Here is a 114554-nt window from a genome sequence, read left to right as displayed (position 1 = left end):
AACCCTACGGCCCTCCCGATCGGGGAGCCGCTCCTCCTCCACCACCGCGGGCCAGCGACGTCCCGATCAGCCATCACCCCCGTGAGGACGGTTCCCATGGCCTCCGCCCAGCCCTCGACCCCGGCCCGCGCCGTGCCCTTCCTGGGCATGCCGCCGGCACAGGGGATGTACGACCCGGCCGCCGAGAAGGACGCGTGCGGTCTCGCGATGGTCGCCACCATGCGCGGCACCGCCGGCCACGACATCATCGACGCCGCGCTGAACGCGCTGCGCAACCTCGAGCACCGCGGCGCCGTCGGCTCCGACGCGGGAACGGGCGACGGCGCGGGGATCATCACGCAGATCCCGGACGAGTTCCTCCGCGCGGTCGCTCCCTTCGAGCTCCCGCCGCTGGGCCAGTACGCGGTGGGCAACGCCTTCCTCCCGGTGGACGTGTTCGAGCGCGAGCGTGTCAAGTCGACGATCGCCGACATCGCCCGCGAGGAGAACCTCGCCGTGGTCGGCTGGCGCTCCGTGCCCGTGCAGCCCGACGAGATCGGCACGCTCGCCCGGGCCGCCATGCCGGCGATCGAGCAGCTGTTCATCCGGAGCGAGCTGACCGACGAGAGCGGCACGCCCCTCTCCTCCGTGCGCCTCGACCGTCTGACCTTCCGCCTGCGCAAGCGCGTCGAGCGCGAGCTCGAGGTCTACTTCATGTCCCTGTCGAGCCGGACGCTCGTCTACAAGGGCATGGTGACGACGCTCCAGCTGGAGCCGTTCTACCCGGACCTGTCCGACGAGCGCTTCGCGTCGAAGCTCGCGCTGGTGCACTCCCGGTACTCCACCAACACCTTCCCGTCGTGGCCGCTCGCTCAGCCGTTCCGGATGATCGCGCACAACGGCGAGATCAACACGGTGCAGGGCAACCGCAACTGGATGCGCGCGCGCCAGTCGCAGCTGAAGAGCCGCGAGCTGGGCGACCTGGCCCCGCTGTTCCCGATCGTCTCGCCCGGCCGCAGCGACTCCGCCTCGTTCGACGAGACCGTCGAGCTGCTCAACCTGGCCGGCCGGTCGCTCCCGCACGCGGTCATGATGATGGTGCCGGAGGCCTGGGAGAACCAGGACGGCGCGCTCGACCCGAAGCGCCGCGCGTTCTACGAGTACCACTCGATGCTCATGGAGCCGTGGGACGGCCCGGCCGCGATCGTCTTCACCGACGGCGAGCTCGTCGGCGCCACTCTCGACCGCAACGGGCTCCGCCCCGGCCGCTACGTCGTGACCGACGACGGGCTCGTGGTGCTCGCCAGCGAGATCGGCGTGCTCGACATCGACCCCGCGAAGGTGGTCCGCAAGGGACGCCTGCAGCCCGGCCGCATGTTCCTGGTCGACACCGAGCAGGGCCGCATCGTCGAGGACGAGGAGATCAAGGGGCAGCTCGCCGCCTCCGGTCCGTTCGAGGAGTGGCTCGAGAAGGGCCGCATCAACCTCAAGGACCTCCCCGAGCGCGAGCACATCGTGCACACGCCCGCCTCGGTCAACCGCCGCCAGCGCACCTTCGGCTACACCGAGGAGGAGGTCCGCCTCCTCCTGCTGCCGATGGCGCGCGCCGGTGCGGAGCCGCTCGGAGCGATGGGCTCGGACACCCCCGTGGCCGTCCTGTCCAAGCGCCCCCGCCTGCTCTTCGACTACTTCACGCAGGCCTTCGCGCAGGTGACGAACCCGCCGCTGGACTCGATCCGCGAGGAGGTCGTGACCTCGCTCCGCCTGGGCCTCGGCCCCGAGCGCAACCTGCTGACCGCCGGTGCCGAGCACGCGCGCCAGGTCGTCCTCGACTTCCCGGTCATCGACAACGACGAGCTCGCGAAGATCCAGCACATCGCGCCGCGCCCGCTGAGCCACATCACCACGACGATCCGCGGCCTGTACCGCGTCGACGCGGGACCCCGCGCGATGCAGGACCGCATCGACGAGATGTGCGACGAGGCCGACGAGGCCATCGCCGCGGGAGCGCAGTTCCTGGTGCTCTCGGACCGCGACTCCACCAAGGACCTCGCGCCGATCCCCTCGCTGCTGATGCTCGCCGCCGTGCACCACCACCTCATCCGCACCGAGAACCGGATGCGAGTGGGGCTCGTGGTCGAGGCGGGCGACGTCCGCGAGGTGCACCACGTGGCGACGCTCATCGGCTACGGCGCCTCCGCGGTCAACCCGTACCTGGCGATGGAGACCTGCGAGGACCTCGTCCGCAGCGGCATGCTGTCGGACGTCTCGCCGGAGAAGGCCGTGAAGAACGTGATCAAGGCGCTCGGCAAGGGCGTGCTGAAGATCATGTCCAAGATGGGCATCTCCACCGTGTCGAGCTACGCCGGGGCGCAGACCTTCGAGGCCGTCGGCCTCAGCCAGGCGTTCGTCGACCAGTACTTCACCGGCACCGTCTCGAAGCTCGGCGGTATCGGCATCGACGTCGTCGCCGAGGAGAACGCCGCGCGTCACCGCGCCGCCTATCCCGAGGACGGCGCGATCGTCGCGCATGAGCGCCTGGCGGTCGGCGGCGAGTACCAGTGGCGCCGCGACGGCGCCCCGCACCTGTTCAACCCGGACACGGTGTTCCGCCTGCAGCACTCGACGCGCAACCGCCGCTACGACGTCTTCCGCGAGTACACGAAGATGGTCGACGACCAGGCGAGCTCGCTGATGACCCTCCGCGGCATGTTCAAGCTCGACACCGCGGGGCGCACGCCGATCCCGATCGACGAGGTCGAGCCGGTCGAGGCGATCGTGAAGCGCTTCTCGACGGGCGCGATGAGCTACGGCTCCATCTCGCCGGAGGCGCACGAGACGCTCGCCATCGCGATGAACCGCCTCGGCGCCAAGTCGAACACGGGCGAGGGCGGCGAGGACACCGAGCGGCTGCTCGACCCGGAGCGCCGCTCCGCGATCAAGCAGGTCGCCTCGGGCCGCTTCGGCGTCACGAGCATGTACCTCACCCACGCCGACGACATCCAGATCAAGCTCGCCCAGGGCGCCAAGCCCGGCGAGGGCGGTCAGCTGCCGCCGACGAAGGTGTACCCGTGGATCGCGCGCACCCGGCACGCGACCGCCGGCGTCGGCCTGATCTCGCCGCCGCCGCACCACGACATCTACTCGATCGAGGACCTGAAGCAGCTGATCTTCGACCTCAAGCGGGCGAACCCGTCGGCGCGCATCCACGCGAAGCTGGTCAGCCAGTCGGGCATCGGAGCGGTCGCCGCCGGCACCGCGAAGGCCCTCGCCGACGTGATCCTCGTCTCGGGTCACGACGGCGGCACCGGCGCGAGCCCGGTGAACTCGCTCAAGCACGCGGGCACGCCCTGGGAGCTCGGCCTGGCCGAGACCCAGCAGACGCTGATGCTCAACGGCATGCGCGACCGCGTGGTCGTGCAGGTCGACGGCCAGATGAAGACCGGTCGCGACGTCGTCATCGGCGCGCTGCTCGGAGCCGAGGAGTTCGGCTTCGCGACGGCTCCGCTGATCGTCGAGGGCTGCATCATGATGCGCGTCTGCCACCTCGACACCTGCCCGGTGGGCGTCGCGACGCAGAACCCGGAGCTGCGCCAGCGGTTCTCCGGCAAGCCCGAGTTCGTCGTCAACTTCTTCGAGTTCATCGCCCAGGAGGTGCGCGAGTACCTCGCGCAGCTCGGCTTCCGGAGCGTCGACGAGATCGTCGGACACCGCGAGCTGCTCGACGTCGACCAGGCGATCGAGCACTGGAAGGCGAGCGGGCTCGACCTGACGCCGATCCTCGTCGGACCGGTCTTCACGGCGGAGGAGCCTCGCCGCCACGGCCGCGCGCAGGAGCACGAGCTCGAGCACCACTTCGACAACGAGCTGATCCGCCTCGCGGCGAACGTGCTCGACCACCGCGGCACCGTGCGGATCGAGCGCGAGATCAAGAACACCGAGCGCGCCGTCGGCACCATGCTGGGCCACGAGGTCACCGTCCGATTCGGCGAGAACGGCCTGCCGGCCGACTCCATCGTCGTGTCGCTCCGCGGCTCGGCCGGGCAGTCGCTCGGAGCGTTCCTCCCCGCCGGCATCACGCTGCGGCTCGAGGGCGACTCCAACGACTACGTCGGCAAGGGCCTCTCGGGCGGCCAGATCGTGGTGCGGCCGGACCGCCGCAGCACCTTCGACGCCTCGACGAACGTGATCGCGGGCAATGTGATCGGCTACGGGGCGACCCAGGGCACGATGTTCATCCGCGGGATGGTCGGCGAGCGCTTCCTGGTCCGCAACTCCGGCGCCACCGCGGTGGTCGAGGGAGTGGGCGACCACGCGCTCGAGTACATGACCGGCGGCCTGGCGGTGATCCTCGGCGAGACCGGGCGGAACCTCGGCGCCGGCATGTCGGGCGGCACGGCCTACATCCACGGCCTGCGCCGCGAGCTCGTGAACCGCGACGCGATCGCCTCCGGCGAGCTGACCCTCTCCGAGCTCGGCAGCGCCGACGTGGAGATCCTGCGCGACCTGCTCGAGCGGCACGTCGCGGAGACCGAGTCGACCCTGGCCCAGGGGATGCTCGACGATTTCGACGGAACGGTCTCGCGTTTCGTCAAGGTACTGCCCCGCGACTTCGCCGCGGTGCTCGCGACGCGCGCATCCGCTGTGGAGGAGGGGCTCGACCCCGACGGCGACGTCGTCTGGGGACGGATTCTGGAGGTGACCGGTGGCTGATCCCAAGGGGTTCCTGAAGGTGCAGGACCGGGAGCTGCCCAAGCGGCGTCCCGTGTCCGTCCGCCTGATGGACTGGAAAGAGGTCTACGAGCAGGGCGACTCCGCCGTGCTGCGCCGGCAGGCGGGCCGCTGCATGGACTGCGGCATCCCGTTCTGCCACAAGGGCTGCCCGCTGGGGAACCTGATCCCCGAGTGGAACGACCTGATGTGGCGCGGCGAGGGCCGCCAGGCGATCGAGCGCCTGCACGCGACGAACAACTTCCCGGAGTTCACGGGCCGGCTCTGCCCGGCGCCGTGCGAGTCGTCCTGCGTGCTCGGCATCAATCAGCCCGCCGTCACGATCAAGCAGATCGAGGTCTCGATCATCGATCAGGCCTTCGGCAACGACTGGGTGCAGCCGCACCCGCCGGAGCGCCTGACCGGCAAGACCGTCGCGGTCGTCGGATCCGGCCCGGCGGGGCTCGCCGCCGCTCAGCAGCTCACCCGCGCCGGGCACACCGTCGCGGTCTACGAGCGCGACGACCGCATCGGCGGCCTCCTGCGCTACGGGATCCCGGACTTCAAGATGGAGAAGAAGCACCTCGAGCTGCGCCTGAACCAGATGAAGGCCGAGGGCACCCGGTTCCGCGCGGGCGTCGACATCGGCTCCGACATCACCTGGGACGACCTGCGGGCGCGCTACGACGCGGTCGTGGTCGCCACCGGTGCTCTCGTACCGCGCGACCTGCCGATCCCGGGTCGCGACCTCGACGGCGTGCACTTCGCCATGGAGTACCTCGTGCAGTCGAACCGCGCGATCGCGGGCGACCGCGTCTTCGAGCAGATCTCGGCCGAGGGCAAGCACGTCGTCGTCCTGGGCGGAGGAGACACCGGAGCGGACTGCATCGGCACCGCCCACCGCCAGAAGGCCGCGTCGGTCACGAACCTGGCGATCGGGCAGCAGCCGCCGTCGCAGCGCCCGGACAGCCAGCCCTGGCCGATGGACCCGACCGTGTTCGAGGTCTCGAGCGCCCACGAGGAGGGCGGGGAGCGGATGTTCCTCGCGTCGACCGTGGAGTTCCTCGCGAACGAGGGCGGCGAGGTCCGCGCGGTGCGCGTGGCCGAGACCGAGTACCTCGACGGACGCCGCGTGCCCAAGGCGGGCACCGAGCGCGAGATCCCGGCCGACCTGGTCCTGCTCGCCCTCGGCTTCACCGGCCCGGAGGCGGACCACCTCGGCCGCCAGCTCGACGTCCCCTTCACCGAGCGCGGCAACGTCGCGCGCGGCGACGCCTTCGAGACCACCGTCCCCGGCGTCTTCGTGGCCGGCGACGCCGGGCGCGGCCAGTCCCTGATCGTCTGGGCGATCGCCGAGGGCCGCTCCGTCGCGGCCGAGGTCGACCGCTACCTCGAGGGCACGACCCAGCTGCCGGCGCCGGTCGGCCCCGACGACCGGGGCTTCACGCTCTAGTCCCCGGGACGCGATAGTCTCGGCCCGCCAGCAATCAGCTCACCCTCCCCGCTAACGACGCGCCTCCGGGCGCAGAACAACGGAGCACCCCCTCAATGAGACGAGCGAAAATCGTCGCCACCCTCGGCCCGGCAACGTCGTCGTACGAGACCATTCGTGCGATCATCGACGCCGGCGTGGACGTGGCCCGCATGAACCTCAGTCACGGAAGCTACGACGTCCACGAAGGCATCTACCGCATCGTGCGGAAGGCCGCGGACGACGCCGGGCGCGCGGTCGCGATCCTCGTCGACCTGCAGGGTCCGAAGATCCGCCTCGGCAAGTTCGAGGGCGGCCCGTACGCCCTCGCCGAGGGCGACGTCTTCACCATCACCACCGAGGACGTCCTCGGCACGCGTGAGCTCTCGGGCACCACGTTCAAGGGCCTCCCGGACGACGTGAACCCGGGCGACATGCTCCTCATCGACGACGGCAAGGTCGCTGTCCGCGTCACCGCCGTCGAGGGCCCCCGGGTCGTCACCGAGGTCGTCGTCCCCGGCAACGTCTCGAACAACAAGGGCATCAACCTGCCCGGTGTCGCGGTCAACGTCCCCGCCCTCTCCCAGAAGGACGAGGACGACCTCCGCTGGGCGATCCGCCTCGGCGCCGACATCATCGCCCTCTCCTTCGTGCGCAACGCCAGCGACATCGAGCGCGTGCACGAGATCATGGCGGAGGAGGGCCGCAAGGCTCCCGTCATCGCCAAGATCGAGAAGCCGCAGGCGGTCGACAACCTGCAGGAGATCATCGACGTCTTCGACGGCATCATGGTCGCCCGCGGCGACCTCGGCGTCGAGCTGCCCCTCGAGGCGGTGCCGATCGTGCAGAAGCACGCCGTCGAGCTCGCCCGCCGCTGGGCGAAGCCGGTCATCGTCGCGACCCAGATGCTCGAGTCGATGATCGAGAGCCCCCGCCCCACGCGGGCCGAGGCCTCGGACGTCGCGAACGCCATCCTCGACGGCGCGGACGCGGTCATGCTCTCGGGCGAGACCAGCGTCGGAGCCTGGCCCGTCGTCACCGTGCAGACCATGGCCCGCATCGTCGAGTCCACCGAGGAGCACGGCCTGGAGCGCATCCCCCCGCTGGGCAGCAAGCCCCGCACCCAGGGCGGATCCGTCACGCTGGCCGCCGCCGAGGTCGCGGAGTTCGTCGAGGCGAAGTTCCTCTGCGTGTTCACGGAGTCGGGCGACTCGGTCCGCCGCATGACGCGCCTGCGCCACGGCATCCCGATCATCGGCTTCACCCCCGAGCCGGCCGTCCGCCGCCGCATGGCGCTGAACTGGGGCGTCCAGTCCTTCGTCACGCCGCGCGTCAACCACACCGACGCGATGTTCGCGCAGGTGGACGCGGTGCTGCTCCGCGAGGGCCTCGCCCAGGCGGGCGAGACCGTGGTCGTCGTCTCCGGATCGCCCCCCGGGCGCGCCGGCACGACGAACGACATGCGGGTGCACATCGTCGGCTCGTCCAGCTCGGCCGACAGGGCCGAGAACTGGGACCACTGAGTCCAGCACCCCCGGAGGGCCCGGTCGCGCGAGCGGCCGGGCCCTCCGGCGTTCCCCGGCGGTCCGCGTGGCGGGACGCGCCTCCGCGGGCGGATACCGTGGACCCATGCGACTCGGCGTGCTCGACATCGGCTCCAACACGGTCCACCTGCTCCTCGTCGACGCGCACCCCGGCGCCCGCCCGGTGCCCTACCGCTCGCACAAGCGGAGCCTCGCTCTCGTGGCGCACCTCGACGAGGCGGGGGAGATCACCGAGCGGGGCCAGCGCGAGCTGATCGCGTTCGTGACCGAGGCCGCGGAGGTCGCCCGCGAGCACCGCGCGGAGGACCTGCTGGCGTTCGCGACCTCGGCGATCCGCGAGGCCGGCAACGGCGCGGCGGTCCTCGACCGCGTCCGCGCCGAGACGGGCGTGCACCTCCAGGAGCTCGGCGGCGAGGCGGAGGCGTCGGCCACCTTCCTCGCCGTGCGCCGCTGGTTCGGCTGGGGCGCGGGCTCGATCCTGGACCTCGACATCGGCGGCGGCTCGTTCGAGCTCTCGATGGGCGTGGACGAGGTGCCCGAGCTCGCCGTGTCGGTCCCGCTCGGAGCGGGGCGGGTGACGCGGGACCTGCTGGTCGGCGATCCCGCCTCGGCCACGAGCGTGAAGGCCGCCCGGCGTCACGCCCGCGAGGTGCTCGCGGAGCCCGTCCGCGGCTTCCTCGCCCTGGGGCGCCCCGACCTGGTCGCAGGCACGTCGAAGACCTTCCGGTCTCTGGCGCGGATCACCGGCGCCGCTCCGAGCGCCGCCGGTCCGCTGGTGCGCCGCGAGCTGCACCTGGTCGATCTCCGGCTGTGGTCCGCCCGCCTCGCCGCGATCAGCGCGGCCGACCGCTCAGCGCTGCCCGGCGTCTCCGCTCTGCGGGCTCCGCAGCTACTCGCGGGCGCTCTCGTCGCGGAGGCGGCCATGGACGCCCTCGGCATCGAGACGCTGGTGATCTGCCCCTGGGCCACCCGCGAGGGGCTGATCATCCGCCGCTTCGAGCTGCTCGACGCGCAGATCCAGCGCGAGGACGTTCAGCTCAGCGCGATGCTGTAGGACAGCGACCGCCGGCCGCCCGGCTCGAGGACGATCTGGCGCGGCTTGTCGACGATGTCGCCGTCCCAGCCCTCGGGGGTCGGGACGCTCCGCCAGGGCTCGAGGCAGACGAACGGGGCCCCGACGGGCTTCCACACGCCGACCACGTCGAAGTCCCCGGTGTCGACGACGATCGCGCGGGCGGCGCCGTCGGCCTCGAGCCGGAGGGTCCGCCGGCCCGGCTCGTCGAAAATCATCACGCCCTCCTCGAAGTGCGCGTCGTCCACTGTCAGGACCCCGTCCTCGAGCGGCGCCGGGTGGCGCGCCTCGAGCAGCAGGTTCTCCGGAGCGCGGCGGTACCCCTCCGGCTCGGGCTGCGCGAAGCGGATGCGGTGCTCGCCGCGGCCCTCGGGCAGCGGCAGCGCGAAGGCCGGGTGGTTGCCGAGCGAGAAGCCCAGCGGAGAGGGACCCCTGTTCTCGACGGTCTGGGTGATCCGGAGCGAGGCGCCGGTCACGGCGTAGGCGATGAGGAGCGTCCAGTCGAAGGGGAACACCGCGCGCGTGGCGTCGTCGCTCCGGAGCCGGAACACCGCCTCGTCCGCCGAGACGCCCGCGAGCTCGAAGACCCGGTCCCGCGCGAAGCCGTGCTGCCCCATCCGGTGGTCCGCGCCGTCGTGGTGCAGCGTGTCGCCGGGGAGGCGCCCGATGATCGGGAACAGGACGGGAGCGTGCCGGCGCCACTCCGGGCCGGCCTGCCACAGGTACTCGCGGCCCTCGTCGTCGCGGAGGGAGGTCATCTCGGCCCCGGCGGTCGTCAGGGCGAGGCGCAGGCTCTCGCTGCCGAGGGTGAGGACGGTGGGCGCGGGGGAGTCGCTGCTGGTCATCATCCGATTCTGCCCTTCACGCGGTGCGGGCGGGGGTGTCGGCGGCGCGTGGCAGCATGGGGCGGTGCCTCCCGAGTCGACCCCCTCCTCCTGGCGCGCCCGCGTCGGCGAGCTCAGCGGATCCGCCGAGACCGAGTCGCCGACCGTCCTCACTCCGATCGGGCTGCAGTTCGAGCTGCGCCGGCTGGTGCGCCGGGCCGACGATCCGTGGCGGGCGCCGGCGAGCGAGCGCGTCACGGCGAAGACCTACGACCCCGACGAGCGCCGCGACCACCGTCTGGCCACCCGCCCCGTCGTCCGCGGGCGCGGGGGCGCCTGGAACCGCACCACCCTGACGTGGAAGTCGCTGAACTTCCAGACCCACCGGCTCTCGCTCGACCCCGCTCACCAGCGCTGGTTCGCCGAGTTCGCGGCCCTGCACCGCGCCACGCGCACCGTCCACCTGGGGCAGGACCCCGACTGGATCCACCTCGACGACTACGAGAGCCCGCTGCTCTGGCGGCTGCTCGAGCAGGCGCAGGCCGCCGGGATCCCGCTGCTCGCCCCGGAGAAGGGCGCGGTCCGTCTCGCCGGTCCCGCGCATGTGGCGGTGACGGTCTCGGCGGAGGAGGGAGCGCTCCGGCTGCGGCCCGTCCTGCGGATCGACGGCGCGGAGCACGCGCCCGAGTCGGCGCGTCCGGTCGCCCGGCACGGCGTCTACGCGGTCGAGGGCGGCGATCCGTCCTCGCTCCTGCTCGCGCCCGCGTCCCTGCCCTTCGACGACGAGGAGCTGCGGCTCCTCGACCACCCCGAGGAGACGGAGGTCCCGGCGGAGGACGTGCCCGAGTTCGTCGGCGAGCACCTCCCCGCCCTCCGCAGCCGCGTCGCGGTCCGCGAGGAGGGCGTCGACCTCCTCCTGGACGATCCGGAGCCCCCGCGCCTGGTCTGCACGGTCTCGTTCGAGCCGCGGCGCGCCGTCAGGGTGGGCTGGCACTGGCGCCGCTCGCCCGATCGCGCGGGCGAGCTCGACGGCACGGCCGACGCGGCTCTCGAGCGCGCGGTGCTCCGCCGGGTGCGCTCGGTGCTCGGCGAGGTCGGGTCCGCTCTCGTGCCGGAGCCGGGGACGAGCGCGGTCCTGCGCGGGGCCGAGGCGGCGGTGTTCGTGGTGGAGCAGCTCCCGCAGCTGGAGGGGATCGGCGGGGTCCGGATCGAGCGCGACGGCGCGGCCCCGGACTACCGCCTGCTGACCGGACCGCTCACGCTCACCATCACCGCGGTCGACACCGAGAGCGCCGACTGGTTCGACCTCGGCGTCGTCGTGACCATCGGCGACGCGACCGTGCCGTTCCTGCCCCTCTTCCGCGCTCTGGCCGCGGGCGGCGACCGCATCCGCCTGGTCGACCACTCCTACCTCTCGCTCGCGCACCCCGGCCTCGACCGGCTCCGGGAGCTGCTGACCCGGGCGGACGAGCTCGAGGAGTGGGAGACGGGACCGCGGCTCGGCCGGCACCAGGCCGGGCTGTGGAACGAGCTGGAGGAGCTCGCCGACGAGAGCGTCCCCTCCGACGCGTGGCGCGCCGTGCTCGACTCCGCGCTGGCCGCCGGGTCGCCGGAGGACGTGGAGCCGCCGGAGGGCCTGACCGCCCGGCTGCGTCCGTACCAGCGGGCGGGCTACGCCTGGCTCGTGCACCGCCTCCGTCACGGGCTCGGCGGGATCCTGGCCGACGACATGGGCCTCGGCAAGACCCTGCAGGCGCTGGCCATGATGCTCGACGCGGTCGAGGAGGCGGGCCGCGCCGGGATCCGCCGCGCGCCGTTCCTCGTGGTCGCCCCCACCTCGGTCGTGCCGGGCTGGCGCTCGGAGGCCGAGCGCTTCGCGCCCGCCCTGCGCGTCCACGTCGTCGCGAGCTCGCGGGAGGGCGCGCTCGACGCGATCCCGGCCGACGCGGACGTGGTCCTCACCAGCTACGCGGTCCTGCGCCTCGGCGGCGAGCGCTGGGCGTCGAGGACGTGGTCGGCGCTGATCCTCGACGAGGCCCAGTTCGTCAAGAACCCCGCCTCGCAGACGCACCGGGCCGCCCGCGGGGTCGGCGCGCCCGTCACGCTCGCGCTCACCGGGACACCGCTGGAGAACTCGCTCGACGAGCTCTGGGCGGTCCTCGCCCTGGTGGCGCCCGGGCTCCTGCCGCCGCTGCGCCGCTTCCGCGAGGAGTACACCCGGCCGATCCTGCACGCGGAGGCGCCCGTCGGCATCGCCTCGCCCGATCTGTCCGAGGGACGGACCGTCAGCCACACCGAGGGCGCGCGCCGCCGCCTCGAGAGACTGCGCCGGCGACTGCGTCCGTTCCTGCTCCGCCGCACCAAGGAGGCGGTGGCGCCGGAGCTCCCCGAGAAGCAGGAGCAGACGATCGAGGTCGCGCTGACCCCCGCCCACCGGGTGCTCTACGACGGCTACCTCCAGCGCGAGCGGCGGAAGCTCCTGGGTCTGGTCGACGACCTCGACCGGCAGCGCTTCACGGTGTTCCGATCGCTCACCCTCCTGCGCCTGCTCGCGCTCGACGCGTCCCTGGTCGACCCGGCCTACCGGCACGTCCCGTCCGCGAAGCTCGACGTGCTCGTCGAGCAGCTCGACGACGTGATCGCGGAAGGCCGTCGGGCCCTCGTCTTCAGCACCTTCACCTCGTACCTGGAGCGGGCGGGGGAGCGGCTGCGCCGGCGCGGCATCCCGTTCGTGCAGCTCGACGGCTCCACGCGGGACCGCGCGGGAGTGATCGAGGAGTTCCGCTCCGGAGCCGCGCCCGTCTTCCTGATCAGCCTGAAGGCGGGCGGCACCGGGCTCACCCTCACCGAGGCCGACCACGTCTTCATCCTCGACCCGTGGTGGAACCCGGCGGCCGAGGCGCAGGCCGTCGACCGCGCGCACCGCATCGGCCAGGAGCGGCGGGTGAACGTGTACCGGCTGGTGGCGACGGACACGATCGAGGAGAAGATCGTGCGCCTCCAGGAGCGCAAGGGCCGCCTCAGCACGGCGGTGCTCGACGAGGGCGAGCTCTTCGCCCGGGCGCTGTCGGCCGACGACGTCCGCGAACTGCTGGCCGAGTGACGACGGCCCCACGAAGGGTGACAGAACGGCCAGCCGCGGCCCAGGATCCGAGCGCACACTGAGCGGATGAGACGCCGCCGCCCCCGCCCCCGCGCCGACTGGATCGTGGCCCTCGAGAAGGGCGACGACGCCGGGCTCTTCGGACCGGGCAGCGCGGTCTGGGCCGTCAACGGCGGCCTGCCCACGATGATCGCCGGAGTGCGGGCTCTGCTCATGCAGACCCTCCACGCCGGAGCGATGGCCGGTGTGCACGACCACTCCCGCTACCGCGAGGACCCGATGGGCCGCCTCGACAACACGGTCCGCTGGGTCCTGACCACCAGCTTCGGCGACACCGCCGCGGCGAGCGGAGCGGCGCGCTGGGTGACCGGCGTGCACGAGCGGATCGTCGGCTCCTACGAGGACGCCGGCGGGCGCGAGCGCTCCTACTCGGCGCAGGACCCCCGCCTGCTGCTCTGGGTGCACGACGCCTTCACCGACGCGTTCCTCGGCGCCCACGAGATCTGGGGCGGACGGATCCCCGGCGGCCCCGACGCCTACGTGCGCGAGTGGGCCGCCTCCGGCCGGCTCCTCGGAGTGCAGGGTCCGCCCGAGAGCGTCGCGGAGCTCCGCGCGCAGCTCGCCGGATTCGCGGGCGAGCTCAAGCCCGACTCACGCGTGCACGAGGCGGTCGGCTTTCTCCGCGACATCCGGCTGCCGGGCGAGGCGGGCGTGGTCTACCCGCTGCTGTTCGCCGGCGCGGTCGCCTCGCTCAGCCCCGAGGTGCGGAGGCTCCTGGGCCTCCGGCGCCCGTGGTGGCCCGCGATCACGGCGAATCGCCTGCTGTTCGTGTTCCTGGGCCGGTATCTCGGTCGGGTCTCGCCGAGCGAGCAGGCCGCGATCGACCGCATCGCCGGCCTCGACCAGGTTCGCACCGGCGCCTGACGCTCTTCCCGTACACCTGTCCGGGAAGTGGTAGACTGACGTCGATGACTCCCGCCCGCCTCGCCTCCGTGCCCGCGGCGGAGTCCCCCTCGGCGCTCGGCTCCGCCGATCCGCGAGCCCGGCGCACCCGCCGCCGCGTGTTCGACGCGGTCGAGCGGCTCGTCATGCAGAGCGACGGCGAGAGGGCCGAGGGCATCGCGGTGAGCGACATCGTGCGCGAGGCCGGGATCAGCCGCAGCTCGTTCTACGCCCACTTCGACGACGCGGCGGGAGTCGCCTCCGCGCTGCTCCGCCAGGACCTCGTGGTCGCCGAGGTCGCCGAGGGCGATCCCGCCGACCGCTCCGGAGCCGACGCCCTGCAGCGCGGCTACTCGCGGCTCGTCGAGCGGCTGGTCGACCGCCACGCCTTCCATGCCCGGCTCCGCGCGCGGGCCTCCGCCCGGGTCGCCTCCGACGACGCCGTGCTCGACACGGCGCTCGCCCTGCACCGCGAGGTGCTCGCCCGGGTCGACGTCCCCGCAGCGGTCGACCCCGAGCTCACCGCGGTCTTCGCGGCCGGCGGCGTCCTCTCCGTGGTCGGCGCCTGGCTCGCCGGCTCCCTCGACGGCACCGACGAGGAGCTGGTCGAGCACCTCGTCGCGCTGCTCCCGGCCTGGCTCGCCGCAGCGCAGCTGCGCCCACTGGACTCCTCACTCCCACCACGCCCCACGACGAAAGGCACGACATGATGACATTCGAGGTCGGCGAGACCCTGGTCTACCCGCACCACGGAGCGGTGACGATCACCGGGCTCGAGAAGCGCTCGGTCAAGGGCGTCGAGAAGACGTTCATGACGATGAACGTGCACACCAGCGAGCTCACCATCACCCTCCCCGTCGAGAACGCCGAGCTCGTCGGCGTCCGCGAGATCATCGACGACGCCGGAGTCCAGGCGGTCTACGACGTCCTGCGCAGCGACGTCGCGGAGGAGGCCAGCAACTGGTCCCGCCGCTTCAAGGCCAACCAGGAGAAGATGGCCAGCGGCAGCGTGTACCGCGTCAGCGAGGTCGTCCGCGACCTGTGGCGCCGCGAGCAGGCGGGCGGCGTCTCGGCCGGCGAGAAGCGGATGCTCCTCAAGGCGCGTCAGATCCTCGTGTCGGAGCTCTCGCTCGCCCTGAAGGGCACCGACGAGGAGGCCTCGGCCAAGCTCGACGAGGTCCTCGCCTCGGCGATCTGACCCCGCGTCGCGGCGGGTCGGCTCACTCGGGCCGGCACGCCGCGATGATCCTCGCGGCGACCTCGTCCTGCGAGGCGGAGCCGTCGATCCGCACCAGGAGCTCGCGCTCGTCGTAGACCTCCGCCAGAGGAGCCGTCTCGCGCTCGTAGACCTCGATCCGGTTCCGCACCACCTCGGGGTCGTCGTCGGCGCGGTCCTGCTCCTGCGCCCGCACGTGCAGCCGTTCGAGGACCACGTCCGCGTCGGCCGTCAGCAGCACGACGCACGAGAGCGGCGTGCCCCGCTCCTCGAGGAGCTCCGCCAGCGCGTCCACCTGAGCGAGCGTGCGCGGGTAGCCGTCGAGGATGAACCCGTCCCGGGCGTCCTCCTCGGCGATGCGCTCGGCGACCAGGGCGTTCGTCAGCTCGTCCGGCACGTACTCGCCGGCCTCCACGAGCGCCCGCAGACGCCGTCCGAGGTCGGTGCCGTCGGCGACGTGCGCGCGGAACAGATCGCCGGTGGAGATCGCCGGCACCCCCAGCTCGCGCGACAGCACAGCCGCCTGGGTGCCCTTGCCCACGCCGGGCGGGCCCATCATGATGACGCGCATCGCTCGTCCTCCTCGGTGTCGTCAGGCGATGCTAGCGGTGCGGAGCGGGGTGGTCGGTGCACACCGCGCCCGTAGGCTGGCGGGACGAGCCGAGGAGGAGCGATGCCCGCAGCACCCGGGGCCGAGCAGGCCGCCGCCGATCTGGCCGCGCTCCTGCGCGAGGTCTCCGCCGAGCTCGACGCCCGCGGCATCGCCGACCAGGCCGTCGCCGAGCTGCGGACGCCGCGCGCGATCCTCGGCTTCCGCCGCAAGCCGGTGATGGCGCCGGTGACCCGCGCGTGGCGCCTCGGCGTGGTGCTCCTCGGACGCGAGGGCGAGCTCCTCGCGACGGGCTCGGTCACTCGTGCCGTCGCTCCGCTTCACGCCAACAACCAGTCCGAGTCGCAGGAGGCGCGCCGCGAGATCCGGCGCGCCGCCTTCGACGGTCCGTTCCAGGAGGGCGAGATCGTCAACTACGGCTGGCGGCGCCTCGCACTGGACGCCGCAGCGCTCGAGTCGGGCCAGGAGCCGCTGGCCCTGCGCGGCTCCGAGGTGCTCGTGCGCTGGGCGCCCGGTCTGGGAGAGCAGGGACTGATGCCGCTGCGCCGGTACCTGGCCGACCGCCTCGACCTCCTCGAGGCCGACTAGCGCCGGGTCACTCCTCCTCGGCCACCGGGTGGAACCACGGCGGGTAGACGGCGACGCGGGGAGAGGCGTCGATGCCCTCGAAGAGAGCCTTGACGCGGTTGCGGGCGGCGACCGACGCCACGCCGACCGTCGCGACGCCCTCGAGCGGGAAGCGCTCGGGCACGAGCGCCTCGGCGCTGCGCAGGGCCGGCTCGTCGACCAGGAGGCGCGCGAAGGTGCGCACGAGCGCGTCGCCCTCGGTGAAGCGCGTGAGGACGTGGGAGGCGTCGCCGTCGCTCAGGACCGGGGCGGAGGCGAGCGAGCCCACCAGGACGACGTACTGCGAAGCGGTGGTCTCGTGGGCGCTCGGCGACCAGTGCGGAGCGACCCGCTCGCCGCGCAGGTCGGCCCAGAGGGCGGCGTCGGGGGAGAGGAAGAAGGGCACGAAGCCGGCGACGCTGACGCCGTCCTTCACCTGCACGGCACGGCGGTGCTCGCGGGTGGTCTCGGCGCTGACGTCGATCGCGGGGCGCTCCTGGAGCTGCTGGTCCGCCAGGATCGCGCCGGCGGTGACGATCGCCTCGAGGTTGTCGAGGTGGGTGACGTGGTAGATCCGCTGCGCGGCGATGTCGACCTTCGGCAGGGGCTTCTCGCGCGCCGTGCCGCGGGCGGCGGCACGGGCGGTGGCCGCACGGGAGGTCCCGGGCACGCGCGCGGGGGCGCGGGTGGCACGGCCGACCTGCTCGGGGAGCTTCTTCGGGGTGCAGACGTCGCAGAGCGCGATGTCGAGGCCGTGGATGCATTCGGTGGGCACTCTGGATTCCTTCTGCGCGCGGGCTCGGGGTTCCGCCGCAGGGACGACGTTACGCGACCGGGGCCCTCGCGCGTCCCGGCGGCGGGGATCTGCGGAGCCGCGGCGTCCGCCCGGGCATCCTCTGGGAGGCGCCGGAGCACCGCTCCCCGCCGCGTAGCGTGAGCGGGATGAAGCGCGTGCCGCCCGCCGAGGGCCAGGAATCCGTCTGGGACTACCCGCGACCCCCGAGGGTCGAGACCACCACCGAGCACGTGGTCGTGCGGCTGGGTGGCGTCGTCGTCGCCGAGACCCGTGACGCTCTCCGCGTCCTCGAGACGAGCCACCCTCCCGTCTACTACCTCCCCGTGTCCTCGTTCGCGCCCGGGGCGCTCGAGCCCGCGCCCGGCCGCAGCATCTGCGAGTTCAAGGGCGCGGCCTCCTACCTGACCGTGCGCGGGGGAGGAGGAGCGGTCGCGGAGGCGGCGGGCTGGACGTACCCCGAGCCGATGGCCGGCTTCGAGACCCTGGTCGACACCGTCGCCCTCTACCCCGGCCGGATGGACTCCTGCACGGTCGACGGCGAGGCGGTCCAGCCGCAGCCGGGCGACTTCTACGGCGGCTGGATCACCTCGCGCGTGGTCGGTCCGTTCAAGGGCTCGCCGGGCACGATGTTCTGGTGAATCAGACGGGGGAGGGCGGACCGAGCGGGTCCTGGACGAGGACCGCTCGTGCGGCGTCGATCCCCGAGGCCTCCAGCGTCCATTCCGGCCGCACCAAAGTCTCCGGCGTGACGCGGAACCGCAGCTCCTCGACCGACATACCGTCCGGACCGACGATCCGGTGCGTCCCGTTCGGCCGGTAGCCGAGGGCCTCCGAGACCCGGATCGAGCGGGTGTTCCAGGCGAGAGCGGCGCTCTCGGCGACCTCGGCTCCGAAGTGGTCGAAGGCGAGGAGGAGCACGGCGGCGCGCATCTCCCGCCCGAGGCCGCGGCCCTGCGCCGAGCGGGTGAGCCACGAGCCCGAGGTCAGGGTGCGGGTGGCGGCGAAGGACTCGGCGACCACGTCCTGGCAGCCGACGACCCGGCCGTCCTCGACCACGGCGAACGCGACGCGCCACGACTCCCACGTCGTCTGCGCGCGCTGCGACCAGTGGAAGCGGGCGAGCTCGCCGGGCAGGCGCTCCGCCGGCGCCTCGGCCCAGGGGGAGGGGAACGGCGAGCGGCCGCTCTCGTGCACGCCCGCGAGGGCTGCCTCGGCGAGAGGGCCGAGGTCGGCGTCGCGGACCGGATGCAGCTCGAGCCGCGGCGTGCGCAGCTCCAGCGAGAACAGGGGCCAGGGGTCGGTGCTCATCCGACGACGCTAGCGAGCGGAGGCGCGCACCGCGCGACCAGGCGGGTACCGGTGGTGGGACTCGAACCCACAAGCCCTCTCGGACAGAGCATTTTGAGTGCCCCGCGTCTGCCATTCCGCCACACCGGCTCATCACCAGCCCGTCGAGAATACCGTAGGCTCATCGGCGTGACTGACCAGGAACCCTCGTCGACCGCACCCCGTCGGGTCGTCGTCGCCGAAGACGAATCCCTCATCCGCCTCGACATCGTGGAGATCCTCCGCGACAACGGCTTCGAGGTCGTCGGCGAGGCCGGCGACGGCGAGACCGCTGTGGCCCTCGCCACCGAGCTGCGCCCCGATCTCGTCATCATGGACGTCAAGATGCCCCAGCTCGACGGCATCTCGGCGGCCGAGCGCCTCTCGAAGGCGCACATCGCGCCCGTCGTCCTGCTCACCGCCTTCAGCCAGAAGGAGCTCGTCGAGCGCGCCAGCGAGGCCGGAGCGCTCGCCTACGTCGTGAAGCCCTTCACGCCCAACGACCTGCTGCCCGCGATCGAGATCGCCCTCTCGCGGTACGCCCAGATCCTCACCCTCGAGGCCGAGGTCGCCGACATGGTCGAGCGCTTCGAGACCCGCAAGCTCGTCGACCGCGCCAAGGGCCTGCTCAACGAGAAGATGGGGCTCACCGAGCCCGAGGCGTTCCGCTGGATCCAGAAGGCCTCCATGGACCGCCGGCTCACCATGCACGACGTCGCGCAGGCGATCATCGAGCAGCTGAGCACGAAGAAGGCCTAGCGCGAGGCCGGGCCCGAGGGCCCACGGCCTCAGGGCCAGAGGCGGGTGCGCTCCCACGGGGAGCCGCCCGCCTCCGTCGTTCCCGGGCGGTACTCGAGACGGGTGTGATCCTGCTCCGGCGCGGTCGAGCCCTGCCAGAACTCGATGCGCTCGGGCACGACGCGGTAGACGGCCCACTCCCGGTCGAGCGTCGCGGGCGAGCAGCCCACGGCGACGCTGGTCTGGAGCGTGACGAGGCCGAAGTCCTGCGCGCTGCGCATCGGCTCGCTCTGGCGTCCGACGAGCAGGGCGGTGCGAGCGGCCTCGGAGCGGCGGCGGAAGTCGTCGGCCGACTCCTGCGCGGAGGCGCGCTCGACCCGGCCCTCGACCCGGACCTGACGGCCCTGGACCGGCCAGAAGAAGGTCAGCGCGGCGTGCGGGTTCTCCTCCATGGCGCGTCCCTTGGGGCTGGTGGCATGGGTGGAGAACGCCCAGCCCGCCTCGTCGATCTCGCGCAGCACGAGCACGCGCGCCGAGACGGTGCCGTCGTCGGAGGCGGTGGAGAGCGTGGCGCCGTGGGGGAGGAGCTGGCCCGCGTCCTTCGCCTCCTCGAGCCACTGCGCGAACAGCTCGAGAGGATCGGCCGGAGCCGCCTCCGCATCGAACGAGGGCAGCTCGGAGGGCATGGACGGGAGGCTCTTGAGGAGATGGCGAAGGCTCATCCGCTCAGTGTCGCCCTTCGGGCACCACCGGGCACAGTCGCGCGCCGTCGCTTGACAGTGCCGCTCGCCGCGGTGCCGGGTCCCCGAGCGTCGCGGCCGACCGGTCGATCTCGTGTCGCTCGCAGGCGCGGGCGGTCCCGACGGCGGTCGCGGTCCTGGGCGCGGTCCTCGCGCACCGCTCCCGCGAGGGGGACCCGTCCGCTCCCGTCAGCGGGCGTCGCGGATGATGTTGGTGATCCGCACGGTGGAGAGGCGGCGCCCCTCCTGGTCGCACACGACGATCTCGTGGGTGGTGAGGGTGGAGCCCAGGTGGATCGCGTCGCAGGTGGCGATCACGAAGCCCGAGTGGACCGACCGGCTGTGGCTCGCGTTCAGCTCGATGCCCATCGCCAGGCGGCCCGCGCCGGCGTGCACGTTCGCCGCGATCGAGCCCATCGACTCGGCGAGCACGACGTGCGCGCCGCCGTGCAGGATGCCGACCGGCTGCCGGTTGCCCTGGACGGGCATCGAGGCCACCGAGTGCTGCGGGGTGAGCTCGTGCCAGAGGATCCCCATCCGCTCGGCGAGCTCGCCCATGCCGCGGCCGATCCCGGCGACCAGGTCGAGCGCGGGCGGGCGGATCCAGGCGGTCGTGGTGGGGGTCGGCTCGGTCACGTCGCTCCTCGCGCTGGAGCCTCGGAGCGGCCCTGACCGGCGGGCGCGAGCGGGCCGATCCGGTGTCGGAGGCGCTGTGTAGTCTGGCCCTGTGTCAGATCCGGAACAGCCTACCCTCCTGCTCGTCGACGGCCATTCCCTGGCGTTCCGGGCGTTCTACGCGCTCCCGGTCGACAGCTTCCAGACCCGCGAGGGCCAGCACACGAACGCCATCCACGGCTTCCTCTCGATGCTGATCCTGCTGCTGAAGAACGAGAAGCCGACCCACCTCGGCGTCGCGTTCGACATCTCCCGCTACTCGTTCCGCACGCGCGAGTACCCGGAGTACAAGGGCACCCGCGGCGAGACGCCGCCCGAGTTCAAGGGCCAGGTCCCCCTCCTCGAGGAGGCGCTGCACGCCATGAACATCCGGACCGTCTCGAAGGAGGACTTCGAGGCCGACGACATCCTCGCGACGCTCGCGCGCCAGGGGGCCGAGGCCGGCTTCCGCGTGCTGGTCGTCTCGGGCGATCGCGACACCATCCAGCTGGTGACCCCGGACGTCACCCTGCTCTACCCCTCCACCCAGGGCGTCTCGCAGCTCACCCGCTACGACCGCGACAAGGTGTTCGAGAAGTACGGCGTCGAGCCGCACCAGTACCCCGAGATCGCCGCCCTCGTCGGCGAGACCAGCGACAACCTGCCCGGCGTCGACAAGGTCGGCCCCAAGACGGCCGCGAAGTGGGTCAACCAGTACGGCACGGTCGCCGACATCATCGCCCACGCCGACGAGATCAAGGGCGTGGTCGGCGAGAAGCTGCGCGAGCAGAAGGAGAACGCGCTCCGCAACCGCCGCCTCAACCGGCTGGTGACGGACGTCGAGCTCCCCCTCGGGCCGCACGATCTGACGCGCCGTCCGATCGATCCCGACGCGGTCCGCGAGATCTTCAGCCGCCTCGAGTTCAAGACCCTGCAGGAGCGGGTCCTCACGATCGCCGCGGAGGAGGGCGTCGACGGCGCTGCCGTGGCCCTGGCGGGCGACGTGGTCACGACCTCCGCACCCGCCGTCCGCACCCTGGTCGACGAGGAGCTCGCGCACTGGCTCGACCGCGTGTCGGCGAAGGGCACCGCGCCCGTCGCCGTGCAGGTCCTGCTCGGAGCCGGCGGGCTCGAGGGTGTGGGTCTCGCGGTCGAGAAGGAGACGGCGTTCGTCCCGTGGGCCGCCGAGCGGCCCGACTACACCGCGCTCGAGCAGTGGCTGGCCGGGCCCGCCCCCAAGTACTTCGCCGACGCGAAGCCCCAGATCAAGGCGCTGCGGAGGGCCGGACTCCCCGTCGCGGGGCTCGCGTTCGACACCCGCGTCGCCTCCTGGCTGGTGCAGCCCACCGGGCACCCGGCCACGCTCGCGGCGCAGGTCGCGCAGCACCTCGACGAGGCCATGGCGCAGGGCGACCCGAACCAGCTGGTCCCCACCGTCGAGCCGATGGGGCCCGCCACCGAGGCCTGGTACGCGTACCGGCTCGTCGCTCCGCTGCGCGAGCGGCTGGGCGAGGGGATGCTCTCGGTGCTCGTCGACATCGAGCTGCCGATCGTCCAGGTCCTCGCGACGATGGAGCTCACCGGCGTCGCGATCGACGCGGACGTGCTGGCGCGCCTCCGCGCCGAGCTGACCGTCTCGGCCGCCGACCTCGCGAGCCGCGCGTTCGCCGAAATCGGCCACGAGATGAACCTCGGCTCGCCCAAGCAGCTGCAGCAGGTCCTCTTCGAGGAGCTCGACATGCCGCGCACCCGGGCCACGAAGACGGGCTACACCACCGACGCCTCCGCCCTCGCAGACCTGCAGGAGTCCCACCCGCACCCGTTCCTCGGGCTGCTCCTCGAGCACCGCGACGCGACCAAGCTCAAGCAGATCATCGAGACGCTCGAGAAGTCGGTCACCGCCGACGGCCGGATCCACACCAGCTACGACCAGACCGGCGCGGCCACCGGCCGGATCTCCTCCAACGACCCGAACCTGCAGAACATCCCCGTCCGCAGCGAGGTGGGCCGCCGCATCCGCACCGCCTTCGTCCACGGAGCGGACGCGAGCACCCTCCTCACCGCCGACTACTCGCAGATCGAGATGCGGATCATGGCGCACCTGTCCGGCGACGCCGGGCTGATCGAGGCCTTCCACTCCGGCGAGGACCTGCACCGCTTCGTCGGATCGCGGATCTTCGGCGTCGATCCGGGCGACGTCACCTCGGCCATGCGCAACAAGGTCAAGGCGATGTCGTACGGCCTCGCCTACGGCCTGAGCGCCTTCGGCCTGTCGAAGCAGCTGCGCATCTCGAGCGCCGAGGCGAAGCAGCTGATGACCGACTACTTCGTCCGCTTCGGCGCGGTGCGCGACTACCTCCGCAGCGTCGTCGAGCAGGCCCGCGAGACCGGCTACACCGAGACGATCTTCGGTCGCCGGCGTCCCTTCCCCGACCTGCAGAGCGCGAACCGCGTCCTCCGCGACAACGCCGAGCGGGCGGCGCTCAACTCGCCGATCCAGGGCTCGGCCGCCGACATCATGAAGCGGGCGATGATCGGCGTGCAGGCCGACCTCGACGAGCAGGGGCTCGGCTCGCGGATGCTCCTCCAGGTGCACGACGAGCTCATCTTCGACGTCGCCCCCGGCGAGGAGGAGCCGCTCGAGGCCATCGTCCGCGGCCGGATGGCGGGAGCCGCCGACCTGAGCGTCCCGCTCGAGGTGCAGGTGGGCCACGGGTCCGACTGGGACGTCGCCGCGCACTGAGCCGGCCGCAGCGCACTGAGCCGGCCGCAGCGCCTGGCTAGGCTCGGAGGCATGAGCACCGACACCCCCCGCGAGCCCACCGCCGTCGACGCCGTCGCCGAGCGCTGGGTCGACACGCTCGTCGACCTCGACCCCACCCTCGGCACCGCGATCGGACGCAGCGGCGCGAACGGCCGTCTGGGCGACTACTCGCCGGCCGGTCTCGAGCAGGCCCGGGCGGCGACCGCCTCGGCCCTCGCCGAGCTCGAGGCCGCCGACCCCGTGGACGACGTCGACCGCGTCACGGCCGCCGACCTCGGCGCCGAGCTCCGGCTCTCCCTGGAGGGGCACGACGCCGGTCTGCCGCTGCGGGACCTCAACGTGATCGCGTCCCCGGCGCAGGAGCTGCGCGACGTCTTCGACCTGATGCCGACGGACGAGGTCGCCGACTGGGAGGCGGTCGCCGAGCGGCTGCTGGCCGTGCCGGCCGCCCTCGAGGGCTACGCGGAGACCCTGCGCGAGGGGATCCGCACCGGCGTGGTCCCCGCCCGCCGCCAGGTCGAGCTCGTCGCCGAGCAGGCGCGGAAGATCGCCGCTCCCCGCGGGTTCTTCGCCGAGCTGGCCGCGGAGGCCGCTCCCGCCGCCGGATCCCTGCCCGCGTCGCTCGCTCAGCGACTGGAGGACGGCGCCCGCCGCGCCTCGGCCGCCTACGGGTCGCTCGCGCAGTTCCTCCGGGGCGAGCTCGCCCCCGCCGCGACCGAGCAGGACGCCGTCGGCCGGGAGCTGTACGCGCTGCACTCCCGCCGCTTCCTCGGCGCTGTCGTCGACCTCGACGAGACCTACGAGTGGGGGATCGAGGAGCTGGCCCGCATGACGTCCGAGCAGGAGGCGATCGCGCGCGAGATCCTGCCCGGCGCCTCCGTCGCCGAGGCGATCGCCCACCTCGAGGCGGACCCGGCCCGCACTCTGCACGGCGTCGACGCTCTGCAGGCCTGGATGCAGGAGACGAGCGACCGCTCCGTCCGCGAGCTCGCCGGCACCGCCTTCGACATCCCGGAGGAGGTGCGCCGCCTCGAGTGCAGGATCGCGCCGACCCAGGAGGGCGGCATCTACTACACCGGTCCGAGCGACGACTTCTCGCGCCCGGGGCGGATGTGGTGGTCGGTCCCGGCCGGAGTCACCGAGTTCGCCACCTGGCGGGAGCTGACCACGGTCTACCACGAGGGCGTCCCGGGCCATCACCTGCAGATCGGCCAGGCCGTCCACAACCGCGCCCGCCTCAACACCTGGCGCCGTCAGCTCGCCGGGACCTCCGGCCACGCCGAGGGCTGGGCGCTCTACGCGGAGCGGTTGATGGAGCGCTTCGGCTACCTCGACGACCCGGCCGACCGCCTGGGCATGCTCGACGGCCAGCGGATGCGCGCGGCGCGCGTCGTGCTGGACATCGGCGTGCACCTCCAGAAGCCGATGCCGGGCTCCGGCACCGTCTGGACCGCCGAGTCGGCCCTCGACTTCATGCGGGCCAACGTGAACATGGACGACGCGTTCGTGCGCTTCGAGGTGAACCGGTACCTCGGCTGGCCGGGGCAGGCTCCGTCCTACAAGATCGGGCAGCGGATCTGGGAGCAGCTGCGCGACGAGGCGGAGGCGCGCGAGGGCGCCGCGTTCTCGCTCGCGGCCTTCCACCGGAGGGCGCTCGACCTCGGCGGCGTCGGTCTCGACACCCTCCGCTCCTCCCTCGCCGGCTGACTCCGGAACCCGCGCCTGGACGGGCGCGGCGAGATTGCCGTGCGCCTCCCGGGGCGTCTAAGCTGGGGTGTCACATCTGTGGCGCCGCCGTGCCCGCGGCGCGCGAGGAAGGCCGGTCCTCCGGCCGGCCGAGCGCGGCTCCCGGGCCGGAGGCACATCCCTCACCACCGCAGTGGTCACCACTCCGCCGAGCCGCGAGGCCCGCGGGCGGCCGCCGCCCGAGACCCATCCATCCTGGAGCATCCCTTAATGACAACCGCAACGACCGACAAGGCAACCAAGCAGGTCGCGATCAACGACATCGGGTCTGCTGAAGACTTTCTTGCCGCGGTCGAAAAGACTCTGAAGTTCTTCAACGACGGAGACCTCATCGAAGGCACCGTCGTGAAGATCGACCGCGACGAGGTCCTCCTCGACGTCGGCTACAAGACCGAGGGCGTCATCCCCTCGCGCGAGCTCTCCATCAAGCACGACGTCGACCCCTCCGAGGTCGTCAACGTGGGCGACAGCGTCGAGGCCCTCGTCCTCCAGAAGGAGGACAAGGAGGGTCGCCTGATCCTGTCCAAGAAGCGTGCGCAGTACGAGCGCGCGTGGGGCGACGTCGAGAAGATCAAGGAGTCGGACGGCGTCGTCACCGGCTCGGTCATCGAGGTCGTCAAGGGCGGTCTCATCGTCGACATCGGCCTCCGCGGCTTCCTCCCGGCCTCGCTCATCGAGCTGCGCCGCGTCCGCGACCTCACGCCGTACCTCGGCCAGGAGATCGAGGCGAAGATCCTCGAGCTCGACAAGAACCGCAACAACGTGGTCCTGTCGCGTCGCGCGCTCCTCGAGCAGACCCAGTCCGAGAGCCGCACCACGTTCCTGAACAACCTGCACAAGGGTCAGGTCCGCAAGGGCGTCGTGTCGTCGATCGTCAACTTCGGCGCGTTCGTCGACCTCGGCGGGGTCGACGGTCTCGTCCACGTCTCCGAGCTCTCCTGGAAGCACATCGAGCACGCCTCCGAGGTCGTCGAGGTGGGCCAGGAGGTCACCGTCGAGATCCTCGAGGTCGACCTCGACCGCGAGCGCGTGTCGCTCTCGCTCAAGGCGACCCAGGAGGACCCGTGGCAGGTCTTCGCCCGCACCCACGCGATCGGACAGGTCGCGCCGGGCAAGGTCACGAAGCTGGTCCCGTTCGGTGCCTTCGTCCGCGTCGCGGACGGCATCGAGGGCCTCGTCCACATCTCCGAGCTGTCGGGCAAGCACGTCGAGCTCGCCGAGCAGGTCGTGTCGGTCGGCGAAGAGGTGTTCGTCAAGGTCATCGACATCGACCTCGACCGTCGCCGCATCTCCCTCTCGCTCAAGCAGGCGAACGAGAACGTCGACCCCGAGGGCACCGAGTTCGACCCGGCGCTCTACGGCATGGCCACGGAGTACGACGACCAGGGGAACTACAAGTACCCCGAGGGCTTCGACCCCGAGACCAACGAGTGGCGCGAGGGCTTCGAGTCGCAGCGCGAAGCCTGGGAGGAGGAGTACGCCGCTGCTCAGGCGCGCTGGGAGGCCCACAAGGCCCAGGTGGCCAAGTCGCAGGAGGAGGCGGCCACCGTCTCCGAGGGCGTCTCGGTCGGCGCCGGCTTCACCAGCGAGTCGACCACCGGCGGCACCCTCGCCGACGACGAGTCGCTCGCCGCGCTCCGCGAGAAGCTGTCCTCGAACAACTGATCGCGAGCACATCGCATCGAACGGCCGGTCCCCTCGGGGGCCGGCCGTTCGGCGTTCCGGGCGACGGCGCTGGGTAGGGTGGCCGGGTGCATCTCGTCGCCCTCACCGGAGGCATCGCCTCGGGCAAGTCCACCGTCGCCCGCCGTCTCGCCGAGCACGGAGCGGTGGTGGTCGACGCCGACGTCCTCGCGCGCGAGGTCGTCGAGCCGGGGGAGCCGGCGCTGGCGGCGATCGCCGAGCGCTTCGGCCCGTCCGTGATCGGCGCGGACGGCGCGCTCGACCGCCCGGCGCTCGGCGCGATCGTCTTCTCGGACGCGGCGGCCCGCGCCGACCTCAATGCGATCACCCATCCGGCGGTGACGCTCCGCTCGCAGCGGCTGTTCGCGGAGGCCGCGGCGGCGGACCCGGCAGCGGTGGTCGTCTACGACGTCCCCCTCCTGGCCGAGGGCCGCGGAGCGGGGGAGTTCGACGAGGTGGTCGTCGTGCACGCGCCGCAGCACCTCCGCATCGAGCGTCTCGTCGCCCTCCGGGGACTGACCGAGGAGGAGGCACGTGCGCGGGTCTCGTCGCAGGCGAGCGACGAGGAGCGCCTCGCCCTCGCCGACGTCGTGATCGACTCCTCCGGCACGCTGGAGGAGACGCTCGCTCGGACCGACGCGCTATGGGAGCGGCTCGCCCGCTGACGGTCCCTCCCGGACACCCGCCCTCGTGCCCGAGCGGCCCGGTCGGGGAGCGCACCCCCGTTCGCCGCCAGCGCACGCGCCGTCCGGTGTCGGTGGTCGCGGCTACGCTTCGAACCATGGAGCCAACCCGTGCCGTGCACCCGTTCGAGGTCATCAGCGAGTACAAGCCGAGCGGTGACCAGCCCGGCGCGATCGCCGATCTGAGCGCCCGCATCAACGCCGGCGAGACCGATGTCGTCCTGCTGGGCGCCACCGGAACCGGCAAGTCCGCGACCACGGCCTGGCTCGTCGAGGCCGTGCAGCGCCCCACGCTCGTGCTCGCGCACAACAAGACCCTCGCCGCGCAGCTCGCCAACGAGTTCCGCGAGCTGTTCCCCAACAACGCCGTCGAGTACTTCGTCTCGTACTACGACTACTACCAGCCCGAGGCCTACGTCCCGCAGACGGACACCTTCATCGAGAAGGACAGCTCGGTCAACGCCGAGGTCGAGCGGCTGCGCCACTCCACCACGAACTCGCTCCTGAGCCGCCGCGACGTGATCGTGGTGTCGACCGTCTCGTGCATCTACGGCCTCGGCCAGCCCGAGCAGTACCTCGAGGCGATGGTGGCGCTCCAGGTCGGCCAGCGGGTCGACCGGGACCGCCTCATCCGCAAGTTCGTGTCCATGCAGTACGCGCGCAACGACGTCGACTTCGCCCGCGGCACCTTCCGGGTGCGGGGCGACACGATCGAGATCATCCCGATGTACGAGGAGCTCGCGATCCGGATCGAGATGTTCGGCGACGAGATCGAGGCGCTCTACACGCTCCACCCGCTCACCGGCGACATCGTCCGGAAGCTCGACTCCGTGTCGGTCTTCCCCGGCTCGCACTACGTCGCCAGCCAGGACGTCATGCACCGTGCGATCGACACCATCCAGCAGGAGCTCGAGGTGCGCCTGGCCGACCTCGAGAAGCAGAACAAGCTCCTCGAGGCGCAGCGCCTGCGGATGCGCACGACCTTCGATCTCGAGATGATGCAGCAGATCGGATTCTGCTCCGGCATCGAGAACTACTCCCGCCACATCGACGGCCGCGAGTCGGGCGAGGCCCCGCACTGCCTGCTCGACTACTTCCCGGACGACTTCCTCGTCGTGATCGACGAGTCGCACGTGACGGTGCCGCAGATCGGTGCGATGTACGAGGGCGACGCGTCCCGCAAGCGCACGCTGGTCGAGCACGGCTTCCGCCTGCCCTCGGCGATGGACAACCGGCCCCTGAAGTGGGAGGAGTTCAAGTCGCGCGTCGGCCAGACCGTCTACCTCTCGGCGACCCCGGGCCGCTACGAGATGGGCATCGCCGACGGCATCGTCGAGCAGATCATCCGCCCGACCGGCCTGATCGACCCCGAGATCGTCGTCAAGCCGACGAAGGGCCAGATCGACGACCTGCTCGAGGAGATCAAGCGCCGCACCGAGCGTGACGAGCGCGTGCTCGTCACGACGCTGACGAAGCGCATGGCCGAGGAGCTCACCGACTTCCTCACGGAGGCCGGCGTCCGGGTCCGCTACCTGCACTCCGACGTCGACACCCTGCGGCGCGTCGAGCTCCTCTCGGAGCTGCGGGCGGGCGTGTACGACGTCCTGGTCGGCATCAACCTGCTGCGCGAGGGGCTCGACCTGCCCGAGGTCTCGCTCGTGGCGATCCTCGACGCCGACAAGGAGGGCTTCCTCCGCTCGTCCACGTCGCTCATCCAGACGATCGGCCGTGCGGCGCGCAACGTCTCGGGCGAGGTCCACATGTACGCCGACAAGGTGACGGACTCGATGCGGCTCGCGATCGACGAGACCGACCGCCGACGCGAGAAGCAGGTCGCCTACAACCTCGACCACGGCATCGACCCGACGCCGCTGCGGAAGAAGATCGCCGACATCACCGACGCCCTCGCCCGCGAGGGGGCCGACACCGCCAAGCTGCTCGCCGGGCGCGACGCCAAGAAGAAGAGCCCGACGCCGAACCTGCGCCGTCAGGGTCTCGCCGCGAACGGCGGCAACGACCTCGAGGCGATCATCTCCGACCTCAACGGGCAGATGCTCCAGGCGGCGGGCGAGCTCAAGTTCGAGCTCGCGGCCCGGCTGCGGGACGAGGTCCAGGAGCTCAAGCGCGAGCTCCGCCAGATGGAGAAGGCCGGGCACCTGTCCTGATCGGGGGCGCTGATCCGCAAGGGGAGGGGCCCGCGGATCAGCGCCCAGCGAACGCCACGGGCGATGTCGGTGGCTCCGCATACACTTTCGGAGTGTCGATCCTGAACGCCGTTACGGACCCCTCCTCCACCCCCTCTCCCTCCTTCCACCGCTTCGTCTCCTCGCTCGACGAGTCGTCCTCGAAGCTGGTGGTGAGCGGCGCGCGGGTGCACAACCTGCAGAACGTCGACCTCGAGATCCCGCGCGACTCGATGGTGGTGTTCACCGGTCTCTCGGGCTCGGGCAAGTCCTCCCTGGCCTTCGACACGATCTTCGCGGAGGGCCAGCGGCGCTACGTCGAGTCCCTCTCCGCGTACGCCCGCCAGTTCCTCGGGCAGGTGGACCGGCCGGACGTCGACTTCATCGAGGGCCTCAGCCCCGCGGTCTCGATCGACCAGAAGTCGACGAACCGCAACCCGCGCTCCACCGTCGGCACGATCACCGAGATCTTCGACTACATGCGTCTGCTCTGGGCGCGCATCGGCGTCCCGCACTGCCCCATCTGCAGCGAGCGGATCTCCGCGCAGACCGTGCAGCAGATCGCCGACCAGCTGATGGAGCTCGAGACCGGTACCCGCTACCAGATCCTCAGCCCCGTCGTCTCGCAGAAGAAGGGCGAGTTCGTCGACCTCTTCAAGGAGCTGACCGCGGGCGGCTACTCCCGCGCCATGGTGGACGGGAAGCTCGTCCAGCTGAGCGAGCCGCCGGTGCTCAAGAAGCAGTACAAGCACGACATCTCCGTCGTGGTCGACCGGCTCGTGGCCGGCCCCGACATCCTCGGGCGCCTCACCGACTCGCTCGAGACGGCCCTGCGGCTCACCGACGGCATCGTGCAGATCAACTACGTCGACGGCGAGGGCGACGGCGCCTGGACCACCTACTCCGAGAAGCTGTCCTGCCCCAACAACCACCCGATCTCGCTGACCGAGATCGAGCCGCGGACCTTCTCCTTCAACGCGCCCTTCGGCGCCTGCCCGGAGTGCTCGGGCCTCGGCACGCGCATGTCGGTCGATGACGAGCTGCTGCTCGGCGACCCCGACCTGAGCATCGCCGAGGGCGTCATCATCCCCTGGACCACCCAGGGCAAGGGCCTGTTCCAGTACTACGAGAAGCTGCTCGACGGCCTCTCCCGCGACCTCGGCTTCACGCTCACCACCCCGTGGAAGCGCCTCAGCACCGAGGTGCAGCAGGCCGTCCTCCACGGCGACAACTTCGAGGTCAAGGTCAAGTGGAAGAACCGCTACGGCCGCGAGATGAGCTACACCTCGGGCTTCGAGGGCGTCGTGCCCTACATCGAGCGCCAGTTCGTCCAGGCCGAGACCGACGTCCAGCGCACCCGCTGGTCCGAGTTCCTCCGCGAGGTGCCCTGCCCCGTGTGCAAGGGCTCCCGCCTGAAGCCGGAGGTGCTCGCCGTGCTCGTGCACGGGGCGAGCATCGCGGACGTGGCCGACCTCAGCCTCGGCGACGCCCAGGACTTCATGAGCCGGCTCGAGCTGACCGACCGCGAGGCGCACATCGCCGCGCAGGTGCTGCGCGAGATCCGCGCGCGCATCGACTTCCTCATCGAAGTCGGGCTCAACTACCTCAACCTCTCGCGCGCCGCCGCCTCCCTGTCGGGCGGCGAGGCGCAGCGCATCCGCCTGGCGACCCAGATCGGCTCCGGGCTGACCGGCGTGCTCTACGTGCTCGACGAGCCGAGCATCGGCCTGCACCAGCGCGACAACCGCCGCCTGATCGACACCCTCATCAAGCTGCGCGACCTGGGCAACACGCTGATCGTGGTCGAGCACGACGAGGACACCATCCGCACCGCCGACTGGATCGTCGACATCGGCCCGGGCGCCGGGGTCAACGGCGGCAAGGTCGTGCACTCCGGCTCCTACGAGTCGCTGCTCGAGAACACCCACTCGCTCACCGGCGACTACGTCTCGGGCCGCAAGGCGATCGAGGTCCCGAAGAAGCGGCGGAAGATCGACCGCAAGCGGATGATCAAGGTCGTCGGGGCGAACGCCAACAACCTCCGCAAGGTCGACGCGGAGTTCCCGCTCGGCACGTTCGTCGCGGTCACCGGGGTCTCCGGCTCCGGCAAGAGCACCCTCGTGAACGACATCCTCTACCGCGTGCTCGCCAACCAGCTCAACGGCGCCCGCAAGGTGCCGGGCAAGCACACGCGCGTCACCGGCCTCGAGAACCTCGACAAGGTCGTGCACGTCGACCAGAATCCGATCGGCCGCACGCCGCGCTCGAACCCCGCCACCTACACGGGCGTGTTCGACCGCATCCGCAACCTCTTCGCCGAGACCACCGAGGCGAAGGCGCGGGGGTACCTGCCCGGCCGCTTCAGCTTCAACGTCAAGGGCGGCCGCTGCGAGGCCTGCTCGGGCGACGGCACCATCAAGATCGAGATGAACTTCCTGCCCGACGTCTACGTCGCGTGCGAGGTCTGCGGGGGAGCGCGCTACAACCGCGACACCCTGACCGTGCACTACAAGGGCAAGAACATCGCCGAGGTGCTCGACATGCCGATCGCCGAGGCGGCCGACTTCTTCGAGCCCATCACGGCGATCCACCGCTTCCTCCGCACGCTGGTGGAGGTGGGCCTCGGCTACGTCCGCCTCGGGCAGAGCGCGACCACGCTCTCCGGCGGCGAGGCGCAGCGCGTGAAGCTGGCCACCGAGCTCCAGCGCCGCTCCAACGGCCGCAGCGTCTACGTGCTCGACGAGCCGACGACCGGCCTGCACTTCGAGGACGTCCGCAAGCTCCTCCTCGTCCTCAACGGCCTGGTCGACAAGGGCAACACGGTGATCACCATCGAGCACAACCTCGACGTCATCAAGTCCGCCGACTGGCTGATCGACATGGGTCCCGAGGGCGGCGCCGGCGGCGGACAGGTGGTCGCGGTGGGCACCCCCGAGCACGTGGCGAAGGTCGAGGGCAGCCACACCGGCATGTTCCTCGCCGAGATCCTCGGCTGACGCGAGCGAGAGGCATGGCGCAGACAGTCGACTTCCGGCCGAAGCCGGGTGAGATCCCGACCCTCCCGGGCGTGTACCGCTTCACGGACGCCCGGGGGCGGGTGCTCTACGTGGGCAAGGCCAAGAACCTCCGCGCGCGGCTGAGCAACTACTTCGCCCCGCTGCCGAGCCTGCACGAGCGCACCCGGCGGATGGTCACCTCGGCCTCCGGCGTCGAATGGACCGTCGTCGGCACCGACGTCGAGGCCCTGCAGCTCGAGTTCACCTGGATCAACGAGTTCGATCCACCCTTCAACGTAAAGTTCCGCGACGACAAGTCCTACCCCTACATGGCGGTGACGCTCGGCGACGAGGCCCCGCGGGTGATGGTCACGCGGAACGCCAAGATCAGGAAGGCCCGCTACTTCGGGCCCTACCCCAAGATCTGGGCGATCCACGAGACGATCGACCTGATGATCAAGGCGTTCCCGATCAGGACCTGCAACGACTCCAACTACAAGCGCGCCATGCAGAGCGGCAAGCCCTGCTTCGCGTCGCAGATCGGCCGCTGCGGCGGGCCCTGCTCCCACCGCGTCACCTTCGCCGAGCACCGCGAGATGGTCGACCGCTTCGTCGCCTTCATGGGCAGCCACGACCGCCGGATGATCGGCGAGCTCGAGAAGGAGATGCGCGAGGCCGCGGCGGCGATGGAGTACGAGCGCGCGGGGAAGCTGCGCGATCAGGCCGCCGCCCTCGACGCGGTCCTCGCCAAGAGCGCGGTCGTGCTCAAGGACAACGTGGACGTCGACCTCTACGCGATCGTCCACGACGAGCTCGCCGCCTCCGTGCAGCAGTTCCGGGTCCGCGGCGGGCGCATCCGCGGCGAGCGGGGCTGGGTCGTCGACAAGGAGCTCGACATGAGCACGGCGGAGCTCGTCGACACGGCCCTCCAGGCCGCCTACGAGACCGGCGACGTCCCGCCCCGGGAGGTCGTCGTGCCGGAGCTGCCCGAGGACACCGAGGCGCTCGAGGAGTGGCTGAGCGGACTGCGCGGCACGAACGTGCGCCTCCGAGCGGCCCAGCGCGGAGACAAGGCCGCCCTCCTCGAGACGGCGACGCAGAACGCGAAGCACTCGCTGATGCTCTACAAGACCCGCCGCTCCGCCGACTTCACCGCTCGGACGCAGGCTCTGGAGGACATCCGCGACGCCCTCGGCATGAGCGAGGCGCCGCTCCGGATGGAGTGCTACGACGTCTCCCACCTCAGCGGCACCAACATCGTCGCCTCGATGGTGGTCTTCGAGGACGGGCTCGCGCGGAAGGACCAGTACCGGCGGTTCTCCATCGCGGAGTCGACGGACGACACCGAGTCGCTGTACCAGGTGCTCACCCGCCGCCTCGCCTACCTCCGCGAGCCGGTCGAGCCCGCGGCGGTCGACCCCGAGACCGGCGAGGCCAAGCGGCGCAAGTTCTCGTACCCCCCGCAGCTGCTGATCGTCGACGGCGGCCAGCCGCAGGTCGCGGCGGCGCAGCGCGCGCTCGACGAGTCCGGGGTGACCGGCATCACCCTCTGCGGGATCGCCAAGCGCCTCGAGGAGATCTGGCTGCCGGACTCCGACTTCCCCGTCATCCTGCCGCGCAACAGCGATGCGCTCTTCCTCTTCCAGCGCATCCGCGACGAGGCGCACCGCTTCGCGATCACCCACCAGAGGACGCGTCGCAAGCGCGACATCTCGTCGCAGCTGGCCGAGGTGCCCGGGCTCGGAGGCACGCGAGTTCGCGACCTGCTGAAGCACTTCGGATCCGTCGCCCGGCTCCGCGAGGCGGGCGAGGCCGAGATCGCCGAGGTCAAGGGGATCGGCCCGACGCTGGCGGGCGCGATCCACGCGCACCTGCATCCGGACGGGTCCGCCGTCGGGGGCACGCCCTAGGCTGGAGGCCCGCGCTCCGGGGGAGAGCGGCCGGTGCCCGGCACCGAGGACACGAGCAGACACGAGCACGGAGAGCGCATGAGCACGGAGAGCGAGCAGCAGGACGTGCTGATCGTCACGGGGATGTCCGGAGCGGGCCGGTCCACGGCCGCGAACGCGCTGGAGGACCTCGGCTGGTACGTCGTCGACAACCTGCCGCCGCAGATGCTGCGCCCGCTGGTCGACCTGGCGCAGCGTGCAGGGGACACGCTGCCGAAGATCGCGGCGGTCGTCGACGTCCGCGGACGCGACTTCTTCGAGGACCTCGGCGACATCGTCCGCGAGCTGCGCGCCGGGGTCGACCTCCGAGTGGTGTTCCTCGAGGCCACCGACGCCGCGCTCGTCCGTCGCTTCGAGCAGGTGCGCCGTCCGCACCCGCTGCAGGGCCGGGGGACCCTCCTCGACGGCATCTCCGCCGAGCGGACGCGCCTCGCTCAGCTGCGGGAGTCGGCCGACATCGTCATCGACACCTCGGATCTTAACATCCACCAGCTGGCCACCAGCATCACCGAGCGCTTCGCCGAGGCCGGCCGCGCGGGCCTCCAGGTCACGGTGATGAGCTTCGGCTTCAAGTACGGGCTGCCGACGGACGCCGACATGGTGGCCGACGCGCGGTTCCTGCCGAACCCGTACTGGATCCCGGAGCTGCGTCCGCACACGGGTCTCGACGAAGAGGTGAGAGACTACGTGCTGGCCCAGCAGGGCGCCGAGGAGTTCATCGACTCCTACTCCCGGGCCCTGCGCCCCGTGCTCGACGGCTACCAGCGCGAGAACAAGCGCCACGCGACCATCGCGATCGGCTGCACGGGAGGCAAGCACCGCTCCGTCGCGGTCGCGGGCCGTGTCGCGGCCCGTCTGGCCGAGCTGCCGGGCGTCGCCGTCAACGTAGCGCACCGCGACCTCGGCCGAGAATGATCCCCGCGCGCTCCGCCGCGCACCCGACGTAAGGAAGACTCCGTGGCCCTCACCGCAGACGTCAAGGGCGAACTGGTCGCGATCGTCTCGCGCAAGAACACCGTCCGTGCCGCCGAACTGGCGACCATCCTCCGCTTCTCCGGAGGACTGCACATCATCTCCAACCGCCTCGCGGTCGAGGTCGAGCTCGACTCCGCCCCGCTCGCGACCCGCGTGCGCCGCGACCTCGCCGAGCTGTACGGCGTCCGCAGCGAGGGCAGCATCGTCTCGGCCGGCGGATCCCGGAGGACCACGAGCTGGCTGGTGCGCGTCGTCGAGGGCGGGGACACCCTCGCCCGGCAGACCGGCCTCCTCGACCAGCGGGGCCGGCCCGTCCGCGGCCTGCCCAACCGCCTCACGACCGGCTCCCGCGAGGAGCTCGCCGCCCTGTGGCGCGGCGCCTTCCTCGCCCAGGGCTCGCTGACCGACCCGGGCCGCTCCGCGGCGCTCGAGATCATCTGCCCCGGCAACGAGGCGGCCATGGCGATCGTCGGAGCCGCCGGACGCCTGGGAGTCCAGGCCAAGTCCCGCGAGGTGCGCGGCGTCCACCGGGTCGTCATCCGCGACGGCGAGAGCATCAGCGCGATGCTCACCCTGATGGGCGCGACCGCGACCGTCGCGAGCTGGGAGGAGCTGCGCCAGCGCCGCGAGGTGCGGGCGACCGCGAACCGCCTCGTCAACTTCGACGACGCGAACCTCCGCCGCTCCGCCCAGGCCGCCGTCGCGGCGTGCGCCCGCGTCGAGCGCGCGATGGAGATCCTGGGCGACGACATCCCCGAGCACCTCCGCTACGCCGGGCGCCTGCGCCTGGCGCACCGCGACGCGAGCCTCGACGAGCTCGGCCACCACGCCGATCCGCCGATGACGAAGGACGCCGTCGCCGGCCGCATCCGCCGCCTCCTCGCGATGGCCGACAAGCGCGCGTCCGACCTCGACATCCCGGGCACCGACGCGAACCTCCCGGCCGAGCTGCAGGACCTGTAGGCCCGGCCGCACGGCGCGCCCCGCCCGGCGAACGCTGAGTGTCTCCTGGTCGAACAACGCAAGCCCTCCGAACGCGGAGGGGCCCCCTCGCTAGACTGATCGGGTCGCTCAGGACACTCCCGGCCCTCCTCCTCCGCCTCGCGGAGGACGCCGAGACGCCGGCGGGTCGCACGGGAGCGACGACCACGAACAGGAGATCGCACATGGCTGACTACACGCTCGCCGAACTGCCCTACGACTACTCGGCCCTCGAGCCGAACATCAGTGGGCGGATCATGGAGCTCCACCACGACAAGCACCACGCGACGTACGTGGCCGGGGCGAACACCGCCCTCGCCTCGCTGCAGGAGGCTCGCGACAGCGAGAACCTCGCGAACGTGAACAAGCTCCAGAAGGACCTCGCCTTCAACCTCGCCGGTCACGTGAACCACACCGTGTTCTGGAACAACCTCTCGCCGGACGGCGGCGACAAGCCCGTCGGCGAGCTCGCCGCGGCCATCGACGACAACTTCGGGTCGTTCGACAAGTTCCGCGCCCACTTCACCGCCTCGGCCCTCGGCATCCAGGGCTCCGGCTGGTCGATCCTCGCCTGGGACTCTCTCGGCGAGAAGCTCATCATCGAGCAGCTCTACGACCACCAGGGCAACCTCGCCGCGGCGACCGTCCCGGTCCTCCTCCTCGACATGTGGGAGCACGCCTTCTACCTCGACTACGTCAACGTGAAGGCCGACTACGTCAAGGCGTTCTGGAACATCGTGAACTGGGCCGACGTCTCCGCGCGCTTCGAGAAGGCCCGCGAGAAGACTTCGGGCCTGCTGCTACTGTCGTAGCGATCTCGGCGTCCCGGGCCCCGCGTCCGGGACGCCCTGTCGTCGGCTTCCACCCCTCCACTGCACCGTCGAGGTGCCTTTCCTCACCAGGAGATATCTGTGTCCGTCAAGATCGGCATCAACGGCTTCGGCCGTATCGGCCGTAACTTCTTCCGTGCAGCCCTCGCCAAGGGCAGCGACCTCGAGATCGTCGCGGTCAACGACCTCACCGACAACAAGGCCCTCGCGCACCTCCTGAAGTACGACTCCATCACGGGCCGCCTCGACGCGACCGTCGAGCTCGACGGCGACCGCATCGTCGTCAACGGCAAGCCGATCATCGTCCTCGAGGAGCGCGACCCCGCGAACCTCCCCTGGGGCGAGCTGGGAGTCGACGTCGTCATCGAGTCGACCGGCCGCTTCACCAAGTCGGAGGACGCGCGCAAGCACATCACCGCGGGTGCCAAGAAGGTCATCGTCTCCGCTCCTGCCACCGGCAGCGACGTCGCGACCCTGGTCCTCGGCGTGAACGAGAACACCTACGACCCCGCGACGCACGACATCATCTCGAACGCGTCCTGCACCACGAACTGCCTCGCGCCGCTCGCCAAGGTGCTGCTCGACAACTTCGGCATCGAGCGCGGCCTGATGACCACGGTCCACGCGTACACCGCCGACCAGAACCTCCAGGACGGCCCGCACAGCGACCTGCGTCGCGCCCGCGCCGCCGCCGTCAACATCATCCCGACCTCGACCGGTGCCGCCAAGGCGCTCGGCCTGGTCATCCCGGAGCTCGTCGGCAAGCTCGACGGCTACGCCCTCCGCGTCCCGGTCCCGACCGGCTCGATCACCGACCTCACCGTCGAGTTGACCAAGCCCGCCACCGTCGAGGAGATCAACGCGGCGTACAAGGCGGCCTCCGAGGGAGACCTCAAGGGCATCCTCAAGTACACCGAGGACCCGATCGTCTCGAGCGACATCGTGACCGACCCGCACTCGTCGATCTTCGACGCGGGCCTCACGAAGGTCATCGGCAGCCAGGTCAAGGTCGCCTCCTGGTACGACAACGAGTGGGGCTACTCCAACCGCCTCGTCGACGTCACCGAGTTCGTCGCCGGCAAGCTCTAAGGGCTGCGCGCAGTGACGCTCCGCACTCTGGACTCACTGGGCTCCCTCGCAGGCACGCGCGTCGTCGTCCGCTGCGATCTGAACGTCCCCCTCAAGGACGGAACGATCACGGACGACGGCCGCGTGCGCGCGTCGGTGCCCACGCTCCAGCGTCTGGTCTCCGAGGGCGCCCGAGTCGTGGTCGTGAGCCACCTCGGGCGCCCCGAGGGGAAGCCCGAGGCGAAGTACAGCCTCGCTCCCGTCGCCGCCCGCCTCGGCGAGCTGCTCGACGCTCCGGTGGCCTTCGCCGAGGACACCGTCGGGGAGGCGGCCTCGGCCGCCGTCGACGCCCTCGAGGACGGCCAGGTCGTCGTCCTCGAGAACCTCCGGTTCAACGCCGGCGAGACGAGCAAGGACGAGGCCGAGCGCCGCACCTTCGCCGAGAAGCTGGCCGCCTACGGTGACGCCTTCGTCTCCGACGGGTTCGGCGTCGTGCACCGCAAGCAGGCGAGCGTCTACGAGCTCGCCGAGCTTCTCCCCAGCGCCGCCGGCACGCTGATCGCGGCCGAGCTCGAGGTGCTGGAGCGGCTCACCGAGAAGCCCGAGCGCCCCTACGCGGTCGTCCTCGGCGGCTCGAAGGTCTCGGACAAGCTCGGCGTGATCGAGCACCTGCTGCCGAAGGTCGACTCGATCCTCATCGGCGGCGGAATGCTCTTCACCTTCCTCAAGGCCCAGGGCCACGAGGTCGGCGCCAGCCTGCTGGAGGCCGACCAGGTCGACACCGTGCTCGGCTACCTCGCGAAGGCGAAGGAGCTGGGCGTGGAGATCGTCCTGCCGACGGACGTCGTCGTGGCGTCGGAGTTCGGCCCCGACGCCGAGCACCAGGTCGCCTCGGCCGATGCGATCGAGGGCACGCCCTTCGGTGAGAAGGGCCTCGGCCTGGACATCGGACCGGACACCGCCGCGCACTTCGCCGAGATCATCGCGGCGTCCGAGACGGTGTTCTGGAACGGCCCCATGGGCGTCTTCGAGCTCGAGCCGTTCGCGGCGGGCACCAAGACCGTCGCGCAGGCGCTCACCGAGGTCGACGGTCTCAGCGTCGTCGGCGGAGGCGACTCCGCCGCGGCCGTCCGCGCCCTCGGGTTCCGCGACGACCAGTTCGGCCACATCTCGACGGGAGGCGGAGCGAGCCTCGAATTCCTCGAGGGCAAGCGCCTCCCCGGACTGGAGGTCCTCGGATGGTAGACACCGCCGCCCGCACCCCGCTCATCGCCGGCAACTGGAAGATGAACCTGGACCACCTCCAGGCCATCGCCTTCGTGCAGAAGCTGGCGTGGAGCCTCAAGGACGCCGACCACGACTTCGACGGCGTCGAGGTCGCGGTGTTCCCGCCCTTCACGGACCTCCGGCCCGTGCAGATCCTCGTCGACTCGGACAAGCTGCCGCTCAAGTACGGCGCGCAGGACGTCTCGAAGTTCGACAGCGGCGCCTACACCGGTGAGATCTCGGGCCAGTTCCTGAAGCAGCTCGACTGCGACTACGTGATCGTCGGCCACTCGGAGCGTCGCACGCTCCACGGCGAGACGGACGCGGACATCGCCGCCAAGTCGGCTGCGGCCGTCAATCACGGCGTCGCTCCGATCATCTGCGTCGGCGAGACCGCGGAGGACCTCGAGAAGCACGGCCCGTCGGCCGTGCCGGTCGCCCAGTTGAAGGAGGCCCTCACCGGCCTCCCCGCGGACGCCGACCTCGTCGTCGCCTACGAGCCGGTCTGGGCCATCGGCTCCGGACAGGCCGCGACGCCCGAGCAGGCCCAGCAGGTCTGCAAGGCGCTCCGCGGAGTCGTCGCCGACGTCCTCGGCGCCGACACCGCCGCGAAGACCCGCATCCTCTACGGCGGCTCCGTGAAGTCCGGCAACATCGCCGGCTTCATGCGCGAGCCCGACGTCGACGGAGCACTCGTCGGAGGCGCCAGCCTCCAGGTCGACGAGTTCGCGGCGATCGCACGATTCCGGAACCACGTCGGGGTCTGAGCTGCTGCGACGAGAGGGCGGGCCCATCGGGCCCGCCCTCTCGTCGTCCACGCCGCTCCCCGCGCGGCGTGGCGCGGTCGGCTCCGCGACGGGGCGCGGTTCCGAGAGCGGGATGCGTTCGGCTACGGCGATCCGCTGGGACGCGGATCGCCGGTTCGCCTCGCTGTCGTCCACGCCGCTCCCTGCGCGGCGTGGCGCGGTCGGCTTCGCGACGGGGCGCGGTTCCGGGAGCGGGATGCGTCCGGCTACGTCGATCCGCTGGAACGCGGATCACCGGTTCGCCTCGGAAGATCCCACACCGGCTTCGCGCGTTGGCCGGTCCGGTGCCGTCAGCTCCTCGCGGGGTGCCCTCCGAAAGCGTGGCGCGTTCGGCTCGATCGATCCGAAAGTACGTGGATCACAGGCTCGCGGTAGGGCGACTGGAGAGGTTGTCGAGGGCGCCGCGACGAGGCCACCCGCTCCGCCCCTCGACGGACACTCGTATACATCGCCCCGAACACGGGACGACGCATTCCTCGCGGATTCGCAGGCGCCGTTATACTCGTCGGGGCGCGCAACGCGCCAGAACTTCGAAAGGTACCGCGTGGACATCCTCCAGGTCGTGCTCCAGGTCATCCTGGGCATCACGAGCCTCCTGCTCACCATGCTGATCCTGCTCCACAAGGGGCGCGGCGGCGGACTGTCCGACATGTTCGGGGGCGGAGTCACCTCCAACCTCGGCGCGTCGGGCGTCGCCGAGCGCAACCTGAACCGCATCACCGTGATCCTGGGCGTCGTCTGGCTGGCCTGCATCGTGGTGCTCGGACTCATCACCAAGTTCACCACCGGAGCATAGGGGTACTCGCAATGGCATCAGGCGGCAGTGCAATTCGCGGTTCGCGCGTCGGCGCAGGACCCATGGGCGAGCAGGACCGGGGCTTCCACGCGGAGCGCGTCGCGGTCTCCTACTGGGACGCTCTCGGCAACGAGACGGTGCGCCACTTCTCGGCGGCCCTCCCCGAGGACGAGATCCCCGAGGTGATCGACTCGCCGCAGTCCGGTCTCCCCGCGGGCCGCGACCGGGCGAACCCGCCGCAGGTCGCGAAGACCGAGCCCTACAAGACGCACCTCGCCTACGTGAAGGAGCGCCGCACCGAGGCCGAGGCGGCTCAGCTCCTCGAGGAGGCGCTGCAGCAGTTGCGCGCCCGACGAGGCACCGCGACCCCGTCCTGATCCTCACCGGACGACGAACGACGGAAGGCCCGCCCCCTCGGGGGACGGGCCTTCCGTCGTTTCCGGACCGTGCTCAGTAGCTCGGAGCGATGAGCGACTCGGGGACCTCGGCCGCTGCCTCCTGGTCGACGAAGAACACCGTGCGCTTGCGGCCGAACGCGCCCGACGCGGGCACCTCGTTCGTGCTGGCACCCGCGAGCGCGAGGCCCAGGGCCGAGGCCTTGTCGGCGCCGGCGAGCACCATCCAGATGCGGTCCGACTGGTTGATCAGCGGCAGCGTGAGGGTGAGGCGCTCGGGCGGCGGCTTCGGCGAGTTGCGGACGGCGAGGACGCCGGGCGTCGTGGAGCGGATCGCGGAGCGCTCGGGGAACAGCGACGCGATGTGCCCGTCCGGCCCGACGCCGAGGAAGGTGATGTCGAAGCGCGGGTAGTCGCGCCCCTCGGAGGCGTGCTCGCGCAGCTCCGCGTCGTAGGCAGCGGCGGCGCCGTCGAGGTCCAGGCCCTCGTCCGAGGCCGGGTAGGAGTGCACGTTCGCCGCCGGCACATCGAGGACGCTGAAGAGGTCCCCGGCCTGGACGTCGTTGCGGTCCTCGTGGCCGCGGGGCACCCAGCGCTCATCGCCCCACCAGAAGTGCACGCGCGACCAGTCCACGTTGCCGGCGGCGGAGGAGGAGCCGATCTCCTTGAGCGTGGCGGCTCCCATCGTCCCTCCGGTGAGCACGACGTTCGCCGAACCCAGGTCGTCGAGGACGTCGATCGTCTTGGTGAGGAACCGGGCGGCGACCGAGCCGGCGAGGGTCTGCTTGTCGCGGTGGACCAGCACGCGGCGTTCGGTGGTCATCTCAGGGGACTCCTTCGGGTTCGGGTGCCGATCGGCGGGGTTCGGCTCCGTGTCGGGAAGCTCTGAGGTGCGGGCGCCCTGGACGGGCGCCCACACCTCAGGAGGCGCTGCGGGCCTCGGCCTTCTCAGTGAGCATGTCGACCCCGCGCGAGATCACTTCACCGTACAGGTCATCCGGGTCGAGCCGGCGCAGCTCCTCCGCCAGGCAGTCCCGGAGGCTGCGGCGGGGGAGCGAGATGTCGTGGACCGGCTGATCGGGCTGCGTGAGCGTCGCGACGTTGGGCACCGAGCGCTCGAGCTCGATCACTCCGGAGTCGCGGATGAGCCGCACGCCGTGGATCCCGCTGGACCCGGTCGCGCTGATCGTGAGCTCGTGGTCGACGGGGATGTCGAGCTCGAGCTGCAGCCAGGCGGCGAGCAGGATCGTCGAGGGCGAGTCGGGCGCGCCCGAGACCTCGACGGCCGTGATCGGCTCGTAGGGCGGCTGGTCGAGCACGGCGGCGAGCTGCGCGCGCCAGAGGGTGAGGCGGGTCCAGGCGAAGTCGGTGTCGCCGGGGGCGTAGGTGGACGCGAGGTGGTGCAGCGCTTCCGCCGGGTTCGACTGGGCCGACGCGTCGGTGATCCGCCGAGTGGCGATCCGGCCGATCGGGGACGCGGAGGCGTTGTCCGGAGCGCTGTTCGGCCACCAGGCCACGACGGGGGCGTCGGGGAGGAGCAGGCCCGTGACCAGGCTCTCCTCGTCCTCGGCCGCGTCTCCGTAGGGACGGAGCACGACGACCTCGCTCGCGCCGGCGTCGCCTCCGACCCGGATCTGCGCGTCGACCCGCGCCGTCGCGTCGACCGGGACCGTGGTGGTGCCGTCGTCCTTCGAGACCACGATGACGCGCATCGGGTGCTCGCGGGACGCGTCGTTCGCGGCTTCGATGGCCTCCTCCTCGTGACCCCGGGAGGTCGCGATGATGAGGGTGAGGACGCGGCCGAGCGCGACGGCGCCGCCCTCCTCGCGGATCTTGACGAGGGTCTTCGAGACCTCGCTCGTCGTGGTGTCGGGCAGATCGACGATCATGGACGCCTCCAGGTGCGGCCGTCGCGGGCGAGGAGCTCGTCGGCGGAATCGGGGCCCCATGTTCCGGGGCGGTACTGCTCGGGCTGGCCCTGCGTGGCCCAGAACTCCTCGATCGGGTCGAGGATCTTCCAGGACAGCTCGACCTCCTCGTGCCGGGGGAAGAGCGGCGGCTCGCCCAGGAGGACGTCGAGGATGAGGCGCTCGTAGGCCTCGGGGCTCGCCTCGGTGAACGCGTGGCCGTAGCCGAAGTCCATCGTCACGTCGCGCACCTGCATGCCGGCGCCGGGCACCTTCGAGCCGAAGCGCATGGTGACGCCCTCGTCGGGCTGGACCCGGATGACGAGCGCGTTCTGGCCCAGCGACGTGGTCTGGCTCTCGGCGAAGAGCTGCTTCGGTGCCCGCTTGAACACGACCGCGATCTCGGTGACGCGGCGGCCGAGGCGCTTGCCGGCCCGCAGGTAGAACGGCACGCCGGCCCAGCGTCGGGTGCCGATGTCCAGGCGCATGGCGGCGTAGGTCTCGGTGGTCGAGGTGGGGCTCATGCCGTCCTCCTCGAGGAAGCCGAGCACCTTCTCGCCGCCCTGCCAGCCGCCGGCGTACTGTCCGCGGGCGGTAGAAGTGGAGAGGTCGGCGGGGAGGCGGACGGCCGCGAGGACCTTCTCCTTCTCCGCACGGAGGTCGGCCGCGTCGAACGAGATCGGCTCCTCCATGGCGGTCAGGGCGAGCAGCTGCAGCAGGTGGTTCTGGATGACGTCGCGCGCCGCTCCGATGCCGTCGTAGTAGCCCGCGCGCCCGCCCACGCCGATGTCCTCGGCCATGGTGATCTGCACGTGGTCGACGTAGTTCGAGTTCCAGAGCGGCTCGTACATCATGTTGGCGAAGCGGAGGGCCAGGATGTTCTGGACCGTCTCCTTGCCGAGGTAGTGGTCGATCCGGAAGACGGAGTCGGGCGGGAAGACCGACTCGACGACGTCGTTCAGCTCGCGAGCCGTCTTCAGGTCGCTGCCGAACGGCTTCTCGATGACGACGCGGCGCCACTGGCCGTCCTTCTGCTCGGCGAGGCCGGAGCTGCGCAGCTGCTCGGTGACCTGCGGGAAGGACTTCGGGGGGATCGAGAGGTAGAAGGCGAAGTTGCCGTTCGTGCCGCGCTCGCGGTCGAGGTCGTCGACGGTCGTCTTCAGGCGGGCGAACGCCTCGGGGTCGTCGAACTCGCCCTGCACGAACCGGATGCCCTGCGCGAGCTGCGCCCAGACCTCCTCGTGGAACTCGGTGCGGGCGTGCTTCTTCACGGAGTCGTGGACGACCTGCTCGAAGTCCTGGTCGTCCCAGTCGCGCCGGGCGAATCCGACGAGGGCGAAGCCGGGAGGCAGGAGGCCGCGGTTGGCGAGATCGTAGACCGCGGGCATGAGCTTCTTGCGGGAGAGGTCGCCGGTCACGCCGAAGATGACGAGGCCGCTGGGCCCGGCGATCCGGTTCAACCGGCGGTCGAAGCTCAACCTCAGCGGGTTGAACTCGGGGGTGATGTCCACAGACATGTGCAGTGTCCTTCTGTGTGCCGGTGGGACCGGCGCACTGCTATCGGTGAGGGAGGGGGAGGAGCGGGCGGGCCCGGCTGCTGCCCCGGGAAGTGGTCGCGGGACGACCGCGGGCACGCCGCCGCGCGCTCGAGAGCGCAGCGGCGGCGTGCCCGTCGGATCAGGTGTTGAGGGCCTCGAAGAGCGCCTCGAGGTCGGCCTCGGGGTCGGTCAGCGTGAGGGTCAGCACCGGCCGGCCGTGCTCGGCGAGCACGCTCGCGTCGCCGGCGGCCTGCGCCAGGATGAGCTGGCCGAAGGTGAACGGGCTGTCCGGGATCTCGAGATCCACGTCGGAGCGCTCGGTGATCTGGAGGAACACGCCGGTCGGCGCCCCGCCCTTGTGGTACTGCCCGGTCGAGTGCAGGAAGCGCGGGCCCCACCCGAAGGTGACGGGGCGCTGGGCCTGCGCGGCGAGGAGGTCGCGCACGCCCTCGAGCTGCGGGAGCGCGAGGCGGTCGACGTACGCCTGGATCGAGACGTAGCCGCCGTCGCCCAGCTGGGCGAGGAGGCGGTCGACAGCGGCGGCGACGGTCGAGACGCCCTCGGTGACGCTGCTGCTGCCGGTGACCTCGATGCCCGCGTCGGTGAACGCGGGCGCCTCGGGCTCGGGGCGCTTCTCGAGCAGGGCCCGGGTCGCGACCTTCGCCGACTCGACGTCGGGCTGGTCGAACGGGTTGATGCCCAGGAGGCGACCCGCGATGGCGACGGCGTACTCCCACGTCAGCATCTGAGCGCCGAGCGAGCCGGAGAGGAGGATCTCGCCCTCGTGGCGGTCGCGCGGGAACAGGTGCAGCGCCGTGGCGTCCTCGACCAGGCGGACGACCTGCACGTCGGGCAGGTCCTCCGAGAGCTCGGGGGCCAGCGTGCCGAGGACGACGGGGAGGATGCCCGTGCCGTCCTTGCCGGTGGACTCGGCGATGAGCTGCTCCGCCCAGTCGGCGAAGCCGACGATGTCGGTCCCGTCGGCGACGATCGCGAGCTTGTCGCGGCGCGGGCTGGTCGCGGCGATCGCCGCTCCGAGGATCAGGCCCGGGTTCTCGGGGGAGTCCACGGCGAGCCCGAGGGAGGCCTCGGCCGCCTCGTCGAGGAGGGCCTCGATGTCGGCGCCGGCGAGCCCGGACGGCACGAGGCCGAACGCGGAGAGCGCCGAGAAGCGCCCGCCGATGTTCGGGTCGGCGTTGAACACGCGGTAGCCGGCCTCGCGGGAGGAGGTGTCCAGGGGCGAGCCCGGGTCGGTCACGATGACGATGCGGTCGAGCGGATCGATGCCCGCCTCCGTGAACGCCTTCTCGTAGGCCTTCTTCTGGCTCGCGGTCTCGACGGTCGAGCCGGACTTCGAGGAGATGACGACCGCGGTCGACGCGAGCCGGTCGTTCAGGGCCGCGAGCACCTGGCCGGGCGCCGTCGAGTCGAGCACGGTGAGCTCGACGCCGGCGGTGCGGGTGATGACCTCGGGCGCGAGCGAGGAGCCGCCCATGCCGCCGAGGACGATGTGGTCGACGCCCTTGGCCTGGAACTCCTCGCGCAGGGCGAGGATCTGGGGGATCAGGGGGCGGGAGACGGTGGTCGACTCGGTCCACCCGAGGCGCTTGGCCGCCTCCTCCTCCGCCGCGGCGCCCCACAGGGTGGGGACCTGGGCGGTGATGCCGGAGGCGACCTCGTCGGCGACGAGCTCCGGGACGACGCGGTCGACGGCCTTCTCGGCGTCTCCGCTGACGTGGATCTGGATGGCCATGATCAGGCCTGCGCCTTCGCGCCCTCGAGCGCCGCGGTGACGGTGTCGAGCAGCTCGTTCCAGGAGACGATGAACTTCTCCACGCCCTCCTTCTCGAGCAGCTCGGTGACGTCGGCGTACGAGACGCCCTGCGCCGCGACGGCGTCGAGGACGGCGTTCGCGTCGGCGTACGAGCCCGTGACGGTGTCGCCGGTGATGACGCCGTGGTCGAAGGTCGCCTCGAGGGTCTTCTCGGGCATCGTGTTGACCACGCCGGCCGCGACGAGCTCGGTCACGTAGAGGGTGTCGGGGAGGTCGGTCGACTTGACGCCGGTCGAGGCCCAGAGGGGGCGCTGGCGGTTGGCGCCGGACTCCTGGAGCAGCAGGGCGCGCTCGGTGGCGAACGCCTCGACGAAGACCTCGTAGGCCAGCTGCGCGTTGGCGACGCCGGACTTGCTCTTGAGGGCGCGGGCCTCGTCGGTGCCGACGGCCTCGAGGCGCTTGTCGATCTCGGTGTCGACGCGCGAGACGAAGAACGAGGCGACGGAGTGGATGGTCGACAGGTCGATGCCGGCGTCCTTGGCCTTCTCGAGGCCGGCCAGGTACGCGTTGATGACGGCGCGGTAGCGGGCGAGCGAGAAGATCAGGGTGACGTTCACCGAGATGCCGGAGCCGATGACCTCCGTGATGGCCTCGAGGCCCTCGACGGTCGCGGGGATCTTGATCATCGCGTTGGGGCGGTCGACCTTGGCCCAGAGGGCCTTGGCCTGCTCGATGGTGCCCTGGGCGTCGTGCGCCAGGCCGGGCTCGACCTCGATCGACACGCGGCCGTCGTAGCCGTTGGTCGCGTCGTAGATCGGGCGGAAGATGTCGGACGCCGCGGCGACGTCGTCGGTGGTGATCTCGAAGACGGCGTCGGTCACCGAGGTGCCGGCGGAGGCGAGCTCGCGCACCTGGGCGTCGTAGGACTCGCCGTTGGTCAGGGCCGCGGCGAAGATCGTGGGGTTCGTGGTGACTCCGACGACGTTCTTCTCCTCGATGAGCTTCTGCAGCCCTCCGGTGGAGATGCGCGAGCGGGAGAGGTCGTCGAGCCAGATGCTGACGCCGGCGGCGGAGAGCTCTGCGGTGGGGGTGTTCTCGGTCATGTCTCTTCTTCTTCTGCGTAGGTGGTGCGTGGTGTGAGGGGGAGCCGCTGCTCCGACGGCGAAGGCCGCGTCCGTGGTGGACGCGGCCTTCGGGTCAGGAGGCTGCGAGCGACTCCTTGGCGGCGGACAGTGCCGCCTCGGTGGTGATCCCGAACTCGCGGAACAGGGTCTTGTAGTCGGCCGAGGCGCCGAAGTGCTCGATCGAGACGGAGCGGCCGGCGTCGCCGACGTACTTCTGCCAGCCCAGGCTCAGGCCGGCCTCGATCGAGACGCGCGCCTTCACCGAGGAGGGCAGGACCTTCTCGCGGTACTCGGCGTCCTGCTCCTCGAACCACTCGAGGGACGGAGCCGAGACGACGCGGGCGTTGACGCCCTCGCTCCTCAGGGCCTCGCGCGCCTCGACGGCGATCTGGACCTCGGAGCCGGTCGCGATGAAGATCACGTCCGGGGTGCCGCCCGGCGCCTCGGCCAGGATGTAGGCACCGCGGGCGACGTTCGCGGCGGAGGCGAAGGTCTCGCCCTCCGCGTCGCCCTCGCCGCGCTCGAACACCGGGATGTTCTGACGGGTGAGCGCGAGGCCGGCGGGGCCCTCGCGGCGCTCGAGGATGGTCTTCCAGGCGTAGGCGACCTCGTTCGCGTCGCCGGGGCGGACGACGTCCAGGCCCGGGATCGCGCGGAGGGTCGACAGCTGCTCGACCGGCTGGTGCGTCGGGCCGTCCTCGCCGAGCGCCACGGAGTCGTGGGTCCAGACGTAGATGGCCGGCGCCTTCATGAGCGCGGCGAGACGGACCGCCGGGCGCATGTAGTCGGAGAAGATCAGGAAGGTGCCGCCGAAGGGACGGGTGTTGCCGTGCAGGACGATCCCGTTGAGGATCGCGCCCATGGCGTGCTCGCGGATGCCGAAGTGCAGCACGCGGCCGCCCTTCTTCCCGGTCCACTCGTGGGTCGAGAACTCCGTCGGGACGAAGGAGCCGGCTCCCTCGATCGTCGTGTTGTTCGACTCGGCGAGGTCGGCGGAGCCGCCCCACAGCTCGGGGATCACGCCGGCGAGGGCGTTGATGACCTTGCCGGACGCGGCGCGGGTCGAGACCTCCTTGCCGGGCTCGAAGACGGGGAGCGCCTCCTGGACGCCCTCGGGCAGCTCGCCCGAGAGGACCCGGTCGAGCAGCTCCTTCTTCTCGGGGTTCGCGGACGCCCAGGCGGCGAGCTGCTCGTCCCACTCGGCGTGCTGGGCCTGACCGCGCTCGACGGCCTTGCGGGTGTGCTCGATGACCTCGTCGGCGACGTCGAAGGTCTTCTCGGGGTCGAAGTCGAGCACCTCCTTGAGTCCGCGGAGCTCGTCGGCGCCCAGGGCGGAGCCGTGGATCTTGCCGGTGTTCTGCTTCTTCGGCGACGGCCAGCCGATGATGGTGCGCAGGATGATGAGCGACGGCTTGTCGGTCTCGCCCTTCGCGGCCTCGATCGCGGCGTGCAGCTCGGCGACGTCCTCGTGGTACTCGCCGGTCTTCTTCCAGTCGACGACCTGGACCTGCCAGTCGTAGGCCTCGTAGCGCGCCTTGACGTCCTCGGTGAAGGCGATGTTGGTGTCGTCCTCGATCGAGATCTGGTTGGAGTCGTAGATGACGACCAGGTTGCCGAGCTTCTGGTGGCCGGCCAGGGAGGAGGCCTCGCTGGTGACGCCCTCCTGCAGGTCGCCGTCGCCGGCGATCACGTAGACGAAGTGGTCGAACGGGGAGGTGCCTGCGGCGGCCTCCGGGTCGAACAGGTCGCGCTCGAAGCGCGAGGCGTAGGCGAAGCCCACGGCGGAGGCGAGGCCCTGGCCGAGCGGTCCGGTGGTGATCTCGACGCCGTCGGTGTGGCCGTACTCCGGGTGGCCCGGGGTCTTCGAGCCCCAGGTGCGCAGCGCCTTGAGGTCGTCGAGCTCGAGTCCGTAGCCGCCCAGGTAGAACTGGACGTACTGCGTCAGCGAGGAGTGGCCGACCGACAGGATGAACCGGTCGCGGCCGATCCAGGTCGCATCGGACGGATCGCGGCGCATGACCTTCTGGAACAGGAGGTAGGCGGCGGGCGCGAGGCTCATGGCGGTTCCGGGATGGCCGTTGCCGACCTTCTCGACCGCATCCGCGGCGAGAACCCTCGCCGTGTCGACTGCCTTCTCGTCAATGGATTCCCATTGCAGTTCTGACACTTGGTACTGACCCTTCTCGAGACGTGGGGCAGACGGGGACCGTCCGCCCTCTCGCATGGTGGAGCACGCCGCATGACGACTTCGACACGATGCTCCGGCGACGACCCTCTCGGCCCCGTGCCGACGATCGTCGGGCGGGCTCGGGTGCGTGCCGGGCGCTCTGGCGAGCAGTCCCGAGTATACGGAGGGGGGTGCGCCGCCGACCGGGGGTTGCGTGGTCGCATATGTCTGCGTCCGATTGGACAAGCGTGCACGCCGGGCCCGGCTCCCGGACGGGCGCATTACACTCGTTCGGGATCATCGAATCGTTAGAGGAGCAATGGACGCAGTCGTGGAGACCACCGCCGTCGAGCGGGACGGGGCGTCGCCGACGACCCTCTCGCGCAAGGTGAAGGCCTTCGTCGCTCTGACGAAGCCGCGCGTGATCGAGCTGCTCCTCGTGGTGACCGCTCCGACGATGATCCTGGCGCAGGGCGGGATCCCGAACCTGCTGCTGGTCCTCAACGTCCTGATCGGCGGCGCCCTGAGCGCCGGGTCCGCGGGCGCGTTCAACTGCTACTTCGACCGCGACATCGACCGGATCATGAACCGGACGAAGAACCGGCCGCTCGTGACCGGGGAGATCTCGGACCGGTCCGCGCTCGTCTTCGCGACCACGATCGGCGTCCTGTCGATCGTCTGGCTCGGCCTCACGGCCAACTGGCTCTCCGCGGGCCTCTCGCTCGCCGCGATCCTGATCTACGTCGTGTTCTACACGCTCTTCCTCAAGCGCCGGACGCCGCAGAACATCGTGTGGGGCGGCATCGCGGGCTGCATGCCGGTGCTGATCGGCTGGGCGGCGGTCACCGGCTCGCTCGACTGGGCCCCCGTCATCCTCTTCTCCGTCATCTTCCTCTGGACGCCGCCGCACTACTGGCCGCTGTCGATGAAGTACCGGGACGACTACCAGGCCGCCGGCGTGCCGATGCTGGCCGTCGTGCGCGGACGCACGATCGTCGGGCTCCAGGTCATCCTCTACGCCTGGGCCACCGTCGCCTGCTCGCTCCTGCTGATCCCCGTCGCCGGCATGGGGGTGCTCTACACGGTGGTCGCGCTCGGCAGCGGAGTCTGGTTCATCGCCGAGACGCACCGCCTCTACAGCCTCGCGATCCGTCACGAGCACGTCTCGCCGATGCGGGTGTTCCACGGGTCCATCGGATACCTCACCCTGCTCTTCCTCGCCGTCGGCATCGACCCGCTGCTGCCCTTCTGATGGTGACGCCGTTCTCCTTGCTCGCCGAGCGGGTGACCCTCGGTCCGCGCGCACTGCGCTGGGGGACCACCGCGGCGCTCGTCGCGAGCATCCTGATCATCTTCTTCGGGGGCGTCGTCCGGCTGACCGGCTCTGGCCTCGGCTGCCCCACCTGGCCGGCGTGCGAGCCGGGCTCGCTCACCTCGACCCCCGAGCTCGGGATCCACGGCTTCATCGAGTTCACGAACCGCGCGTTCACCGGCGTCCTCGTGGTCGCGGTGGGCTGGGCGATCACGGCCGCGCGCCTGCAGAAGCCGCGCGACCGCACCATGACCCGGCTCGCCTGGTCGCAGTTCTGGCTCGTCGTCGCGAACGCCCTCGCGGGCGGCGCGACCGTCCACTCGGGCCTCAACCCGTACATCGTGGCCGGGCACTTCGTTCTCGCCATCGCCCTCCTCACCACCACCGCACTGACGTGGCACCGCGCCCACCGCTCGCAGTCCGTGGCCTTCGAGCCGGACCGCGCGACGCGGGCGCTCAGCATCGGGCTCGTCGGCCTGACGCTCCTCGTGATCCTCGTGGGGACCCTCGTGACGGGAACCGGCCCGCACGCCGGCGACTCCGCGGAGGTGCCCCGCATGCAGTTCCACTGGGAGAGCGTGACCGTCGTGCACGGCGTGCTCGGCACAGCGGTGCTCGTCGTGGGCGCCGCGCTGCTCCTGCGCCTGTCGCGGGCGGCGGGCTCGGAGCTCGCCCGGCGGCGCGTGATCGCCTTCCTCGTGGTCGTCGTGCTGCAGGCGCTGGTCGGGGTCGTGCAGTCGCTCACCGCGCTGCCCGAGACGCTCGTCGCGGTGCACCTCCTCGGCTCGGCGCTCATCTGGGTCGGCGCGGTCCGCGTGCTGCTCGACGTGAACCCGAGGCTGTTCACCGTGCGCGCCCAGCGCCGGGACGCCGCCCAGGAGCTCCAGCCCGCCGCCTGACCGCGGGCTCCGGCTCGGCGGAGAGCAGGTGCCGCCGGAGGCGCAGGAGCACGCGGGGGAGCGTCCGCAGCGGGAGGTCGGCCGCGATCGCGCGGGCGAGAGGGCCGAACGCCCGCGCGGGTCCGGTCGGCAGGCCGGCGCCCACCAGTGCGGTCACGAGTCGTGCGGGGATCGGGGTCGATGCGTCGTTCGTCATGGCGGAACCGAATCACGGACCACCGACACCGGTATGGCCATGCGCGTCTGGATGCGCGTCACCGGTGCCCGGCCGACACCCAGGTGCGGAGGTTCCCCTGAACGGCGGACGCCGGTAGAATGAGAAGCTGGTCACGGTTCGACGCACCCTGCGCACGTGATCCGCACACGGCCCGATGGAGCGCCGACGCACACCTCCGGAATCCAGGGACGCACATCATCCGCTCCGCGCATCAGATCGATCGCGCGACCGGCCGGAGAGCACCCGCGGGCCACCCCCGGGGGAATGACTCCGGGACCCGACCGGTTAGCAGTGGGTAGGAAACGAGGTACACATGTCAGACATCCTGATCGACCGCCCCGAGCTCGAGAGCCTGGGCGTCTACGAGTTCGGCTGGTCCGACTCGGACTCCGCCGGAGCCTCCGCACGACGCGGCATCTCGCCCGAGGTCGTCTCCGACATCTCCGCGCTCAAGAACGAGCCCGCCTGGATGCGCGACCGCCGCATGAAGGCCCTGAAGCTCTTCGAGCGCAAGCCCATGCCGACGTGGGGCGCCGACCTGTCGGACATCGACTTCGACAACATCAAGTACTTCGTCCGCTCCACCGAGAAGCAGGCGCAGACCTGGGACGACCTCCCGGACGACATCAAGAACACGTACGAGAAGCTCGGCATCCCGGAGGCGGAGCGCCAGCGCCTCGTCGGCGGTGTCGCGGCCCAGTACGAGTCCGAGGTCGTCTACCACCAGATCCGCGAGGACCTGGAGGAGCAGGGCGTCATCTTCATGGACACCGACACGGCGCTGCGCGAGCACCCCGAGATCTTCGAGGAGTACTTCGGCACCGTCATCCCCGCGGGCGACAACAAGTTCGCGGCGCTGAACACCGCGGTCTGGTCCGGCGGCTCCTTCGTGTACGTCCCCAAGGGCGTCCACGTCGACATCCCGCTGCAGGCCTACTTCCGGATCAACACCGAGAACATGGGCCAGTTCGAGCGGACCCTGATCATCGCGGACGAGGACAGCTACGTCCACTACATCGAGGGCTGCACGGCTCCGATCTACAAGTCGGACTCGCTGCACTCGGCCGTGGTCGAGATCATCGTGAAGAAGAACGCCCGCGTGCGCTACACGACGATCCAGAACTGGTCGAACAACGTCTACAACCTCGTCACCAAGCGCGCGATCGCGCACGAGGGCGCGACGATGGAGTGGATCGACGGCAACATCGGCTCGAAGGTCACGATGAAGTACCCGTCGATCTTCCTGGTCGGCGAGCACGCGAAGGGCGAGACCCTCTCCGTCGCGTTCGCGGGCCCCGGCCAGCACCAGGACGCCGGCGCGAAGATGGTCCACATGGCGCCGTACACGCAGTCGTCGATCGTCTCGAAGTCGATCGCCCGCGGCGGCGGTCGCGCCGGATACCGCGGCGAGGTCCGGGTGGACGCGAACGCGCACCACTCGGCGAACACCGTGCGCTGCGACGCCCTCCTGGTCGACACCATCTCGCGCTCCGACACCTACCCGGCGATCGACATCCGTGTCGACGACGTGCAGCTCGGCCACGAGGCGACGGTGTCGAAGGTCAGCGAGGAGCAGCTCTTCTACCTGATGTCGCGCGGCCTGCCGGAGGACGAGGCGATGGCCATGATCGTCCGTGGCTTCATCGAGCCGATCGCGCGCGAGCTGCCCATGGAGTACGCCCTCGAGCTGAACAAGCTCATCGAGATGGGGATGGAGGGCAGCGTCGGTTGACGCCCGCCTCCCCCCTCGAAGGGGCGCCCGGACGGGGCGCCCCGCACCCATCGAAAGGAACCACCGCCAGATGACGGTCCCCACGAGCGCCGCGACCCCCGAGATCGACGGCGCGGCCGCCGCTGAGCGCCTGGGCGTCAGCGCCCACTCCGACGGGGCGTTCACGCCCGTGCAGACGCGCTCCGAGCGCTTCGCGTCGGCCGACGTCGAGGCCTTCGAGGCCGTCACCGGCCGCGAGATCGCCTGGAAGCTGACGCCCGTCGCCCGCCTCGGCGATCTCATCGACGGCGCGCTCGACGGCTCGCCCGCCCCGCTCGAGCACGCGGCGGTGGACGGTGTGGACGTCTCGTGGGTCGGCCGCGACGACCAGCGGATCGGCACCGCCGGCCTCCCCGAGGACCGCGCCGCCGCGAACGCCTGGTCGAGCTTCGAGAAGGCCCTCGCCGTCCGCGTGACGGGCGAGGACGAGAAGGTCGCCACCCTCGTCCGCTCGGGCCTCGGCTCCGCACCCCGCGCCGCGCACACGATCATCGAGGCGGCGCCCTACGCCCGCGCCGTCGTCGTGCTGCAGAACGAGGGGGAGGCCTCCCTCGCGGAGAACGTGGAGATCCTCGTCGGCGAGGGCGCGCAGCTCACCGTCGTCACCGTGCAGGAGTGGGCGGATGACGCCCGGCACCTGGCCAACCACTTCGTGCGGGTCGGACGCGACGCGAAGGTGAAGCACATCGTGGTCACCCTCGGCGGCTCCATCGTCCGGGTGAACCCCTCGGCGCACCTCGTCGAGCGCGGAGCGGACGGCGAACTCTTCGGCCTGTACTTCGCCGACGGCGGCCAGCACCTCGAGCAGCAGGTGTACGTCGACCACGACGCCCCCGACACCCGCAGCCGCGTGACCTACAAGGGCGCGCTGCAGGGCGAGGGCGCGCGCACCGTCTGGATCGGCGACGTCCTGATCCGCAACAGCGCCACCGGCACCGACAGCTATGAGCAGAACCGCAACCTGGTCCTCTCGGACGGCACGCGCGCCGACTCCATCCCGAACCTCGAGATCGAGACCGGTGACATCGCCGGAGCGGGGCACGCCTCGGCGACCGGCCGCTTCGACGACGAGCAGCTCTTCTACCTGCAGTCCCGCGGCATCCGTGAGGACGAGGCGCGACGCCTGGTCGTGCGCGGGTTCCTCAGCGAGATCGTGCAGCAGATCAAGGTCGCCGAGCTCGAGGACCGCCTGCAGCTCGCGATCGAGGCGGAGCTCGCCGGGAGCGCCGGCCAGACCGGCTCCTCCCGCGGAGCGGCGGTCAGCGCATGAGCAACGCCGCGATGATCTGCTCGGTCTCCGAGCTGATCCCCAACCAGGCCATGCGGGTCGAGGTCGACGGAGTCGCGATCGCGGTCGTGCAGGACTCCGCCGGCGAGATCCACGCCATCGGCGACACCTGCACCCACGGCGAGATCTCCCTCTCCGAGGGCTTCGTCGAGGGCGACAGCCTCGAGTGCTGGGCGCACGGCTCCCAGTTCTCCCTCCGCACCGGCACCCCCCTGAACCTCCCGGCCTACGAGCCGGTCCCCGTCTTCGTCGTCGAGATCATCGACGGCGACGTCTACATCGACCCGACCGTCACGAAGGAAGTCTGAATGTCCGTTCTCCAGATCAGCGATCTCCACGTCAGTGTCGAGACCGAGCAGGGGACCAAGCAGATCCTCCGCGGTGTCGATCTCACCATCAACCAGGGTGAGATCCACGCGATCATGGGCCCCAACGGGTCCGGCAAGTCCACCCTCGCGTACACGATCGCGGGACACCCGAAGTACCACGTCGACGGCGGCTCGATCACCCTCGACGGCGTCGAGGTCCTCGACATGTCCGTCGACGAGCGCGCCCGCGCGGGCCTCTTCCTCGCCATGCAGTACCCGGTCGAGATCCCCGGTGTGACCAACACCAACTTCCTCCGCACCGCCAAGACCGCGATCGCCGGCGAGGCGCCCGCGATCCGCACGTGGACGAAGGACGTCAAGTCGGCGATGGCGAACCTCCGCATGGACTCGTCCTTCGCGGCGCGCAACGTCAACGAGGGCTTCTCGGGAGGTGAGAAGAAGCGCAACGAGATCCTCCAGCTCGAGCTGCTCGCCCCGCAGTTCGCCGTCCTCGACGAGACCGACTCCGGCCTGGACGTCGACGCGCTCAAGATCGTGTCGGAGGGCGTCAACCGCGCCCACCAGAGCACCGGTCTCGGCGTGCTGCTGATCACGCACTACACGCGGATCCTGCGCTACATCCAGCCCGACTTCGTCCACGTCTTCGTCGCCGGCCGCGTCGCCGAGCAGGGCGGCAAGGAGCTCGCCACCCGGCTCGAGGACGAGGGCTACGACCGCTTCCTGACCTCGGCGACGGTCTGATCATGGCGGTCACCACTCTCGAGCCGAAGCTCTTCGACCAGGTCGAGGAGGCCCTCAAGGACGTGATGGATCCCGAGCTCGGGGTCAACGTGGTCGACCTGGGACTCATCTACGATCTGGGCTGGGACGACGAGAACGACGCCCTCGTCATCCACATGACCCTCACCTCGGCGGGCTGCCCGCTGACCGACGTGCTCGAGGAGCAGACCGCCGAGTCGCTCGACGGCATCGTCGAGGCGTTCCGGATCAACTGGGTCTGGATGCCGCCGTGGGGTCCCGACCGGATCACCGAGGACGGGCGCGACATGATGCGCGCACTCGGCTTCTCGATCTAGCCGCTGCACACCGACGCCGAAGGGCCGGGAGGAGTCGTCCTCCCGGCCCTTCGGCGTTCCTGTCGTCTTCAGCCTGTCGCAGTCCGTCGTGGAGTCGGAACGGCCGCGCGGGACGGCTCCGGAGTCCGGGGCCGTCGTCGCCCCCGCCGGTCGAGTCGGTGGAGGTGCCCACCGAGGTCGAGCAGGAGGACCGGGCGGCTCGACCTCTGCCGGACGCCCGAAGGGCCGGGAGGAATCGTCCTCCCGGCCCTTCGGCGTCCGTGCGACCGCTCAGCGCGAGCGGCGCGAGAGCATCGCCCAGGTGGTGGGGAGCAGCGCGGCGGCGACCAGCGCCTTGAGCGCGTCGCCGACCAGGAAGGGCACGAGTCCCGCGGAGAGGACGGAGCCGAGGTCGGCGGGCAGCCCCAGCGAGGCGAGGGCGGCGGCCAGCCAGGGCAGGCCGACGAGGTAGATGGTGGCGGTGCCGGCGAGGAAGGTCACCAGCGTGCCGAGGACGCGACGGTCCCACTGCCGCTGGGCGAGCCACCCGGTGACGATCGACGCGAGGACGAAGCCGACGATGTAGCCGCCGGTGGGACCCGCGAGGACCGCCCAGCCGTGCGAGCCCTCGGTGAAGACCGGGGCGCCGAGAGCGCCGACGAGCGCGTACACGAGCATGGAGAGCGCGCCGCGGAGTGCGCCGAGCGTCGTGCCGACCAGGAGGACCGCGAAGGTCTGGCCCGTGAAGGGGACCGGCCACATCGGGATGAACAGCTGCGCCATCGCTGCGGTGAGACCTGCACCCGCGAGCACCAGCAGGGCGTCGGTCGCGACGGAGCGGGTGACGAGCCGGTCGGCGAGGACCGGGCGCGGGAGGGCGGAAGAGGAAGGGGACATGGGTGATCTCCGAGAGTCCTGGTCGCCCGAGAGCGAGGAGCGAGCGCGTCCGCGGTGAGCGGACGTGGATCCGCCCCGCGGCTCAGGAAATATACTAGGGGGCTGCCGCATCGCGGCCCCTTGCCCCACTCCTCCCGAACCGAACGCCATTTCTTGGCGGGAACGGACAGCACTGTGCTCAGCGTGCACGACCTCGAACTCCGAGTCGGCGCCCGACTCCTGATGGAGAACGTCTCCTTCCGGGTGGGCGACGGCGACAAGGTCGGCCTCGTCGGCCGCAACGGGGCGGGGAAGACGACGCTGACCAAGGTCCTCGCGGGCGACCTCATCGCCTCGAAGGGCACGGTCGACCGCGGCGGCGAGATCGGCTACCTCCCTCAGGACCCGCGCTCCGGCGACCCGGAGGAGCTCGCGCGCACCCGCATCCTCGACGCCCGCGGGCTGGGGCAGCTGGTGCTCGGCATGCAGGAGGCGACGGTCGCGATGTCGAGCAGCGACACCTCCGTGAGCGAGGCCGGCATGAAGAAGTACGGCAACCTCACGGATCGCTTCCTCTCCCTGGGCGGATACGCGGCTGAGGCGGAGGCCGCGTCGATCGCGAGCAACCTCAACCTCCCCGACCGGATCCTCGACCAGCCGCTCAAGACGCTCTCCGGTGGCCAGCGGCGCCGCATCGAGCTCGCGCGCATCCTCTTCTCCGACGCGAGCACGCTGATCCTCGACGAGCCGACGAACCACCTCGACGCCGACTCCGTCGTCTGGCTCCGCGAGTTCCTCAAGAACTACCGCGGCGGCTTCATCGTGATCAGCCACGACATCGAGCTGGTCGGCGAGACCGTGAACCGCGTCTTCTACCTCGACGCCAACCGCCAGGTCATCGACGTCTACAACATGAACTGGAAGAACTACCAGCGCCAGCGCGCCGCCGACGAGGAGCGCCGCAAGAAGGAGCGGGTCAACGTCGAGAAGAAGGCCGGCGCCCTCCAGCTGCAGGCCGCGAAGTTCGGCGCGAAGGCCTCGAAGGCCGCAGCGGCGCACCAGATGGTCGCGCGTGCCGAGCGCATGCTCAGCGGGCTCGAGGAGGTCCGCGCGGTCGACCGCGTCGCGAAGCTCCGGTTCCCGACCCCGTCCGCCTGCGGTCGCACCCCTCTGCAGGCTCAGAACCTGTCGAAGAGCTACGGCTCGCTCGAGATCTTCACCGCCGTCGACCTCGCGATCGACCGCGGCTCCAAGGTCGTCATCCTGGGGCTCAACGGAGCGGGCAAGACGACGCTCCTGCGCATCCTGGGCGGTGTCGACCAGCCCGACACCGGAGTGATCGAGGCCGGGCACGGCCTCCGGATCGGCTACTACGCGCAGGAGCACGAGACGATCGACGTCAAGCGCTCGGTGCTCGAGAACATGGTCTCCTCCAGCCCGAACCTCACCGAGACCGAGGCCCGCCGGGTCCTGGGCTCGTTCCTGTTCACCGGCGACGACTCGCACAAGCCGGCCGGGGTCCTCTCCGGCGGGGAGAAGACCCGTCTCGCCCTGGCGATGATCGTGGTCTCGGGCGCGAACGTGCTCCTGCTCGACGAGCCCACCAACAACCTCGACCCCGCGAGCCGCGAGGAGATCCTCGACGCGCTCGCGCACTACGAGGGCGCGGTCGTCCTGGTCAGCCACGACGAGGGAGCCGTCGAGGCGCTGAACCCCGAGCGCGTCCTGATCATGCCGGAGGGCACCGAGGACCACTGGGCGGCCGACTACCTCGACCTGATCACGCTCGCCTAGCGGGCGTCGAGCAGCTCGTCCTCGACCTCGGAGTCGCTGCGGCCGCGGCGTCGGCGGCGCTCCTCGCGCCGCTCCTCGGCCGCGACGACCTCGGGGTCGTCGGCGTTGCGGATGCGGTACTCGTGGCGGATCGCCCAGCCGAGCCCGCCGAAGCCCATGACGGCGAACAGCACCCACTGGATGGCGTAGCTGATGTGCAGGCCCTCGTCGGCGACCGGCTTGATCGCGGCCAGCGGGGGAGCGTCGACCGGCGCCGGCGCCTCGGCGACCAGCAGGCCGTACGCCGAGGTCCGCAGGGGCTCGTCCAGCTGCGTCGACAGGTCGTCGAGCTGGATCGTGGCGATCTGGCCGGCCGGTGCGGAGCGTCCGTCGATCCGTCCCTCCGCGGGCTTCAGGCGGGCGACGACGGTCACCTCCCCCTCGGGCGGCGCGGGGATCGCGTCGGGGGAGTCCTGGGTCGAGCCGACGGGGACCCAGCCGCGGTCGACGACGAACACGCTGCCGTCGTCGAGCCGCAGCGGCGTCAGGATCTCGAAGCCGGGGTTGCCGTTGTAGGGCCGGTTGCGGACGAGGGTCTGCCCCTGCGTCTCGTAGACGCCGGTGACCTCGACCGGGCGGTACTCGAGCGCGTCGTCCCACGTGGAGTCGGCGGGGAGCAGCCCGTCGAGCGCCACCGGGTCGGCGGTCCAGTTCGCGGTGACCAGCCGGTTGGTCGAGGCGGCCTGGTCGAGCCGCGCGACCTGCCAGCGCGAGAGCAGCACGCAGGCGACGGCGAAGACGATCGCGAGAGCGAGGTAGCCGAACCAGCGTCGCGAGAAGACGAAGCGCCAGGAGGGACGGGGCGCGTCGCCGCTCATCGTTCCGCTCCGCGATCGACCGTGTAGAGCGGCTTCACCTCGAGCGGGAAGTCGCGGGCGAGGAGGAACTCGCGCAGGAACTCCAGGTGCTCGCCGCAGGCCAGCCAGGTCTTCCGACGGTCCTCCGCGTGGATCCTCGGGTTCCGCCACTCGATCGCGAACGTCGCCGTCCGCGGGCAGCCCGCTCGGGAGCAGGCGTGCGCGTCGGGGACCCGGCCGAGCGGGATCACGTCCGGTCTCCCCGCGGGTCGCCGCCCTCGGGGCCGGTCGGCGCCTCGGAGTCGGGGGCGGGGGGCGGCGGGACCGGCCGGGAGAGGACGATCGCACCCGGCCGCTCGACGTTGCCGCGCTCGCCCGCACTGCCGACGTTGGCCAGCACGACGGCGAAGTAGGGCAGGACCACGGCGCCGATGGCGAAGAACAGCAGCCACCAGCCGTGGGCGAAGAGCAGGCAGATGACGCAGAGCATCCTGATGCCCATGGCGACCGAGTACTTGATCGCGCGGGAGCGCCGCTCGGCGCTCGGCGACGGCGGTAGGGAGGTGAGTGTCTCGCGTGGTTTCACAGCCCTGCAAGCCTACGTCGCGGCGGGCGGGTGCAGGCCGGGAGGGCCTCATCCCGGAATCTGTTGCGCGACGCGCCTCTAGGATGTACGGGTCGCCCGGCGCCGCACGAGCGCCGGCAGGAGGGACACCATGACCACGCCGCGCACCGTCCTCGTCACCGGGGGCAACCGGGGGATCGGCTTCGCCATCGCCCAGGAGTTCGTGGCCGCCGGTCACCGGGTCGCCGTGACCGCGCGCTCGGGATCCGGTCCGGAGGGCTCTCTCACCGTCGTCGCGGACGTGACCGACGCCGCCTCCGTCGACGCCGCGTTCACGCAGGTCGAGGCGGAGCTGGGCCCGGTCGAGATCCTGGTGGCGAACGCGGGCATCACCCGCGACACCCTGCTGCTGCGCATGACGGAGGAGGACTTCACGTCCGTCGTCGACACGAACCTCACCGGGGCGTTCCGCGTCGTCAAGCGCGCATCGAAGGGGATGCTCAAGCAGCGCTTCGGTCGCGTCGTCCTCATCTCCAGCGTGGTCGGCCTCTACGGGTCGCCGGGCCAGATCAACTACTCCTCGTCGAAGGCCGCCCTCGTGGGCTTCGCCCGCTCGCTGACCCGCGAGCTCGGCGCCCGCAACATCACCGCCAACGTCGTCGCTCCCGGCTTCATCGAGACCGACATGACCGCGGAGCTCTCGCCGGAGCAGCAGGCGGAGTACCGGAAGAGCATCCCGCTCGCCCGCTACGGCACCGCTGCCGAGGTCGCGAAGGTCACGCGCTGGCTGGCCGGCGACGAGGCCGCGTACATCTCGGGTGCCGTGATCCCGGTCGACGGCGGCCTCGGGATGGGCCACTGACCGATAAGCCCTGGGCTTATATCCGACGGATATAAGCTCTAGGCTTATGCGATGACCGCCTCCGATGTCGTCGCCGTGCTCCTGGACCTGGTGACCTCCCGCTCCCTCGTCGACCGCGCGGGTGCTCAGCGCGAGATCGAGCGGGGCTTCGCCGAGGTGGAGGCCGCGGTCCCGGCGATCCAGCCCCTGCACCCGACGGTCGGCGACGAGTTCCAGGCGATCTACCCCTCCGTCCACGCCGCACTCCGGGCGACGCTGCAGGCGCGCCTCTCGCTCCCGGCCGGCGTCGACTGCCGCGCGGGCATCGGCCTGGGCGAGGTGCGGGTGGTCGGGTCGGGGATCGCGGGGGACCTCGAGGACGGGTCCGGCTGGTGGCGCGCGCGCGAGGCCATCGATCGCGCCCACGCGCTCGAGGACGGTGCCGTGCCCACGGCCCGCGGATGGTTCGTCGCCGGGGACGCCGACGGGGACTCCGGCGAGGCGGCCGTCAACGCCTACCTCCTCTCCCGCGACGCGCTGGTCGGAGCGCTCAGCGCGCGCGATCGCCGACTCGTGCTGGGGAGCCTGCGCGGAGCGTCGCAGAAGGAGCTGGGCGAGCAGGAGTCGATCTCGCAGCCCGCCGTCTCGCAGGCGCTGCGGCGCGCGGGAGCGGGCGCGCTCCTCGCCGGCGCGCGCCTGCTGGAGGAGACGTGCTGACGGCGCTGCTGCTCGCCGTGATCGGCCTCGGCGACCTCGCGCGCACGCACCTCCGCCGCCGTGCGGCCCTCCTCGCGATCCCCGTGCTCGCCGCCGCAGCCGTGACCGCAGCGCTCCTCGTCGGAGTCCCGCCGCTCGGTGCGGCGATCGTCGTCGTCCTGGCCGGAGCCTGGCTGCTGACGACCACGACCGTCGAGAACGCGCGGCCGCCAGGGGGTCTGCGTCCGGCCGTCGCCCTCGTCGCGGCGGTCCTGGTGCTGACCGCTGTCGACCGCGCAGTCGGCGTCCCGACGGGGCCGCTCGCGCCGACCACCGTCGCGAGCACGCTCCCTCCGATCGAGCAGCTCGCTCTGGCGGTCGGAGCCGGGCTCTTCCTGCTGGAGAGCGGCAACGTGATCGTGCGGGCGGCGCTGTTCCGCGAGCTCCCGCAGGCCGAGCCCGCGCCGCGTCCGCGCTGGAGCGAGCGGTTCGCGCGGCGGGAGCCGGCCGACGCCCGCCTGCCGGACCTCCAGGGCGGGCGCACGATCGGACCGCTGGAGCGGCTGCTGATCGCCGGTCTCACGCTCGCCGGAGCGATCGGCCTCGCCGGTGCTGTGCTCGCGGCCAAGGGGATCGTGCGCTTCCCCGAGATCTCCCGCGACGGCGGCAGCGGCGAGAAGGCGGAGTACTTCCTGGTGGGCTCGCTCGTCAGCTGGGCGCTGGCGCTCGGCTGCGCCGGACTCGTCGCGATCGCGGGCCGCTGACCTTCCTGAGGCCGGGGGAGGCGGGCCTCAGCCGCGGAGGCCGAGGACAGGCAGCAGCTGCGACAGGTCGAGGCCGCCGACGACGAGGTCGGCGCGCTCGCGCACCAGGGGCTTGGCGTTGAAGGCGACCGCGAGGGAGGCGACCGCCATCATCTCCAGGTCGTTCGCACCGTCGCCGACGGCGATCGTGCGCTGCGGCGGGACGCCCGAGACCGCCGCCCACTCGCGGAGCGCCTCCGCCTTGGCCGCGGCGTCGATGACCGCCCCGTCGACCGCTCCGGTCAGCAGGCCGCCCCCGCAGCAGAGGCGGTTGGCCCGGACGAAGTCGAGGCCGAGCGCACCGGCGACCGGGTCGAGGACCTCGTGGAACCCTCCGGACACCACACCGATGCGGCCGCCGGCGGCGTGGACGCCGGCCACGAGCTCGGCGGCGCCGGGTGTGACGCGGACGCCCGAGCTCACACCGGGGAGCACCGACTCCGGGACCCCGGCGAGAGTGGCGACCCGCTCGCGGAGGCTCTCGCCGAAGTCGAGCTCGCCGCGCATCGCCCGCTCCGTGACGGCGGCGACGCGCTCCTCGGAGCCGGCGTGCACCGCGAGGAGCTCGATCACCTCGTCTTGGAGGAGGGTGGAGTCCGCGTCGAGGACGACGAGGAAGCGGGCAGGCGTCGCAGGACGCTCACTCATGGGCCGGTCCGATCGGTCGGGTGGGCGCGCCGTGGCGCAGAGCTCGACCCGCGGGGGTGCTACGGGTGGACGACGACGCCCTTGCCGACGACGGTGATGCCCGACTCGGTGACGGTGAACCCGCGCTCGCGATCGCGGTCGTGGTCCACGCCGACTCGAGCACCGGGCTCGACGACGACGTCCTTGTCGAGGATAGCGCGGACGACCAGCGCGTCCGGGCCGATGCGGACCTTGTCGAAGACCACCGAATCGGTGACCGTCGCGTTCGACTCGATGACCGTCCAGGGCCCGACGACGCTGCGCTCGATGTGCGCGCCCGAGATCACGGTACCGAGCGAGACGACCGAGTCGACCGTCGATCCCATGTTGCCCTTGCCGTCGCGGACGATCTTGGCCGGCGGGGAGTTCAGCTGCGACGAGAAGATCGGCCACTGCTGGTTGTAGAGGTTGAAGACCGGCAGCGCCGAGATGAGGTCCTGGTGGGCCTCGAAGAAGGAGTCGATGGTGCCGACGTCCCGCCAGTAGTAGCGGTCGCGGTCGGTCGAGCCGGGGACGTCGTTGAGCTTGAGGTCGTAGACGCCCGCCTCGCCGCGCGCGACGAAGTCGGGGATGATGTCGCCGCCCATGTCGTGGTCCGACGTGGAGGACTCGCCGTCGCGGATGACCGCGTCGATCAGGGCGTCCGCGTCGAAGACGTAGTTGCCCATGGAGGCGAGGACCTCGTGCGGGGAGTCGGCCAGGCCGACGGCGTCCTTGGGCTTCTCGAGGAACTCGGAGATCATCGTCGGGACGATGCCGTCGCCCGCCTCGTCACCGGCGAGCTGGATGACGCCGAACTGGTCCGCGAGCTCGATCGGCTGGCGGATGGCCGCGACGGTCGCCTTCGCACCGGACGTGATGTGCGCGTCGATCATCTGCGAGAAGTCCATGCGGTAGACGTGGTCGGCGCCGACCACGACGACGATGTCGGGCTTCTCGTCGCGGATCAGGTTGAGGCTCTGCAGGATCGCGTCGGCCGAGCCGCTGAACCAGCGCTTGCCCAGGCGCTGCTGCGCGGGGACCGAGGCGACGTAGGAGTTCAGGAGCCCGGAGAGGCGCCACGTCTGCGAGACGTGGCGGTCGAGCGAGTGCGACTTGTACTGCGTCAGCACGACGATCTGGGTGAGACCGGAGTTGATCAGGTTGGACAGCGCGAAGTCGATCAGCCGGTACTGCCCGCCGAACGGCACCGCGGGCTTGGCCCTGTCCGCCGTGAGGGGCATGAGGCGCTTTCCCTCGCCGCCGGCGAGGACGATGCCGAAGATCTTCTTTGACTGCATGGCACCACAGTAGGGGCTCGGGCTTCGCCGTGGACCCCGGCTGTCGCCGGGGGAGCGCCCTGTACTACGGTTCGGGGGTGCGAGTCGATCTGCTGACCAAGGAATACCCGCCCGAGGTGTACGGGGGAGCCGGTGTCCACGTGGCCGAGCTCACCAAGGCGCTGCGCAGCGACCTGGAGGTCGTGGTGCGCTGCTTCGGCGCGCCGCGCGAGGAGGAGGGCACGTTCGCGTACTCCGTCCCCGCGGAGCTCGCCGAGGCGAACGGCGCGCTGCAGACCCTCGGGGTCGACCTGCAGATCGCGCAGGACGCGGCGGGGGCCGACCTGGTCCACTCCCACACCTGGTACGCCAACGCCGCGGGGCGTCTCGCCCAGCTCCTGCACGGCATCCCGCACGTGGTCTCGGCGCACAGCCTCGAGCCGCTGCGTCCGTGGAAGGCCGAGCAGCTCGGCGGCGGCTACCGCGTCTCGAGCTGGATCGAGCGGGAGGCGTACGAGAACGCCGACGCCGTGATCGCGGTGTCCGGCGGCATGCGCGAGGACATCCTCCGCTCCTACCCGGCCCTGGACCCGGCGAAGGTCCACGTGGTCTACAACGGCATCGACCTCGACGCCTGGCACCCGGTCGAGGACGAGGCCGTCCTCGCCGAGCTGGGCATCGACCCCTCGCGCCCCTCCGTGGTCTTCGTCGGCCGCATCACCCGGCAGAAGGGCCTGCCCTACCTGCTCCGCGCCGCGGCGACCCTGCCTCCCGAGGTGCAGCTCGTGCTCTGCGCGGGCGCCCCCGACACCCCCGAGATCATGGCCGAGGTCACCTCCCTCGTCCGCAGCCTCCAGGAGGAGCGCACCGGCGTCGTCTGGATCGACCGGCACCTGCCGCGCCACCAGCTCTCCGCGGTCCTGACGAACGCGACCACGTTCGTCTGCCCCTCGATCTACGAGCCCCTCGGCATCGTCAACCTCGAGGCGATGGCCTGCGGTGCGGCGGTCGTCGGGACGGCGACCGGCGGCATCCCGGAGGTCGTCGACGACGGCGTGACCGGGCGACTCGTCCCGATCGAGCAGGTCACCGACGGCACCGGCACCCCCGTGGACCCGGAGCGCTACGTCGCCGACCTGGCCGCCGCCCTCGCCGAGGTCGTCGCCGACCCGGAGACGGCGAAGCGGATGGGCGCCGCGGGCCGCGAGCGCGCGCAGAGTCACTTCAGCTGGACGCAGATCGCGCGGGACACCCGGGCGATCTACGACTCGCTCGTCTGAGCCTCCCGGCCGCCTCCTTTAGAATGGCTCCCATGCCCAGCGTTGTCTCGTTCGTCGATGTGTCCTTCGTCCGGAACGGCAAGCGGATCCTCGACCACGTGTCGTGGGACGTGGCCGAGGACGAGCGCTGGGTGATCCTCGGCCCCAACGGGGCGGGCAAGACCTCGATCCTGCAGATCGCCGCCGCGCAGAACTACCCCTCGACCGGTGCCGCGCACCTGCTCGAGGAGACCCTCGGCCGGGTCGACGTGTTCGAGCTGCGCCCGCGCATCGGCTACGCCTCGACCGCGATGGCCCGCCGCCTCCCGGCCGGCGAGACCGTGCTCGACGTCGTGATGACCGCCGCCTACGCCGTCACCGGCCGCTGGAACGAGGGCTACGACGCGATCGACGAGCGCCGCGCCCGCCGCGTGCTGTCCGAGTGGAAGCTCGAGCACCTCGCCGAGCGCACCTTCGGGACGCTCTCGGACGGCGAGCAGAAGCGCGTCCAGATCGCCCGCGCGATCATGACCGACCCCGAGCTGCTCCTGCTCGACGAGCCGGCCGCGAGCCTCGACCTCGGCGCCCGCGAGGAGCTCGTCCAGCTGCTGGGCGGCTTCGCGAAGGACCCGGCGTCGCCCGCGATCGTGATGGTGACCCACCACGTCGAGGAGATCCCCGACGGCTTCACCCACGCCCTGCTCCTCCGGGACGGAGCGGTGGTGGCGGCGGGCCCGCTGGCCGAGTCCCTGACCGAGGCGACGCTCGCCGAGACCTTCGGGCTCGACATCGCTCTCACCCGCGAGAACGGGCGCTTCTCGGCCCGCGCCCGCGGCTGACCCCGTCTCCGAGGTCCGGGCGCGGCGCGACTTCTGCGCGCGCTGCCGGTCTGGTATTCTCGGTAGCTGGTTCGGGCCCGTTCGCGGTGCGCCCGCCCTCATCCACCCGTTCCCGTCGACGACAGGTGCGGTTCAGGACCATCGACGACAGGACACGACCATGAAGACCGACATCCACCCCGAGTACTCCGCGATCGTCTTCCGCGACCTCGCGTCCGGTGAGACCTTCCTCACCCGCTCGACCGCGAAGAGCAGCAAGACGATCGAGCTCGACGGCGTGACCTACCCCGTCATCGACGTCGAGATCTCCTCCGCCTCGCACCCGTTCTACACGGGCAAGCAGCGCATCATGGACTCGGCCGGCCGTGTCGAGAAGTTCAACAGCCGCTACAAGAACTTCGGCAAGTAGCCTTCCTCGAAGGGCCCTCGACCTCACGGTCGGGGGCCCTTCGTCGTTCGTGCGGGGCGGTCCTCAGTAGCGGTAGAAGCCCTCTCCGGTGGCCGTTCCGAGGCGGCCGCGATCGAGGTACTCCGTCTTCAGGTGGGCGGCGAACGCCTGGGAGGCCTCGTCCGGGGCCGCGGCGGCGATGTTGTAGGCGGTCCGCAGACCGACGACGTCGAAGATCTGGAAGGGTCCGAGCGGGGCGCCGGTGCCGATCCTCCAGGTCTTGTCGATGGTCTCGTGGTCGGCGTAACCGCCCATGAGCAGCCCCGACGCGGCGTTGAGGAGCGGCACCAGCAGCGAGTTCAGGACGTAGCCGGCCTTCTCCTTCTGCAGCCTGATGGGCTCGAGGCCGCTGGAGACGGCGAACTCCACGATGGCGTCGACCACGGCGGGGTCCGTGTCCGTCGTCCCCATGATCTCGGCCGTGTTCTGCGCCCAGACGTGGTTGGCGTAGTGCAGCGCGAGGAACCGGTCGGGTCGGCCGGTCGAGGCCTTCAGGTCGCTGGGGAGCAGCGTGGACGAGTTGGTCGCGAAGACCGTGCGCTCGGGAGCGAGCGCACCCAGGCGGCCGTACAGCTCCTGCTTCAGGCCCAGGTCCTCGGGGACGGCCTCGATCACGAGGTCGGCGTCGGCGACAGCCACCGCGAGGTCGGAGGTGAGGCGGAGGGAGTCGAGCGCCTCCTGCGGTCCGCCGGCGACGCCGCCGGGCACCGACTCGTAGACGCCCGCGAGACCGCGGAGCCGCTCGCGCGCCGACTCGAGGACGTCGTCGGAGAGGTCGTAGACGGTGACGGCGAAGCCGTGGAAGGACGACTGGAAGGCGATCTGGGAGCCGAGCACTCCGCTGCCGAGGACGGTGACCGTGCGGATCGTGGGCATGACTTCTCCTTGCGAGAGGGGGGGGGGAGGGGGAACACGTGCTCACCCGATCCCACAGCGCCGCGGTCCGCGGAGCGAGGGCTTGCGCCGACGGGCGGGCCGTGGCCGTCGGGGAGCGGGCGCGGTAGCGTCCCGGCATGGTGTCCTTCGCCGACAAGCCGATCCTGCCGTTCACGACTCCTGAAGAGTGGGACGCCTACCTCCGCGGCGAGCCCGACCCGGACGGAGTCCGGCTGAAGCTGCGGAAGAAGGCCGCCGTCGATCCGGGGATCACCTACGCCGAGGCGCTCGACATCGCGCTCTGCCACGGCTGGATCGACGGTCAGGCGGGAGCCTTCGACGAGCAGTTCAAGCTCCAGGCCTTCACCCCGCGGCGTCGCGCGAGCCCGTGGTCCAAGGTCAATCGCGATCACGTCGCACGGCTGCTGGCGGAGGGCCGGATGCTGCCGGGCGGGCTGGCCGAGGTCGAGCGGGCACGCGCCGACGGGCGCTGGGACGCGGCCTACCGGCAGCGCGATGCGGAGGTGCCGGACGACTTCCAGCGGGCGCTCGACGCGGATCCGCAGGCCCTGGCCTTCTTCGCGACCGTCGGCGGGCAGAAGCGCTTCGCGTTCCTCTTCCGCCTCTCGCAGCTGAAGCGGGCGGCGACGCGGGAGCGGCGGATCGCGGAGTACGTGGCGCTCCTGCGCGAGGGGCGCACGCTGACTTGAGGGGTCAGTGGCGGACCGGCCAGCCCCCGTCGGCGACGAAGGACTCGTCGCGGACGCGGCGCATGTACTCCTGGAAGGACTCGGCCTGGGTGCGGCACCAGTCGACCTGGAGCGCGTGCAGGGCCTCCGCGCCGACTCCGAGCTCGTCGGCGAAGGCGCGGCCCAGCGCCTGGGCGACCCGACCCGCCGCGATCGCGTCCGCGCCCGCGTCGTGCGCCTCGGTGAGGGCGACGCCGTAGTGCTCGGCGGCGAGGGTCAGGGTGCGCTTGCCCTTGCGGTAGCGGTCCACCGCCTTGTCGATCACGAGCGGATCGACGACGGGGCTCGGGTCGAGCAGCACGGGCACGCCCCAGCGGCGCGCCTCGTGGGCGAGGAGCGAGAGGTCGTAGGGGGCGTTGTAGACGACGACCGGGATGCCGCGGGCGAGGAGCGAGCGCAGCGCCTCGGAGATCTCGGCCACGATCTCGCCGGCGGGGCGGCCGTGCGCGCGGGCGTGCTCGGTGCTGATCCCGTGGACGGCGGAGGCGCCCGCCGGGATCTCCACGCCGGGATCGGCGAGCCAGGTCGTGCCCTCGATCGGCTCGCCCGCCGCGTCGATCACGCCGACGTGCGCGGTGACGATGCGGCTCGTGCGGACGTCGATGCCGGTGGTCTCGAGGTCGAACACGGCCAGCAGGTCGAACCACCGCGCCCCCTCGGAGGGGACGAGCGCCCGCTCGGCGTCGTCGAACAGCATCGGCTCGGTCTGCGTCTCGGTCGTTCCGGTGGTGCTCACGTTGACAGCCTAAAGGGGGCCTCCGACATCGGCCGGAGGCCCCTCGGCGTGCTGCCGGGTCAGCGGGCCTCGTGCGCCTTGGCGACGTGGAGCCAGAAGAAGCCCTGCGTGCCGAGCGTCATCGTCAGCGTGCCGTCGTCCGAGAATCCGGGGAAGCGGCCGCCGCCGAACAGGTCGCTCAGCGTCGATCCGGGATTCTCCGGGTCGGTGATCGTGACCGAGACCGGGTTGTGGTTGAAGCTGAAGACGCAGAGCACCTCCTCGGGCTGGTCGCCCATCTCGGAGCCCGAGCCGGCGTAGTCCCGCACGAAGGCGAGCACCGACTCGTGGTCCGTCTCGAGGACGCGCATCGACCCGAGGCCGAACGCCGGGTGGCCGCGGCGCACGTGCAGGACGTTCCGCATCCAGTGCAGCAGGGAGCGGGACTGCGCCAGCTGCGCCTCCACGTTGACCTGGTTGTAGTGGTAGACGAGCGACTGGACGATCGGCTGCACGAGCTTGCCGGGGTCGGCGGCCGAGAAGCCGGCGTTGCGGTCGGGCGTCCACTGCATCGGCGTGCGCGACGCGTCGCGGTCGTTGAGCCAGATGTTGTCGCCCATGCCGATCTCGTCGCCGTAGTACAGGAACGGGCTGCCGGCGAGGGAGAAGAGCAGGGCGTTGATCAGCTCGAGCTCGGCGCGCGAGTTGTCCAGCAGCGGCGCGAGCCTGCGGCGGATGCCGATGTTGGAGCGCATGCGCGGGTCGTAGGCGTACCAGCCGTACATGGCCTGGCGGTACTCCTCGGACACCATCTCGAGCGTGAGCTCGTCGTGGTTGCGGAGGAACACGCCCCAGGCGGCGCCGCTGGGGATGTCGAACGTCTCGGAGAGCACCTTCTTCAGCTCGTTCGCCGTCTGCGCGCGGAGGGAGTAGAAGATGCGCGGCATGACCGGGAAGTCGAACGCCATGTGGCACTCGGGCTCCTCCTCCGTGCCGAAGAACGCGGCGACCTCCCGCGGCCACTGGTTCGCCTCGGCGATCAGGATGCGGCCGGGGTAGTCGCGGTCGACCATGGTGCGGAGGTTCTTGATGAACTCGTGGGTGGGCGGCTCGCCCTCTCCGTTGCCCTCGTCGGACTCGTAGAGGTAGGGGATCGCGTCGAGCCGGATGCCGTCGACGCCGAGGTCGAGCCAGAACTTGACCACGTCGTGGATCGCCTCGTGCACGGCGGGGTTCTCGAAGTTGAGGTCCGGCTGGTGCGAGAAGAAGCGGTGGAAGTAGAACTGGCGGCGCTCGGCGTCGAAGGCCCAGTTCGAGTCCTCGGTGTCGACGAAGATGATGCGGATGTCCGGCCACTTGTCGTCGGTGTCGTTCCAGACGTAGAAGTCGCCGTAGGGGCCCTCGGGGTCGGACCGGGACTGCTGGAACCACTCGTGCTGGTCGCTGGTGTGGTTGAGCGGGAAGTCCATCACGATGCGCATGTTGCGCTCGTGGGCCTTCCGCACGAGGTCGCGGAAGTCCTCCATCGTGCCGAACTCGGGGAGGATCGCCTTGAAGTCGGAGACGTCGTAGCCGCCGTCGCGCAGAGGCGACATGTAGAACGGCGGGAGCCAGAGGGCGTCGATCCCGAGCCACTGCAGGTAGTCGAGCTTGGAGGCGAGCCCGTTGATGTCGCCGGCGCCGTCGCCGTTGGAGTCGTAGTACGACCGGATCATCACCTCGTAGAACACCGCCCGGCGGTACCACTGGGGGTCGAGGGCGAGTCCGGGGAGTTGGATCGGCGACGTGAAGCTCACGGTGCTCCTTCTGCTGCTGCCTGAGCGGATGACCGTCTCGCGAGACGGGTGGGCGGTGCGCCGTGTTGCGAGCGCGTGATCATGCTCCCGGCTCGGATCGAGGCCACGCAAGGCGTTGCGGCCAGATCTTCGACGGGCTTTCCCTACGATAAGGAACGCGATGACCACTCCCTCCCCCTACGCCTCCGATCTCGGCCGTGTCCCCGTCCGCGAGGCCGCGGTGGACGTCGCCGGATCCCGCACCGCCTACTGGACCTACGGCGCTCCGGACGCCTCGACCGTCCTCGTGCTGGTGCACGGGTTCCGCGGCGAGCACCACGGCCTCGAGCCCGTCGTCGCCCGTCTGCTCGCCGGGGGAGCGGACGTGCGGGTCGTCGCTCCCGACCTGCCCGGCTTCGGCGCCTCGACCCCGATGACGCGCCTGCCGCACGACGTGGACGGCTACGCCTCCTGGCTTAGCTCCTTCCTCGACACGCTGGGGCTCCGCGGCGAGGCGGCCGTCCTCGGCCACTCCTTCGGCTCGATCGTCGCGGCCGCGGCCGTCGCCGACGGGCTGCCCGCTCCGCTCCTGGTGCTGGTCAACCCGATCGGCGCGCCCGCCCTGCAGGGTCCGCGCGGAGTCCTGACCAGGCTCGCCGTCCTCTACTACCGGCTCGGCGCGCTCCTGCCGGGGCCCCTCGGACGCCGCCTGCTCAGCGACCCGCTGATCGTGCGGGTGATGAGCCTGGCGATGGTGAAGACGAAGGAGCCGGCGCTGCGACGCTTCGTGCACGACCAGCACGACCGCTACTTCAGCGCCTTCGCCTCCCGCGACACGGTCCTCGAGGCGTTCCGCGCCTCCGTCTCGCACGACGTCGGCGAGTACGCCTCCCGGATCGGCGTGCCGACGCAGCTGATCGCCGCGGCGCAGGACGACATCACTCCGCTCCCGGCGCAGTACCGCCTGCTCGAGAGGCTGCCGCACGCCCGCCTGCACGTCATCGACGGAGTCGGCCACCTGATCCACTACGAGACGCCGGACGAGGCCGCCGCCGTGCTGCGGACGGCCCTCGAGGAGGGGATCGACCGATGAGGATCGTCGTCGACTGCCGGTACACCCGGCTCGAGCGGCACGACGGGATCAGCCGCTACACCGCGGAGCTCGTCCGCGAGCTCGCGAAGCTGCACGACGTGACCATGCTGATCAGCGACCGCCGCCAGCTCGCGATGCTCCCGTCGCTCCCGTGGGAGCGCGTGACCGGGCCGACCAGCCCGTTCGAGCCGTTCGTCGCGCTGCTGGTGAACCGGCTGCGGCCCGACGTGGTCTTCTCGCCGATGCAGACCATGGGCTCGCTCGGCCGCCGCTACCGGCTCGTCCTGACCGTGCACGACCTCATCTACTACCGCCACCGCACTCCGCCGCGCGACCTGGCCGCTCCCGTGCGCGCGCTCTGGCGGCTCTACCACCTCGCCTGGTGGCCGCAGCGGAGGCTCCTTCAGCGCGCCGACGCGGTCGTCACCGTCTCGGAGACCACCCGCGACCTGATCCGCTCCCACCGCCTCACCACCCGGCCGGTGGTCGTCGTCCCGAACGCGGCGACCGAGCCCGACGAGGCGAGCGCCGCTCTGGCGGGATCGCTGCCCGACCGGTCGGCCGGGCGCTCGCTCGTCTACATGGGCTCGTTCATGCCCTACAAGAACGTCGAGACGCTCGCGCGCGCGATGCGGCTTCTGCCCGACTACGAGCTGCACCTGATGAGCCGGGCGAGCGACGAGACCGTCGAGACGCTCCGGGCCCTGGCGCCGACCGCGAAGCTGGTGTTCCACCAGGGGGCGCCGGACGCGGAGTACCGCGCGGTGCTCGCGCGGGCGACCGCTCTCGTGACGGCGAGCAGGGACGAGGGCTTCGGGATCCCGCTGGTCGAGGCGATGGCGCTCGGGACGCCGGTCGTGGTGAGCGACATCCCGATCTTCCGCGAGATCGCCCAGGACGCCGCCGTGTACGTCGACCCGTCGAGCGCGAAGGGCATCGCGGACGGCGTGCGATCGCTCGAGGACGGCGCCGTGTGGCGGACGCACTCGGCCCGGGCGAGGGAGCGGGCCGCGGCCTTCTCCTGGCGCGACTCCGCCCGGGTGCTCTTCGGGCTCCTGCACGACCTCGGCCGGCGCTGACGCGGGGCCGGCGATCGGACCGCTGCCGGGAGGCGGGCCGTCAGGCTCCCGGGGCCGGGCTGAGCACGTCGTCGAGGTCGACGTCCGCCACGACCACGTCGCCGGAGTCGTCGACGCCGACGATGCGCAGTGCCCCGTCGACGATCGCGAAGTCGTGCCGGGAGCCGTTGCCGACCGAGACGCCGTGCACGGGGAGGTCCTCGCTGCTGAGCGCGCGGATCAGGCTGCCGATGACCGCACCGTGCGTGGCGACGACGACGGACGCGTCGGGGAAGCGCTCGGCCACCTCGAGCAGCGCGGCGGTCGCCCGCTCGACGACCTCGGCGCGGGTCTCGCAGCCGGGGATCGGCGCGCGCTCGATGCCTCCGGGGAAGCGCTCGGCGAGCTCGGGACCGGTCATCCCCTCCGCCTCGCCGTAGGCGCGCTCGGCCAGGCCCGGCACCGCCAGCGGCTCGTCGAGTCCGAGACCGCGCGCAATGATCGCTCCGGTGTCGAAGGCGCGCTGCAGCGGACTGGCGACCACCGCGTCGAAGCGCCGGTCGGCGAGCAGCCGCGCCGCCGCCCGCGCCTGGGCGCGCCCGGTCGCGTTGAGCGGGATGTCGCTCCTGCCCTGGATGCGCCGGGCGGCGTTCCAGTCGGTCTGGCCGTGGCGGACGAGGGTGAGCTGGGTCACAGGGGCCTCTCGGGAGGTCGGGTGCGGAGCGGGCGGGAGCTCAGAGGGCGGCGGTGCGGCGCGCGGGCAGGCGCTCGGCGAGCTCGCGGAGCACCTCGCTGGTGCCGCCGTCGATCTTGATGCTCGCGCGCGAGTCACCCTTGGTGGTGCCGCGGTTGACGATCACGATCGGCATCCGGGCGCGACGGGCGATCTCGAGGAAGCGGATGCCGGAGTTGACCACGAGCGACGAGCCGGCCACGAGCAGGGCGTCGGCGCCCGCGACGATGGCGCGCGCCTCCTCGAACCGCTCGGTCGGGATGAACTCGCCGAAGAAGACGATGTCCGGCTTCAGGATCCCGCCGCAGACCGTGCACTCGGGGACGGTCATCGCCGAGACATCGTGGACCTCGGCGTCGCCGTCGGGGTTGAGGGAGGAGACGTCGGGGTCGTCGAGCCAGGGGTTGAGCGCCTCGATCCGCTCGGCCACCGCGTCGCGGGCGAAGTACTGGCCGCAGGTCATGCAGCGCACACGGTCCGCCGAGCCGTGCAGATCCACCACGCGGCGCGAGCCGGCTCGGACGTGCAGGCCGTCGACGTTCTGCGTGACGACGCCCGTGAGCAGGCCGCGCCCCTCTAGCCGGGCCAGGGCCCGGTGGCCGTCGTTGGGGAGCGTGCTGGTGAAGCGGCGCCAGCCGAGCTGGCTGCCGGCCCAGTACCGGCGGCGGTAGTCGGGATCGGCGACGAACTGGGAGTAGGTCATCGGGCTGCGCACCGGTGCCCCGGCTCCGCGGTAGTCGGGGATGCCCGAGTCGGTGCTCATGCCCGCGCCGGTGACGGCGGCGATACGGCGCCCGCTGAGGAGTTCGACGGCCTGCTCGACCGCGAGCGCCTCGGGGCCCTCGGCGACCGGTGTCGGACTCGACTCCATCCGCGCCTCCTTCGAGGGCCGTTCGAGCGGCCCCTGGACGAGTTTAGTCCGCGCCGTGCCCTAGATTGCCGGGATGCCGATCGTGCACATCACCGACCTCGACCACCCGCTCCTCGCCGACTACCACCGCCTCACCGACGTGGCGCTGCGGCGGGTGCTGGAGCCGGAGGGCGGTCTGTACATCGCCGAGTCCGCCAAGGTGATCGAGCGGGCGCTCGACGCCGGGCACCGTCCCCGCTCGGTCCTGGTGCAGGAGAAGCGGCTGCCGGACGCGGCCGGGGTGCTCGAGCGTCATCCCGAGGTGCCGGTCTTCGTGGCGCCGGATCCGCTGATCGAGGAGCTGACCGGGTTCCACCTCCACCGCGGAGCGCTCGCCTCGATGCACCGTCCGCCGCTGCGGCCGATGGCCGAGCTGCTGGAGGGCGCGCGCCTCGTCGTGATCCTGGAGGACCTGGTCGACCACACCAACGTCGGCGCCGTCTTCCGCGCCGCGGCCGGCATGGGCGCGGACGCGGTGCTCGTGACGCCGCGGTGTGCGGACCCCCTGTACCGGCGCAGCGTCCGGGTGAGCATGGGCACGGTCCTGCAGGTGCCGTGGACGCGCACCCCCGAGTGGGCACCGGCCCGCCGCGCTCTGGAGGAGGCCGGGTTCTCGGTCGCCGCCCTGGCGCTCGCTCCGGACGCGGTGCCGCTCGACGAGTACGCGGCGGCTCGCCCCGAGCGCGTCGCGATCGTCCTGGGCGCCGAGGGGGACGGGCTCAGCCGCGCGGCGCTGGACGCCTCGGACACCGTCGTCACCATCCCGATGCTGCACGGCGTCGACTCGCTCAACGTGGCCTCGGCGAGCGCCGTCGCACTGTGGGCGCTGACCCGCGGGCGCTGACCGCCCGGCTCCGGCGCTCGGCGGCCCCGCGGTGACCTGCTGCTGACGCTCCCGCCGCTGGATCGGGGTCGGTGCCGCGCGTCACCCGCCGCGTCCGACGACGGGGCGGCGTCCGGGACGGGTGAGAGGCCCGCCCGTACGATGACGGGGTGACCTTCCCGACCCGATCCGACGACGCCCTCGACCTGTTCGGGGAGCCCGCCGCGCCGGAGCCGCGACCGCGTCGACGGCGCGGGGCGGTCGTCGCCGGTCTCGTCGCTGCGACCGTGCTGGTCGGTGGAGGCGGTGCCTACGCGACCAATGCCGCGACCGCGGAGCTGCCGACGGCGAGCGCCGTCGCGGTGGACCCCGTCTCGAGCACCGTCGACGCGCCCGCTCCGGCCTGGCCGGCCTACGGCTCCGGCGCCGTGGCGGCCGTGGGCATCGACGGGACGGAGGAGGACGGGCTGCTCGCCCGCTACGGCTCCACCGGAACCGTGCCGACGGGGAGCATCGCCAAGGTCGTCACCGCTCTCGTCGTCCTCGCGGCGAAGCCGATCGCAGAGGGGACGGACGGGGAGACCATCACCTTCACGAGCGCGGACGTGCAGTACTACAACGACACCCTGGCCGAGAACGGCTCGAACGCTCCGGTCACCGCGGGTCTGCAGCTGACCGAGCGGGAGGCGCTGACCGCCATGATGCTCCCGTCCGCGAACAACTACGCGAAGTCCCTCGCGATCTGGGCGTACGGCTCGGAGGACGCCTTCCTCGCCGCGGCGCGCGGCTGGCTCGACGGGCAGGGGCTCGAGCGGACCTCCCTCGCCGACACCAGCGGGCTCTCGCCGGCGACGGTCAGCACGACGGCCGAGATGGTGCGCCTGGGCGAGCTGCTGATCGCGGACCCGGTGCTCGCTCCGATCGTCGCGACGCCGACCGCGGTCATCCCGGGGGTCGGCGAGGTCGACAACACCAACTCGCTCCTCGGCCGCTCGGGAGTGGACGGTATCAAGACGGGGACGACCGACGAGGCGGGCTCGTGCCTGCTGTTCTCGCTCGACGCGACCGTCGACGGCCGGCCGGTCACCCTCGTCGGCGTGGTGGTGGGCGCGCGCACGCACCCGCAGCTCGCCGCGGACGTGCTGACCCTCGTCCCGACCGTCGAGGCGGGCTTCCGGACCGTCCCGCTGACCGTCGAGGGCCAGGACTACGGCACCCTCACGAGCGCCTGGGGGGAGACGGCGACGGCCGAGACCGCGGAGGCGCGGTCCGTGCTGGTGTGGGGTGCGGTCTCGACGTCGACCACGGTCGCCCTCGATCCGCTCGAGACCGTCGCCGACGGCGAGCGCGTGGGGACCGCGACCGTCGACGTCAACGGCACCCCGTACGAGCTTCCCCTCGTCGCCGACGGGTCGATCGAGGACCCGGGCTTCGCCTGGCGCCTCGGCCACCCGGCCGAGCTGTTCGGCTGAGCGCGGGGCGAGCCGCCGCCTCCCGGGAGCGGATCAGGCCAGGGGATCCGCGGCCCGGTCGCCGACGATCCGCACGCCGGCGGTCGCGATGTCCTCGGCGACCTCCTCCGGCGTCGCGTTACCCGGCACGACCGAGCCCGGCTCCGAGGCCCCGAGATCGGTGCTCCAGCGCTCGGCGGAGGGCCGCTTGGCGGTGATGAAGTCGCCGGAGGACTGGTGGCGGACTCGGCGCAGCACCCACGGCACGAGGTACTCCCGCGCCCACTGAATGTCCTCCGTGCGGGCGGCACGCCAGGTGCGGGCGTGCAGCGGCTCCGGGGCGAGGGGGCGCAGGTCGTTCTCGACGTTCAGCGACTCGAGGACCATGCGCGCGACCTCGTGGTGGCCGTGCGGGTTGAGGTGCAGGCGGTCCGGCGCCCACATCCGCACGTCCTGGATCTCCTGGAGGGACCACTGGTCGGCGACGATGCAGTCGTACCGCTTGGCCAGCGCCCGCAGGTTCTCGTTGTAGATCGCGACCTTCCCGCGGATCCGCCCGAACACGGGGGAGAAGCCCACATCCACTCCGGTGAAGAGGACGACGGTCGCCCCGTCGGAGCGGAGCCGGGCGAGGCCCGACTCGAAGCGGGACGCGATGTCGTCGGGGTCGGTCCCCGGGCGGATGACGTCGTTCCCGCCCGCGGAGATGGTGATGAGGTCGGGGCGCAGCTCCAGGGCGGGCTCGACCTGCTCGTCGACGATCTGCTGCAGGAGGCGGCCGCGCACCGCCAGGTTGGCGTAGGCGAAGTCCTCGTTCTGGCTGCCCAGGACCTCCGCCACGCGGTCCGCCCAGCCGCGGTGCCCGCCGGGGCTGCCGGGCTCCGGATCGCCGATCCCCTCGGTGAAGGAGTCGCCCAGGGCGACGTAGCGGGACCACGGATGACGCTGCTCGACCATCCCTCCATCATGCTCCGCACCCGGCCGCCGGTGGCACGGCGCGACACGCCGTGCGCCTCCCGGCGGGCCGCGGAGACCGAGCCGCTGTCGGAGGCGTCGGCTAGATTCGGTCCACGTGAACAGTCCCTCGAGCTTCGGTCATCAGGTCGGCACCTCCGCCGCTGAGCACCTGTCCCCGTCGTTCCCGGGCAGGGCACCGTGGGGTACCGCGAACAAGCTCCGCGCCTGGCAGGCGGAGGCGCTCGAGGCCTACTTCGAGCACGAGCCGCGCGACTTCCTGGCCGCCGCGACCCCGGGCGCGGGCAAGACCACCTTCGCGCTGCGGCTGGCCGCCGAGTTGCTGCACAACCGCACGGTCGACCGGATCACCGTGGTCGCGCCGACGGAGCACCTCAAGCGCCAGTGGGCCGAGGCCGCGCACCGCGTCGGCATCCGCCTGGACCCGACCTTCACCAACCGCATGGGCCGCCACGCCCGCCACTACCACGGCGTCGCCGTCACCTACGCGCAGGTCGCCGTCCGCGCCGAGCTCCACCGCGAGCTCACCCTGTCCGGCCGCACCCTCGTCATCCTCGACGAGGTGCACCACGCCGGCGACGCGCTCAGCTGGGGCGACGCGGTGCGCGAGGCCTTCGAGCCCGCCGTCCGCCGGCTCTCGCTGACCGGGACGCCGTTCCGCTCGGACACGGCAGCGATCCCGTTCGTCAGCTACCTGCCGGACGAGGAGGGCATCCGCACCTCGCTCACCGACTACGCCTACGGCTATGGCCGCGCGCTCGCGGACGGCGTCGTCCGGCCGGTGCTGTTCATGGTCTACGCCGGGCAGATGCGCTGGAAGTCGAAGGCCGGCGACGAGATGGAGGCGCGGCTCGGCGAGGGCAACACCAAGGACATCACCTCGCAGGCCTGGCGGACCGCGCTGGACCCGAAGGGCGACTGGATCCCCTCGGTCCTCCGCGCCGCGAACACCCGCCTCACCGAGGTGCGGCGCGCCGTGCCCGACGCCGGCGGCCTGGTCATCGCGACCGACCACTACACCGCGCGCGCCTACGCCGCGATGCTCCGCGAGATAAGCGGCGAGACCGTCACCGTCGTGCTCTCCGACGAGAAGGAGGCGAGCGACCGGATCGAGGAGTTCGCGAAGGACACCAGTCGCTGGATGGTCGCGGTCCGCATGGTCTCCGAGGGCGTCGACGTGCCGAGGCTCGCCGTCGGCGTCTACGCGACATCGGCGTCGACTCCGCTGTTCTTCGCCCAGGCGATCGGCCGCTTCGTGCGCGCGCGGCGCCGCGGCGAGACCGCCTCGGTGTTCCTCCCGAACGTGCCCGGCCTGCTCGCGCTGGCGGGCTCGATGGAGCTGCAGCGCGATCACGCCCTCGACCGCAGGACCTCCGACGACGAGGAGTACCCCGAGGCCGACCTGATGGCCGACGCCGAGCGCAGCGAGAAGGCGTCCTCGGATCTCCTGGAGGAGGGCCGCTTCGAGTCGATCGGCTCGGCCGCCACCTTCGACCGCGTCGTCTACGAGGGCGCCGAGTTCGGGATGGAGGTCGAGGTCGAGAGCGAGGAGGAGCTCGACTTCATCGGCCTGCCGGGGCTCCTCGAGCCCGACCAGGTGCGGGAGCTCCTCCAGCACCGGCAGCAGCGGCAGGCCAAGCGCGCCGGCAGCCGCGCGGGGGCGGCGGCCCCGGCCGAGCCGGTGAGCGAGATCCCGGCACCGCTCTACCGCACGCTCAAGGAGCAGCGCAGCCTGCTCAACTCCCTGGTCGGCCTGTGGGCACGGGGGACGGGCGAGTCGCACGGCCAGGTGCACACCGAGCTGCGCCGGCTCTGCGGCGGACCCGCGGTGGCGCAGGCGAGCGTGACCCAGCTGCAGGCGCGGATCGATCTCCTGCGGCGCAGGCTCGGCTCGCACTGATCGCGGTGCGGCGCCCCGGTCCGTGGCGACGTGGCCCTGACGACGGGGCCGATCGCTGCTCCCGCCCAGCCCGGCCGGCCCCTCCGCGTGCGCCGGACAGTCCCTCCGGCGCGTTCTAGCCGATGCACCCGGCGCGGCGCCAGCCCTCCCCGGCGGACCGGGCGCGACCGTACTGTTCGAGCGTGACCCACCGGAACGACCTGCCCGCTCACGCGCCCGCAGGACGAACCGGACGGCGGTTCCGGCCGCCGGTCGTGACCACCGGAGGAGGACCGCGCGATGAGCGCTGACCGTCAGGGGAATGCTCGAGACACGCTCGCTAAGCTGAGCAGTCGGTCCGTCGCGGAAGTGACGGACCATCACCCCCGACGTCGGGCATCCGCAGACCGCACATCGGCGTCTCCCGGACTGCCCGAGAACAATCCCCTGAGGAGTCTCGTGGAGACCTGGCCCGGAACCGCCTACCCGTTGGGCGCGACGTTCGACGGAAGCGGCACGAACTTCGCCCTGTTCAGTGAGATCGCCGAGCGCGTCGAGCTGTGCCTCTTCGAGGAGGACGGCACCGAGACGCGCGTCGAGATCCAGGAGTCGGACGCCTACGTCTGGCACTGCTACCTTCCGCAGGTCCAGCCGGGCCAGCGCTACGGCTTCCGCATCCACGGACCGTACGACCCCGATGCCGGCCACCGCTGCAACCCGAACAAGCTGCTGCTGGACCCCTACGCGAAGGCGATCTCGGGGGAGATCGACTGGGACCAGTCCCTCTTCTCGTACACCTTCGGCGACCCGGACTCGACGAACGACGAGGACTCGGCGCCGCACATGATGATGGGCGTCGTCATCAACCCCTTCTTCGACTGGGCCGGTGACCGCCGCCCGCGCACCTCCTACGACAGCACCGTGATCTACGAGGCGCACGTGAAGGGGCTCACCAAGACGCATCCCGACGTGCCGGAGGAGCTCCGCGGCACCTACGCCGGAGTCGCCCACCCCGCGGTGATCGACCACCTCAAGCACCTGGGCGTCTCGGCGATCGAGCTCATGCCCGTGCACCAGTTCGTGAACGATTCGACGCTGATGGACAAGGGCCTCTCGAACTACTGGGGCTACAACACGATCGGCTTCTTCGCTCCGCAGAACACCTACTCCTCCACGGGCGACCAGGGCCAGCAGGTCCAGGAGTTCAAGAGCATGGTGAAGGCGCTCCACGCTGCCGGCATCGAGGTCATCCTCGACGTGGTCTACAACCACACGGCGGAGGGCAACCACCTCGGCCCCACGCTGTCGTTCCGCGGCATCGACAACGAGGCGTACTACCGCCTCGTCGACGACGACAAGCGCTACTACATGGACTACACCGGCACCGGGAACACCCTGAACGTGCGCCACCCGCACTCGCTCCAGCTGATCATGGACTCGCTGCGCTACTGGGTGACGGAGATGCGCGTCGACGGCTTCCGCTTCGACCTCGCCTCGGCGCTGGCACGCGAGTTCTACGACGTCGACCGGCTCTCCACCTTCTTCGAGCTCGTCCAGCAGGACCCGGTGGTCTCGCAGGTGAAGCTGATCGCCGAGCCGTGGGACGTCGGGCCGGGCGGCTACCAGGTGGGCAACTTCCCGCCCCAGTGGACGGAGTGGAACGGCAAGTACCGCGACACGGTCCGCGACTTCTGGCGCGGCGAGCCGTCGACGCTGGGGGAGTTCGCCTCCCGCCTCACCGGCTCGGCCGACCTCTACGCGCACTCGGGCCGCTACCCGGTCGCCTCGATCAACTTCGTCACGGCGCACGACGGCTTCACCCTCCGGGACCTGGTCTCGTACAACGAGAAGCACAACGACGCCAACGGCGAGGACGGCAACGACGGCGAGTCGCACAACCGCTCCTGGAACCACGGCGTGGAGGGGCCCACGGACGACCCGCGGGTGCTCGCGCTCCGGGCGCGCCAGCAGCGGAACTTCCTCGCGACGATGCTGATCTCCCAGGGCGTTCCGATGATCCTCCACGGCGACGAGCTGGGCCGGACCCAGAACGGCAACAACAACACCTACGCCCAGGACAGCGAGCTGACCTGGATCGACTGGGCGCACGCCGACCGGCCGCTGCTCGAGTTCACCGCGGCGCTCATCCGCCTGCGCGCCGAGCACCCGACCTTCCGACGCATGCGCTTCTTCGACGGCCGCCCCGTCCTGCGCGGCGACGGCGAGCCCCTGCCCGACATCGTCTGGTTCACCGCTGCCGGCACCGAGATGTCCCCGTCCGACTGGGACTCCGGTCTCGGCCGATCGGTGGGCATCTACCTCAACGGCAACGGGATCCGCGAGCGCGACCAGCGCGGACGCCCCGTCACCGACGACAGCTTCCTCCTGTACTTCAACGCCGACGACGTCGACGTCGAGTTCGCGATCCCGAGCGACGAGTACGCGCTCGAGTGGAGCGTCCTCGTCGACACCGCCGGCGCCGAGGCGGACTCGATCCCGCGTCCGGCGGGGGCGGTGCTCACCGTCCAGGCGAAGTCGCTCGTCATCCTCCAGGAGCACAGCACCCCCGAGCCCGAGGTCGACCACTCGGTCGCCGCTTCGCTCGCGTCCCTGGCCGCCACCTCGGCCATCCCGATCGTCTCCTCGACGGGACCCACCAGCCCCCACGCCGAGTCGACCGACTCCGCGACCGCACCCTCGACAGGAGCCTGACGTGCGTCTGCCCGCCTCCACCTACCGCCTCCAGATCCGGTCGGCGTTCGACCTCGACGACGCCGCCCGCGTCGCCGACTACGTGCGCGCGCTCGGAGCGGACTGGCTGTACTTCTCGCCGCTGCTGAAGGCCGAGCCCGGCTCGGACCACGGCTACGACGTGGTGGACCACACCGAGGTCGATCCCGACCGCGGTGGCGCGGCCGGCCTGGCGAACGCCTCGGCCGCGGCGCGGGCGGAGGGCCTCGGCGTCCTCATCGACATCGTCCCCAACCACATGGGCGTCGCGACCCCGAGCGAGAACTCGTGGTGGTGGGACCTGCTGAGGAACGGGAAGTCCTCCCGCTACGCCACCGCCTTCGACATCGACTGGGAGGCGGGGGGCGGGAAGCTGCGCGTGCCGATCCTCGGCGACGGTGCGAGCGAGGGAGACAGCGACAGCGAGCTCGACGCGCTCGAGGTCGTCGGCGACGAGCTGCACTACTACGAGAACCGCCTGCCGATCGCGCCCGGCACCGCCGAGCCCGGCGACTCCGGCCGCACGGTGCACGCGCGCCAGAGCTACGAGCTCGTGAACTGGCGCCGCGCCGACGCCGAGCTGAACTACCGCCGCTTCTTCGCGGTGAACACCCTCGCCGCCATCACGGTCGAGCGGCCCGAGGTGTTCGACGCCTCGCACGCCGAGATCGTCCGCTGGTTCACCGAGGGGCTCGCTGACGGCCTGCGCGTCGACCACCCGGACGGCCTGGCCGACCCGGGCGGATATCTCGACGACCTGGCCCGCGCGATCGGCGGCGCCCCGGTCTGGGTCGAGAAGATCCTCGAGGGCGACGAGGAGCTCCCGCCGCACTGGGCGACCGTCGGCACCACGGGCTACGACGCCCTGGCCGACGTCGACCGCATCCTGGTCGACCCCGACGCCCGCCCCGTGTTGGAGGGCCTCGACGCCGAGCTCACGGGGAAGGGCTCCCCGCTGCAGTGGGCCGACCTCATCCACGACACCAAGCGCGGCATCGCCGACGGCATCCTCCGCTCCGAGGTCCTGCGGCTGGCCCGCCTGATCCCCGGTATCGAGGGAGCGGACGACGCGCTGGCGGAGCTCCTGGCGACCTACCCGGTCTACCGCAGCTACCTCCCCTACGGAGCGGAGCACCTCGAGCACGCCCGCGTCGACGCCGTGCGCCGCCGTCCCGAGATCCGCGCGACCATCGACGAGGTCGCCGCGGCGCTCGGCGAGACCGGCACTCCGGTGTCCGTGCGCTTCCAGCAGACCTCCGGCATGGTGATGGCGAAGGGCGTCGAGGACACGGCGTTCTACCGCTTCAGCCGCCTCACCTCGCTGAACGAGGTCGGAGCGGACCCGGACGAGTTCGCGATCGACCTGGTCGAGTTCCACCGCCGCCAGGCCGTGCGCCAGGCCTCGTTCCCCGCCTCGCTCACCACGCTCTCGACCCACGACACGAAGCGCGGCGAGGACACCCGTGCCCGCATCACCGCACTGGCCGAGGACCCGGAGGCGTGGGCGGCGACGCTCCGCGAGCTCCACGCCCTCGTCGGCTTCGGCGACGGCCCGATCGAGCACCTGCTCTGGGAGGCCGTCGTGGGGACCTGGCCCGCGAGCCGCGAGCGCCTGCACGCCTACGCCGAGAAGGCGTCGCGCGAGGCCGACGACTCGACGCACTGGACCGCTCCTGACGAGCAGTTCGAGAAGCGGATGCACGCGGCGATCGACGCGGCGTTCGACGAGCCCGCCGTCCGCCGGCTGGTCGAGCAGACCGTCGAGCGGGTGTCGGTTGCCGGCTGGTCGAACGGTCTCGCCGCGAAGCTCGTGCAGATCACCGCCCCGGGCATCCCGGACGTCTACCAGGGCAGCGAGCTCTGGGAGACCTCCCTCGTCGACCCGGACAACCGCCGCGAGGTCGACTTCGGGCAGCGTCGAGCGCTGCTGGAGCGGATCGACGGCGGCTGGAAGCCCGCGATCGACGCCGAGGGAGCCGCGAAGCTCCTCGTCACCTCGCGCGCCCTCCGGCTCCGCCGCGACCGCCCCGAGCTGTTCACCCGCTACGCCGCCGTCCCTGCGATCGGGCCCGCCGCCGAGCACGCGATCGCCTTCGACCGCGGCGGCGCGCTGACCGTCGCGACCCGGCTCCCCGAGGGCCTCGCCGCTTCGGGCGGGTGGAACGGCACGGTCGTGGTCCTGCCCGGGCACCCGATGGAGGACGTCCTCACCGGCCGCACCTTCGCGGGAGGAGTGACTCCGGTCGCCGAGATCCTCACCGACTACCCCGTGGCACTGCTCGCCCCGGTCTCCTGACCGGTTCCGCCACCGCACCCCAGACCGATACGACCCCTCCTGGAGACAGCAGTGATCAGCACGACTCCCTACCGCTACGCACTCCCGACGACCGGTCCCGAGCGGTTCGACGTCTGGGCCCCCGAGGCCTCGACGGTCGAGCTCCTTCTCGGTGACGACTCGTCGCTGACGATGACCCGCCACGGAGACGACGGATGGTGGCGGGCGCCCGCGTCGGCCCCGGCCACCGGCGAGGTCGACTACGGGTACCGGGTGGACGGCAGCGGTCCGCTGCCGGACCCCCGCTCGCGTCGCCAGCCGAAGGGCGTGCACGAGCTCTCGCGCACGTTCGACCCCTCGGCGCACGAGTGGGGCGACTCCGCCTGGACCGGGCGCGAGCTCGCCGGCGCCGTCATCTACGAGCTGCACCTCGGTACGTTCACACCCGAGGGCACCCTGGACGCGGCGGCGGAGCGCTTCGAGCACCTGCGCTCGATCGGCGTGGACTTCATCGAGCTGCTGCCGGTCAACGCGGTGAACGGAACGCACAACTGGGGCTACGACGGCGTCCTCTGGTACGCCGTGCACGAGCCGTACGGCGGACCCGAGGCGTACCAGCGCTTCGTGGACGCCGCCCACCGTGCCGGCCTCGGCGTGGTCCAGGACGTCGTCTACAACCACCTCGGCCCGAGCGGCAACTACCTGCCGGAGTTCGGCCCCTACCTCAAGAACGAGAAGGCCAACACCTGGGGCAGCTCGATCAACCTCGACGGCGAGGGTTCGGACACCGTCCGCGGGTACATCATCGACAACGCTCTGATGTGGCTGCGCGACTACCGCGTCGACGCCCTGCGCCTGGACGCGGTGCACGCCCTCTCGGACGAGCGGGCCGTGCACGTGCTCGAGGAGATGGCGAGCGAGGTGGCCGTGCTGTCGGCCCACGTCGGGCGCCCTCTGACGCTGATCGCCGAGTCCGACCTCAACGACCCGACGCTGATCACTCCGCGGGAGGCGCACGGCTACGGGCTCGACGCGCAGTGGAGCGACGACTTCCACCACGCGGTCCACGTCGCGCTGACCGGGGAGACCACGGGCTACTACGAGGACTTCGCGCCGCTCGGCGCCCTCGCGAAGGTGCTGACCCGGGGCTTCTTCCACGACGGCACCCTCTCGACGTTCCGCGGCCGTCACCACGGCCGTCCGGTGGACACCGAGCACATGCCGACCTGGCGCCTGGTGGTCTGCAGCCAGAACCACGACCAGATCGGCAACCGGGCGGTCGGCGACCGTCTGACGGCGACCCTCGACGAGGGGCGCCTCGCGATCGCCGCGGCTCTGACGCTGCTGGGCCCTTTCACTCCCATGCTGTTCATGGGGGAGGAGTGGGCGGCGTCGACCCCGTGGCAGTTCTTCACCTCGCACCCGGAGAAGGATCTGGGCGAGGCGACGGCGAAGGGCCGCATCGAGGAGTTCGCGAAGATGGGCTGGGACCCGGAGGTCGTTCCCGATCCGCAGGACCCGGAGACGTTCCTGCGCTCGCGGCTCGACTGGTCCGAGGTCGGGGAGGGGCGTCACGCCCGCACCCTCGAGGTGTACCGCGAGCTGGCGGCGATCCGCCGCCGCTACCCCGAGCTGACGGACCCGCGCTTCGGTTCGCTCCGCGTGGAGTTCGACGAGGATGCCCGCTGGCTGACTCTCGGCCGCGGTCGGGTGACCGTGGCGATCAACGTCGGCGAGTCCGCCGCCCGCATCGCCCTGCCGGAGGTGGCGGAGACGCTGCTCGGCGTCGGGGAGTACGCGGTGCAGCCCGGGGACACCGAGGTGGATCTCGGCGCCTCCTCGCTGCTGGTGACGCTGAGCGCCTGAGCTCCGTGGCGGCCGGCTGTTCAGGTGGCCGGCCGCCGCTGTCCTGAACGGCCGCCTCGGGCCCGAGCGCTCAGAGCGCGACCGCGGCGTACTCCGTCGCGGTCACGACCCGCACTCCCTCGTCGTGGACGAGCAGGAGCGCGCGGAGGGGGATGGCCCGCTTGTGGCACGCCGCCGCCAGGTGACGGGCGAGGACCCGGTCGGTCTCGCCGAGGAAGGCGCGCCCGGGACGTTCCAGGGCGAAGGCGAGCGAGCCCACGTCCTGGTGCGCCACGGCCTTGGCGAGGGTGGCGACGATCCGCTCGGTCTTCTCCTCGTCGGGGTGCACGGGGAGCCCGTCCACCGGGTAGAGGATCGGCAGCTGCACGCCGTCGCGGTCGAGGAAGATCGGCCACAGGGCCCGGCGGTAGGCCGGTCCGATCAGCGAGGAGACGCGCTCGCGCAGCTCGCGGTCGTTCAGGAGCGGCGCATCGAGGTGCGGAGCGGGAGCGGCGTGGTCGAGAGTGGTCATGGTGTCGCTTTCTCGTGGGGCGAGCGGGCGGTGCCGCTGAGGGGTCATCGGAAGTTGCGGGAGGTGGTGCGAGCGCCGACCGTGAGGGTCTCGAACCTGTCGGCGAGGAGGTTCGTCACCCCCTCGTCGGAGCGCTCGAGGATCCCCCTGACCAGCAGGGCGGGTGCCTCGCGGGCCACGCGGCGGTAGCGGTTCCATACTCCGACGGAGCAGATCACGTTGAGGATCCCGTGCTCGTCCTCGAGGTTGAGGAAGGTCACTCCACCGGCTGTGGAGGGACGTTGGCGGTGGATCACGACTCCACCGACCTCGATCCGGGTCCCCGAGGCGATGCCGGGGAGATCGGCCGAGGAGCGGGTGCCGCGGCGAGCGAGCCCCTCGCGGAGGTGGCGCAGCGGATGGTCGTCGGGTGAGATGCCGGTGGCCCAGAAGTCGAAGACCACGCGCTCCTGAGGGGAGAGCATCGGCAGGAGCGGGGGCTGCACGACGACCGTGGAGCCGGCGAGGAACTCCTCGCGGTCGCCTGCGGCGGTGCCGGCCTCCCAGAGCGCCTGCCGACGCTGCAGACCGAGCGAGTCGAAGGCGCCCGCGGCGCCGAGGGCCTCCAGCTGAGCCGCGGTCGTGCCGACCCGACGCGAGAGGTCGGCCATGCTCGCGTAGGGTCCGCCGCGTTCGCGCTCGGCGACGATGTGCTCGGCGAGCGCGGTGCCGATGCCCTTCACCCCTGCCAGCCCGAGCCGGATCACGAAGCCGCTGTCGCGCCTGTGGTCGTCCGTGTGGAAGTGCTCGGTGCGGTCGAACAGTCCCGTGGGCGGCTGATCGGCGCGGAGGCAGTCGTCGCTCCCGTAGGCGGCGCCGCTCCTCCGGCGTGCGGGGGCATCCTCCTTCGCCTCGAGCCCGGGAGGCGCCAGGGAGCGGTTGACGTCGGGCGAGACGACCTCCACTCCGTGACGCCGGGCATCGGCGACCAGGGTGTGCGGGGCGTAGAAGCCCATGGGCTGCGCCCTCAGCAGCGCGGCGGTGAACGCGGCGGGGTAGTGCAGGCGGAGCCAGGCGCTCGCGTAGACCAGCAGGGCGAAGCTGATCGCATGGCTCTCGGCGAAGCCGAAGTTCGCGAAGGCCTGGATCCGGAGGTAGATGTCGTCCGCGACCTCGCCCGTGATGCCGTTGCGGGCCATCCCCTGGTAGAGCCGCTCGCGGAGGGTCTCGATCTTCTCGGTCCCGCGCTTGGACCCCATCGCCCGGCGCAGCAGGTCGGCGTCCTCCGCGTTGCAGTCGCCGACGGCCACGGCCACCTGCATGAGCTGCTCCTGGAAGAGCGGCACGCCGAGGGTGCGCTTGAGCGGCGTCACGAGGAGGGGGTGCTGGTACGTCACCGGCTCCTCGCCGAGCTTGCGGCGGATGTAGGGATGGACCGCACCGCCCTGGATGGGGCCGGGGCGGATGAGCGCTACCTCGATCACCAGATCGTAGAAGCGGCGCGGCTGCAGCCGGGGGAGGGTGCCCATCTGCGCCCGGCTCTCGACCTGGAACACCCCGATCGAATCGGCGCGGCAGAGCTGGTCGTAGACGCCCTTCTCCTCCCGAGGGAGGGTGGAGAGGTCCCACTTCTCGCCGACGTGCTCGGCGACGAGGTCGAACGTGTACTGCAGGGCGGCGAGCATCCCGAGCCCGAGGAGGTCGAACTTGACCAGGCCCATCCAGGCGCAGTCGTCCTTGTCCCACTGCAGGACGGTGCGGTCCTCCATCCGGGCGGGCTCGATCGGGCAGACCTCGCCCACGGGCCGGTCGGTCAGCACCATGCCGCCGGAGTGGATGCCCAGGTGCCGGGGCGTGCCCAGCACCCGGGTGGTCAGGGCGACCACGTCCTCGGGGATGTCGTGGTCGGTGCTCTCGGTGACGGACCCCCACCGCTCGACCTGCTTCGACCAGCCGTCCTGCTGCCCGGCGCTGTATCCGAGGGCCTTGGCCATGTCGCGCACGGCGAACTTGGGCCGGTAGGTGATGACGTTGGCGACCTGGGCCGCGTTCAGACGTCCGTACTTCCGGTAGACGTACTGGATCACCTCCTCGCGCCGCTCCGAGTCGAAGTCGACGTCGATGTCGGGCTCCTCGTCGCGGATGCTGGAGAGGAACCGCTCGAACGGCAGGTCGTAGAAGATCGAGTCGACCGCCGTGATGCCCAGGACGTAGCAGACCGCCGAGTTGGCGGCCGAGCCGCGTCCCTGGCAGAGGATGCCGTTCCGCTTGGCGTAGTGGACGATGTCGTGGACGATCAGGAAGTAGCCCGGGAAGTCCTTCTGCTCGATCACCGCGAGCTCCTTCTCGAGGCGCGCGAGGACGTCGGCGTCGGCGCGGGGGTACTTGGCCGGCACGGCCTCGCGCACGAGCTCGCGCAGCCAGCTCATCGAGGTGTGCCCCTCGGGGACCTCCTGGCGCGGCAGCCGGGGCCGGACTCGGCCGAGCTCGAAGGCGATCTCGTCGGCGACGCGCACCGTGTTCTCCACGGAGCCGGGGTAGCGGCCGAAGCGCTCGGCCATCTCGGCGCCGGAGCGCAGGTGGGCGCCGCCCGCTGCGGGGAGCCAGCCGTCCATCTCGTCGAGGCTCCGGCGTGCTCTGACCGCGGCGAGGGCCGTCTGGAGGGGGCGCTCCTCCGGCCGGGCGTAGTGCACGTTCCCGGTGGCGACCGTCCGCAGCCGGAGCTTCTCGGCGATCGCCGCCAGCTGGTCGTTGGCGCGCGAGGCGAGGGGATCCCCGTGGTCGTACAGCTCCACGAGGACGTTGGCGGGACCGAAGAGCCGGACGAGCTCGCGGACCTCCTGCTCGGCCGCGGCCACTCCTGCGGCGGCGAGCGCTTGACGGACCGCTCCCTTGCGGCAGCCCGTCAGCACGATCCAGTGGCCGTCGGCGGCGCGCGCGAGCTCCTCGAGGTCGTAGCTCGGCTTGCCCTTCTCGGCTCCGGCGAGCTGGGCGGTGGTGATCGCACGGGCGAGGCGGTGGTAGCCCTCCTCGCGGCGCGCGAGGACGAGCAGGTGGGTCCCCTCCGGATCGGCGACCCCGTTCTGAGGCGAGGTGAGCCCGATGGAGAGCTCGGCTCCGAAGGCCGTGCGGACGGCGTGCCCCTGCGCGGCCTCGGCCATCCTCACGATGCCGTAGAGGCCGTCGTGGTCGGTGAGCGCGAGGGTGTCGATGCCGAGCCGGACCGCCTCCTCGACCAGCTGCTCCGGCTTGCTCGCCCCGTCGAGGAAGCTGAAGTGGGAGTGGGCGTGCAGCTCGGCGTAGGGCACCGGATGAGCCGGCGGCCGGACGTCGTCCCCTGCCACGTAGGCGGGGCGCTTGTGCGACCAGGCCGGACTGTCGCCGCCGTCGCCCTGGACGACCGTGCCGTCGGCGCGCTTGCCGCTGGAGAGGCGGCGCTCGAACTCCGACCAGGGGATCGGCGGGTTGTTCCAGCCCATCGGGGCTCCTTCGGTGCTCGTTCGCGGTGGTGGAGGGATGCTCCGGTTCAGTCGTAGCGGGCCTCTGCGGCCCAGACCCCGTCGAGGCAGAGCAGCAGCCAGGCGACACCGGCGGCGTCGACCACCTGGAAGCGGTCGTAGCGGACGGCGGTGCTCGGATCCCACCAGCGCTCGTCGATCGGCCAGGGACCCGCCCATCCGGCGAGGGGCTCCAGGCGTGCCTGAGAGGTCCCGGGGGTGAAGTAGGCGGGCACGGAGCTGAGGGCGCCGCGCTCGTCGACGGCGACGGGTTCGCCCCTCGGTCCGCGGACCAGCACGGCCGCGGGCTCCGCGAAGACCGTCGGCGGGAGGGGCGGCGGCAGGGAGCCGGGCCAGGGCAGGGTCCTCGGCCGTGCGTCGCCCGGCTCCCGGTCGCCCCAGGGGATCAGGTGCTGGCGGTCGCGGAGGGATCGACCCCCTCCGATCGACGCGGTCATCACGGCCTCGTGCCCGAGCATGCTCTGCACGCGGCTCAGCCCGTGGTGGACGCGCTCCTCCGGAGCGGTGCCCCAGAGACCCTGCTCGTGGTTGCCGATCGCGTCGACCGCCTCGGGCTCGACGCACAGCCGCGAGATCGGCGCTCCGAGACCGGTGTCGATCTCCCCGCTGCCCTGCAGCTGCCAGCGGACCCGGTCGAGCACGTCGCCCGGGGTGAACCATCTCGGGTGCAGCCAGCTCCGGGAGGAGACCTCACCGCGCTCGCTGACGACCTCGATGCGGATGGCGGTCGCGACCAGCTGTGCGCGGGTGAGCCCGGCGACGAACTCCTCCGCGGGGACGCGGAAGGCGAAGGCGGCCTGGTCGATGCGGTCCAGAGGGGGCTCGAACTCCATCGCCCGGTCGAGGCGCTCCGGCGGGAGCCGGGGCACCACCGTCTCCGACTCCGCACCGGAGGCGAGGAGGTGCGCGTGGGCGCCCTCCGGTCCGAACCGGGCGGCGACGTCCTCGCGAGGGAGGGCGGCGAAGGCGCCGAGGGTGCGGACGCCGAGCCTGCGCAGGAGCGCCACCAGGTCGTCCCCCCGGCGGGGAGCACGGGCAGGGGCAGCGACGGACTCGGTCTCGAGGGCGTCGAGCGGGAGAGGAGCGAGGAAGCCTGCCGCTGCTCCTGGGGGCACGACGGCGACGGGGCAGCCGGAGTGCTTCGCGGCGAGCTCGGAGGCGAAGAGCCCGTCGGCGATCCCGATGCGGGCGTCGGGGAGACCCAGCTCGGCCAGCCGCTGCAGGATCGCCTCGGCCGCGCTCTGCTCGCTCCCGTAGTAGCGGCGCGGACCGCGGGCGCGGATCGCGCACAGACCGGGCCGGATCAGCTGGACGCCCGGGGTGATCTCCTCGAGCGCCTTGATGAGCGGCTCGAACGCCCGGTGGTCGAGCACCGGGTCGTACGGGAGGACGGCGAGACCCGTGCAACGGGACTGCGCCTCGCGCACGCGCATGCCCCGCCGGACCCCCTCCGCCCGAGCAGCAGGGGAGGAGGCGAAGACCAGGCTCTTCTCCGTGAGGGCCAGGGGGTGCCCGGCGCCGAGGCCGGCGTCGGCGGCGGCCGCGAGGAGGGGCCAGTCGGGGCACCAGACGAGGATCGTCCGCCGCAGCTCGGGTGCGCTCGCCATCTCAGACCGCCCGCTCGTGCAGGCGGCCGTGCTCGACCCGGGAGCCGAAGGCGCTCTCGACGCCGGGCATGCTCATCCTCACCGTGCGCACCCGGGTGCCGGCCCGGCCGACCACATCGACCATCGCCTCCCGGGAGCGCAGGTAGCCGTGGCCGTCGCCGAGCCCCTCCCAGCGGCTGCTGCGGATGCTGAGCCGCGCCTCGGCCTGGGGCCACTCGCCGAGGACCACGAGCGTGGCACCCCGCTGGCGCAGTCGTGCTCCCAGACGTGAGACGTCGGTCGAGGAGACGGAGGCGGGCGGACGGGTGAGCACGACGGTCAGCACATCGACCAGAGCGGCGGTGACGGTGAGCCAGTGCTCGGCCGGTGCGGGCACGAGCACCAGGCGCTCGAGGTCGATCCCCATGCCGGCCGCGGCCTCGGCCCCGAACTCCGGGACGCCCACCACGCCGCACCACGAGCCCTCGGCGGACGGGCCGGCCAGCAGCCCCATCGCCAGACTCATCGAGCCCTCCACCGAGTAGGCGGCACCCTGCTTGAGCGAGCCGCCCGGGAGCACGGAGGAGAAGGCCGGCAGGGTGGCGAGGCTCCTGGTCTCGAGAGTGGTCGCCTGCATGTCCCGGATGCGGGACTGCAGCTCCTTCACCGACGCGAGCTGCCGCAGAAGGGGCTCTGCGGCCTCGGCCGTCTCCGCGGAGACGAGGGATGAAGGGGGGCTCATCTGCCCATGTTCGAACATGTGTTCGAGTATGTCAATCGCCACCGACATCCACCGGCGAGCCGCTCGGACCCTTCCGCGACCGCCCGGCGAGGCGCACTGAGGAGGAGGTTCCAGACGTCCCGGGCAGTCTCGCATCCGCCTCCGACATCCCCGTCCGGGGGCGTTCTCCACCGGGTCTCGGCGAGGGAGGGCCTCCTGCCGCGCCTCTACCATGGGAGCCATGTCCGACGCCCTGCCCGACCCCGCCGACTCCGACGCCACCGCCCCGGCCGCGCCGCGCAGAAGGACCCTCGTGGTCAAGATGGGGTCCAGCTCGGTCACCAAGCAGTCGGGTCCGGATCCAGTTCTCCTGGCCAGCGCGCTCGAGAGCGCCTTCGCCGCCCGCGCGCTGGGCTGGGACGTCGTGCTGGTCTCCTCCGGCGCCGTCTCCTCGGGTCGGGCGCTCTTCGCCCGCTCGCAGGAGGAGCCGATCAGCGCCCGCCTGGCGGCAGCGGTGGGCCAGACCGTCCTGATGGGCTTCTACCGCTCGGTGGCCGAGCTCTCGGGCGCCCTGATCGCGCAGATCCTCATCGGCGAGTCCGACCTCGCCTCTCCCCGGCAGATGGCACACGTCGCCGAGGCGATCCGCCACGCCCTCGACGCCGGAGTCGTGCCCGTGGTCAACGGCAACGACACGATCGACTCCGCCGGCTCGGACAACGACGGCGTCGCCGGCGGATTGGCGATGCTCCTCGGCGCGGACCTGCTGCTGCTGCTCACCGACGTCCCCGGCGTCTTCGCCGGCAGCATCGCCGAGGGCGTGCACCTCGAGGAGCTGGGCATCTCGGAGCTGCGCCGCATCGGCGTGCAGAAGGGCGGCACCGGCCGAGGGGGCATCCGCTCCAAGCTGCGGGCCGCCGAGCTCGCCGCGCACAACGGCGTCTCGACCAGGATCGCCGGGGCGCGCACCCCCGAGGTCATCCTGGGCGCCCTGGGAGGGCCGGGCCCGGGCACCCTCGTCCGCGCCGTGCACGCGCATCCGCCCGTGGAGCAGCGCTGGATCTCCGGAGTGGCCACCGGCCGCGGCCGCGTCGAGATCAACCTCGAGGCCGAGCGGAGCATCGGAGCCGGCTCGAGCCTGTTCGCCTCTGGCATCAAGCGCGTCTCCGGCGAGTTCGGCGGCGGCGACGTGATCGAGGTGCGCGCCCTCAGCGGAGAGCTCCTCGCGCGCGGCGTCTCCCGCGTCTCCTCGCGTCTGCTGACCCTGGTCCGCGCACTCCGGGTCGACGAGATCGCTCGCGTCTTCGTGGCGGTCCTCGGGCATGCCGCCACGACGGCGCCGTCGGCGAGTCCGGAGGGGGAGGAGAGGCCGCAGCTGACCCGCGCTCTGGAGTACGCGCGCACTCTCTCCTCTGAGCACGCGCGGGCCGTCGCGATGGAGATCGTCTCCCTCTTCCCTGCCGAGAGCATCTCGGCCCTGCTGGGACAGGGCGCGGGGGAGGGCGAGCTCGTCGAGCGCTACACCCGCCTCGTCCGAACCCTCGCCATCGTGGAGAACGAGAACCTGGCCGTCTTCCGCTCCTGACCGCCGGTGGCGCGCCACTTCTCAGTGCATTTCGCGCCTTCGCATCATGATCGCCGTTCTCCGGTGTCTTCCTGGTGATGGCGCCGCTCCTGGGCGCCCCCGACGGAACGGATCATCGATGAGCGTCCCCACTTCCACAGCCGGCCACTTCCGCGAGTCCGACATCACGCCCGAGAGCTTCGAGATCGAGCGGCTCGAGCGGCGGCTCGCCCTGCTCGAGGCCTCGATCGCCCAGGGGGAGCGGGCACTGCTGGGCCGGGTCGACCCGAGCACCGGAGATCCCCTCCCAGGCGCCTGCGGGGGGCACCGAGCCCAGCTGGTCAGCAACCTGACGACGGAGCGGGCCCTCGCCGACCGCATCCGGGAGATGCTCGCCGCTCGGAGCTGACGGGGTGCGTACGGCACGATGGGGCCATGGTCACCATCACCGTCGCCGGTCTCGCCCAGCACTTCCACCCCGCCGAGCGGGGCACCGTCCGCCTCGAGATCCGGCGTGAGTCGCGATCCCGGCCCCAGGCGCTCGCCGAGGTCACCGCCCTGCACGCGCGGGTCCGTGAGGAGGCGGCCGCCGAGCAGGCGTCCGGCGCCGCCACCTGGTGGTCCTCCGATCAGATCTCGGTCTCCTCGATCCGCCGGCACATCAAGGACTCGGACGTCACGCAGCTGTTCCATGTCGCGGCCGCCGGGGTCCGGGTGAAGTACCGGGACTTCGCGGCTCTCGGGCGCTGGGTCGGCTCGATCTCGGAGGTGCCGGGGATCCAGATCTCGGGGATCGACTGGGACGTGACGGCGGCGCGACGGGCGGGCATCGAGCGCGAGGTCCGCACCGCTGCCGTGCGCGACGCGCGCGAGCGGGCCGAGGCCTATGCGGCGGCCCTCGGCCTGACCGAGGTGCGGGTGCTGACCCTCTTCGAGCCGGGACTGCGGCCGCACACGCGCATCGAGGGCGGCTCGGCGATGATGAGCCGCGCCAAGGCGTTCTCCTCTCCTGAGGAGCCGCTGGCCCTCAAGCCGGAGGACATCGAGGTCACCGCCTCGGTCTCCGCCGACTTCGAGGCGCACTGACGCGGAGACGCGACCGGGCGACCGGTTCCGCTGCGGACGGAGAGCGCATGCCTGCACCTGCGACCCGCTGATCGTCTGCATGGCGACCCCGAGAGTCGCCCCGAGGCGACCGACCATCGGCTCCACGACGACCCCTCTCCGCCCCGATCAGCGGGCACGCGACCACCATACGTGTATTGAGGACTCCTCGGGAGCGCTGTCGCGGTTCGGCGACCGCCGTGCACACCCTCCGGGAATAGCGGGGGACCCCCGGGCGCTGAGGCAGGCATGGTCTCGCGCATCGGCTTCCTCTCCTTCGGCCACTACCAGTCCGTCCCCGGGTCTCAGACCCGCTCTGCTCGCGACGTCCTCCTCCAGACGATCGAGCTCGCGGAGGCGGCGGAGGAGATCGGCATCGACGGCGCCTACGTCCGCGTGCACCACTTCGCGCCGCAGCTCGCCTCGCCGTTCCCGCTGCTGGCGGCGATCGCCGCGCGCACCCGCCGCATCGAGATCGGCACCGGGGTCATCGACATGCGCTACGAGAACCCGCTCTACATGGCGGAGGAGGCGGCCGCCACCGACCTGATCTCCGACGGCCGGCTCGAGCTCGGGGTCAGCCGGGGATCGCCCGAGACGGCCCTGCGCGGGTCCGAGGCGTTCGGCTTCGTCCCCCCGGAGGGGATGACCGACGCCGACCTCGCCCGGCAGAAGGTGCGGATCCTCCGGGAAGCGCTCGCCGGGGCGCCGGTCGCGCAGTCCGATCCTGCGATGACGCGCCAGTCGCTCCCGCTCTCGATCGAGCCGCGCTCGCCCGGCCTCGAGGACCGGATCTGGTGGGGTGCCGGCAGCTTCGCGACCGCGCGCTGGGCGGCCGAGCAGGGCATGAACCTGCAGTCGTCGACCCTGCTCCTGGAGGAGGAGGGCGTGCCCTTCGACGAGCTGCAGGCCCGCCAGATCCGCGAGTACCGCGCCGCGTGGAGCGAGGCGGGCTGGGAGCGCACCCCGCGCGTCTCCGTCTCGCGCAGCGTCCTCCCGATCACGAGCGATCTCGACCGCCTGTACTTCGGCGGCCGCGGCGAGCAGGACCAGGTCGCCACCCTCGAGGGCGTCCGCGCCCGCTTCGGCCGCAGCTACACGGGCGAGCCGGACGCCGTCGCCGCCGAGCTCGCTGCGGACGCCGCCGTGCAGGAGGCGGACACGCTGCTGCTCACCGTTCCCAACCAGCTCGGGGTCGAGTACAACGCGCGGCTCCTGCGCACTGTCGTGGAATCGATCGCTCCGGCTCTCGGCTGGTCGCCGGCAGCAGTGGGCGTCTGACACCGAGGCTCGGTCCGTGCGGGAGGGCCCTGCGGTGCAGGAGCGCCCGTCCGCTGCAGAAGCGCCGTCCGATGCAGCAGCCGCCCCGTCTCCTCGTGAGGAGCCGGGGCGTCTGCACTCTCCGCCCACAGCATCCCTCCCGCCGGCGCGAGGAGGGAGGTGCCGGAAACGACGGAACCCCCCGCCTCTCCGAGGAGAGACGAGGGGTTCCGATCAGTGTGTCCGAGGGGGGACTTGAACCCCCACGCCCTATACGGGCACTAGCACCTCAAGCTAGCGCGTCTGCCATTTCCGCCACCCGGACGAGTGTTTCCTTCGACCTGCGTTTCCGCGGCCGAAGAAGACATTAGCACGGTTCCGGAGCCTCTCACGCCACCTCCCGGCCCACCGTCCTCCGCGCGCCGTCGAGCCCGCGCCGGTACCGTTGCCCGCATGTCCGACAGCATCGACAGCGCGCCCGTGACCGACAGCACCCTCGACGAGACGGCGCTCATCGCGCGCGATCTCATCCGCTTCGACACCAGCAACTACGGCGACGGGAAGGCGGAGCCGGAGCGCCCGGCCGCGGAGTACGTCGCGGCGAAGCTGCGCGACCTCGGCCTCGAGCCCGAGCTGATCGACTCCGACCCGGGACGCACGAGCGTCGTGGCGCGGGTCGCCGGGGAGGACCGCGAGCGCGGCGCCCTCGTCGTCCACGGGCACCTCGACGTGGTGCCCGCCATCGCCGACAACTGGAGCGTCGACCCGTTCGGCGGCGAGATCAAGGACGGCATGCTCTGGGGCCGCGGCGCGGTCGACATGAAGAACATGGACGCGATGATCCTCGCCTCGCTCGGCGACATCCTCCGCGAGGGGCGGCGCCCCTCCCGCGACCTCGTCATCGCCTTCTTCGCCGACGAGGAGGCGGGCGGCGTGCGGGGATCGGGATTCCTGGCCCGTGAGAGGCCCGAGCTGTTCGCCGGAGCGACCGAGGCGATCAGCGAGGTCGGCGGCTACTCGATCGAGCTGGCCGGCAAGCGCGCCTACCTCGTGCAGACGGGCGAGAAGGCGCTGATGTGGCTGACCCTCCGCGCGCACGGCACGGCGGGGCACGGCTCGCAGATCAACTCCGAGAACGCCGTCACCCGGCTGGCGCAGGCGATCGCCCGCATCGGCAGCGAGGAGTGGCCCACGCGCCTCACCGACACCACGCGCGAGCTGCTCGACGAGGTCGCCCGCCTGCTCGGCCACGACCCCCAGCGCAGCACTCCGGAGGAGCTGGCACTCGCCACCGGCACCGCCTCGCGCTTCATCGCCGCGACGCTGCGCACCACCGCCAATCCGTCGATGCTGTCGGCCGGCTACAAGGCCAACGTCATCCCGGACACCGCGGAGGCCACCATCGACGTGCGCGTCCTCCCCGGCGAGGAGGATTCCGTGCTCGAGCGCCTGAAGGTCCTCGCGGGCGAGAACGTCGAGATCCTCGTCCAGCACCGCGACATCGGACTCGAGGTGCCCTTCGCCGGCCCCCTCGTCGAGAGCATGGCCGCCTCGATCCGCCGGTTCGATCCGGGCGCCGAGGTCCTCCCGTACCTGCTCTCCGGAGGCACCGACAACAAGGCGCTCTCGACGCTCGGCATCACCGGATACGGGTTCGCGCCGCTCCAGCTGCCGTCGACCCTGGACTTCCCGGCGCTGTTCCACGGGGTCGACGAGCGCGTTCCACTGGACGCACTAGTGTTTGGCAGGAAGGTCCTGACCGATCTCCTGCTGAGCTCCTGACGGCGCCGCGGACCGGGTCAGCACCGACCGATCCCGACCGACTGCTGGCCGACGACGCCCCAGCCCTCCTCGAAAGTGACGCATGGGCCTGCTCGACGCGCTGATCCTGGGACTCGTCCAGGGTCTGACCGAATTCCTCCCCATCTCCTCCAGCGCCCACCTCCGGATCGTCAGCGAGCTGCTGCCCGGTCTCGGCGGCCGCGACACCGGAGCCGCGTTCACCGCGATCACGCAGCTGGGCACCGAGACCGCCGTCATCATCTACTTCTGGCGCGACATCGTGCGGATCGTGTCGCACTGGGCGCGCTCCCTCGTCGGCCGGATCCCGCGCTCGGACCCGGACGCCCGCATGGGCTGGCTCATCATCCTGGGCAGCCTTCCGATCATCGTCCTCGGCCTCGTCTTCCAGGACGCGATCGAGACGACCCTCCGCTCCCTGTGGGTGGTGGCCACCACCCTCATCCTCTTCGGCATCCTGCTCGGCATCGCCGACGCGGTCGGCGCGAAGAAGCGCCGCCTGCGCGACCTGGGCGTCCGCGACGGCCTGATCTTCGGAGGCGCGCAGGCGCTCGCCCTGATCCCCGGCGTCTCGCGCTCGGGAGGCACCATCACCGCCGGCCTCTTCCTCGGGTACGAGCGCAAGGCGGCGGCGCGCTACTCCTTCCTCCTCGCGATCCCCGCGGTGTTCGGCAGCGGTCTCTACCAGCTGTACAAGAGCATCAGCGACCCGGTCGTGCTCCCGAACCAGGTCCAGGTCGGCGGGCTCGAGACCCTCGTGGCGACCATCGTCGCGTTCGTGGTCGGCTTCGTCGTGATCGCGTTCTTCATGAGCTACATCTCCCGCCGCAGCTTCCTCCCGTTCGTCGTGTACCGCATCGTGCTCGGCGTCGTCCTGATGGTCGCGCTCGCCACCGGCCTGATCGCCGCCTAGATGCGCGCCTGGACCGCCGCCGACGTCCCCGCCCTGCCCGGCCGGGGGAGCGCACCGCGCCTGCACGACACGGCGACCGCGGGCCCCGTCGAGCTCGACGCGCCCAGCGGAGTCGCGAGCCTCTACGTCTGCGGCATCACGCCCTACGACGCCACCCATCTGGGGCACGCGTCGACCTACCTCGCCTTCGACACGGTCCAGCGTGTCTGGCTCGACGCGGGCTACACGGTCGAGTACGCCCAGAACGTGACCGACGTCGACGACCCGCTGCTCGAGCGTGCGACGGCCACCGGTGTCGACTGGCGCGACCTCGCCGAGGAGCAGGTCGAGCTGTTCCGCGGCGACATGGCCGCCCTGCGCGTCCTGCCTCCGCAGCACTACGTCGGAGTCACCGAGACCGTGGATCCCATCGCGGAGGCGGTCGCCCGCCTGGAGCGCGACGGCGTCGCCTACCGCGTCGCTGCTCCGGACGCGGCGGAGGAGGGCGCGAGCGACCTCTACTACGACATCGCCGCGGCCGAGAGCGCCGTCTGGCACCTGGGCAGCGAGAGCCGGCTCGACGCGGAGTCGATGGCCCGCTTCTCGGCGCTGCGCGGGGGCGACCCGGAGCGCGCCGGCAAGCGCGACCCCCTCGATCCGCTGCTCTGGCGGGCCGAGCGCGCCGGCGAGCCCGCCTGGGACGCCGAGGTCGGCCGCGGCCGTCCGGGCTGGCACATCGAGTGCTCGGTGATCGCCCTCGACCGGCTCGGACCCGAGTTCACCCTGCAGGGCGGCGGCAGCGACCTGGTCTTCCCGCACCACGAGTTCAGCGCAGGCCACGCCGCTTCGCTGTCCGGCCGTCCTCTGGCCCGCGCCTACGCTCACGCCGGGATGGTCGCCTACCAGGGCGAGAAGATGAGCAAGTCGCTCGGGAACCTGGTGCTGGTCTCCCGTCTGCGGAGCGAGGGCGCGGACCCGCGGGCGATCCGCCTCGCGCTCCTCGCGCACCACTACCGCTCCGACTGGGAGTGGCTGCCCGAGGACCTGCCGTCGGCCGAGGCGCGCCTGGCGCGCTGGGAGTCGGCCCTCGCCGCCGTCGGACCGCGCTCGGCGCTCGAGGTGCTGGCGCAGCTGCGCGAGGCGCTGGCCGACGACCTCGGCACTCCGGCCGCCCTCGCCGTCGTCGACGCCGCACTGACCGAGGGCGTGGACGACCCGTCGCTCCTGCGCGACGCGGTCGACGCCCTGCTCGGGGTGCGCCCGGCCTGAACCCCGTCAGGCTCGAGTCCCGGACGGCTCGAGTCCCGAACGGCTCGAGTCCCGTCAGAGCGGCCCGGAGTGTCATCGGTCGGGAACAGTCCAGTGATCGACGACCGTCTCGGACGAGCGGGCGCCGGCGGAGGCTACGGCCGCCAGGGCTCCTCGCCGGAGCGGCCGTCGCCGCGCCGGCGCAGGTAGCGCTCGAACTCCTGGGCGATCGCCTCGCCGCTCGCCTCGGGCGAGTCGACGGTGTCGCGCGCCTGCTCGAGCTGGGCGATGTACGACGCCATCTCCTCGTCCTCGGCGGCGAGGGCGTCGATGCCGCGCTCCCACTCCTCCGCCTCCTCGACGAGGTCGCCGCGGGGGATCGCCAGGCCGACGACCTCCTCGAGCTTCTCGAGCAGCGCCAGCATCGCCTTGGGCGAGGGCGCGTTGTGCACGTAGTGCGGGACGGAGGCCCAGATCGAGACGGCGGGGATGCCGACCTTCTGCGCGGCCTCGCCGATCACGCTGAGGATGCCGACCGGCCCCTCGTAGCTGGAGCGCTCGAGCTCGAACGAGCTCCGCAGCTCCGCGTTCTCGCTCGAGGCGAAGATCGAGATCGGCCGGGTGTGCGGGACGTCGGCGAGCATCGCGCCGAGGAAGACGACGGCGGAGATGTCGATCGCGAGCATGGCGTCGACGACCTCGGCGGCGAAGCTCTTCCAGCTGCGCGAGGGCTCGGTGCCGATCATGAGGTACAGCGCGCTCTCGGCGTCGACCGAGGTGTCGGCCGGGCCGAAGATCTGGGTGCCGGGCCAGGCGAGGCTGCGGCGGCCGTCCTCTCCGATCGAGAGCATGGGGCGGGTGTACTGGAAGTCGTAGTACTGCTCGGCGTCGACGGCGAAGAGGGGCACGTACTCCCCGGCGTCCTTGACCAGCCGCAGCGCGCCGCTGGCGGCGTCCCCGGCGTCGTTCCAGCCCTCGAAGGCCACGACCAGGACGTTCCCCGTGATCACGTTCATAGGCAGGATCTCCGCGTTCGGCTCGATGTGCGGGGAGCGCACACCGCGCCTGTCCCTCCGTCCAGGATAGGACCGCCCCCGGCCCCGGCCGTCCCGTCCGGCGGGATCGGCCGCGCTGTTCGCTCTCGGCCCGCGGCCGGGGAGGGGCGCGGCCCTGCCGGTACCATGGTCGCTCGTGACTCCCGAGACCTCCGCCCGGCCGCTGTCCTCCGAGCCGCTCGGAGGAGCGTCCGCCCCCGCCGCCGTCCTCTGGGACATGGACGGGACGCTCGTCGACACCGAGCCGTACTGGATGGCGTCGGAGCACGCGCTCGTCTCCTCCTTCGGCGGAGTGTGGACCCACGAGGACGCGATGGGACTCGTCGGCTCGGGCCTGCCCGCCGCCGCCCGCATCCTGCAGGGCAAGGGCGTCGACCTCTCCGTCGACGCGATCATCGACCGGATGACCGACGAGGTCGTCGACCAGCTGGCCGTGAGCATCCCGTGGCGACCGGGCGCGCTCGAGCTGCTGCGCGCGGTGTCCGAGGCGGGAGTGCCGCAGGCGCTGGTCACGATGTCGATCTCGCGGATGGCCGCGGCCGTCGTGGACCGGATCCCGTTCCCCGCCTTCGCCGCCGTCGTCAGCGGCGACATGGTCGAGCGCAGCAAGCCCCACCCCGAGGCGTACCTCCTCGCCGCGAGCACCCTCGGTGTCGACATCACCGCATGCGTCGCGATCGAGGACTCCCTCACGGGCCTCGGCGCGGCCGTCGCCTCCGGAGCCGCGGCGATCGGCGTCCCGCACCAGCTGGAGCTGGATCCCGCCGCTCCCTATGCCCTCTGGCCCACTCTCGCGGGCCGCACCGTCGCGGACCTCGCGACGGTGTCCTCCGAGCACCGCGGCTCCGGCCCGGCCACGACCGAGACGGAGGCCCGCCGATGACCGGTGAGGCACTGCAGCATTCCGGACCCTTCCGCGCGGGAGACCGCGTCCAGCTGACGGGACCCAAGGGGCGGATGAACACCATCACGCTCGTTCCCGGCAAGGTGTTCCACACGCACCGGGGCGGCATCGAGCACGACACGGTGATCGGGCTGCCCGACGGCTCGGTGGTGACCAACACCGTCGGCGTCGAGCACCTCGCGCTGCGCCCCCTCCTCGCCGACTTCGTGATGTCGATGCCCCGCGGCGCGGCGATCGTGTACCCGAAGGACGCGGCCCAGATCCTCGCCCTCGCCGACGTCTTCCCCGGCGCCCGCGTGGTCGAGGCCGGTGTCGGCTCCGGTGCGCTCTCGCTCTGGCTGCTGCGGGCGGTCGGTCCGACCGGCCGGCTGTCGTCGTTCGAGCGGCGCGAGGAGTTCGCGGATGTCGCACGGGCGAACATCGAGACCTTCCTCGGCTACACGCCCGACAACTGGAGCGTCACCGTCGGCGACCTCGTCGAGGCGCTGCCCGGCACGGTCCCGTCCGGCGAGGCCGACCGCGTCGTGCTCGACATGCTCGCGCCCTGGGAGTGCCTCGACGTCGCCGCCGAGGCACTCACGCCCGGGGGAGTGCTCCTCTGCTACGTGGCCACCGTCACGCAGCTCTCGCGGACGGCGGAGGCGATCCGCGCCTCGGGCCTGTTCACGAACCCGTCGTCGAACGAGACCATGGTCCGCGGCTGGCACGTCGAGGGCCTCGCGGTCCGGCCGGACCACCGGATGATCGGCCACACCGGCTTCCTCATCACCGCCCGCCGGCTCGCTCCGGACACCGTGCTCCCCGAGCTCAAGCGGCGCCCGTCGAAGACGGACTTCAGCGACGAGGACGTGGAGGCCTGGACCCCCGGCGCGCTCGGCGAGCGCGCCGTGAGCCCCAAGAGCCTGCGCAAGCGGGTCCGCGAGTCCGCCACCAGCGCCGAGCTCTCCCGGGCCCGCGGGTTCGGCGAGGAGACCGCGGAGCCCGACGACGAGGGCATCCTCTAAGCTGTTCCCGGCCTCCGGGCCGTCTCCACCCCGGGCGTCACCGCTCCCCTTCTCTCGAATCGAGGACCCGTGCGCAGGACCACCGCGCTCATCGCCGGCATCGGCATCGTCGCCGCTCTCACCGGATGCACCGCGTCCTCCTCGCAGGCGGACTGCGACGCTCCGTTCTCCTCCGGCGACTCCTCGGCGGCGGTCAGCGCCACGGGCGACTTCGGAGCGAAGCCGGACGTCAGCGTCCCGACGCCGCTGAAGGCGGACGGCACGCAGGTCAGCACCCTCATCGAGGGCTCGGGCGCACCGCTCGAGAAGGGCCAGCTCGTCACCATCGACTACACCCTGGTCAACGGAGCGGACGGCACGGTCCTCGAGACCTCGCCCTACGACGGGTCGAGCACCGCCCGCTTCGGCGTCGGCGGAGCCGGGCTCGTCGGCCTGAACGAGGGCCTCCTCTGCACGCAGGTCGGCTCGCGCGTCGCCATCGCGATCGCCCCCGAGGACGGCTTCGGCCAGTCCTCGTCGCAGCTCGGCATCTCGGAGGACGACACGCTCGTGCTCGTCGCGGACGTCCGCGAGGCCTCGCTGGCCCGCGCGAACGGCGACGCCCAGCCCGCGCCCGACGGCTTCCCGACGGTGACGCTCGGCGATGACGGACGCCCGGGGCTCGCGAAGCCCTCCGGCGACGCGCCGACCGACCTCCGCATCGCCCAGCTCAAGAAGGGCGACGGCGACGTCGTCGCCGAGGGCGACCAGGTCGTCGTGGCCTACACCGGCTGGCAGTGGAGCGACGGGAAGGTGTTCGACTCCAGCTGGGAGAAGGGCGCTCCCGCCGTCTTCACGGCCGCCGACGGCTCGACCACCCAGGGCGGAGTCATCGCCGGATTCGCCGACGCCCTCATCGGCCAGCCCGTCGGATCCCAGGTCATCGCGGTCATCCCGCCGGACCAGGGCTACGGCGACCAGGGCTCCCCTCAGGGCGGGATCCCCGGCGGCGCGACGCTGATCTTCGTCGCCGACATCCTCGGAAAGGTCTGACCGGGCCCGGCCCTAGACTGGAGGGCGTGCCTTCCGACGCCCCGTCCTCGAGCCGCGTCCCGGCCGAGGAGCGTCTGTTCAACCTCGTGCTCGCGCTCGTCGCGGCCGAGAACGGACTGACGAAGGCCGACGTCCTCTCCACGGTGCAGGGCTACCGGCAGCGAGTGGGTAGGGGCGACCGGACCTCGCTCGAGCGCCAGTTCGAGCGCGACAAGGACGACCTGCGCGAGCTGGGCATCCCGATCGAGACGGTCGACGCCCCGGGCGACCCGGGCAACACCCAGACCGTCCGGTACCGCATCGCGAAGCGCAGCTACGACCTCCCGGCCGACCTGACCTTCGACCCGGAGGAGCTCGCGCTGCTCCGCCTGGCCGGGGCGGTCTGGCGCGAGGGGACGCTCTCGGCGGAGTCGCGGCGCGCGCTGATCAAGCTGCGCTCGATCGGGGTCGAGTCCGTCGACCCCGTCATCGGCATCAGCCCCTCGATCCGGGTCCGCGAGGCCTCGTTCGAGCCGCTCAACGCCGCGCTCGACCGCGGCCAGGTCGTCCGCTTCCCCTATCTGAAGCCCGGCGGTGAGGAGCCGCGCGTGCGCACCGTGCAGCCCCGCGCCCTGGTGAACCACCAGGGGCGCTGGCACCTCCACGGCTGGGACGAGGGCGCCGAGGGCACGCGGACCTTCCTCCTGTCGCGGATCGTCGGGCCGGTCGCGTCCACCGGACGCACCGCGCCTCCCGCGGAGGGGGACCACGCGGCGACCGCTCTCGCCCAGCTCGACGAGATCCTGCAGCGCAACAGCGCGCTCCTGCGCGTCGCCCCCGACTCCGACGCCTCCCTCCGTCTCGGCGGGCGTGCCGAGGCCGAGGGCGAGGGCCAGGGCCTGCTGCGCCTGCACTACACCGACCCGGACGTGCTCGCGGACGAGCTCGCCGGTCACGGTCCCGAGGTGCGGGTGCTCGAGCCGGAGGAGCTCCGCCGCCGCGTCCTCGACCGCCTCCGCCGCACCCTCGACGACCATGGAGGGGATTCTTGTGGCTAGACCCCGCTCCCTGCAGGCGCGCGACCGCCTGGCCGTCCTCCTCTCCCTCGTTCCCTATCTGCTCGACCGGGGTCGCGTCTCCGTCGCCGAGGTCGCCGCGCACTTCGAGATCCCGGAGGAGGAGGTGCGCCGCGCGGTGCGCCTCATCGCCGTCTCGGGCATCCCCGGCGAGACCGCGCAGTACCAGGCGAACGACCTCTTCGACATCGGCTGGGACGACTTCGAGGAGAACGACCACGTCGTCCTCACCCACCAGGTCGCGATCGACGACTCGCCGAGGTTCTCGGCGCGGGAGGCCGCCGCGCTCATCGCCGGCATGCAGTACCTCGCAGCGCTGCCCGAGAACCAGGGCAACGACCGGATCGCCTCGCTCATGGGGAAGCTCGCGCGCGGCGCCTCCTCGGCCCCGAGCGCGGTCGCGGTCTCGCGCGGCACGGGCGCGGACAGCGCTGTGGCGCTCCTGCGGACAGCGATGGGCTCGGCGACGCAGGTCGCTTTCGACTACCGCAGCGCCCGCGGCGAGACCGAGTCCCGGCTCGTCGACCCCTTCGTGCTCGAATCGGTCGACCGGGACTGGTACCTGCGCGGATGGGACCACCTCCGCGAGGGCGTCAGGACGTTCCGCGTCGACAGGATGCGCTCCCTCCGCGACACGGGGACGCCGATCGTCCGGCGCCGCAACGAGGTGACCCTCTCGGAACGGCTCTTCGAGGCCTCCGCCTCCGATCTCGTCGTGGACCTGCGCGTCGCCCCCAGCGCCGTCGTGCTGCTGGGCGACTACGCGGCCGACGCCGAGTTCCCCGATCCCGTGCCGGGGGAGGAGGACCACGGTGTCCTCGTCCGTCTCCGCGTCGCCCATCTGGAGGGACTGACGCGCCTGGTGGCGTCGTTGGCGGGTCTCGTCACCGTGGTGGCACCCCCCGAGGCGCGCACCGCGGTCGCGCACTGGGCGGCCTCCGCGCTCGCCGCGAACGAGGGGGAGCCGTCGTGACCTGGTGGTCGTGGATCCTGATCTGGCTCGGCCTCGCGCTGGGCGCTCTGGCGATGCTGGTCCTCTTCGCCCTCTCCTACTGGCGCAAGGGGAAGGTGCTCCTCGGACAGCTGTCCGAGGTCACCGCGAAACTCGAGACACTGAGTCCAGGAGTGACGGACGACCTGCCGCCCCGTCCTCCCTCGTCGCTGTTCGCCGATCGCGACGACGTGAGGCGTGCGCACGAGGGCCGACGTGACGCACGTCGCGACAGGATCGATCTCCGCCGGTCAGGACGGGTCGAACGGGGTAAGCTCCTCGTACACCGCAACCGACAAGTGAAGTGAGTCTGCAATGTTCGCTGGCCTCCAGGGGTGGCACCTCCTCATCATCCTCGCCGTGATCCTCCTCCTGTTCGGTGCGCCCAAGCTCCCGCAGCTGGCCCGCAGTGTCGGGCAGTCGATGCGGATCTTCAAGAGCGAGGTCAAGACCATGAAGGACGAGGACGGCACCGAGCGCCGTGAGTCGACCGAGGGGACCACCGGCACCGTCGCCGGATCCACCGGCTCGACCACCGGCACCGGCACCACCACGCCGCCCGAGTCCCCGCTCAAGTAATGACGTCCGTGGCACCGAAGAAGCCACGGACGAAGCGGACGAAGAACCCCGACGGGCGCATGTCGCTCGGGGCGCACCTCGTCGAGCTTCGCAACAGGCTCTTCAAGTCGGCGATCGCGATCGTCATCGCGTGTGTCGCGGGGTGGTTCGTCTCGGAGTGGGTCTTCGAGGCCCTCAAGGCTCCGATCTCCGAGGTGGCCTCCACCCAGGGCAAGGAGGCGATCCTCAACTTCCCGACGATCGCCGGTGCCTTCGACCTGCGGCTGCAGATCGCCATCACGGTGGGCATCGTCCTGGCGAGCCCGGTCTGGCTCTACCAGATCTGGGCGTTCCTCGTCCCGGGCCTGACCCGCAAGGAGATGCGGTACGGCCTCGGCTTCATCCTCACCGCCATCCCGCTGTTCTTCGCGGGCTGCGCCGCCGGCTGGTTCGTGTTCCCGCACATCGTGGAGCTCCTGACGAGCTTCACCGGCAGCAACGCGGCGAGCTTCCTCGACGCCAAGATCTACTACGAGTTCGTTCTCAAGCTCGTGCTGGTCGTCGGCATCGCCTTCGTGCTGCCCGTCTTCCTGGTGCTCCTCAACTTCCTCGGCATCCTCCCCGGCATGCTGATCCTCAAGTCGTGGCGCATCGCGATCATGGCGATCGTGCTCTTCACGGCGATCGCGACCCCCGCGGCCGACCCGATCTCGATGTTCCTCCTGGCCATCCCGATCATCTTCCTGTTCTTCCTCGCCTGCGGGATCGCGATCCTGCACGACCGGCGCGCCGCCAAGCGCCAGCTGGTGTTCGACGGCAGCCCCTCCGACCTGCCCGCGTGACCGAACCGTCTCCCGCCGAGCGGTTCGCCGCGTTCCGGACGCGCCAGGGCCACGCGAGGGTCGAGGCGTTCCGCTCGACCCTCGCGTTCGACCTCGACCCCTTCCAGTACGAGGCCTGCAGCGCGCTCGACGACGGCCACAGCGTCCTCGTCGCCGCGCCCACCGGTGCCGGCAAGACCGCGGTGGCCGAGTTCGCGATCCACCTGGCCATGCAGGACCCGACGGCCAAGGTCTTCTACACGACGCCGATGAAGGCGCTGAGCAACCAGAAGTTCCAGGAGTTCGTCGAGGACTACGGAGCCTCCGAGGTCGGCCTGCTGACCGGCGACTCCAACGTCAACGCGCGCGCCCGCATCGTCGTGATGACGACCGAGGTGCTGCGCAACATGCTGTACGCCGACTCGGACCTCCTGCGCGACCTCGCCTACGTCGTGATGGACGAGGTGCACTACCTCGCCGACCGCTTCCGCGGCGCCGTCTGGGAGGAGGTCATCATCCACCTCCCGCAGCGCGTGCGGCTTGTCTCCCTCAGCGCGACCGTGTCGAACGCCGAGGAGTTCGGCGACTGGCTCCAGACCGTCCGGGGCGAGACCGAGGTCATCGTCTCCGAGGAGCGCCCCGTCCCGCTCGACCAGCACGTCCTGGTGGGCGGCAAGCTGGTCGACCTCTTCGACTCCTCCGGACGGGCGGCGACGAACCGGGTGAACCCCGAGCTCGCCCGCATGGCCCAGGGCGGCTCCCGGGTCGAGCGCGGCGGCCGGGGCGGCCGCAACGGCCGAGGCGGTCGCGGCCGCTACCCGGAGCAGCGCACCGAGGAGCTCGTGCTGCGCTCGGAGGTCGTCGAGATCCTCCGCGGCAAGAACCTCCTCCCCGCGATCTTCTTCGTCTTCAGCCGTGCGGGCTGCGACCAGGCCGTGCGCCAGGTGCTGCGGTCGGGCGTGCGCCTCACCGAGCGCCACGAGCGCGACGAGATCCGCGCGATCGTCGAGGAGCGGTGCCGGACGATCCGCGACGAGGACCTCGCAGTGCTCGGCTACTGGGAGTGGCTCGACGGACTCCAGCGGGGCGTCGCCGCCCACCACGCCGGGATGCTCCCCGCCTTCAAGGAGGTCGTGGAGGAGCTGTTCCTGCGCCGGCTCGTGCGCGTGGTCTTCGCGACCGAGACGCTCGCGCTCGGCATCAACATGCCCGCCCGCACGGTCGTCCTCGAGAAGCTCGAGAAGTTCAACGGCGAGGCGCGCGTCCCGATCACACCGGGGGAGTACACCCAGCTCACCGGCCGGGCGGGCCGTCGCGGCATCGACGTGGAGGGCCACTCGGTGATCCAGTGGCGCGGCGGGATGGACCCCCAGGCGGTCGCGTCCCTCGCCTCCCGGCGGACCTACCCGCTCAACTCCAGCTTCCGCCCCAGCTACAACATGGCCGCGAACCTGATCGAGCAGTTCGGGCGGGTGCGCACGCGCGAGATCCTCGAGTCGTCGTTCGCGCAGTTCCAGGCCGACCGGTCCGTCGTCGATCTCGCCCGCCGGGTCCGCCAGCAGGAGGAGTCGATGGCGGGCTACGTCACGGCGATGCAGTGCCACCTGGGCGACTTCGAGCAGTACGCGGCGATCCGCCGCGAGATCGGCGACCTCGAGCGCCGGGGCGCGGTGCGCGGCGAGTCCGCGTCCCACGCCGAGCGCGAGAAGCGCCAGGGACAGCTCACGAGCCTGCGGCGCCGGATGAAGGCGCACCCGTGCCACGCCTGCTCCGACCGCGAGCAGCACGCGCGCTGGGCCGAGCGCTGGTGGAAGCTGCGCCGCGAGACCGACGAGATCGAGCGCCAGATCCGCTCGCGCACCGGCGCCGTCGCCCGCATCTTCGACCACATCACGGACGTGCTGCTCGAGCTCGGCTACTTCCGCCGGGACGAGGTCGGCGAGCTCTCGCTGACGCCTAACGGTCGCACGCTCCGCCGGATCTACGGGGAGCGGGACCTGCTCGTCGCCGAGTGCCTCCGGAAGCAGGCGTGGACGGAGCTCGATCCGGCCGGCCTCGCGGCGATGGCGTGCTGCCTGGTCTTCGAGCCTCGACGCGAGGAGGGGACGCTCGGCGAGCAGTTCCTGCCCCGCGGCGCGTTCCCCGAGGCGCTGGAGAGGACCCAGCTGCTGTGGGCCCGGCTCGACGACGTCGAGCGGGAGCACCGCCTGCCGGGCAGCAATCCGATCTCGACGAGCCTGGCGCTGTCGATGAACATGTGGGCCAAGGGCATGCCGCTCGACATGGTGCTCCGCGAGTCCGACATGGCCGCCGGCGACTTCGTGCGCTGGGCGAAGCAGACCATCGACCTCCTCGATCAGCTCTCCGTCGTCGCCGAGGGCAAGGTCGGCCGCGCTGCCCGGACCGCCCTCGACCTGGTCCGCCGCGGCATCGTCGCGTACTCGACCGTCGCATGACGCCGGTCGCTCCTCCGCCCGACGGGCGGACCGTTCCGCTGTGGGTGGCGCTGCCCCTCGCCGCCCTCGGCGGCGCCGTGCTCGACCGCGGCTTCCCCGACTCCGATGTCTGGCCGCTGGCGATCGTGGGCGCCGCGGCGATCCTGTTCGCGCTGGCGGGGCGCGGCTTCTGGAGCGGGGCCCTCGTCGGCCTCGTCGGCGGAGCGGTCTTCTGGGGCGTCCACATCGAGTGGCTGACCCTCTACCTCGGCCCGGTCCCGTGGGCGGCCCTCGCCGGCCTGCAGGCGATCTTCTTCGCGGTCTCCGCGGGGCTGATGGCGGTCGTCTCCACGCGCGGCCACCGCGCCTGGACGGGACCGCTCGGCCGGATGGTCGGCCTCCCCGCCCTCCTGGCGGCGCTCTGGATCGGGCGCGAGTCGATCACCAGCGTCTGGCCCTACGGCGGTTTCGCCTGGGGCCGCCTCGCGATCTCGCAGTCCCTCGGCCCGCTCGCCGGTCTCGCGGCGTGGATCGGCTTCGCCGGCCTCGGCTTCGTGGTGGCGTTCCTCGCGGCCGTGCTCGCGCAGGCCGTCCGCGAGATGTCCGTCCCGGCCTCCTCTCGCGTCAGCGCTCTCGCCGGCTTCGCGATTGTGGCGCTGGTGTTCCCCGCCTGGCCGGCACCCACGGAGGGCACGACCCGGATCGCCGCCGTCCAGGGCGACTCCGATGCGGGCCTGTTCTCGCAGAGCTACCGTGGGCAGATCCTCGAGGACCACACCTCGGCGACGCTGCCGATCCTCGACCAGGACGTCGACATGGTGGTGTGGCCCGAGAACGGCGTCGACATCGATCCGACCCGGAACGCCCAGTCGGCCGCCGTCCTCGACTACCTCAGCCGGACGATGGACGCGCCGTTCGTCGTGGGCACGATCACGAACCCCTCGGACGACGTCTTCTACAACAGCTCGCTGCTCTGGAAGGCGGGGGAGGGGGCGACGCAGGTCTACGACAAGGTGCATCCCGTCCCGTTCGCCGAGTACATGCCGGACCGCGCGTTCTGGCGGATGTTCGCTCCGGACCTGGTCGACCTGGTGAGCCGGGACTACTCGATCGGCACCCGTCCCAACGTCTTCGACGTGAACGGCGTCCTCGCAGGCATCGCGATCTGCTTCGACATCTCGGACGACGCGCTGACGAACGCGATGGTCGACGGGGGAGCCCAGGTCATCCTCGGGCAGACCAACAACGCCGACTTCGGCCGGACGGACGAGAGCGTCCAGCAGCTCGCCATCGCTCGCCTGCGGGCCATCGAGACCGGGCGCAGCGTGGTCAACATCTCGACCGTCGGGACGAGTGCGATCATCGGGCCGGACGGCGCGACGATCGACTCCCTGACATGGTTCGAGCCGGGTGCCATGGTGGACGAGGTCCCCCTCAGCTCCACCACGACCCCGGCTCTGGTGTGGGCGCGAGACCTCGGCTGGTACTTCCTGGCCGCCGGTCTCATCGGCATGGTCTCGTTCGTCCTCAGGACGCGCGAGCCGCGACGCCGTTCCCGCTGACCGGCGCTACGCGCCGATCTTGTGCTCGCCGCGCCTGGCGCGCAGATAGGCGAGCCGCTCCTCGAGCAGCTCCTCCAGCTCCGCGCGGGTCCGGCGCTCGAGCAGCATGTCCCAGTGGGTGCGCGGAGCCTTCTGCTCGCCCTTGTCCACGACGACCGGCTTCGAGTCCACCATCAGAGTGGCCTCGTGACCGCAGGAGCGGCACTCCCAGGTCTCCGGCGCTTCCGCATCGGCCGAGAACACCATGTCGGTGTCGTGGCCGCAGTTCGCGCAGTGGTACTCGTACGTCGATCGCGGGGAGAAGACGACGCCTTCTTCGCTCTGCAGGCTCTGGGATCCGAGCCGCATTCCTCGCAGGCTTCGATCTGCCATTGTGTGGTCTCCTCTCGCTGTGCTTCCCCAGTGTCAACGTCGTACCTGGAGGTGGTCTTCCCGTCCCTGCCATTGCCAGAGAATCCTCAGGTCGGAGGCGTATTCCGCGGTTCCTGAGGGCGTGGCTGACGGGCGCTGAGGAAGGCGTCGACGGCCGCTCGGGCGAGGTCGGTGCGGTCGGTCACGAGCCCGTCGATCCCGAGCGCGAGGAGCTGCTCCATCCGCTCCGGATCGTCGATGGTCCAGAGGTGGATCTCGCAGCCGGTCACCCGCAGCCGGGCGAGGATCCGCGGCTCGGCGACGCGGAGGCCGAGCGCGCGCTCGGGCACCTGGAGCGCGTCGATGCCGCGGAGAGCGAGACGCACGGGGAGGGCGGCGCCGAGGTGGGCGGCGACCAGGGCGACGACGAAGCGGACCGCCGACGCCGAGGTCGCGGCGCCGGGAAGACGGCGGAGGGCCGCTGCTCGACGGATCTCGGAGAACGAGGTGATCAGGACGCGCTCCGCGGCGGCGGCGCCGGACACCGCCGCGACGACCGGGTCGATCGCGTCCCGCGACTTCACGTCGATGTTGAAGCGCGCGCGGGGGAGTGCGGCGAGGGCCTGCTCGAGAGAGGCGAGCCGGGCGCCGCCCGCCAGTCGGAGGTCGGCGAGCTCCTCCCACCGGGTGGCGGCGACGACGTGGCGGCGGCCGGAGCGGTCGATCACCTCGGCGTCGTGGACGAGCACGGCGACCCCGTCGAGGGAGGCGCGCGCGTCCGTCTCGAGGAGGTCCGCACCCGCGGCGAGGGCGCGCTCGAAGGCGGCGAGCGTGTTGCCCTCGGCCTGCGGGCCGAACCCGCGATGCGCGATCACCCGGGGGGTCGGCCCGCTCAGGGCGAGGGGTCGCTCAGGGGTGCGCATCGCGGACCGGGTCCGTGGCTAGACGGCCGGCGGCGG

At 71.6% G+C, this 114554-nt stretch carries 98 protein-coding genes and 2 tRNA genes (1 of these 100 cut by a window edge); 66 read left to right on the top strand and 34 right to left on the bottom strand.

The annotated features are described in order from the left end of the window. Window positions 1-96 precede the first annotated feature (96 nt). From gltB to C5C55_RS01520, 4 genes are all read left to right on the top strand, one after another. Complete coding sequence (gene gltB / locus C5C55_RS01535; protein WP_104232656.1) at window positions 97-4692, top strand: glutamate synthase large subunit; 4596 nt, start codon at window positions 97-99, stop codon at window positions 4690-4692. After that, window positions 4685-6142, top strand: coding sequence for a glutamate synthase subunit beta (locus tag C5C55_RS01530; RefSeq protein WP_104232655.1), 1458 nt, complete (start codon window positions 4685-4687; stop codon window positions 6140-6142). Before gltB ends, C5C55_RS01530 begins: the two co-directional genes overlap by 8 nt. A 95-nt stretch (window positions 6143-6237) precedes the next feature. Beyond that, window positions 6238-7683, top strand: a complete 1446-nt coding sequence (gene pyk / locus C5C55_RS01525; RefSeq protein WP_104221869.1) for a pyruvate kinase — start codon at window positions 6238-6240, stop codon at window positions 7681-7683. Window positions 7684-7789: 106 nt separating this feature from the next. Continuing rightward, a complete protein-coding gene (locus tag C5C55_RS01520; protein WP_104232654.1) occupies window positions 7790-8758 on the top strand; it encodes an exopolyphosphatase in 969 nt (322 codons plus the stop codon). Here C5C55_RS01520 and C5C55_RS01515 read toward each other — a convergent pair. Beyond that, entirely contained in the window at window positions 8737-9621 is an 885-nt protein-coding gene (locus C5C55_RS01515) for an aldose 1-epimerase family protein (protein ID WP_181067720.1), read from the bottom strand. The genes C5C55_RS01520 and C5C55_RS01515 overlap by 22 nt on opposite strands. 64 nt (window positions 9622-9685) lie before the next feature. Here C5C55_RS01515 and C5C55_RS01510 point away from each other — a divergent pair, with 64 nt between their 5' ends. From C5C55_RS01510 to C5C55_RS01495, 4 genes are all read left to right on the top strand, one after another. Further along, a complete protein-coding gene (locus C5C55_RS01510; RefSeq protein WP_104232652.1) occupies window positions 9686-12703 on the top strand; it encodes a DEAD/DEAH box helicase in 3018 nt (1005 codons plus the stop codon). A gap of 66 nt (window positions 12704-12769) precedes the next feature. Then, window positions 12770-13627: an oxygenase MpaB family protein gene (locus C5C55_RS01505; RefSeq protein ID WP_104232651.1), complete on the top strand. Its 858-nt coding sequence runs from the start codon at window positions 12770-12772 to the stop codon at window positions 13625-13627. Window positions 13628-13671: 44 nt separating this feature from the next. Beyond that, window positions 13672-14355, top strand: coding sequence for a TetR/AcrR family transcriptional regulator (locus tag C5C55_RS01500; protein WP_104232650.1), 684 nt, complete (start codon window positions 13672-13674; stop codon window positions 14353-14355). After that, window positions 14355-14843: a CarD family transcriptional regulator gene (locus C5C55_RS01495; RefSeq protein WP_068257183.1), complete on the top strand. Its 489-nt coding sequence runs from the start codon at window positions 14355-14357 to the stop codon at window positions 14841-14843. The genes C5C55_RS01500 and C5C55_RS01495 overlap by 1 nt, the downstream gene beginning before the upstream one ends. Before the next feature lie 22 nt (window positions 14844-14865). On the opposite strand, the gene C5C55_RS01490 is transcribed toward C5C55_RS01495, so the two are convergent. Next, window positions 14866-15432, bottom strand: coding sequence for an adenylate kinase (locus C5C55_RS01490; RefSeq protein ID WP_104221879.1), 567 nt, complete (start codon window positions 15430-15432; stop codon window positions 14866-14868). 102 nt (window positions 15433-15534) lie between these two features. On the opposite strand from C5C55_RS01490, the gene C5C55_RS01485 reads away from it, so the two are divergent. Next, on the top strand, window positions 15535-16059 hold the full coding sequence (locus C5C55_RS01485) for a hypothetical protein (RefSeq protein WP_104232649.1): 525 nt from the start codon (window positions 15535-15537) through the stop codon (window positions 16057-16059). A gap of 7 nt (window positions 16060-16066) precedes the next feature. Here C5C55_RS01485 and C5C55_RS01480 read toward each other — a convergent pair whose 3' ends face one another. After that, the gene (locus tag C5C55_RS01480; protein ID WP_181067718.1) at window positions 16067-16852 is read right to left on the bottom strand and encodes a DarT ssDNA thymidine ADP-ribosyltransferase family protein; all 786 of its coding nucleotides are present in this window, start codon (window positions 16850-16852) and stop codon (window positions 16067-16069) included. A gap of 167 nt (window positions 16853-17019) precedes the next feature. On the opposite strand from C5C55_RS01480, the gene C5C55_RS01475 reads away from it, so the two are divergent. After that, window positions 17020-17511, top strand: a complete 492-nt coding sequence (locus C5C55_RS01475) for a DUF427 domain-containing protein (RefSeq protein WP_104232647.1) — start codon at window positions 17020-17022, stop codon at window positions 17509-17511. A gap of 1 nt (window position 17512) precedes the next feature. Here C5C55_RS01475 and C5C55_RS01470 read toward each other — a convergent pair whose 3' ends face one another. Together C5C55_RS01470 and C5C55_RS01465 are read right to left on the bottom strand one after the other, a co-directional pair. Next, window positions 17513-18181, bottom strand: a complete 669-nt coding sequence (locus C5C55_RS01470) for a GNAT family N-acetyltransferase (protein WP_104232646.1) — start codon at window positions 18179-18181, stop codon at window positions 17513-17515. Window positions 18182-18227: 46 nt separating this feature from the next. Continuing rightward, window positions 18228-18310 (bottom strand) — tRNA-Leu (locus tag C5C55_RS01465). Window positions 18311-18349: 39 nt separating this feature from the next. Between C5C55_RS01465 and C5C55_RS01460 the strand changes: the two genes are divergently transcribed. Continuing rightward, window positions 18350-18958: an ANTAR domain-containing response regulator gene (locus tag C5C55_RS01460; protein WP_104221889.1), complete on the top strand. Its 609-nt coding sequence runs from the start codon at window positions 18350-18352 to the stop codon at window positions 18956-18958. Between the two features lie 29 nt (window positions 18959-18987). On the opposite strand, the gene C5C55_RS01455 is transcribed toward C5C55_RS01460, so the two are convergent. Beyond that, window positions 18988-19659, bottom strand: a complete 672-nt coding sequence (locus C5C55_RS01455; RefSeq protein ID WP_104232645.1) for a pyridoxal 5'-phosphate synthase — start codon at window positions 19657-19659, stop codon at window positions 18988-18990. Between the two features lie 207 nt (window positions 19660-19866). After that, a complete protein-coding gene (locus tag C5C55_RS01450; protein ID WP_374954226.1) occupies window positions 19867-20313 on the bottom strand; it encodes a PaaI family thioesterase in 447 nt (148 codons plus the stop codon). Between the two features lie 91 nt (window positions 20314-20404). On the opposite strand from C5C55_RS01450, the gene polA reads away from it, so the two are divergent. The 15 genes from polA to C5C55_RS01375 all read left to right on the top strand — a co-directional run bounded on the left by polA (window position 20405) and on the right by C5C55_RS01375 (window position 41434). Beyond that, complete coding sequence (gene polA, locus C5C55_RS01445; protein WP_104232644.1) at window positions 20405-23074, top strand: DNA polymerase I; 2670 nt, start codon at window positions 20405-20407, stop codon at window positions 23072-23074. A 51-nt stretch (window positions 23075-23125) separates the two neighbouring features. Further along, the gene (locus C5C55_RS01440) at window positions 23126-24802 is read left to right on the top strand and encodes a DUF885 domain-containing protein (RefSeq protein ID WP_104232643.1); all 1677 of its coding nucleotides are present in this window, start codon (window positions 23126-23128) and stop codon (window positions 24800-24802) included. Window positions 24803-25051: 249 nt separating this feature from the next. Further along, complete coding sequence (gene rpsA / locus C5C55_RS01435) at window positions 25052-26506, top strand: 30S ribosomal protein S1 (protein ID WP_104232642.1); 1455 nt, start codon at window positions 25052-25054, stop codon at window positions 26504-26506. A gap of 86 nt (window positions 26507-26592) precedes the next feature. Further along, a complete protein-coding gene (coaE, locus tag C5C55_RS01430) occupies window positions 26593-27189 on the top strand; it encodes a dephospho-CoA kinase (protein WP_104232641.1) in 597 nt (198 codons plus the stop codon). 116 nt (window positions 27190-27305) lie between these two features. Continuing rightward, a complete protein-coding gene (uvrB, locus tag C5C55_RS01425; RefSeq protein WP_104221901.1) occupies window positions 27306-29372 on the top strand; it encodes an excinuclease ABC subunit UvrB in 2067 nt (688 codons plus the stop codon). 188 nt (window positions 29373-29560) lie between these two features. Continuing rightward, complete coding sequence (gene uvrA, locus C5C55_RS01420) at window positions 29561-32386, top strand: excinuclease ABC subunit UvrA (protein WP_244229661.1); 2826 nt, start codon at window positions 29561-29563, stop codon at window positions 32384-32386. A 14-nt stretch (window positions 32387-32400) separates the two neighbouring features. Continuing rightward, complete coding sequence (gene uvrC, locus C5C55_RS01415; protein ID WP_104232640.1) at window positions 32401-34296, top strand: excinuclease ABC subunit UvrC; 1896 nt, start codon at window positions 32401-32403, stop codon at window positions 34294-34296. A gap of 78 nt (window positions 34297-34374) precedes the next feature. Continuing rightward, window positions 34375-35250, top strand: coding sequence for an RNase adapter RapZ (gene rapZ / locus C5C55_RS01410; RefSeq protein WP_097166020.1), 876 nt, complete (start codon window positions 34375-34377; stop codon window positions 35248-35250). A 42-nt stretch (window positions 35251-35292) separates the two neighbouring features. Beyond that, entirely contained in the window at window positions 35293-36273 is a 981-nt protein-coding gene (gene whiA / locus C5C55_RS01405; RefSeq protein ID WP_104221905.1) for a DNA-binding protein WhiA, read from the top strand. A gap of 203 nt (window positions 36274-36476) precedes the next feature. Beyond that, window positions 36477-37103, top strand: a complete 627-nt coding sequence (locus tag C5C55_RS01400; RefSeq protein ID WP_104221907.1) for a superoxide dismutase — start codon at window positions 36477-36479, stop codon at window positions 37101-37103. Between the two features lie 99 nt (window positions 37104-37202). Continuing rightward, window positions 37203-38210: a type I glyceraldehyde-3-phosphate dehydrogenase gene (gene gap, locus C5C55_RS01395; RefSeq protein ID WP_104221909.1), complete on the top strand. Its 1008-nt coding sequence runs from the start codon at window positions 37203-37205 to the stop codon at window positions 38208-38210. Between the two features lie 12 nt (window positions 38211-38222). Continuing rightward, a complete protein-coding gene (locus tag C5C55_RS01390; RefSeq protein WP_104232639.1) occupies window positions 38223-39434 on the top strand; it encodes a phosphoglycerate kinase in 1212 nt (403 codons plus the stop codon). Beyond that, a complete protein-coding gene (gene tpiA / locus C5C55_RS01385) occupies window positions 39428-40222 on the top strand; it encodes a triose-phosphate isomerase (protein ID WP_104221913.1) in 795 nt (264 codons plus the stop codon). The genes C5C55_RS01390 and tpiA overlap by 7 nt, the downstream gene beginning before the upstream one ends. A gap of 583 nt (window positions 40223-40805) precedes the next feature. After that, a complete protein-coding gene (secG, locus tag C5C55_RS01380; RefSeq protein ID WP_104221915.1) occupies window positions 40806-41057 on the top strand; it encodes a preprotein translocase subunit SecG in 252 nt (83 codons plus the stop codon). A gap of 11 nt (window positions 41058-41068) precedes the next feature. Further along, on the top strand, window positions 41069-41434 hold the full coding sequence (locus C5C55_RS01375; protein ID WP_055791968.1) for an RNA polymerase-binding protein RbpA: 366 nt from the start codon (window positions 41069-41071) through the stop codon (window positions 41432-41434). Between the two features lie 73 nt (window positions 41435-41507). Here C5C55_RS01375 and pgl read toward each other — a convergent pair whose 3' ends face one another. From pgl to tkt, 6 genes are all read right to left on the bottom strand, one after another. Next, window positions 41508-42275: a 6-phosphogluconolactonase gene (gene pgl / locus C5C55_RS01370; RefSeq protein ID WP_104221917.1), complete on the bottom strand. Its 768-nt coding sequence runs from the start codon at window positions 42273-42275 to the stop codon at window positions 41508-41510. Window positions 42276-42372: 97 nt separating this feature from the next. After that, window positions 42373-43341, bottom strand: coding sequence for a glucose-6-phosphate dehydrogenase assembly protein OpcA (locus C5C55_RS01365; protein WP_104232638.1), 969 nt, complete (start codon window positions 43339-43341; stop codon window positions 42373-42375). Continuing rightward, the gene (zwf, locus tag C5C55_RS01360) at window positions 43338-44876 is read right to left on the bottom strand and encodes a glucose-6-phosphate dehydrogenase (protein ID WP_104225293.1); all 1539 of its coding nucleotides are present in this window, start codon (window positions 44874-44876) and stop codon (window positions 43338-43340) included. Before zwf ends, C5C55_RS01365 begins: the two co-directional genes overlap by 4 nt. 160 nt (window positions 44877-45036) lie before the next feature. Next, on the bottom strand, window positions 45037-46650 hold the full coding sequence (locus C5C55_RS01355) for a glucose-6-phosphate isomerase (RefSeq protein ID WP_104232637.1): 1614 nt from the start codon (window positions 46648-46650) through the stop codon (window positions 45037-45039). 2 nt (window positions 46651-46652) lie between these two features. After that, a complete protein-coding gene (gene tal / locus C5C55_RS01350; RefSeq protein ID WP_104221924.1) occupies window positions 46653-47774 on the bottom strand; it encodes a transaldolase in 1122 nt (373 codons plus the stop codon). Between the two features lie 94 nt (window positions 47775-47868). Beyond that, a complete protein-coding gene (gene tkt / locus C5C55_RS01345) occupies window positions 47869-49962 on the bottom strand; it encodes a transketolase (RefSeq protein ID WP_104232636.1) in 2094 nt (697 codons plus the stop codon). A 319-nt stretch (window positions 49963-50281) separates the two neighbouring features. On the opposite strand from tkt, the gene C5C55_RS01340 reads away from it, so the two are divergent. The 7 genes from C5C55_RS01340 (at window position 50282) to C5C55_RS01310 (ending at window position 56854) form a co-directional block, all read left to right on the top strand. Beyond that, on the top strand, window positions 50282-51214 hold the full coding sequence (locus C5C55_RS01340; protein WP_104232635.1) for a heme o synthase: 933 nt from the start codon (window positions 50282-50284) through the stop codon (window positions 51212-51214). Continuing rightward, window positions 51214-52173, top strand: coding sequence for a heme A synthase (locus C5C55_RS01335; protein ID WP_104232634.1), 960 nt, complete (start codon window positions 51214-51216; stop codon window positions 52171-52173). The genes C5C55_RS01340 and C5C55_RS01335 overlap by 1 nt, the downstream gene beginning before the upstream one ends. Before the next feature lie 530 nt (window positions 52174-52703). Next, on the top strand, window positions 52704-54122 hold the full coding sequence (gene sufB / locus C5C55_RS01330) for a Fe-S cluster assembly protein SufB (protein ID WP_104221933.1): 1419 nt from the start codon (window positions 52704-52706) through the stop codon (window positions 54120-54122). A 70-nt stretch (window positions 54123-54192) separates the two neighbouring features. Beyond that, window positions 54193-55431 (top strand): Fe-S cluster assembly protein SufD, encoded by a 1239-nt coding sequence (sufD, locus tag C5C55_RS01325; protein ID WP_104232633.1) that lies wholly within the window; start codon window positions 54193-54195, stop codon window positions 55429-55431. Further along, window positions 55428-55757: a non-heme iron oxygenase ferredoxin subunit gene (locus C5C55_RS01320; RefSeq protein ID WP_077222834.1), complete on the top strand. Its 330-nt coding sequence runs from the start codon at window positions 55428-55430 to the stop codon at window positions 55755-55757. The genes sufD and C5C55_RS01320 overlap by 4 nt, the downstream gene beginning before the upstream one ends. Further along, window positions 55758-56519, top strand: a complete 762-nt coding sequence (sufC, locus tag C5C55_RS01315) for a Fe-S cluster assembly ATPase SufC (protein ID WP_104221937.1) — start codon at window positions 55758-55760, stop codon at window positions 56517-56519. It abuts the gene before it with no gap. A 2-nt stretch (window positions 56520-56521) separates the two neighbouring features. Continuing rightward, window positions 56522-56854: a metal-sulfur cluster assembly factor gene (locus C5C55_RS01310; RefSeq protein WP_104221939.1), complete on the top strand. Its 333-nt coding sequence runs from the start codon at window positions 56522-56524 to the stop codon at window positions 56852-56854. Window positions 56855-57124: 270 nt separating this feature from the next. Here C5C55_RS01310 and C5C55_RS01305 read toward each other — a convergent pair whose 3' ends face one another. Next, window positions 57125-57730 (bottom strand): biotin transporter BioY, encoded by a 606-nt coding sequence (locus C5C55_RS01305; protein ID WP_104232632.1) that lies wholly within the window; start codon window positions 57728-57730, stop codon window positions 57125-57127. A gap of 174 nt (window positions 57731-57904) precedes the next feature. On the opposite strand from C5C55_RS01305, the gene C5C55_RS01300 reads away from it, so the two are divergent. Then, window positions 57905-59503, top strand: a complete 1599-nt coding sequence (locus tag C5C55_RS01300; RefSeq protein WP_104221943.1) for an ABC-F family ATP-binding cassette domain-containing protein — start codon at window positions 57905-57907, stop codon at window positions 59501-59503. Here C5C55_RS01300 and C5C55_RS01295 read toward each other — a convergent pair. The 3 genes from C5C55_RS01295 to C5C55_RS01285 are packed head-to-tail and all read right to left on the bottom strand — an operon-like array spanning window position 59500 to window position 60925. Then, window positions 59500-60360 carry an SURF1 family protein gene (locus C5C55_RS01295; protein ID WP_104232631.1) on the bottom strand — a complete coding sequence of 287 codons (861 nt, stop codon included), beginning with the start codon at window positions 60358-60360 and terminating at the stop codon, window positions 59500-59502. The genes C5C55_RS01300 and C5C55_RS01295 overlap by 4 nt on opposite strands. Next, window positions 60357-60590: a hypothetical protein gene (locus tag C5C55_RS01290; RefSeq protein ID WP_104225286.1), complete on the bottom strand. Its 234-nt coding sequence runs from the start codon at window positions 60588-60590 to the stop codon at window positions 60357-60359. Before C5C55_RS01290 ends, C5C55_RS01295 begins: the two co-directional genes overlap by 4 nt. Further along, window positions 60587-60925, bottom strand: coding sequence for a DUF3099 domain-containing protein (locus C5C55_RS01285; protein WP_104232630.1), 339 nt, complete (start codon window positions 60923-60925; stop codon window positions 60587-60589). Before C5C55_RS01285 ends, C5C55_RS01290 begins: the two co-directional genes overlap by 4 nt. A 130-nt stretch (window positions 60926-61055) precedes the next feature. On the opposite strand from C5C55_RS01285, the gene C5C55_RS01280 reads away from it, so the two are divergent. Genes C5C55_RS01280 through C5C55_RS01270 form a run of 3 tightly spaced genes read left to right on the top strand, consistent with a single transcriptional unit; the run spans window position 61056 to window position 63205 of the window. Next, entirely contained in the window at window positions 61056-61766 is a 711-nt protein-coding gene (locus tag C5C55_RS01280; protein WP_104232629.1) for a beta-ketoacyl-ACP reductase, read from the top strand. Window positions 61767-61817: 51 nt separating this feature from the next. Next, complete coding sequence (locus C5C55_RS01275) at window positions 61818-62462, top strand: SatD family protein (RefSeq protein WP_104232628.1); 645 nt, start codon at window positions 61818-61820, stop codon at window positions 62460-62462. Continuing rightward, a complete protein-coding gene (locus tag C5C55_RS01270) occupies window positions 62456-63205 on the top strand; it encodes a hypothetical protein (RefSeq protein ID WP_104232627.1) in 750 nt (249 codons plus the stop codon). The genes C5C55_RS01275 and C5C55_RS01270 overlap by 7 nt, the downstream gene beginning before the upstream one ends. Window positions 63206-63232: 27 nt before the next feature. Here the strand turns inward: C5C55_RS01270 and serB are convergent, their stop codons facing one another. Together serB and C5C55_RS01260 are read right to left on the bottom strand one after the other, a co-directional pair. After that, window positions 63233-63892, bottom strand: coding sequence for a phosphoserine phosphatase SerB (gene serB, locus C5C55_RS01265; RefSeq protein WP_104225283.1), 660 nt, complete (start codon window positions 63890-63892; stop codon window positions 63233-63235). 59 nt (window positions 63893-63951) lie between these two features. After that, window positions 63952-65211 (bottom strand): glucose-1-phosphate adenylyltransferase, encoded by a 1260-nt coding sequence (locus C5C55_RS01260; protein WP_104221960.1) that lies wholly within the window; start codon window positions 65209-65211, stop codon window positions 63952-63954. A 77-nt stretch (window positions 65212-65288) separates the two neighbouring features. Here C5C55_RS01260 and glgA point away from each other — a divergent pair, with 77 nt between their 5' ends. The 3 genes from glgA (at window position 65289) to C5C55_RS01245 (ending at window position 67697) form a co-directional block, all read left to right on the top strand. Then, window positions 65289-66470, top strand: a complete 1182-nt coding sequence (gene glgA / locus C5C55_RS01255; RefSeq protein ID WP_104225282.1) for a glycogen synthase — start codon at window positions 65289-65291, stop codon at window positions 66468-66470. 32 nt (window positions 66471-66502) lie between these two features. Next, window positions 66503-67288, top strand: a complete 786-nt coding sequence (locus C5C55_RS01250) for an ABC transporter ATP-binding protein (RefSeq protein ID WP_104232626.1) — start codon at window positions 66503-66505, stop codon at window positions 67286-67288. Window positions 67289-67448: 160 nt separating this feature from the next. Beyond that, window positions 67449-67697: a type B 50S ribosomal protein L31 gene (locus tag C5C55_RS01245; RefSeq protein ID WP_068253003.1), complete on the top strand. Its 249-nt coding sequence runs from the start codon at window positions 67449-67451 to the stop codon at window positions 67695-67697. Window positions 67698-67760: 63 nt separating this feature from the next. Here the strand turns inward: C5C55_RS01245 and C5C55_RS01240 are convergent, their stop codons facing one another. Beyond that, window positions 67761-68612, bottom strand: coding sequence for a 3-hydroxyacyl-CoA dehydrogenase (locus tag C5C55_RS01240; RefSeq protein ID WP_104232625.1), 852 nt, complete (start codon window positions 68610-68612; stop codon window positions 67761-67763). 137 nt (window positions 68613-68749) lie between these two features. Here C5C55_RS01240 and C5C55_RS01235 point away from each other — a divergent pair, with 137 nt between their 5' ends. Continuing rightward, window positions 68750-69322, top strand: a complete 573-nt coding sequence (locus C5C55_RS01235) for a YdeI family protein (RefSeq protein WP_104232624.1) — start codon at window positions 68750-68752, stop codon at window positions 69320-69322. 4 nt (window positions 69323-69326) lie between these two features. On the opposite strand, the gene C5C55_RS01230 is transcribed toward C5C55_RS01235, so the two are convergent. Continuing rightward, the gene (locus C5C55_RS01230) at window positions 69327-70058 is read right to left on the bottom strand and encodes a 3'-5' exonuclease (RefSeq protein ID WP_104232687.1); all 732 of its coding nucleotides are present in this window, start codon (window positions 70056-70058) and stop codon (window positions 69327-69329) included. 98 nt (window positions 70059-70156) lie between these two features. Then, window positions 70157-71872 (bottom strand): maltose alpha-D-glucosyltransferase, encoded by a 1716-nt coding sequence (treS, locus tag C5C55_RS01225; protein WP_104221970.1) that lies wholly within the window; start codon window positions 71870-71872, stop codon window positions 70157-70159. A 160-nt stretch (window positions 71873-72032) separates the two neighbouring features. On the opposite strand from treS, the gene C5C55_RS01220 reads away from it, so the two are divergent. Further along, complete coding sequence (locus C5C55_RS01220) at window positions 72033-72944, top strand: alpha/beta fold hydrolase (protein ID WP_104232623.1); 912 nt, start codon at window positions 72033-72035, stop codon at window positions 72942-72944. Continuing rightward, a complete protein-coding gene (locus C5C55_RS01215; protein ID WP_104232622.1) occupies window positions 72941-74023 on the top strand; it encodes a glycosyltransferase family 1 protein in 1083 nt (360 codons plus the stop codon). Before C5C55_RS01220 ends, C5C55_RS01215 begins: the two co-directional genes overlap by 4 nt. A 40-nt stretch (window positions 74024-74063) precedes the next feature. Here the strand turns inward: C5C55_RS01215 and C5C55_RS01210 are convergent, their stop codons facing one another. Both C5C55_RS01210 and C5C55_RS01205 read right to left on the bottom strand, forming a co-directional pair. After that, entirely contained in the window at window positions 74064-74696 is a 633-nt protein-coding gene (locus C5C55_RS01210) for a histidine phosphatase family protein (protein ID WP_104232621.1), read from the bottom strand. A gap of 40 nt (window positions 74697-74736) precedes the next feature. Beyond that, window positions 74737-75606: a Sir2 family NAD-dependent protein deacetylase gene (locus C5C55_RS01205; RefSeq protein WP_104232620.1), complete on the bottom strand. Its 870-nt coding sequence runs from the start codon at window positions 75604-75606 to the stop codon at window positions 74737-74739. Window positions 75607-75679: 73 nt separating this feature from the next. Here C5C55_RS01205 and C5C55_RS01200 point away from each other — a divergent pair, with 73 nt between their 5' ends. Together C5C55_RS01200 and C5C55_RS01195 are read left to right on the top strand one after the other, a co-directional pair. Then, window positions 75680-76489 carry an RNA methyltransferase gene (locus tag C5C55_RS01200; RefSeq protein WP_104232619.1) on the top strand — a complete coding sequence of 270 codons (810 nt, stop codon included), beginning with the start codon at window positions 75680-75682 and terminating at the stop codon, window positions 76487-76489. A gap of 149 nt (window positions 76490-76638) precedes the next feature. Further along, complete coding sequence (locus C5C55_RS01195; RefSeq protein ID WP_104232618.1) at window positions 76639-77940, top strand: D-alanyl-D-alanine carboxypeptidase family protein; 1302 nt, start codon at window positions 76639-76641, stop codon at window positions 77938-77940. Window positions 77941-77973: 33 nt separating this feature from the next. Here the strand turns inward: C5C55_RS01195 and C5C55_RS01190 are convergent, their stop codons facing one another. Then, window positions 77974-78876 (bottom strand): SGNH/GDSL hydrolase family protein, encoded by a 903-nt coding sequence (locus C5C55_RS01190; protein ID WP_104232617.1) that lies wholly within the window; start codon window positions 78874-78876, stop codon window positions 77974-77976. 115 nt (window positions 78877-78991) lie between these two features. Here C5C55_RS01190 and C5C55_RS01185 point away from each other — a divergent pair, with 115 nt between their 5' ends. The 4 genes from C5C55_RS01185 to treZ all read left to right on the top strand — a co-directional run bounded on the left by C5C55_RS01185 (window position 78992) and on the right by treZ (window position 87644). Beyond that, window positions 78992-80794: a DEAD/DEAH box helicase gene (locus C5C55_RS01185; RefSeq protein WP_104232616.1), complete on the top strand. Its 1803-nt coding sequence runs from the start codon at window positions 78992-78994 to the stop codon at window positions 80792-80794. A gap of 438 nt (window positions 80795-81232) precedes the next feature. After that, window positions 81233-83485 (top strand): glycogen debranching protein GlgX, encoded by a 2253-nt coding sequence (glgX, locus tag C5C55_RS01180; protein WP_104232615.1) that lies wholly within the window; start codon window positions 81233-81235, stop codon window positions 83483-83485. A 1-nt stretch (window position 83486) separates the two neighbouring features. Then, complete coding sequence (gene treY / locus C5C55_RS01175; protein WP_104232614.1) at window positions 83487-85799, top strand: malto-oligosyltrehalose synthase; 2313 nt, start codon at window positions 83487-83489, stop codon at window positions 85797-85799. A 51-nt stretch (window positions 85800-85850) separates the two neighbouring features. Then, a complete protein-coding gene (gene treZ, locus C5C55_RS01170) occupies window positions 85851-87644 on the top strand; it encodes a malto-oligosyltrehalose trehalohydrolase (protein WP_258072480.1) in 1794 nt (597 codons plus the stop codon). Window positions 87645-87714: 70 nt separating this feature from the next. On the opposite strand, the gene C5C55_RS01165 is transcribed toward treZ, so the two are convergent. From C5C55_RS01165 to C5C55_RS01150, 4 genes are read right to left on the bottom strand one after another with little or no spacing between them, the layout of a single operon-like run. Next, a complete protein-coding gene (locus C5C55_RS01165; RefSeq protein ID WP_104232613.1) occupies window positions 87715-88155 on the bottom strand; it encodes a hypothetical protein in 441 nt (146 codons plus the stop codon). 44 nt (window positions 88156-88199) lie between these two features. Further along, the gene (locus tag C5C55_RS01160; RefSeq protein ID WP_104232612.1) at window positions 88200-91613 is read right to left on the bottom strand and encodes an error-prone DNA polymerase; all 3414 of its coding nucleotides are present in this window, start codon (window positions 91611-91613) and stop codon (window positions 88200-88202) included. Between the two features lie 47 nt (window positions 91614-91660). Further along, window positions 91661-93259 carry a DNA polymerase Y family protein gene (locus C5C55_RS01155; RefSeq protein ID WP_104232611.1) on the bottom strand — a complete coding sequence of 533 codons (1599 nt, stop codon included), beginning with the start codon at window positions 93257-93259 and terminating at the stop codon, window positions 91661-91663. 1 nt (window position 93260) lies between these two features. Continuing rightward, window positions 93261-93980 carry a hypothetical protein gene (locus tag C5C55_RS01150; protein WP_104221998.1) on the bottom strand — a complete coding sequence of 240 codons (720 nt, stop codon included), beginning with the start codon at window positions 93978-93980 and terminating at the stop codon, window positions 93261-93263. A 220-nt stretch (window positions 93981-94200) separates the two neighbouring features. Here C5C55_RS01150 and proB point away from each other — a divergent pair, with 220 nt between their 5' ends. The 4 genes from proB (at window position 94201) to C5C55_RS01130 (ending at window position 97908) form a co-directional block, all read left to right on the top strand. Next, complete coding sequence (proB, locus tag C5C55_RS01145) at window positions 94201-95544, top strand: glutamate 5-kinase (RefSeq protein WP_104222000.1); 1344 nt, start codon at window positions 94201-94203, stop codon at window positions 95542-95544. Between the two features lie 118 nt (window positions 95545-95662). After that, window positions 95663-95932 (top strand): hypothetical protein, encoded by a 270-nt coding sequence (locus C5C55_RS01140; protein WP_104222002.1) that lies wholly within the window; start codon window positions 95663-95665, stop codon window positions 95930-95932. Between the two features lie 26 nt (window positions 95933-95958). After that, complete coding sequence (locus C5C55_RS01135; RefSeq protein ID WP_104232609.1) at window positions 95959-96609, top strand: SIMPL domain-containing protein; 651 nt, start codon at window positions 95959-95961, stop codon at window positions 96607-96609. Between the two features lie 267 nt (window positions 96610-96876). Next, on the top strand, window positions 96877-97908 hold the full coding sequence (locus C5C55_RS01130; protein WP_104232608.1) for an LLM class flavin-dependent oxidoreductase: 1032 nt from the start codon (window positions 96877-96879) through the stop codon (window positions 97906-97908). 219 nt (window positions 97909-98127) lie between these two features. Here C5C55_RS01130 and C5C55_RS01125 read toward each other — a convergent pair. Next, window positions 98128-98212 (bottom strand) — tRNA-Leu (locus C5C55_RS01125). A 128-nt stretch (window positions 98213-98340) separates the two neighbouring features. On the opposite strand from C5C55_RS01125, the gene C5C55_RS01120 reads away from it, so the two are divergent. From C5C55_RS01120 to mshC, 3 genes are all read left to right on the top strand, one after another. Beyond that, on the top strand, window positions 98341-99669 hold the full coding sequence (locus C5C55_RS01120) for a M20/M25/M40 family metallo-hydrolase (protein ID WP_181067716.1): 1329 nt from the start codon (window positions 98341-98343) through the stop codon (window positions 99667-99669). Window positions 99670-99751: 82 nt separating this feature from the next. Further along, a complete protein-coding gene (locus C5C55_RS01115) occupies window positions 99752-100600 on the top strand; it encodes an undecaprenyl-diphosphate phosphatase (RefSeq protein WP_104222008.1) in 849 nt (282 codons plus the stop codon). Beyond that, a complete protein-coding gene (gene mshC, locus C5C55_RS01110; protein ID WP_104222010.1) occupies window positions 100601-101848 on the top strand; it encodes a cysteine--1-D-myo-inosityl 2-amino-2-deoxy-alpha-D-glucopyranoside ligase in 1248 nt (415 codons plus the stop codon). Between the two features lie 134 nt (window positions 101849-101982). On the opposite strand, the gene C5C55_RS01105 is transcribed toward mshC, so the two are convergent. After that, window positions 101983-102843: a proteasome assembly chaperone family protein gene (locus C5C55_RS01105; RefSeq protein ID WP_104222142.1), complete on the bottom strand. Its 861-nt coding sequence runs from the start codon at window positions 102841-102843 to the stop codon at window positions 101983-101985. Window positions 102844-103018: 175 nt separating this feature from the next. Between C5C55_RS01105 and C5C55_RS01100 the strand changes: the two genes are divergently transcribed. The 10 genes from C5C55_RS01100 (at window position 103019) to lnt (ending at window position 113244) form a co-directional block, all read left to right on the top strand. Next, the gene (locus C5C55_RS01100; RefSeq protein ID WP_258072479.1) at window positions 103019-103765 is read left to right on the top strand and encodes an HAD family phosphatase; all 747 of its coding nucleotides are present in this window, start codon (window positions 103019-103021) and stop codon (window positions 103763-103765) included. Further along, window positions 103762-104790, top strand: coding sequence for a tRNA (adenine-N1)-methyltransferase (locus tag C5C55_RS01095; protein WP_104222012.1), 1029 nt, complete (start codon window positions 103762-103764; stop codon window positions 104788-104790). The genes C5C55_RS01100 and C5C55_RS01095 overlap by 4 nt, the downstream gene beginning before the upstream one ends. Window positions 104791-104859: 69 nt before the next feature. Then, window positions 104860-105822 carry an FKBP-type peptidyl-prolyl cis-trans isomerase gene (locus C5C55_RS01090; protein ID WP_104232607.1) on the top strand — a complete coding sequence of 321 codons (963 nt, stop codon included), beginning with the start codon at window positions 104860-104862 and terminating at the stop codon, window positions 105820-105822. A gap of 26 nt (window positions 105823-105848) precedes the next feature. Next, a complete protein-coding gene (locus C5C55_RS01085) occupies window positions 105849-106859 on the top strand; it encodes a YafY family protein (protein ID WP_104232606.1) in 1011 nt (336 codons plus the stop codon). Beyond that, window positions 106852-107850 (top strand): YafY family protein, encoded by a 999-nt coding sequence (locus C5C55_RS01080; protein WP_104283651.1) that lies wholly within the window; start codon window positions 106852-106854, stop codon window positions 107848-107850. Before C5C55_RS01085 ends, C5C55_RS01080 begins: the two co-directional genes overlap by 8 nt. Continuing rightward, window positions 107847-108176, top strand: a complete 330-nt coding sequence (locus C5C55_RS01075; RefSeq protein WP_104232604.1) for a hypothetical protein — start codon at window positions 107847-107849, stop codon at window positions 108174-108176. Before C5C55_RS01080 ends, C5C55_RS01075 begins: the two co-directional genes overlap by 4 nt. A 7-nt stretch (window positions 108177-108183) precedes the next feature. Further along, a complete protein-coding gene (tatA, locus tag C5C55_RS01070) occupies window positions 108184-108447 on the top strand; it encodes a Sec-independent protein translocase subunit TatA (protein ID WP_104232603.1) in 264 nt (87 codons plus the stop codon). Further along, window positions 108447-109268: a twin-arginine translocase subunit TatC gene (tatC, locus tag C5C55_RS01065; protein WP_374952911.1), complete on the top strand. Its 822-nt coding sequence runs from the start codon at window positions 108447-108449 to the stop codon at window positions 109266-109268. Before tatA ends, tatC begins: the two co-directional genes overlap by 1 nt. Beyond that, window positions 109265-111703 carry an RNA helicase gene (locus C5C55_RS01060; RefSeq protein ID WP_104232602.1) on the top strand — a complete coding sequence of 813 codons (2439 nt, stop codon included), beginning with the start codon at window positions 109265-109267 and terminating at the stop codon, window positions 111701-111703. Before tatC ends, C5C55_RS01060 begins: the two co-directional genes overlap by 4 nt. Further along, window positions 111700-113244 (top strand): apolipoprotein N-acyltransferase, encoded by a 1545-nt coding sequence (gene lnt / locus C5C55_RS01055; protein WP_104232601.1) that lies wholly within the window; start codon window positions 111700-111702, stop codon window positions 113242-113244. Before C5C55_RS01060 ends, lnt begins: the two co-directional genes overlap by 4 nt. Before the next feature lie 6 nt (window positions 113245-113250). Here lnt and C5C55_RS01050 read toward each other — a convergent pair whose 3' ends face one another. The 3 genes from C5C55_RS01050 to C5C55_RS01040 all read right to left on the bottom strand — a co-directional run. Then, complete coding sequence (locus tag C5C55_RS01050) at window positions 113251-113616, bottom strand: RNA polymerase-binding protein RbpA (RefSeq protein ID WP_068207052.1); 366 nt, start codon at window positions 113614-113616, stop codon at window positions 113251-113253. 86 nt (window positions 113617-113702) lie between these two features. Then, a complete protein-coding gene (locus C5C55_RS01045) occupies window positions 113703-114518 on the bottom strand; it encodes a glycerophosphodiester phosphodiesterase family protein (protein ID WP_104232600.1) in 816 nt (271 codons plus the stop codon). Window positions 114519-114536: 18 nt separating this feature from the next. Next, window positions 114537-114554, bottom strand: partial view of an SPFH domain-containing protein gene (locus C5C55_RS01040; RefSeq protein ID WP_374954227.1) — the 3' portion only. Its footprint extends 1038 nt past the window's final position; only the last 18 of its 1056 coding nucleotides appear in the window; its start codon lies beyond the right edge, outside the window; the stop codon is at window positions 114537-114539.

This window comes from Rathayibacter sp. AY1C2 (assembly GCF_002931195.1).
GTDB lineage: Bacteria > Actinomycetota > Actinomycetes > Actinomycetales > Microbacteriaceae > Rathayibacter.
The sequence above is the reverse complement of the archived record's forward strand: the minus strand, read 5'-3'. Positions and strand labels throughout refer to the sequence as shown.

What these genes read in the sequence shown, in the direction of transcription:
- C5C55_RS01470 (WP_104232646.1), bottom strand. Translation starts at nt 18,181, where the DNA reads ATGAGCACCGACCCCTGGCCCCTGTTCTCGCTGGAGCTGCGCACGCCG.
- C5C55_RS01165 (WP_104232613.1), bottom strand. Translation starts at nt 88,155, where the DNA reads ATGACCACTCTCGACCACGCCGCTCCCGCTCCGCACCTCGATGCGCCG.
- C5C55_RS01215 (WP_104232622.1), top strand. Translation starts at nt 72,941, where the DNA reads ATGAGGATCGTCGTCGACTGCCGGTACACCCGGCTCGAGCGGCACGAC.
- sufD (WP_104232633.1), top strand. Translation starts at nt 54,193, where the DNA reads ATGACGGTCCCCACGAGCGCCGCGACCCCCGAGATCGACGGCGCGGCC.
- mshC (WP_104222010.1), top strand. Translation starts at nt 100,601, where the DNA reads ATGCGCGCCTGGACCGCCGCCGACGTCCCCGCCCTGCCCGGCCGGGGG.
- tpiA (WP_104221913.1), top strand. Translation starts at nt 39,428, where the DNA reads ATGGTAGACACCGCCGCCCGCACCCCGCTCATCGCCGGCAACTGGAAG.
- zwf (WP_104225293.1), bottom strand. Translation starts at nt 44,876, where the DNA reads ATGTCTGTGGACATCACCCCCGAGTTCAACCCGCTGAGGTTGAGCTTC.
- C5C55_RS01305 (WP_104232632.1), bottom strand. Translation starts at nt 57,730, where the DNA reads ATGTCCCCTTCCTCTTCCGCCCTCCCGCGCCCGGTCCTCGCCGACCGG.
- C5C55_RS01135 (WP_104232609.1), top strand. Translation starts at nt 95,959, where the DNA reads ATGGTCACCATCACCGTCGCCGGTCTCGCCCAGCACTTCCACCCCGCC.
- proB (WP_104222000.1), top strand. Translation starts at nt 94,201, where the DNA reads ATGTCCGACGCCCTGCCCGACCCCGCCGACTCCGACGCCACCGCCCCG.
- C5C55_RS01230 (WP_104232687.1), bottom strand. Translation starts at nt 70,058, where the DNA reads ATGCTGTTCGACGACGCCGAGCGGGCGCTCGTCCCCTCCGAGGGGGCG.
- C5C55_RS01260 (WP_104221960.1), bottom strand. Translation starts at nt 65,211, where the DNA reads ATGCAGTCAAAGAAGATCTTCGGCATCGTCCTCGCCGGCGGCGAGGGA.
- C5C55_RS01365 (WP_104232638.1), bottom strand. Translation starts at nt 43,341, where the DNA reads ATGATCGTCGATCTGCCCGACACCACGACGAGCGAGGTCTCGAAGACC.
- C5C55_RS01205 (WP_104232620.1), bottom strand. Translation starts at nt 75,606, where the DNA reads ATGGAGTCGAGTCCGACACCGGTCGCCGAGGGCCCCGAGGCGCTCGCG.
- C5C55_RS01105 (WP_104222142.1), bottom strand. Translation starts at nt 102,843, where the DNA reads ATGAACGTGATCACGGGGAACGTCCTGGTCGTGGCCTTCGAGGGCTGG.
- C5C55_RS01280 (WP_104232629.1), top strand. Translation starts at nt 61,056, where the DNA reads ATGACCACGCCGCGCACCGTCCTCGTCACCGGGGGCAACCGGGGGATC.
- sufB (WP_104221933.1), top strand. Translation starts at nt 52,704, where the DNA reads ATGTCAGACATCCTGATCGACCGCCCCGAGCTCGAGAGCCTGGGCGTC.
- C5C55_RS01150 (WP_104221998.1), bottom strand. Translation starts at nt 93,980, where the DNA reads ATGAGCCCCCCTTCATCCCTCGTCTCCGCGGAGACGGCCGAGGCCGCA.
- C5C55_RS01475 (WP_104232647.1), top strand. Translation starts at nt 17,020, where the DNA reads ATGAAGCGCGTGCCGCCCGCCGAGGGCCAGGAATCCGTCTGGGACTAC.
- C5C55_RS01140 (WP_104222002.1), top strand. Translation starts at nt 95,663, where the DNA reads ATGAGCGTCCCCACTTCCACAGCCGGCCACTTCCGCGAGTCCGACATC.
- C5C55_RS01235 (WP_104232624.1), top strand. Translation starts at nt 68,750, where the DNA reads ATGGTGTCCTTCGCCGACAAGCCGATCCTGCCGTTCACGACTCCTGAA.
- C5C55_RS01400 (WP_104221907.1), top strand. Translation starts at nt 36,477, where the DNA reads ATGGCTGACTACACGCTCGCCGAACTGCCCTACGACTACTCGGCCCTC.
- sufC (WP_104221937.1), top strand. Translation starts at nt 55,758, where the DNA reads ATGTCCGTTCTCCAGATCAGCGATCTCCACGTCAGTGTCGAGACCGAG.
- C5C55_RS01045 (WP_104232600.1), bottom strand. Translation starts at nt 114,518, where the DNA reads ATGCGCACCCCTGAGCGACCCCTCGCCCTGAGCGGGCCGACCCCCCGG.
- C5C55_RS01310 (WP_104221939.1), top strand. Translation starts at nt 56,522, where the DNA reads ATGGCGGTCACCACTCTCGAGCCGAAGCTCTTCGACCAGGTCGAGGAG.
- C5C55_RS01050 (WP_068207052.1), bottom strand. Translation starts at nt 113,616, where the DNA reads ATGGCAGATCGAAGCCTGCGAGGAATGCGGCTCGGATCCCAGAGCCTG.
- C5C55_RS01520 (WP_104232654.1), top strand. Translation starts at nt 7,790, where the DNA reads ATGCGACTCGGCGTGCTCGACATCGGCTCCAACACGGTCCACCTGCTC.
- C5C55_RS01495 (WP_068257183.1), top strand. Translation starts at nt 14,355, where the DNA reads ATGACATTCGAGGTCGGCGAGACCCTGGTCTACCCGCACCACGGAGCG.
- tatA (WP_104232603.1), top strand. Translation starts at nt 108,184, where the DNA reads ATGTTCGCTGGCCTCCAGGGGTGGCACCTCCTCATCATCCTCGCCGTG.
- C5C55_RS01155 (WP_104232611.1), bottom strand. Translation starts at nt 93,259, where the DNA reads ATGGCGAGCGCACCCGAGCTGCGGCGGACGATCCTCGTCTGGTGCCCC.
- C5C55_RS01335 (WP_104232634.1), top strand. Translation starts at nt 51,214, where the DNA reads ATGGTGACGCCGTTCTCCTTGCTCGCCGAGCGGGTGACCCTCGGTCCG.
- C5C55_RS01340 (WP_104232635.1), top strand. Translation starts at nt 50,282, where the DNA reads ATGGACGCAGTCGTGGAGACCACCGCCGTCGAGCGGGACGGGGCGTCG.
- uvrC (WP_104232640.1), top strand. Translation starts at nt 32,401, where the DNA reads ATGGCGCAGACAGTCGACTTCCGGCCGAAGCCGGGTGAGATCCCGACC.
- pgl (WP_104221917.1), bottom strand. Translation starts at nt 42,275, where the DNA reads ATGACCACCGAACGCCGCGTGCTGGTCCACCGCGACAAGCAGACCCTC.
- C5C55_RS01295 (WP_104232631.1), bottom strand. Translation starts at nt 60,360, where the DNA reads ATGAGCGGCGACGCGCCCCGTCCCTCCTGGCGCTTCGTCTTCTCGCGA.
- C5C55_RS01190 (WP_104232617.1), bottom strand. Translation starts at nt 78,876, where the DNA reads ATGGTCGAGCAGCGTCATCCGTGGTCCCGCTACGTCGCCCTGGGCGAC.
- C5C55_RS01250 (WP_104232626.1), top strand. Translation starts at nt 66,503, where the DNA reads ATGCCCAGCGTTGTCTCGTTCGTCGATGTGTCCTTCGTCCGGAACGGC.
- C5C55_RS01095 (WP_104222012.1), top strand. Translation starts at nt 103,762, where the DNA reads ATGACCGGTGAGGCACTGCAGCATTCCGGACCCTTCCGCGCGGGAGAC.
- C5C55_RS01355 (WP_104232637.1), bottom strand. Translation starts at nt 46,650, where the DNA reads ATGGCCATCCAGATCCACGTCAGCGGAGACGCCGAGAAGGCCGTCGAC.
- C5C55_RS01440 (WP_104232643.1), top strand. Translation starts at nt 23,126, where the DNA reads ATGAGCACCGACACCCCCCGCGAGCCCACCGCCGTCGACGCCGTCGCC.
- C5C55_RS01490 (WP_104221879.1), bottom strand. Translation starts at nt 15,432, where the DNA reads ATGCGCGTCATCATGATGGGCCCGCCCGGCGTGGGCAAGGGCACCCAG.
- C5C55_RS01375 (WP_055791968.1), top strand. Translation starts at nt 41,069, where the DNA reads ATGGCATCAGGCGGCAGTGCAATTCGCGGTTCGCGCGTCGGCGCAGGA.
- C5C55_RS01515 (WP_181067720.1), bottom strand. Translation starts at nt 9,621, where the DNA reads ATGACCAGCAGCGACTCCCCCGCGCCCACCGTCCTCACCCTCGGCAGC.
- C5C55_RS01115 (WP_104222008.1), top strand. Translation starts at nt 99,752, where the DNA reads ATGGGCCTGCTCGACGCGCTGATCCTGGGACTCGTCCAGGGTCTGACC.
- C5C55_RS01275 (WP_104232628.1), top strand. Translation starts at nt 61,818, where the DNA reads ATGACCGCCTCCGATGTCGTCGCCGTGCTCCTGGACCTGGTGACCTCC.
- rapZ (WP_097166020.1), top strand. Translation starts at nt 34,375, where the DNA reads ATGAGCACGGAGAGCGAGCAGCAGGACGTGCTGATCGTCACGGGGATG.
- C5C55_RS01245 (WP_068253003.1), top strand. Translation starts at nt 67,449, where the DNA reads ATGAAGACCGACATCCACCCCGAGTACTCCGCGATCGTCTTCCGCGAC.
- tatC (WP_374952911.1), top strand. Translation starts at nt 108,447, where the DNA reads ATGACGTCCGTGGCACCGAAGAAGCCACGGACGAAGCGGACGAAGAAC.
- C5C55_RS01320 (WP_077222834.1), top strand. Translation starts at nt 55,428, where the DNA reads ATGAGCAACGCCGCGATGATCTGCTCGGTCTCCGAGCTGATCCCCAAC.
- C5C55_RS01220 (WP_104232623.1), top strand. Translation starts at nt 72,033, where the DNA reads ATGACCACTCCCTCCCCCTACGCCTCCGATCTCGGCCGTGTCCCCGTC.
- C5C55_RS01485 (WP_104232649.1), top strand. Translation starts at nt 15,535, where the DNA reads ATGCCCGCAGCACCCGGGGCCGAGCAGGCCGCCGCCGATCTGGCCGCG.
- C5C55_RS01200 (WP_104232619.1), top strand. Translation starts at nt 75,680, where the DNA reads ATGCCGATCGTGCACATCACCGACCTCGACCACCCGCTCCTCGCCGAC.
- pyk (WP_104221869.1), top strand. Translation starts at nt 6,238, where the DNA reads ATGAGACGAGCGAAAATCGTCGCCACCCTCGGCCCGGCAACGTCGTCG.
- serB (WP_104225283.1), bottom strand. Translation starts at nt 63,892, where the DNA reads ATGAGTGAGCGTCCTGCGACGCCTGCCCGCTTCCTCGTCGTCCTCGAC.
- C5C55_RS01130 (WP_104232608.1), top strand. Translation starts at nt 96,877, where the DNA reads ATGGTCTCGCGCATCGGCTTCCTCTCCTTCGGCCACTACCAGTCCGTC.
- C5C55_RS01500 (WP_104232650.1), top strand. Translation starts at nt 13,672, where the DNA reads ATGACTCCCGCCCGCCTCGCCTCCGTGCCCGCGGCGGAGTCCCCCTCG.
- C5C55_RS01160 (WP_104232612.1), bottom strand. Translation starts at nt 91,613, where the DNA reads ATGGGCTGGAACAACCCGCCGATCCCCTGGTCGGAGTTCGAGCGCCGC.
- C5C55_RS01240 (WP_104232625.1), bottom strand. Translation starts at nt 68,612, where the DNA reads ATGCCCACGATCCGCACGGTCACCGTCCTCGGCAGCGGAGTGCTCGGC.
- tal (WP_104221924.1), bottom strand. Translation starts at nt 47,774, where the DNA reads ATGACCGAGAACACCCCCACCGCAGAGCTCTCCGCCGCCGGCGTCAGC.
- lnt (WP_104232601.1), top strand. Translation starts at nt 111,700, where the DNA reads ATGACGCCGGTCGCTCCTCCGCCCGACGGGCGGACCGTTCCGCTGTGG.
- uvrB (WP_104221901.1), top strand. Translation starts at nt 27,306, where the DNA reads ATGGAGCCAACCCGTGCCGTGCACCCGTTCGAGGTCATCAGCGAGTAC.
- rpsA (WP_104232642.1), top strand. Translation starts at nt 25,052, where the DNA reads ATGACAACCGCAACGACCGACAAGGCAACCAAGCAGGTCGCGATCAAC.
- gltB (WP_104232656.1), top strand. Translation starts at nt 97, where the DNA reads ATGGCCTCCGCCCAGCCCTCGACCCCGGCCCGCGCCGTGCCCTTCCTG.
- C5C55_RS01505 (WP_104232651.1), top strand. Translation starts at nt 12,770, where the DNA reads ATGAGACGCCGCCGCCCCCGCCCCCGCGCCGACTGGATCGTGGCCCTC.
- C5C55_RS01455 (WP_104232645.1), bottom strand. Translation starts at nt 19,659, where the DNA reads ATGAGCCTTCGCCATCTCCTCAAGAGCCTCCCGTCCATGCCCTCCGAG.
- C5C55_RS01120 (WP_181067716.1), top strand. Translation starts at nt 98,341, where the DNA reads ATGTCCGACAGCATCGACAGCGCGCCCGTGACCGACAGCACCCTCGAC.